The organism is Sphingobacterium sp. HMA12 (assembly GCF_002933815.1).
In the GTDB taxonomy this organism is placed as follows: domain Bacteria; phylum Bacteroidota; class Bacteroidia; order Sphingobacteriales; family Sphingobacteriaceae; genus Sphingobacterium.
Genome location: NZ_BEYR01000002.1, coordinates 631,704 through 747,046 on the forward strand (window position 1 = coordinate 631,704; position 115,343 = coordinate 747,046).

83 protein-coding genes and 1 tRNA gene (1 of these 84 only partly in view) are annotated in these 115,343 nt (G+C 40.1%); 52 read left to right on the forward strand and 32 right to left on the reverse strand.

Annotation, left to right across the window (positions count from 1 at the left end; genetic code table 11):
* Positions 1–67 precede the first annotated feature (67 nt).
* The 13 genes from HMAT_RS16115 to HMAT_RS16175 all read left to right on the forward strand — a co-directional run bounded on the left by HMAT_RS16115 (position 68) and on the right by HMAT_RS16175 (position 20,505).
* Positions 68–140, forward strand: a tRNA-Met gene (locus HMAT_RS16115).
* Between the two features lie 354 nt (positions 141–494).
* Positions 495–968 (forward strand): carboxypeptidase-like regulatory domain-containing protein, encoded by a 474-nt coding sequence (locus HMAT_RS16120; protein WP_104383856.1) that lies wholly within the window; start codon positions 495–497, stop codon positions 966–968.
* A 36-nt stretch (positions 969–1,004) separates the two neighbouring features.
* Positions 1,005–3,659 carry a SusC/RagA family TonB-linked outer membrane protein gene (locus HMAT_RS16125; RefSeq protein ID WP_158655903.1) on the forward strand — a complete coding sequence of 885 codons (2,655 nt, stop codon included), beginning with the start codon at positions 1,005–1,007 and terminating at the stop codon, positions 3,657–3,659.
* Between the two features lie 18 nt (positions 3,660–3,677).
* Complete coding sequence (locus HMAT_RS16130) at positions 3,678–5,318, forward strand: RagB/SusD family nutrient uptake outer membrane protein (RefSeq protein ID WP_104383858.1); 1,641 nt, start codon at positions 3,678–3,680, stop codon at positions 5,316–5,318.
* A gap of 450 nt (positions 5,319–5,768) precedes the next feature.
* Positions 5,769–8,840 carry a TonB-dependent receptor gene (locus tag HMAT_RS16135; protein WP_104383859.1) on the forward strand — a complete coding sequence of 1,024 codons (3,072 nt, stop codon included), beginning with the start codon at positions 5,769–5,771 and terminating at the stop codon, positions 8,838–8,840.
* 20 nt (positions 8,841–8,860) lie between these two features.
* Positions 8,861–10,603 (forward strand): RagB/SusD family nutrient uptake outer membrane protein, encoded by a 1,743-nt coding sequence (locus tag HMAT_RS16140; protein WP_104383860.1) that lies wholly within the window; start codon positions 8,861–8,863, stop codon positions 10,601–10,603.
* A 346-nt stretch (positions 10,604–10,949) separates the two neighbouring features.
* Positions 10,950–12,128 (forward strand): thiol-activated cytolysin family protein, encoded by a 1,179-nt coding sequence (locus HMAT_RS16145; protein ID WP_104383861.1) that lies wholly within the window; start codon positions 10,950–10,952, stop codon positions 12,126–12,128.
* Between the two features lie 64 nt (positions 12,129–12,192).
* Positions 12,193–13,347: a thiol-activated cytolysin family protein gene (locus HMAT_RS16150; RefSeq protein WP_104383862.1), complete on the forward strand. Its 1,155-nt coding sequence runs from the start codon at positions 12,193–12,195 to the stop codon at positions 13,345–13,347.
* Between the two features lie 20 nt (positions 13,348–13,367).
* Positions 13,368–14,915, forward strand: coding sequence for a S41 family peptidase (locus HMAT_RS16155; RefSeq protein ID WP_104383863.1), 1,548 nt, complete (start codon positions 13,368–13,370; stop codon positions 14,913–14,915).
* Position 14,916: 1 nt separating this feature from the next.
* Positions 14,917–16,560, forward strand: a complete 1,644-nt coding sequence (locus HMAT_RS16160) for a thiol-activated cytolysin family protein (protein WP_104383864.1) — start codon at positions 14,917–14,919, stop codon at positions 16,558–16,560.
* A 165-nt stretch (positions 16,561–16,725) separates the two neighbouring features.
* Positions 16,726–18,027 carry a ribosome biogenesis GTPase Der gene (gene der, locus HMAT_RS16165; protein WP_104384042.1) on the forward strand — a complete coding sequence of 434 codons (1,302 nt, stop codon included), beginning with the start codon at positions 16,726–16,728 and terminating at the stop codon, positions 18,025–18,027.
* 21 nt (positions 18,028–18,048) lie between these two features.
* Positions 18,049–19,515 carry a cysteine--tRNA ligase gene (gene cysS, locus HMAT_RS16170; protein ID WP_104383865.1) on the forward strand — a complete coding sequence of 489 codons (1,467 nt, stop codon included), beginning with the start codon at positions 18,049–18,051 and terminating at the stop codon, positions 19,513–19,515.
* A 105-nt stretch (positions 19,516–19,620) separates the two neighbouring features.
* On the forward strand, positions 19,621–20,505 hold the full coding sequence (locus tag HMAT_RS16175) for a DUF4440 domain-containing protein (protein WP_104383866.1): 885 nt from the start codon (positions 19,621–19,623) through the stop codon (positions 20,503–20,505).
* Positions 20,506–20,592: 87 nt separating this feature from the next.
* Here the strand turns inward: HMAT_RS16175 and HMAT_RS16180 are convergent, their stop codons facing one another.
* A complete protein-coding gene (locus tag HMAT_RS16180) occupies positions 20,593–21,942 on the reverse strand; it encodes a peptidylprolyl isomerase (RefSeq protein WP_104383867.1) in 1,350 nt (449 codons plus the stop codon).
* A gap of 415 nt (positions 21,943–22,357) precedes the next feature.
* Here HMAT_RS16180 and HMAT_RS16185 point away from each other — a divergent pair, with 415 nt between their 5' ends.
* Positions 22,358–23,449 carry a lactonase family protein gene (locus tag HMAT_RS16185; RefSeq protein WP_104383868.1) on the forward strand — a complete coding sequence of 364 codons (1,092 nt, stop codon included), beginning with the start codon at positions 22,358–22,360 and terminating at the stop codon, positions 23,447–23,449.
* A gap of 142 nt (positions 23,450–23,591) precedes the next feature.
* Here the strand turns inward: HMAT_RS16185 and mnhG are convergent, their stop codons facing one another.
* The 7 genes from mnhG to HMAT_RS16220 all read right to left on the reverse strand — a co-directional run bounded on the left by mnhG (position 23,592) and on the right by HMAT_RS16220 (position 29,379).
* On the reverse strand, positions 23,592–23,945 hold the full coding sequence (gene mnhG / locus HMAT_RS16190; protein WP_223581928.1) for a monovalent cation/H(+) antiporter subunit G: 354 nt from the start codon (positions 23,943–23,945) through the stop codon (positions 23,592–23,594).
* On the reverse strand, positions 23,935–24,210 hold the full coding sequence (locus HMAT_RS16195) for a monovalent cation/H+ antiporter complex subunit F (protein WP_104383869.1): 276 nt from the start codon (positions 24,208–24,210) through the stop codon (positions 23,935–23,937). The genes mnhG and HMAT_RS16195 overlap by 11 nt, the downstream gene beginning before the upstream one ends.
* Entirely contained in the window at positions 24,207–24,665 is a 459-nt protein-coding gene (locus HMAT_RS16200; protein ID WP_233789386.1) for a Na+/H+ antiporter subunit E, read from the reverse strand. The genes HMAT_RS16195 and HMAT_RS16200 overlap by 4 nt, the downstream gene beginning before the upstream one ends.
* A 19-nt stretch (positions 24,666–24,684) precedes the next feature.
* Complete coding sequence (locus tag HMAT_RS16205) at positions 24,685–26,193, reverse strand: proton-conducting transporter membrane subunit (RefSeq protein ID WP_104383871.1); 1,509 nt, start codon at positions 26,191–26,193, stop codon at positions 24,685–24,687.
* Complete coding sequence (locus HMAT_RS16210) at positions 26,190–26,546, reverse strand: Na+/H+ antiporter subunit C (protein WP_104383872.1); 357 nt, start codon at positions 26,544–26,546, stop codon at positions 26,190–26,192. Before HMAT_RS16210 ends, HMAT_RS16205 begins: the two co-directional genes overlap by 4 nt.
* A complete protein-coding gene (locus HMAT_RS16215; RefSeq protein ID WP_104383873.1) occupies positions 26,546–26,965 on the reverse strand; it encodes a Na+/H+ antiporter subunit B in 420 nt (139 codons plus the stop codon). The genes HMAT_RS16210 and HMAT_RS16215 overlap by 1 nt, the downstream gene beginning before the upstream one ends.
* 104 nt (positions 26,966–27,069) lie before the next feature.
* Entirely contained in the window at positions 27,070–29,379 is a 2,310-nt protein-coding gene (locus HMAT_RS16220) for a putative monovalent cation/H+ antiporter subunit A (protein WP_104383874.1), read from the reverse strand.
* A gap of 424 nt (positions 29,380–29,803) precedes the next feature.
* Here HMAT_RS16220 and HMAT_RS16225 point away from each other — a divergent pair, with 424 nt between their 5' ends.
* The 6 genes from HMAT_RS16225 (at position 29,804) to HMAT_RS16250 (ending at position 39,178) form a co-directional block, all read left to right on the forward strand.
* On the forward strand, positions 29,804–30,325 hold the full coding sequence (locus HMAT_RS16225; RefSeq protein ID WP_104383875.1) for an RNA polymerase sigma-70 factor: 522 nt from the start codon (positions 29,804–29,806) through the stop codon (positions 30,323–30,325).
* Positions 30,326–30,377: 52 nt separating this feature from the next.
* Positions 30,378–31,529 carry a FecR family protein gene (locus HMAT_RS16230; protein WP_104383876.1) on the forward strand — a complete coding sequence of 384 codons (1,152 nt, stop codon included), beginning with the start codon at positions 30,378–30,380 and terminating at the stop codon, positions 31,527–31,529.
* A gap of 234 nt (positions 31,530–31,763) precedes the next feature.
* Positions 31,764–35,369, forward strand: a complete 3,606-nt coding sequence (locus HMAT_RS16235) for a SusC/RagA family TonB-linked outer membrane protein (RefSeq protein WP_233789390.1) — start codon at positions 31,764–31,766, stop codon at positions 35,367–35,369.
* 24 nt (positions 35,370–35,393) lie between these two features.
* The gene (locus HMAT_RS16240; RefSeq protein ID WP_104383877.1) at positions 35,394–36,989 is read left to right on the forward strand and encodes a RagB/SusD family nutrient uptake outer membrane protein; all 1,596 of its coding nucleotides are present in this window, start codon (positions 35,394–35,396) and stop codon (positions 36,987–36,989) included.
* 2 nt (positions 36,990–36,991) lie between these two features.
* A complete protein-coding gene (locus tag HMAT_RS16245; RefSeq protein WP_104383878.1) occupies positions 36,992–37,882 on the forward strand; it encodes a putative zinc-binding metallopeptidase in 891 nt (296 codons plus the stop codon).
* Positions 37,883–37,888: 6 nt separating this feature from the next.
* Entirely contained in the window at positions 37,889–39,178 is a 1,290-nt protein-coding gene (locus tag HMAT_RS16250) for a DUF4302 domain-containing protein (protein WP_104383879.1), read from the forward strand.
* A gap of 82 nt (positions 39,179–39,260) precedes the next feature.
* Here the strand turns inward: HMAT_RS16250 and HMAT_RS27450 are convergent, their stop codons facing one another.
* A complete protein-coding gene (locus tag HMAT_RS27450) occupies positions 39,261–39,563 on the reverse strand; it encodes a hypothetical protein (RefSeq protein WP_233789393.1) in 303 nt (100 codons plus the stop codon).
* Positions 39,564–39,711: 148 nt separating this feature from the next.
* Positions 39,712–40,779 (reverse strand): hypothetical protein, encoded by a 1,068-nt coding sequence (locus HMAT_RS16255; protein ID WP_158655904.1) that lies wholly within the window; start codon positions 40,777–40,779, stop codon positions 39,712–39,714.
* Between the two features lie 527 nt (positions 40,780–41,306).
* Between HMAT_RS16255 and HMAT_RS16260 the strand changes: the two genes are divergently transcribed.
* From HMAT_RS16260 to HMAT_RS16315, 11 genes are all read left to right on the forward strand, one after another.
* Positions 41,307–41,636, forward strand: a complete 330-nt coding sequence (locus HMAT_RS16260; RefSeq protein WP_104383881.1) for a hypothetical protein — start codon at positions 41,307–41,309, stop codon at positions 41,634–41,636.
* 892 nt (positions 41,637–42,528) lie between these two features.
* Positions 42,529–43,056, forward strand: a complete 528-nt coding sequence (locus HMAT_RS16265) for an RNA polymerase sigma factor (protein ID WP_104383882.1) — start codon at positions 42,529–42,531, stop codon at positions 43,054–43,056.
* A 46-nt stretch (positions 43,057–43,102) separates the two neighbouring features.
* A complete protein-coding gene (locus HMAT_RS16270) occupies positions 43,103–44,263 on the forward strand; it encodes a FecR family protein (RefSeq protein ID WP_104383883.1) in 1,161 nt (386 codons plus the stop codon).
* A 253-nt stretch (positions 44,264–44,516) separates the two neighbouring features.
* Entirely contained in the window at positions 44,517–48,146 is a 3,630-nt protein-coding gene (locus HMAT_RS16275; RefSeq protein ID WP_158655905.1) for a SusC/RagA family TonB-linked outer membrane protein, read from the forward strand.
* A gap of 11 nt (positions 48,147–48,157) precedes the next feature.
* Positions 48,158–49,627 (forward strand): RagB/SusD family nutrient uptake outer membrane protein, encoded by a 1,470-nt coding sequence (locus HMAT_RS16280; RefSeq protein WP_104383885.1) that lies wholly within the window; start codon positions 48,158–48,160, stop codon positions 49,625–49,627.
* A gap of 3 nt (positions 49,628–49,630) precedes the next feature.
* Positions 49,631–51,001, forward strand: coding sequence for a substrate import-associated zinc metallohydrolase lipoprotein (locus HMAT_RS16285; protein ID WP_104383886.1), 1,371 nt, complete (start codon positions 49,631–49,633; stop codon positions 50,999–51,001).
* A 3-nt stretch (positions 51,002–51,004) separates the two neighbouring features.
* Positions 51,005–52,354 (forward strand): DUF4302 domain-containing protein, encoded by a 1,350-nt coding sequence (locus tag HMAT_RS16290; RefSeq protein WP_104383887.1) that lies wholly within the window; start codon positions 51,005–51,007, stop codon positions 52,352–52,354.
* Positions 52,355–53,272: 918 nt separating this feature from the next.
* Positions 53,273–53,530: a hypothetical protein gene (locus tag HMAT_RS16295; RefSeq protein ID WP_104383888.1), complete on the forward strand. Its 258-nt coding sequence runs from the start codon at positions 53,273–53,275 to the stop codon at positions 53,528–53,530.
* An 869-nt stretch (positions 53,531–54,399) separates the two neighbouring features.
* A complete protein-coding gene (locus HMAT_RS16305) occupies positions 54,400–54,831 on the forward strand; it encodes a nuclear transport factor 2 family protein (RefSeq protein ID WP_104383890.1) in 432 nt (143 codons plus the stop codon).
* A gap of 426 nt (positions 54,832–55,257) precedes the next feature.
* Complete coding sequence (locus HMAT_RS16310) at positions 55,258–58,776, forward strand: SusC/RagA family TonB-linked outer membrane protein (protein ID WP_104383891.1); 3,519 nt, start codon at positions 55,258–55,260, stop codon at positions 58,774–58,776.
* A gap of 111 nt (positions 58,777–58,887) precedes the next feature.
* The gene (locus tag HMAT_RS16315; RefSeq protein ID WP_233789395.1) at positions 58,888–60,261 is read left to right on the forward strand and encodes a RagB/SusD family nutrient uptake outer membrane protein; all 1,374 of its coding nucleotides are present in this window, start codon (positions 58,888–58,890) and stop codon (positions 60,259–60,261) included.
* 151 nt (positions 60,262–60,412) lie between these two features.
* Here HMAT_RS16315 and acs read toward each other — a convergent pair whose 3' ends face one another.
* Complete coding sequence (gene acs / locus HMAT_RS16320; protein WP_104383892.1) at positions 60,413–62,329, reverse strand: acetate--CoA ligase; 1,917 nt, start codon at positions 62,327–62,329, stop codon at positions 60,413–60,415.
* 185 nt (positions 62,330–62,514) lie between these two features.
* Here acs and HMAT_RS16325 point away from each other — a divergent pair, with 185 nt between their 5' ends.
* A complete protein-coding gene (locus HMAT_RS16325) occupies positions 62,515–63,381 on the forward strand; it encodes a hypothetical protein (protein ID WP_104383893.1) in 867 nt (288 codons plus the stop codon).
* A 55-nt stretch (positions 63,382–63,436) separates the two neighbouring features.
* Here the strand turns inward: HMAT_RS16325 and HMAT_RS16330 are convergent, their stop codons facing one another.
* From HMAT_RS16330 to rsmA, 3 genes are read right to left on the reverse strand one after another with little or no spacing between them, the layout of a single operon-like run.
* The gene (locus HMAT_RS16330) at positions 63,437–64,366 is read right to left on the reverse strand and encodes an NAD(P)-dependent oxidoreductase (RefSeq protein WP_371412052.1); all 930 of its coding nucleotides are present in this window, start codon (positions 64,364–64,366) and stop codon (positions 63,437–63,439) included.
* Between the two features lie 4 nt (positions 64,367–64,370).
* Positions 64,371–65,549: an FAD-dependent monooxygenase gene (locus HMAT_RS16335; RefSeq protein WP_104383895.1), complete on the reverse strand. Its 1,179-nt coding sequence runs from the start codon at positions 65,547–65,549 to the stop codon at positions 64,371–64,373.
* Position 65,550: 1 nt separating this feature from the next.
* On the reverse strand, positions 65,551–66,330 hold the full coding sequence (rsmA, locus tag HMAT_RS16340; protein ID WP_104383896.1) for a 16S rRNA (adenine(1518)-N(6)/adenine(1519)-N(6))-dimethyltransferase RsmA: 780 nt from the start codon (positions 66,328–66,330) through the stop codon (positions 65,551–65,553).
* A 174-nt stretch (positions 66,331–66,504) separates the two neighbouring features.
* On the opposite strand from rsmA, the gene pdxA reads away from it, so the two are divergent.
* The 4 genes from pdxA (at position 66,505) to miaA (ending at position 70,844) form a co-directional block, all read left to right on the forward strand.
* A complete protein-coding gene (pdxA, locus tag HMAT_RS16345) occupies positions 66,505–67,560 on the forward strand; it encodes a 4-hydroxythreonine-4-phosphate dehydrogenase PdxA (RefSeq protein ID WP_104383897.1) in 1,056 nt (351 codons plus the stop codon).
* A 241-nt stretch (positions 67,561–67,801) separates the two neighbouring features.
* Positions 67,802–69,235 (forward strand): CCA tRNA nucleotidyltransferase, encoded by a 1,434-nt coding sequence (locus HMAT_RS16350; RefSeq protein ID WP_104383898.1) that lies wholly within the window; start codon positions 67,802–67,804, stop codon positions 69,233–69,235.
* A gap of 46 nt (positions 69,236–69,281) precedes the next feature.
* Positions 69,282–69,872, forward strand: a complete 591-nt coding sequence (locus tag HMAT_RS16355; RefSeq protein WP_104383899.1) for a hypothetical protein — start codon at positions 69,282–69,284, stop codon at positions 69,870–69,872.
* Between the two features lie 45 nt (positions 69,873–69,917).
* Positions 69,918–70,844 (forward strand): tRNA (adenosine(37)-N6)-dimethylallyltransferase MiaA, encoded by a 927-nt coding sequence (gene miaA, locus HMAT_RS16360; protein ID WP_104383900.1) that lies wholly within the window; start codon positions 69,918–69,920, stop codon positions 70,842–70,844.
* Between the two features lie 72 nt (positions 70,845–70,916).
* Here the strand turns inward: miaA and HMAT_RS16365 are convergent, their stop codons facing one another.
* The 4 genes from HMAT_RS16365 to recJ form a co-directional block, all read right to left on the reverse strand.
* Positions 70,917–71,987, reverse strand: a complete 1,071-nt coding sequence (locus tag HMAT_RS16365; protein ID WP_104383901.1) for a branched-chain amino acid aminotransferase — start codon at positions 71,985–71,987, stop codon at positions 70,917–70,919.
* A gap of 543 nt (positions 71,988–72,530) precedes the next feature.
* On the reverse strand, positions 72,531–74,045 hold the full coding sequence (locus tag HMAT_RS16370) for a GH3 auxin-responsive promoter family protein (protein WP_104383902.1): 1,515 nt from the start codon (positions 74,043–74,045) through the stop codon (positions 72,531–72,533).
* An 18-nt stretch (positions 74,046–74,063) separates the two neighbouring features.
* A complete protein-coding gene (gene lptB / locus HMAT_RS16375) occupies positions 74,064–74,798 on the reverse strand; it encodes an LPS export ABC transporter ATP-binding protein (protein WP_104383903.1) in 735 nt (244 codons plus the stop codon).
* Between the two features lie 223 nt (positions 74,799–75,021).
* Positions 75,022–76,722 carry a single-stranded-DNA-specific exonuclease RecJ gene (gene recJ / locus HMAT_RS16380; protein ID WP_104383904.1) on the reverse strand — a complete coding sequence of 567 codons (1,701 nt, stop codon included), beginning with the start codon at positions 76,720–76,722 and terminating at the stop codon, positions 75,022–75,024.
* A gap of 114 nt (positions 76,723–76,836) precedes the next feature.
* Here recJ and HMAT_RS16385 point away from each other — a divergent pair, with 114 nt between their 5' ends.
* Complete coding sequence (locus HMAT_RS16385; RefSeq protein ID WP_104383905.1) at positions 76,837–77,616, forward strand: MBL fold metallo-hydrolase; 780 nt, start codon at positions 76,837–76,839, stop codon at positions 77,614–77,616.
* A 77-nt stretch (positions 77,617–77,693) separates the two neighbouring features.
* On the opposite strand, the gene HMAT_RS16390 is transcribed toward HMAT_RS16385, so the two are convergent.
* A complete protein-coding gene (locus HMAT_RS16390) occupies positions 77,694–79,316 on the reverse strand; it encodes a RagB/SusD family nutrient uptake outer membrane protein (RefSeq protein ID WP_104384046.1) in 1,623 nt (540 codons plus the stop codon).
* 13 nt (positions 79,317–79,329) lie between these two features.
* Positions 79,330–82,359 carry a TonB-dependent receptor gene (locus tag HMAT_RS16395; protein ID WP_104383906.1) on the reverse strand — a complete coding sequence of 1,010 codons (3,030 nt, stop codon included), beginning with the start codon at positions 82,357–82,359 and terminating at the stop codon, positions 79,330–79,332.
* A 480-nt stretch (positions 82,360–82,839) separates the two neighbouring features.
* Between HMAT_RS16395 and HMAT_RS16400 the strand changes: the two genes are divergently transcribed.
* Both HMAT_RS16400 and HMAT_RS16405 read left to right on the forward strand, forming a co-directional pair.
* Complete coding sequence (locus tag HMAT_RS16400) at positions 82,840–83,319, forward strand: cation:proton antiporter regulatory subunit (protein WP_077438826.1); 480 nt, start codon at positions 82,840–82,842, stop codon at positions 83,317–83,319.
* A 3-nt stretch (positions 83,320–83,322) separates the two neighbouring features.
* Positions 83,323–84,564, forward strand: a complete 1,242-nt coding sequence (locus tag HMAT_RS16405; RefSeq protein WP_104383907.1) for a cation:proton antiporter — start codon at positions 83,323–83,325, stop codon at positions 84,562–84,564.
* Positions 84,565–84,687: 123 nt separating this feature from the next.
* Here the strand turns inward: HMAT_RS16405 and HMAT_RS16410 are convergent, their stop codons facing one another.
* A complete protein-coding gene (locus tag HMAT_RS16410) occupies positions 84,688–85,017 on the reverse strand; it encodes an iron-sulfur cluster assembly protein (protein WP_104383908.1) in 330 nt (109 codons plus the stop codon).
* Entirely contained in the window at positions 85,014–86,183 is a 1,170-nt protein-coding gene (locus HMAT_RS16415; protein ID WP_104383909.1) for a glycosyltransferase family 4 protein, read from the reverse strand. The genes HMAT_RS16410 and HMAT_RS16415 overlap by 4 nt, the downstream gene beginning before the upstream one ends.
* 112 nt (positions 86,184–86,295) lie before the next feature.
* Here HMAT_RS16415 and HMAT_RS16420 point away from each other — a divergent pair, with 112 nt between their 5' ends.
* From HMAT_RS16420 to HMAT_RS16430, 3 genes are all read left to right on the forward strand, one after another.
* A complete protein-coding gene (locus HMAT_RS16420; RefSeq protein WP_104383910.1) occupies positions 86,296–87,264 on the forward strand; it encodes a polyprenyl synthetase family protein in 969 nt (322 codons plus the stop codon).
* An 83-nt stretch (positions 87,265–87,347) separates the two neighbouring features.
* Positions 87,348–88,124 (forward strand): amidohydrolase, encoded by a 777-nt coding sequence (locus HMAT_RS16425; RefSeq protein ID WP_104383911.1) that lies wholly within the window; start codon positions 87,348–87,350, stop codon positions 88,122–88,124.
* A gap of 285 nt (positions 88,125–88,409) precedes the next feature.
* Complete coding sequence (locus HMAT_RS16430; protein ID WP_104383912.1) at positions 88,410–88,853, forward strand: MarR family winged helix-turn-helix transcriptional regulator; 444 nt, start codon at positions 88,410–88,412, stop codon at positions 88,851–88,853.
* 135 nt (positions 88,854–88,988) lie between these two features.
* On the opposite strand, the gene HMAT_RS16435 is transcribed toward HMAT_RS16430, so the two are convergent.
* From HMAT_RS16435 to HMAT_RS16450, 4 genes are all read right to left on the reverse strand, one after another.
* The gene (locus tag HMAT_RS16435) at positions 88,989–90,545 is read right to left on the reverse strand and encodes an FMN-binding glutamate synthase family protein (RefSeq protein ID WP_104383913.1); all 1,557 of its coding nucleotides are present in this window, start codon (positions 90,543–90,545) and stop codon (positions 88,989–88,991) included.
* Between the two features lie 186 nt (positions 90,546–90,731).
* Positions 90,732–91,493 (reverse strand): Rossmann-like and DUF2520 domain-containing protein, encoded by a 762-nt coding sequence (locus tag HMAT_RS16440; RefSeq protein WP_104383914.1) that lies wholly within the window; start codon positions 91,491–91,493, stop codon positions 90,732–90,734.
* A complete protein-coding gene (locus HMAT_RS16445) occupies positions 91,493–93,952 on the reverse strand; it encodes a heme lyase CcmF/NrfE family subunit (protein ID WP_104383915.1) in 2,460 nt (819 codons plus the stop codon). The genes HMAT_RS16440 and HMAT_RS16445 overlap by 1 nt, the downstream gene beginning before the upstream one ends.
* A 20-nt stretch (positions 93,953–93,972) precedes the next feature.
* Positions 93,973–94,380 carry a cytochrome c maturation protein CcmE gene (locus HMAT_RS16450; protein WP_104383916.1) on the reverse strand — a complete coding sequence of 136 codons (408 nt, stop codon included), beginning with the start codon at positions 94,378–94,380 and terminating at the stop codon, positions 93,973–93,975.
* A 317-nt stretch (positions 94,381–94,697) separates the two neighbouring features.
* On the opposite strand from HMAT_RS16450, the gene HMAT_RS16455 reads away from it, so the two are divergent.
* Positions 94,698–95,657 (forward strand): lipid A deacylase LpxR family protein, encoded by a 960-nt coding sequence (locus tag HMAT_RS16455; RefSeq protein ID WP_104383917.1) that lies wholly within the window; start codon positions 94,698–94,700, stop codon positions 95,655–95,657.
* Here the strand turns inward: HMAT_RS16455 and HMAT_RS16460 are convergent.
* On the reverse strand, positions 95,654–96,913 hold the full coding sequence (locus tag HMAT_RS16460) for a dicarboxylate/amino acid:cation symporter (protein ID WP_104383918.1): 1,260 nt from the start codon (positions 96,911–96,913) through the stop codon (positions 95,654–95,656). The genes HMAT_RS16455 and HMAT_RS16460 overlap by 4 nt on opposite strands.
* Before the next feature lie 268 nt (positions 96,914–97,181).
* Between HMAT_RS16460 and mnmD the strand changes: the two genes are divergently transcribed.
* The 6 genes from mnmD to HMAT_RS16490 all read left to right on the forward strand — a co-directional run bounded on the left by mnmD (position 97,182) and on the right by HMAT_RS16490 (position 106,090).
* The gene (gene mnmD / locus HMAT_RS16465) at positions 97,182–97,862 is read left to right on the forward strand and encodes a tRNA (5-methylaminomethyl-2-thiouridine)(34)-methyltransferase MnmD (protein WP_371412053.1); all 681 of its coding nucleotides are present in this window, start codon (positions 97,182–97,184) and stop codon (positions 97,860–97,862) included.
* A gap of 112 nt (positions 97,863–97,974) precedes the next feature.
* Entirely contained in the window at positions 97,975–98,553 is a 579-nt protein-coding gene (locus tag HMAT_RS16470; RefSeq protein WP_104383919.1) for an RNA polymerase sigma factor, read from the forward strand.
* 193 nt (positions 98,554–98,746) lie between these two features.
* The gene (locus tag HMAT_RS16475; protein WP_104383920.1) at positions 98,747–99,940 is read left to right on the forward strand and encodes a FecR family protein; all 1,194 of its coding nucleotides are present in this window, start codon (positions 98,747–98,749) and stop codon (positions 99,938–99,940) included.
* Between the two features lie 162 nt (positions 99,941–100,102).
* Positions 100,103–103,423 carry a TonB-dependent receptor gene (locus tag HMAT_RS16480; protein WP_158655906.1) on the forward strand — a complete coding sequence of 1,107 codons (3,321 nt, stop codon included), beginning with the start codon at positions 100,103–100,105 and terminating at the stop codon, positions 103,421–103,423.
* Between the two features lie 56 nt (positions 103,424–103,479).
* Positions 103,480–104,931 carry a RagB/SusD family nutrient uptake outer membrane protein gene (locus tag HMAT_RS16485; protein ID WP_104383922.1) on the forward strand — a complete coding sequence of 484 codons (1,452 nt, stop codon included), beginning with the start codon at positions 103,480–103,482 and terminating at the stop codon, positions 104,929–104,931.
* Positions 104,932–104,941: 10 nt separating this feature from the next.
* Positions 104,942–106,090 (forward strand): metallophosphoesterase, encoded by a 1,149-nt coding sequence (locus HMAT_RS16490; protein ID WP_104383923.1) that lies wholly within the window; start codon positions 104,942–104,944, stop codon positions 106,088–106,090.
* 117 nt (positions 106,091–106,207) lie between these two features.
* Here the strand turns inward: HMAT_RS16490 and HMAT_RS16495 are convergent, their stop codons facing one another.
* The 5 genes from HMAT_RS16495 to HMAT_RS16515 form a co-directional block, all read right to left on the reverse strand.
* Complete coding sequence (locus tag HMAT_RS16495) at positions 106,208–106,948, reverse strand: hypothetical protein (RefSeq protein WP_104383924.1); 741 nt, start codon at positions 106,946–106,948, stop codon at positions 106,208–106,210.
* Positions 106,949–107,487: 539 nt separating this feature from the next.
* Entirely contained in the window at positions 107,488–108,177 is a 690-nt protein-coding gene (locus HMAT_RS16500; protein WP_104383925.1) for an SMUG2 DNA glycosylase family protein, read from the reverse strand.
* A 98-nt stretch (positions 108,178–108,275) separates the two neighbouring features.
* Entirely contained in the window at positions 108,276–108,773 is a 498-nt protein-coding gene (locus tag HMAT_RS16505; protein WP_104383926.1) for a peptidylprolyl isomerase, read from the reverse strand.
* Positions 108,774–108,810: 37 nt separating this feature from the next.
* Positions 108,811–110,811, reverse strand: coding sequence for a thioredoxin domain-containing protein (locus HMAT_RS16510; protein WP_104383927.1), 2,001 nt, complete (start codon positions 110,809–110,811; stop codon positions 108,811–108,813).
* A gap of 50 nt (positions 110,812–110,861) precedes the next feature.
* Positions 110,862–111,704: a hypothetical protein gene (locus HMAT_RS16515; RefSeq protein WP_104383928.1), complete on the reverse strand. Its 843-nt coding sequence runs from the start codon at positions 111,702–111,704 to the stop codon at positions 110,862–110,864.
* A gap of 184 nt (positions 111,705–111,888) precedes the next feature.
* Between HMAT_RS16515 and HMAT_RS16520 the strand changes: the two genes are divergently transcribed.
* The 3 genes in view from HMAT_RS16520 to HMAT_RS16530 are tightly spaced (at most 18 nt apart) and all read left to right on the forward strand, a layout consistent with a single transcriptional unit that may run on beyond the window.
* Positions 111,889–112,503, forward strand: a complete 615-nt coding sequence (locus tag HMAT_RS16520) for an RNA polymerase sigma-70 factor (protein ID WP_104383929.1) — start codon at positions 111,889–111,891, stop codon at positions 112,501–112,503.
* Positions 112,504–112,505: 2 nt separating this feature from the next.
* Positions 112,506–113,519 (forward strand): FecR domain-containing protein, encoded by a 1,014-nt coding sequence (locus HMAT_RS16525; RefSeq protein WP_104383930.1) that lies wholly within the window; start codon positions 112,506–112,508, stop codon positions 113,517–113,519.
* 18 nt (positions 113,520–113,537) lie between these two features.
* Positions 113,538–115,343, forward strand: the 5' portion of a protein-coding gene (locus HMAT_RS16530; protein ID WP_104383931.1) for a TonB-dependent receptor. It continues 765 nt past the right edge of the window; 1,806 of the gene's 2,571 nt are visible here — the first part of the coding sequence; it begins with the start codon at positions 113,538–113,540; the stop codon falls past the right edge of the window.

The window sequence follows — 115,343 nt, forward strand, 5'->3', positions numbered from 1 at the left end:
TGGTCCCCGCTACTAAAAAGAGAGCCGGTTGCAATGACCGGTTCTTTTAAAGAAATTAAAAATACATTGCGGGGTGGAGCAGTTGGTAGCTCGTCGGGCTCATAACCCGAAGGTCACTAGTTCGAGTCTGGTCCCCGCTACTAAAAGAAAAAGCCGAGGTGAAAACCTTGGCTTTTTTCGTTTTATGCCTCCCTCAGTTTAATATTATATTCAACTATTTTTTTCGGAAAAAGAAAAATAATAGTGGTTTAATTTAGCCTTATCAGCTGAAGATCCCCCCGGGTTTGCGGTATATCCATTCTTTCAAGAAGATCTCAAATAGGAACGGGACAGTTTTGTTGCAATTGGATGCCTATGCAATCGTTTGTTCAATTGACGCAATCGATTTCGTTACATTGTGGCTTTGATATCCTCATATCTTCTTCTAGCTTTAGCATTCATGTACCTAAATTGATTAGAAAACTAATCAATTTAAAAACTAACTATTAGATATTATGATCTCAAAGATTCTTGGTAATCAAAAGCTAAGTCTGTTATCCTTAACGCTCTTATTTGCAGGCGTGAATGCCTCCAATGCAGGTGAGTTAAACTATTCCCACACTTTAGTTTTGAATAATACCATTTACCAACAAAAAGTAACCGGGAAAGTGCAAGGAACTGAAGGGCCATTAGCAGGGGTTACCATTACAGTGAAAGGGAGCTCACGTTCCACATCAACTGATTCGAACGGTCAGTTTAGCATTGAAGCTAAAACTGGTGATGTATTACTTGTAAAGAGTATCGGTTATAAGCCGCAGGAAATTTCCGTTTCATCCTCTGTTGTAACCATTGATTTAATTTCAGATAGTGAAGCCCTTGAGGAGGTGGTTGTAGTGGCCTACGGTACACAAAAGAAGGCTAATCTAACCGGATCTGTCGCAACTATCACTCCCAAACAACTAGCCGATCGACCTGTGACGTCCCTGTAAAATGCACTTCAAGGTATTTCTCCGGGAATAACGGTATTGAATCGGCCGGGTGAAGTTAGAAAGAGTACTACTGGACCTTCATCAAATGCGGGATCCATTACGGTAAGGGGGCGTACAAATCTCGGTTCGCCATCACCCATGTTTATTATCGACGGAATTCCAGCAACAAGTGCTGAATTTTCAGCTTTAAGCCCTAACGACATATCAAGTATGTCTGTTTTGAAAGATGCGGCCTCGGCTTCACTGTACGGATCCAGAGCGGCAAATGGTGTGATTTTGGTGACGACAAAACGGGGTGGTGGTGAACGAGCAGTCATCGGTTTTAATGCTAATTATGGATTTCAACGCGCTTCTTTCCTGCCTGAATTTGCCGATGCTATGACCTATGCTGAGTTATATAACAAAGCAATGGTCAATGTGGGAAAGACTCCAACCTTTAAACCAGAAGTAATCGAAAAATTTAAAAATCAATCTGAACCGGACTACTATCCCAATAACGATTGGTATGATCAAGTTTTGAGACATACGGCTCCACAACGTGATTTTGGCTTAAACGTAACTGCACCCGGAAAAATAACAAATTATTATTTAGGCTTAAATTATTTCGATCAGCAGTCTCTTGTTCCCGGGCGCAAACAAGATCGTATCAATATGAAACTTAATACCAATACCGCGGTGATTAAAGATCTATTGACGTTTAATACCAATATCTCTTTTTTAAAGCAGGATTATGATCGAATCGGAAGCGAAATTAGCTGGACAGAAATGGGACGAGCTTTACCTTTTACTGTCATAAAACAGTCTGACGGTTCCTGGGGGTCGATCTCTAACGGTGCCGCCAATGCCACTATAGCGAAAAACAATCAGTTGCGTGCAATAACCGAAGGTGGCAGGGGAAACAACAGAGATAATTATCTGCAGTTGGCCGCAAATGCATCTTTGACTCCCTTAGAAGGACTTTCTATTGATGGGGCAATCTCTTTAAAGTATACCAATACAAATTCTTTTGATTTTATAAATCGTACCGATCCAGTTATTAATTTTATTACCAAGCAACCGATGGGTTCTACCGTTAATGCTATAAATGAGTTAAAAGAGTTTTGGGGCAAACGTCAGGAATTACTTTTACAGGGAACGGTCAATTACGAACGTAAGTTTGGTGATCACTTCGGAAAAATAACTGTTGGGGCATCACAGGAATCAAATGTGTATCGAGAAGCTTTTTTGGGTAGACAGAACTTTGTTAATAATGATGCATCCACAATTATCAATGGTAGTTCAGGTGAAATCAGTAAAGATGATACCGGTTTAGCTAACCGTACAACGCAGGATGAATGGGCGTTACGCTCCGTTTTTGGGCGCTTTAACTATGCGTACCAAGACAAATACCTGTTGGAAGCAAATCTGCGTATGGACTATTCTTCCCGTTTTGCACCGGAGATCAGAAGGGCAACATTTCCATCCTTCTCCGCTGGTTGGAATATCAATAAGGAGTCGTTTATGGAGAATGCCAAATGGGTTGACTTATTGAAATTACGTGGATCCTATGGTTCGCTAGGTAATCAGGATGCTGTTGCTATTGGTAATTATTTTAATCTGCTGGACCGCGGATCACCTTATAGTTTTAATGGAAATGCTGTGGACGGTCTCGAGCAGTTGTACGGGGCTAATCGCTTGGCGCTTTGGGAGAAAGTAACAATGAGCAATGTGGGGATTGATGCTACATTCTTGGGTGGAAAGTTCAATTTAGTAGCCGATTATTTTGTTAAAAAATCAGATGATATCCTGATCCAACCGGTAAGTTTATCCACTTATGGTTTTGATAAAAAACATACACCCTATTACAACCAGGGAGTTACCCAGAATAAAGGGATTGAGATTTCGTTGACGTATAATGGTAAAATTGGCGAAGAATTTACCTACTCGGTTTCGGGAAATATCTCAAAAATTAAAAATAAGATTCTTTCCTTAGGTGATGTAAACGAAATTGTGGACAGTTACTATATCAATCGTGTAGGGGGATCTGTCGGCGACTATTACGGCTATAAAACAGCGGGCGTGTTTACAAGTCAGGAGGAGATCAAAGGACATGCAAATCAAAAAGATCTAGGAACTGATACCCAGATTGGCGATATCAAATATGTTGATATTAACGGTGACAAAATAATAGATGCGAAAGACCGCACCATTCTTGGTAATGACGTACCTTGGTTCAACTATGGTTTCAATGTGCGTGCAGCCTATAAGAATTTTGACCTAGATGTCCTGACTTATGGTGTTGGCGGGGTAAAAACTTACCTGGATAATGAGGCATCTTTTCCGTTCTTCAATGGTGCTAACGTCAAAAAAAGCTGGGTAAATGGTTGGTCTGAAGAAAACAATAAAGCAGACGCTCCTTTTCCACGGATCACATTAACAGGAGATGCACCACAAAATTATAGGACCTCTGATTTCTGGTTGTTCAGCGGAAACTATTTTAGAATTCGCGCCATTACCATTGGGTATACCTTTCCGAAAGAATTGCTAACTTCTATGAAAATGTCCCAATTACGCCTTTTTGCATCCTCTACCAACCCATTCACCTTTATGGCAGACAAACGTTTGGGTGATTACGATCCAGAAACAGGGTCGGGAAGAGCGAGTTATCCAGGGGTAAAAACATTCTCCGTAGGTTTAACAGCTAAGTTTTAATTTTTTAATACAAAAGAAATGAAAAGAAATTTAATATATCCACTATTGGCAGCAACGCTTTTATTTGGTGCGTGTTCGAAGGATTTTTTAGACCGTACACCTGTAAATAAAACTCCTGAAGAGGAGTTTTGGCGAACTGAAAATGATGTGAAATTGGCTGTCAATGCAGTTTACGGTAAATTATCGGATGGTATGTATAGCGATGGGGCGTCGGAGTTGGTGCACGCTCAATACCCTTGGGAGAGCCCATCAACAGATATTTCATCCGGATCGGTTACAACGGCGCTAAACGCAGGCTGGGATTATATTCCGATCCGTACCTGTAATTATTTTTTGGATAATGTCGATAAGGCAACCATGGACGTTGCATTGAAAGAACGTTATAAAGCAGAGGTACGCTTTATCCGGGCTTATTTATACATTCCGATGGTGGAGAGATTTGGTGATATTCCTTTGGTAACGAAAGTTTTGACTAGGGAAGAGTCAAATGTGCCACGTAATGCAAAGAGTGAGGTGCTGGAATTCTTGTACAACGAGCTGCAGGATATCTCCACAAAATTACCTGCTTCGTATACTTCTGACGACGACAAAGGACGGATTACCAAGGGTGCTGCACTGGCGCTAAAGGCACGTCTTTATTTATTTGAAAATAATTGGGAAAAGGCCGCCGCTACGGCTAAAGAAGTCATGGGACTGGGCTACTCTTTATTTAAAGTGAGCAGCGAATCAGAGCTGGATAAAAAAGACGACTATAGTAAATTTGTTGATTTTAACAATGCAGCAGACCAAAACACATTCAGATTGGGGTTAAGAAGCTACGAAGGAATATTTGAGTTGGAAAATAAAGGGAATTCTGAAGTGATTCTGGATCGGCAATATATTAAGGCTGTACAAAGCCAAAGTAATAACACGCTACTGATGGAGGGGTCGGTTGGGGGATGGAGCTCCCTGACACCGACACAAAATCTGGTAAATTTATATCCGAGTTATAAAACGGGACAACCTATAGACACGATCTCCTCAGTAGTTCGGGCAGCAAATTATGCAAAAGCTGATAAAGCGGATTTTGTCAAGGAATTTAAGAATAGAGATCCACGTTTTTACGCGTCTATTTTATTTGAAACTGCACCTTGGAATGCGTTGACAAAAGAAGGTGGTTATACATTTGCTTGGCAGAGCGGAAAATCCAATATGTCGCAGACTGGTTATAATTTCCGTAAATTGGTCGATCCTGCTTCAAGTAGAGAGCAAGTTGACTCGTATACCAATATTATTTTACTGCGCTATGCGGAAATATTATTGACTTATGCAGAAGCAAAGAATGAGATATCCGGACCAGATGCTACAGTTTATGATGCCCTGGATCAGATCCGTGTCAGAGCTGGGATGGCTAAGGTGGATCATGAGATCTATGGCTCACAAGCTAAATTAAGAGAATTGATTCGTAATGAAAGAGCAATTGAATTGGTATTGGAAGGTTCGCGCTATTATGATATACGTCGTTGGAAGACCGCACCCGATGTAATGAAAAATATCTATAACATTAGTAATGGTCTAGCGCAAAAACGTGTTTGGACTGAACGATTATATCTAATGCCAGTGCCACAAAGTGAAATAGATTTATCTTACGGTGTACTGACTCAAAATAAAGGTTATTAATCTCCGACAATAACTTTAACTATAGTGTCCTTTCCAGTAAAGAAAGGACACTATAATTTTTAATGTTTTTTCTTTCGATCTTCCCTTTCGTTGTTTGGGACATCATCACATTTCATATTCTGGATCATTATCGACTATTATCATTTTGGATGTGTCTTAATTATTAGGATTTTCTTGCTTGTACTAAACATCAATTTTATTTATTGTGTTTCATGATGTTATAGTTGTCGTGAATTTATATAGTGTAGAAACCCAGTGTTGACAGTCACGTTTACTAACTAAATAATGCTGCTACAATTGAATGTTTATGCAATCGTTTGTTTGAAATAGCGCAATCGATTTCGTTGTTGTTAGATTTTGATATACTCATTTCTTCTTTTAGTTTTAGCATTCATGTACCTAAATTTTGATTAGTACGCTAATCAATTTTTAAACTAACTATTAAATATTATGATTTCAAAGATTCTCGACAATCACAAGTTGAGTCTGTTATCATTAGCTTTACTCATAACAAGTACACACAACCCAGCTAATGCTAATGGTCTTAAATTTCCAGACCCTCATGTTCTGTTGAACAGCGCTATTTTCCAGCAGAAAATAAATGGAAAAGTACAGTCTGCGGATGGTCCTTTAGCAGGAGCTACTATTAGTGTTAAAGGGACCTCACGTTCTACTTCAGCTGGAACTGACGGGCAATTTAGCATTGAGGCTAAAAATGGAGATGTTTTAGTGATCAATAGCATCGGTTACAAGACCCAGGAAGTGACGGTAACAGGTTCCATGATTAGTGTCCGCATGGAGTCCAACAGCGAAGCTCTTGAGGAGGTTGTCATTGTGGGTTACGGAACGCAACAGAAAAAGGAGAGTTTGACTGGAGCATTGCAAAATGTACAGGGAAACAAATTGCGTGATGTAACCACCCCTTCAGTGGAAAATATGTTGAATGGTAAAGCGGCAGGTGTATATGTTGCACCGGGAACCGGGAGACCGGGTACTAAAGGTGGTGTGGTCATTCGTGGGCAAGCTTCCTTAAGTGGGACAACAAGCCCCTTGTGGGTGATCAATGGTGTTATTGTAGGCTCAGCTCCCGGTGATCTAAATCCGGATGATATCGCGTCAATGACTGTGTTGAAAGATGCGGCATCAACGTCGATTTATGGTTCTCAGGGGGCAAACGGTGTTATTATTATCACAACTAAAAACCCAACTGCTCAACCTTTGGCAATCAATGTTTCCACGAAAATGGGGTTCACTGAACTAACTAATGGAAATATGCAGATGATGAACGGAGCAGAACTCTATGACTATTATGCTTCATTTTCTAATGCCAATACAATCAATTTTAAACGGTGGAATCCAGAATTACGGAATAGTGATTTCGATTGGTGGAAAGTTGCAACAAAAAAAGGGTTTATTCAGAACCATAATATATCCCTGCAAGGCGGAAGCGAAAAAATCCAATCCTATTTATCTTTAGGTTACTACAATGAGGTTGGTTCAGTTAAGGGTTACGAATATGACCGTTATAATTTCCGATTTAATACAAATTATAAACCGACTGATTGGTTGACGATAAAACCGTCTGTTGTGGGAGCTAAACGATCTGTTGATGATCGTCAATATTCTACAGCGGCAATGTACGTCAATTTGCCTTGGGATAGTCCTTATGATGCTAATGGAAATTTAGTGCCACATCGCTATAGTGGATGGGTAAATGGTTCGCAGACAAACTATCTGTATGATTTACAATGGAATAAATCGGCTAATACGAACTACGAGTTTATGGGGAACCTGGACTTTGATGTTAAGATTACGGATTGGTTGACTTTTTCATCAATCAACAATTACAGGTACAATAGTTACTCCGCTAGTGGCTATACAGATCCAAGATCTAATGGTGGTTTAAGTGTGCAGGGGCGTGTGACGGATTATAGATCAGAATATGCACGTAGATATACTAATCAAGTCTTACGTTTTAATAAGACTTGGGATAAACATGCTTTAAACGGTATTGCTGCCTATGAATTTAATGACTATTGGGGGAAAACTTTGGATGCCTATGGAAAAGGTATTGTCCCTGGTATTGAGGTGCTTGATGCTGCTGCAATTCCTGAAAGAACAAAAGGTGGGATTTCAGAATGGGCGACACAATCTTTCTTGTCTAATGCTAATTATGCTTACGACAATAAATACATGGCACAAGTGTCCTTTAGAAGAGATGGTGCTTCAAATTTTGGAACAAATGCCAAATATGCGAATTTTTTCTCTGTTTCCGGGGGATGGAATATTCATCGAGAGGATTGGTTTAAGGTTGATTGGGTAGATAATTTGAAATTACGTGCGGCTTATGGTTCTGTTGGTAATAGACCTACAGCTTTGTATCCACAATTTAATCTGTATTCGGTGTCAAGTGGTGCGTCATATAATGGTGTACCCGGTGTATTGATTAACCAAATTGGTAACAAAGACTTGACTTGGGAACAAACCTATACCTTAGGAGGAGGATTGGATGCTGCTTTTTTCAAAAATAGGCTTAGACTGAATGTGGACGTTTATAACAAGAAAACAGATAATATTCTTTACCTCGTTCCCATCAGCGGTCTGACCGGAGTCACTCGTGTTTGGAAGAATGTTGGGAAAATGACAAATAAAGGGGTGGAATTAACTATAGGTGGAGATATTATCCGTTCAAACGACTGGAATTGGAGTCTTGATGTAAATCTGGGACACAATACCAATAAGCTGACTGATCTATTCCCGTCTCGGGATGCTGAAGGGAATTTTGTCGCAAAACCTATTTTTGTCAATGATGGTATAAATATTGCCGGTGCAGCGCAGAAAATCTTAGCTGTCAATACGCCTATTGATACGTATTATATGAAAGAATGGGCGGGGGTTAACGTGGATAATGGGAAACCTATGTGGTACAAAAACGTCGTAGACGCTGAGGGGAATGAGACAAAGACAACGACTTCAGAATATGGTCAAGCAAGTCTTTATAAAGTAGGACGCTCTAATCCTAAATTGTTTGGCGGATTTAACACTGCTGTGAGTTACAAACAATTTGATCTGAATGCAGTGTTTGGATATTCTATCGGTGGTATGATGTATAATTACGCGCGTCAGGAATATGATTCGGATGGCGCCTACAATGATAGAAATCAAATGAAATTAATGGATGGATGGAACCGTTGGGAAAAACCTGGTGATGTTGCGACACATCCAGTAGCAAAATATCGCAATACAGATGGGGGAAACAAAGCCTCTTCAAGATATTTGGAAAAAAATGATTTTCTGAGAATGCGTTCTTTAACGCTTGGCTATAATTTCAAATTAGAAAAATATAAGGTCAAAAATTTAAGAGTCTATTTTGCAGGTGAGAATCTATTTACCTGGACGAATTATTCTGGTGTTGATCCTGAAACAACTATTAACGATGAAGGGGTTATTATGGGAACGGCTGGACCAGCAATTTATCCGGCAACAAAGAAATTTATGTTCGGAGCAAATTTGACATTTTAAACATTGATGTGGATATAACAATGAAAAAAATATTATTTTCAATACTAATTACGAGTACAGTGGTGTCTTGTAATATCGATAGAAATCCTTATGGCTCTATGGATGCGGATCTAGTTACCCAAGATCCGGAGGCGAATTTAGGCGCGCTCATGAATGGTACATATGGCCAGCTCAAAGCTTGGTCTGATCCAATGCATCGCCTTGGTGAATATGCCGGGGATAACATGATGATTCGCGGTACTTCAACCGATGATTTCTATTCTTTTATTTCGTTTGCTAGAAATTCGGAAAATTATCGGTTGCAGACATTTTGGGATTATGGCTATAAGGCAGTTGCTCAGGCGTCTAATATTATCAAATTAGTGAAGGAGGGGCAGAGTGCCGAAATTGATAATCAATTGGGCGAATGTTATTACATCCGGGGGATGATGTATTTCTATCTATGCCGTGCTTTTGGTAAACCTTATTACCAAAATCCAGAGACTAACCTTGGGGTCCCAATTGTTAACGGTACACCAGATGATGTAATTAATGACCTTAATTTGCCTGATCGCTCTACGGTAAAACAGACTTATGAACAGGCGATCAGCGATTTGAAAAAAGCGGAGTCGCTGATGACTATTAACAAGGGGGCGATTTTTGCTTCTAAAGAAGCTGCGCAAGCGATGTTGTCTCGGATTTATCTATATATGAGTGGCACCTACAAGACTCCTAATGCTGCGTATGCACGTCTTTCTGTTGAATATGCCGATAAAGTGATCAATTCGGGGCAATATGTTTTATTGGCCCGCGATCAATTTATGAAATATAATACATTAAGGCCAGAAGATAATAAGGAGACCATTTTTGCAATAAAACGATTATCTACAGAGTTTACAAGTGATGATTTTGAAAATTCAATTGGTAGTATGTATGCCAATATCAATGGTATTGGTTGGGGAGAAATGTATGCCAGTGCGAAATATTTGAATCTGTTGGATCAGGACGGAAGAAATGATTGGAGACCGGGGCATGTGAAAATGCTTGATGCCCGTGCTGCATTTATTGGACCAACTTATGAAAAGGACACTAAAACAGGTGATTATACCGAGGTTTTCAGATTCATCAAATATGAAGAAACAAAAGATAAGCTAGGGAATATTTTAAAAGCTAATAACTACGTCCAGGCTCCTATCACACGTAATGGTAATGTTGTCACTTGTAAAGATGGTGATCAAACCTATACCTTGACTGTAAAAAACGCGCAGGAAGAAAGTTATACTATTAAATATAAAGATGGTAAGATCTATGATGGTTATGTTGATTACTTTATCACATTAAATAGTGGCTATCCGCAGTTCTTTATCTACAAATGTGCTCGTGAAGGAGAGGACTCACAATTGCATTCTCCTGTAATTAGTCGTTTGGGCGAAATATATTTGAATCGTGCGGAGGCAAACGCGAAGTTGGGTAATTATGGAGCCGCCTTAACCGATTTAAATTTAATCCGTACGCGATCTGTGGAAAATGGAGCATACCCAAGTTTAGATGTGTCTAACGCTAGTAAACTGATTGATCGGGAGCGTCAACTAGAGCTGGCTTATCAGGCAGAAAGAAGTTATGACGTGTTTAGGAATGGGGAGGAGCTCGTTAGGCAATATCCCGGTCCTCATAGTCAATATGATAATGTGCCCGCAACGGATTTTCGGGTGACTTATTTTATTCCCCAAGCTGCAATAAATTCCTATCCTGGGGTGTTGACACAAAACCCAACGGCAAATTAATATGTATATACAACTAGTTGTTTAGTTGGATAATGTAAATCAGAATTAAAGTAAAAATTTTGTTTTAAATAGGCTGGTAATAACAATTACCGGCCTATTTTTTATTTATAAAAGGGTATGTATTTGTTGTCGTTTTTTAATTTTTTAACTCTACTAGTTTTATTCTTTTTTTATATTGTTTTTTATGTTAATTGTTGTTTTTTTTGAGCTTTTTGTTTTTGTTTATTCCTTTTGTGTTAAATAATATTTAATTTTTATGTTTTATTATCTTTAGATAGTGTTTTATTTTTATATTTTTTATATATTTGAATTGACTGATATGTATTTTGTTAATTAACTTAATTTTATGAAAAAAACAATTAAAATTTTATTTGTTGTGTCAACTGTTGTCTCTGTTTTTTCCTGTAAAAAGAATGAAATTTTCAGAACCAATGATGATGTGCCTACTGTAAAAGGTTATGTTTCCCAATTTAAGGGAATGCCCCGTTATTCGCCTGGACCTATTAAGGTGAACGTTCAAGATACTAAAAGTATTTATGACCTTTTGGAAGGAAGAAAACAAACTGCTGCGGAAGTAATTAGAGACAGTGTTTGGAGCAATGGAAAAGGGAGGACGCTTTTTCTAAGATCAAATGAAATTCCTGCCTTAACTGAAAATATCCGTAGGCAGTTGTATCTCGGAGCTATTTTAAAAGGTGAGGATGCAGGTAGGGTGGAGAATTTTGTTCCGGTCTCCTTGGCGCCTGATGAGAGAAATCCAATTACTATTTATGCGACCTTCCCGACAGACAGCACCTCTAGAGTATTGACTAAGCTAGGGCCAGGGTTTGATAAAGCTTATATACAGACAGCGCTAAAAAATGGTAGTGGAGAACAGTTGCAGTCGTTTAGTTACGATATGGCATCATTTAATAGTTATCAGGAGATGAAACTATCATTTAATGCAAATCTTAATATTGCAGGTCTTTTTAAACTGACTGTGCATGATTCTACTCATTTGTCAAATAATAAAACACGAGTGAGGGCGGAATTTACACAAGAAAATTTTTCTGTTAATATTGAGCCACCTATATATGAACCTTTTGTAAAACCGACTGTTCCCAAAAGTCGATTTGGAACTTTTGATCCTGTTATTGTTAGTTCTGTGACCTATGGTAGAAAAGGTATTATGACATTTGAATCGGATTCGAGCTATAAGGCTGTTAATACTAGTATTACAGCTGTGTTTAATCTTCCTGCTACCAAGTTAAAGGCGGCCGCTGACGGACAAAACCTCCTTACACTTGGTTTGTCACAGTCGCAAGTAAATACAATTAATAATGCACAGATAAAAGTTTATCTAATCGGTCCACAGGGCAAAGATATTATCCATATTATCCAGGGAGTAAAAGGCTTTGCTTCGTTAATTGCGAATGGAGGGGAATATTCATGGCAAAGTCCGGGTACGCCGCTGTATTACTCATTGAACTATATGAGTGACTTTAGTACGCATTGGACGAATTTTCAGGTGGACACATATAAATAATTGTATTTAATTTTCCATGTATAAGCCTTTTCTTTGACTTATACATGGACTAACCTAATTTATTATGTTAAGTAAAAAAGTACTTGTAGTATTTGCCTTTGCCTTTTTTTTGCTAAATTCCTGTCAAAAGGATAGTGAGGTGACTCTTGTTTCGAATAGTTCTCCAAAACTTCTTGCCGAGATTTACTCTTCCCTAAAAATAGAAAAAGTAGATCCTATTTTCTTGAATAGAAGCAAAAGTGAGTTAAAAGATCTGTTGGATAATAGAAAGCAAAATGCGCTGTATTTTATTGAGGATAGTATGTGGAATGGAGGTAGGACCAAAATATATAGATCCGATGAGGTTGTTGTGACGCCTAATAACGAAGATTATGTGTACCCTGGTTCGATTATAAAAAGTGCATCTGTCGTCAGTGGTAATTTTGCTCCGTTGAAAGGTTATACTCGGAAACCTATCCAAGTGTCCGCAACTTTCGTTTCAGATAAAGCTTTCGGTACGATAGATGTCCCTTCTCTATCTAAAACGCGTGTGTTTCTGAGGGATGCATTAATGAGCCCAGGGTTCTCCGGGAATCAATTGGAGGACTTTTCGTTTTCTGCTTCGTCCTTTTCCTCTTATGAGGAATCTAAAATGTCTTTTGGCTATAATGCGAACCACAAGAGTCTTTTTTCTTCAGTAAACTCATCCTTTAATCAAACGAATGGTAAGACAAGTTACAATACAGGTTTAATAATGACTTACACCGTCAAGAATTTTACTTTAAGTATGTCAGATCCTCAGATTGGGGAACTGATTGATTACCAGAAGACCCCAGCAAGTGTTTTTGAGGGAGTTTCGCCAGTGTATGTCGACGCTGTGACATATGGTAGATTCGGTTTTATAATGATTGAAACTAATTTTTATGAAGAGACCGCAAAAAAGACATTTGAAAAACTTATTAAAAAATGGTTTAAAAAAACAAATGAAACATTTTCGTCTGAAGAATTGCAGGTGTTTAGTAATTCCCGTCTAACGGTTTACTTGATGGGAAGTCCAAATGCTGCAGTTATTCAAATGATTGACAAACCACAAAGTATCGAGGGTTTTTCTTCTTTTGTCACGGAGAACTTGGGTGAATTTACAGCTTCAGATCCGGGAGTTCCTATTCAGTTTACGTTGAAATACCTTAAAGACAACACTTATTTTAAACCTTTATTTCATGTTGATTATTACAATTAAGTCTTTTGATTCGGGTACTTATGAACTTTGATGCACTTTTGGACCGGAAAATTAGATTTATGAATTTTCTGTTTCTTTTATTGTTATTTCTGATAGTGTCGTGCAAGAAAAAGGATGAAAGTATTGTGGATACTTCACAGATTTCTTCTGATAAAGTATTGGATTCTATTTATCTATATGCTAAAGATGTCTATTTATGGAACGAATACTTGCCGGAATGTCGTGTTTTTAATCCTCAGAAATATTATAGGAGAGAGAATAATGCATTGGAAAATTACTTAGATGAGATTCAGGGAATAGGTAAATATGCGGTTGATTCCATAACAGGTTTTCATTATGAGAATAAAGTCCCAAATAGTGCCCGCGCCAAATACTCTACAATCATAAATGTTAATGAAGATAGCGGAAATGGTGATACTGATTTTGGAATTTCTGTAGCCAGAACCAAGCTCGGTAGATTCTATATTGCATGGGTGGATCATAATTCTCCCGCTGGAGAGAGTGAGATTAAAAGGGGAGATCGGGTACTTTCGATTAATAATAGATTGCTTGATTCGACTATGGGGTCTCTTCGATATCTGCAAGAGATGCTGCAAAGCCAGTTTGTAACAATGGAGATTGAAACAGATGGAAAAAATCGGTTGGCACGATTGGGGGCAAAGCCTTATCGGCAAAACCCGGTGCTGAAGGCGAAAATAATTGAAAAAGGGAATGATAAAACGGGGTACTTGGCTTTAAAAAGTTTTGCTCATTTAAAAAATTCTCAAATTATTTTGGATGCTGTTTTTAGTGATTTTGCTCAAGTTGGTATTAATGAATTGATTCTGGATCTACGCTATAATTTGGGAGGGTATCAAAATACATGCGTTTATCTAGCGAATAATGTCGCTGGATCAGCTCTAGCTGGTAAACTTATGTTTAGTGAGATTTATAATAGAAAGATGCAAGAAGGAGAAGCTGAGATTTTAAAAAAACAACCTATTCTAACGGAAACTAATCAGCCCGTTATTATAGATGGAAAAATAGCAACACTTTTCGATTTAAATTATAAGGTTGAAAACAATCGGTATTATTTTAAAAAAATTGGGGCTTTAAATGGTATAAAAAAGATAACATTTATTGTAAGTAATGCGACAGCCTCGGCAAGTGAATTGCTGATCAATATATTGGCTCCTTATTTAGATGTTGAGGTTTTAGGTGTTGCTGGCAGTATAAGCGATTTCCCTGTGGTTACTTACGGTAAACCTGTGGGTTTTTTTGATATAAACATTGATCACTATAAACTCTATCTTGCGATGTACAGGATGGAAAATGCATTGGGTAATGGAAATTACTACGATGGGTTTTCTACTAAGAAAAGTTTTCTGGATAATGTTTCCTTGGATTTTGGTAATGAAAGAGATGATGTGATTGCTTATATTTTAGGTCTGCTTCCAAAGTCTTTGGCGAAAAATAAATCTCATAAACCGAGTGTTGAAATTGAGAATTCATTGATTGAAAATGAAAGGGGCGATGAAACTCTTAAAGGTTTAGTCAAGTCTTTTGACAATGTAAAATTAAAAAAATAGTATGAATAATAAACATGTAAATTATCTATTGATGATTGTACTATTTTGCTTTTTATCTTCTTGTAAAAAGGAAATTAATGTACATTCAGACCGAGCGGGGGCGGGCTTTTCCAAGCTTAGGAAATCGGCCATTTCTCCAATTAGCATAGATGCTGGTAAATTGAACGCACAAGTTATGGCTAAAGGCTCTGGTTTGGTTGCTGGTACCTATAAAGATCGTGATTTTCTGGAGCCTACCTCCTCTCAAGTTGCCTTTATTGAAGCATTCAAATCAGATATTTTTGTAGTTGCTCCAGAGATGGGACTAAATGTTTTTCCCGGAGCTATACTTGATGGGCATAGTATAAAAGGAGATTTGTTTGCGCCAACTGTAATGACTAATATTGGTAGTGCAATACGTCCAATTAATATTTCTACAAGCCTACCGGTTAGCCCTGGCAAGGTTGCTAAAACTATTATGATGCGGCCAAGCAATGATCGGGCTTTTGTCCGCGCAGCGCTGAAGGATCTAAGTACATTGTATGCTGGTAAAATAGGTGCGGCAAAATTGAAGTACGAAATGATTTCTTTTAGTAATTACAAAATGCTAAAGACCCTGTATGGTTACAATAAGAATATTGATCTATTCCTGTATAAGCAACAAAACGGGAATAATAGTGGCGAGCAAACCGTGACAAAATCTTACGGTTTTATGTTAAGGTTTTATCAGGAGAACTTTAATATAAAGGTAGATCTTCCTGTTTCAAATGATGAGTTGTTTGATCCTACTGGTTTGGATACCGCAGCAATTTTTAACGGAAGAAGTCCATACTATGTTGGCGGGGTGACCTATGGCAGGATGGGGATAATGACAATCGAATCCAATGATGATTCCGCAGCTGTTCATAATGCCTTTACAAAACAAATTGGAATTTTGCAAGGATTGTTGGGTGGTGGAACTACATTGACAAGCGAAGAAAAACGTATTATCAAGGATTCTGAGATGCGCTATGCTATTACTGGACCTAATGGTACCCAGTTAAAATCGGATCTTATCTCACTTAATAGTGTTGAGGGATTTGTGGAGGCATTAAAGAAAGGATCCACATTCTCTGAAAATGATCCCGGGGTTCCCATTAGTTTTCAATTGCGTTATCTAACAGATGATACCGCAGTAGAATCCGAATTTCAGATCCGGTATGGGCCTTATCCGCAGCCTTACGCAAGATTTGAATATGAGGACATCGAATATGAACATTATTCTTCCCAAGGGATTCCGATGGAAATTAGAAAGGGAAAAGTTTATATCAAATTATATGCTGATAATGCTGCAACAATACCTGTTGGTGGTTATAATTTTCTAAAGATTAAATATAAGTATGAGCATCGTTCAAGAACCCTAACGGCAGATTATGAAACAGCTTATGATGATAGCGAATATGTGACTGAAGATTTTAATTCTGCACAATATCGATCCAAAGGAAGTAATTATTTTTTCGGTTTTGACTCGGATATTTCCATGTCGATTAAAGGTCCTGTCCCAAAGTCAACGCCGCAAAAACCCAGAGCTAATATGACAGGGCATACAGCTTATTATATAAATACATACTTTGTTGAAGATGGCTTGGGGTATAGGAAACTGCCTACTAAGGGCGTGACATGGTAAATTCTTGGTTATTATGTGTTATAAATGGCTTTACTTCACGGTAAAGCCATTTTTGTTTTTCTGTCTCCATAATCCCTTTTGAATCCGTATCTTTGTACCCTTAACGTGTAATTTAGCATAAAAGTGCCATCTGCTGTGATAGTGGATGGATCAAATAAAATAAATATGGCAAATATTGTTGCAATTGTTGGTCGTCCAAATGTTGGTAAATCTACCCTATTCAATCGTCTTACGGAAAGTAGAAAAGCGATTGTCGATGACTTTAGCGGAGTAACGCGCGACCGTCATTATGAGACGGCAGAGTGGATCGGAAAGAAATTTACAGTAATCGATACAGGTGGTTTTGTCCATGGTTCGGATGATGTCTTTGAAGAGGCAATCCGTGATCAGGTATATATCGCTATTGAAGAAGCGTCAGTGGTTATATTCATGGTGGATGTTACGACTGGTATCACTGACCTGGATGATGAAATCGCTGATATCCTCAGAAGAAGCTCCAAACCTGTATATGTGGTAGCCAACAAAGTTGACCATGCTAAATTGCATCATGAATCTGCCGAATTTTATGCTTTCGGTTTAGGGGAAGTGTTCAATATTTCCTCTGCAACAGGTTCTGGTACCGGCGAATTATTGGATGCTGTTGTATCCCATTTTGAAGAAGAACAGGAGGAAGACGAAGCTCTACCGAAATATACGATTGTTGGTCGTCCAAATGTGGGTAAATCCTCATTGACAAATGCATTGATCGGTAAAGACCGTAATATCGTAACGCCTATGGCGGGCACTACACGGGATTCTATCCGGATTCATTACAATCAATATGGACATAATTTCCTTTTGATCGATACGGCTGGTCTTCGCCGCAAATCAAAAGTAAACGAAGATATTGAATTCTATTCAGTCATGCGTACCATCAAAGCATTGGAAGATTCTGATGTGACTATTTTGATGTTGGATGCACAGGATGGTTTGGAAGCGCAAGATGTGAATATCTTCAACTTGGCCGAAAAAAACCGTAAAGGTATCGTGATCGTTGTCAATAAATGGGATTTGATCGAGAAGGACAACAAGACCATGAAAGCGTTCGAAGATCGTATCAGAGAAAAAATAGCTCCATTCACGGATGTGCCAATTATCTTTACTTCGGTAACGGAAAAACAACGTGTCCTAAAAGTGTTGGAAGTGGCTGATAAGGTTTACGCGAACAAAACAAAAAAGATTCCAACGTCGAAGTTGAACGAAGTGATGCTCGATATTATCGAGAGTTATCCGCCACCATCCTTAAAAGGAAAATATATCAAAATTAAATATGTGACACAATTGCCGGGAAGAACACCAATGTTTGCCTTCTTCTGTAATTTGCCGCAATATATCAAAGATCCATATAAACGCTTTATCGAGAATAAATTGCGTGAACACTTTGACTTTACGGGTGTGCCTATTCAAATATATTTCAGACAAAAATAGATTTCCAAGCAGAGAACAAACATGGACCACAATCTCTTTTTATACAATACGCTTTCGCGAACAAAGGAAAAATTCGAACCGATACATCCCAACCTTGTTGGGATGTATGTCTGTGGACCTACCGTTTACAGCGATGTACATCTAGGTAACTGTCGAACTTTTATTTCTTTTGATTTGATTTTTAGGTATCTACGTCATTTGGGGTATAAAGTACGTTATGTACGTAATATTACAGATGCGGGGCATTTGGAGGGCGATCGTGATGAAGGAGATGATAAATTTGCGAAAAAGGCTAAACTAGAACAGCTGGAACCAATGGAAATCGTACAGAAATATACTATTGGCTTTCATGATGTTTTACGCCTTTTCAATACCTTGCCACCGAGCATTGAACCCACTGCAACAGGTCATATTTCTGAGCAGATCGAAATGATCGAACAGATCATTGACAACGGTTATGCCTATGAAACAAACGGCACCGTATATTTTGATGTTGAAAAATACGTACAGCAGTATGATTATACCGTATTGACCAATCGTAAGTTGGAAGATATGTTGAACAACACGCGGGAACTGAGTGGCCAGGATGAAAAGAAAGGACGCTTGGATTTTGCGCTTTGGATTAAAGCAAAACCCGAAACTATTATGCGCTGGCCGGCACCTTGGAGTGTTGGATTTCCGGGATGGCATATTGAATGTTCGGCAATGAGCAGAAAGTATTTAGGGGATCAATTTGATATACACGGCGGTGGAATGGATTTGGCAGCTACACACCATACGAACGAAATCGCACAATCCGAAGCCTGTAATCATACTGCACCTGCCAAATATTGGATGCATACCAACATGCTGACGGTCAATGGTGCAAGGATGTCCAAATCCGCGGGTAATGGATTTTTACCGGGTGAACTGTTCACCGGTAACCACCCCTTGTTAAATAGAGGTTACTCACCAATGGCTGTTCGCTTCTTTATGCTGCAGGCACATTATCGAAGTACATTAGATTTCTCCAATGAAGCGCTTGATGCTGCTGATAAGGGATATAAGCGCTTGATGAGCGCTATAGGTCTGTTAGATAAGCTCAAGGTTTCAAAAGGAGCTGACTCGTTCAATCTGGCAGAAATCCGGAATAAATGTTATGCTGCAATGGATGACGATTTCAATAGTCCGGTGCTGATTGCTGAATTATTTGAGATCGTGCGCATCATTAATTCCATTTATGATGGTAAAGCAAAAGTCTCTGAAGAAGGACTGGAAAAGCTGAAAATTTTCATGAAAGAGTTTGTCGAAGATATTCTTGGACTGCGAAATGATCAAGCTTCGGGGACGGATGATATAGACGATGTCATGAACTTGGTGATCAAATTACGTAACGAGGCAAAAGCAAATAAGGATTTTGTCACTTCGGATCGCATACGTGATGAGCTCAATGCAATTGGTATCCAACTGAAAGATAGTAAAGAGGGAACACTTTGGAATAAGATTTGATAGATAAAAAAATCGAATCAAAAAAAAGGGGGAAAATGGAAAGAAAAACCGAGTGTAATGGGTTCAATACAGTGAAAATGGGCTCTGATAAATAATCATTTGCATATGAATTTTTGGAACAGGTTATCCGTTGTTGCATTGATGAGTACAATGGGTACAACATTGTACGCACAGATACCCGAGAAAGTAGGGAGCTTACTACAGGCTGATAAAGATGCTGCTGCATTAGCGAAAGCGTCAACTCCGCATCAGGCGTTTTTATCTATTATTGATAAAGAATCCACATTTTATGTCCCCTCGGCAGTAAACGCATACAATTACCTCAATAATAGGCCCAATATTCCAGATGTATTAAACTGGCAACCTACTTTCGCTCTTGTGGCTAAAAGTCTGGAGTTTGGGGTAACATCTGGCTCCATGGATTTTCAAAAAGTTGGCGCCAGATTGCGCCACGGCGAATACCTAACAGTCTGGAAACGTAACAAAAAAGGGAAATGGTTAGTGGATATTCGTGCCGAAGTAGAAAATAACGGCCGAGATGGTGACTTTGATCTTGAATTTATCGAACCAACGGACTCCTGGTACCTCAAGCATCGTTCTAAAGTACGTTTAAACCAGCGGGAAGATATTGTTCTAGAAACAGATAAGTTGATGTCCACTGTCCTCAAAGCGGACAATCCTACGGCTTACAAAGAGTTTTTGAGTGAAGACGTACGCTTTCTGTTTCCCTGGACCAGTCCGATGGAAGGAAAGGATAAAATGATGGCCTACCTAAAGAAACAACGAATGACCATCGAAACGGTTCCTGAGGAAGTAAAACGCTCTTATAGCGGAGATTTTGCCTATACAAAGGGAACTGCAACTGTACGACAAAAAGATAAAGTCGTTAAGTATAATTATATCCGGGTGTGGCAGCTGAGCGAACTGGCAAAAGATGATGTGAAGAAGGCAAATTGGAATATCCTGATCGAGATGATGTTTGAGAAATAAATAGCGCTAGGGAGTTCTTCTAGAAAATAAAAAAAGACTTGAATGCATATTCAAGTCTTTTTTTATTTTGGGATAAGGAGAAATTCCTTATTTTTTTCTCCATTTTTCTAATTCTTCACAAGCGCCAAAATCGTCGCTGATATCAATGAAGGTATTTTTCGCTTTGTCGTCAAACCACTTGCTGAGATTACGACGTACTTTATCTTCTTTCGCCGCCTCTTTGATCTTCGTAAAATCCTGATCCAAGTTTGCTTTATGTGGTGGGATACGTGTTTTAAGATAATTAAAACGGTAACCTACATCTCCTGTTTTATCTGTGAATTGTTCTGGTTTTGAATATTCTCCCGGTTTTAGCGGGTCAATAGCTGTAAATACGGCCTTCTCCAATCCATCCATTGGAATTAACGTTGTACGGCTGGATCCTTGCGAATTTAAGACCATACCCCCATTAAATTTACTTTCTTCTGCGTCAGAATTGTTTGTAGCAGCATGGTAAAAATCTAATTTCTTATCGACAACCAATTTATAGATGCTGTCCAATTTGTTTTTGGTACGTTCCAATGCAGCTGCGCCCGGATTCATTTTCATTAGAATATGGCGGGCATGAACCTCTTCACCACGTCTTTCCAGTACCTGAATGATGTGAAAACCATATTTTGATTCAACAATAGGCGATATCTCTCCCGGCTTTAATTTAAATGCCATTGCTGAGAACTCTTTTACATAATTGTCACGGGTACCAAAGCCAAGGTCACCACCATAAGGAGCCGAACCTGGATCCTGTGAGTAGAGTCGGGCCATCGTTCCAAAATCCGAGCCATCGACAATCTGCTTGCGGATACCTTCTATCTTCTCGCGTTGTTCTTTTTTCTCGTCGTCGGTCAATTGAGGCAGCATAACAATTTCGCCGATCTCTACCTCCGTATTGAAATAAGGAAGGCTATCTTGATCCAATCCTTCAAAATAACGTTTTACTTCAAGTGGCGTTACATCCACTTTTTGAACGATATTTTGTTGCATCTTATTCGCTTTCAACTGTTCGAAAACACTTGCGCGCATTTCTTCTTTGTATTGTAACAAAGAACGGTTCAGGAATTTTTCCAGCCGTTCTTGGCCACCAGCCTGTTGCGACATGTGGCGCAAGCGGGAGTTTAAGTTGTCATCCACCTCTGTTTCTGTCACATCTATGGAGTCAATTACCGCCTGTTGGGAAAGGAGTTTCTGAATGATCAGTTGCTCAAGAACGCCACATTTAAACTTCTCATTCGGTTTATTCCCTTGAGCAAGCCATTGTGAATATTGCATATCCAAATCAGATTGTAGGATAATTCCCGAACCAACAGTAGCCACTACACGGTCAATAATTTGATTTTGTGCAAAGCTGGCTTGAATTGATACAAACAGCAACAAAAACAATATATATATGTTTTTTTTCATCTAAATAATATATTTCTAAACGCTGATGAAACAATCATGAACAGTTTTTAGACCCCTTTACTGGTCATAGCGGTCTGTGTCACAATGAAATCATCTCAATCACTAAATAATCTTTTGGTTCTATCGTTCAATATATACTATTTTGAACAACAGCACAAAATTATCAGATTATATGAATTATTCGTATTTTTATTTAACAATATTTTTATAATCCCAATATTTCAAATGGAGATTTTCGACTTGTTAAAATTGATTCGCTAAAAATACGGATTTGCCTATTATAAAGGGCGGTTTTAACCTAATTTAACAAGTTTATTTGCGATAATAAAAAGTCGAAAAGTATCTTGATTTTTTACGCCATACGGCGAACAACGGTGAAATTTGGCCATTTTATTTTTTAATAAATAGTATATACATGAAAAAAGCTTTTATTTATCTGATGACACTTCTACCGCTAGCGAGTTTTGCACAACAGATTCCAATGTTTGTTGGAACTTATACGAACAAAACAGAAAGCAAAGGTATTTATATCTATAATTTCGATACAAAGACCGGTGAGGCGGCCTTAGTCAGCACACAGGAAAGTAAGGATCCGTCCTTTCTGGCACGGAATAATAACTTTATCTATGCGGTCAACGAACTTCCAAACCAAGAGGGCACGGTTTCCGCCTATTCATTTAAGGATGGACAATTAACTTTCTTAAATTCACTCCCTACAGGCGGAGAATCACCTTGCTTTGTTGAAGTTCATCCGAAAGGTGGTCTGCTCGCTGTTGCAAACTACACCGGAGGATCGGCAGCCCTATTTGATCTCGAATCAAATGGTGTCCTAAGTAAAAAAATCCGGTTGGTCCAACATGAAGGGAAAGGCGTTGATCCTGTCCGCCAGGAGAAACCACACGTCCATTCTACTTTTTTTTCAAGCAAAGGCGATCGCTTATATGTGCAGGATTTAGGATTGGACCAAATTTCGGTATTTCCGGTTAATAAGACTGGGGATGCCTTTAGCCTTGCCGAAGAATCGGAAGATTTCTTTACTCCAGCAGGAGGAGGACCGCGTCATATTGTTTTTGATAAAAAGGAAAAATTCCTTTATGTCATATTGGAAATGACCGGACAAATTGCTTCTTATAAGAAAGAGGGCAATGATTGGATGTATCAAAGTACTTACGAAATCAACCCGGAAGGATTCAATGGTCAGAATGGTGGCGCAGATATTAAGATTTCTACAGACGGGAAATTTATATATGCGACCAACCGCGGTGATGCAAATACGATAGCGACCTTTTCGGTGGAAAAAGACGGGGGATTAAAAAAACTGTCCAATACTTCCGTAAAAGGAAAGGGGCCAAGGAATTTTAATCTTTCTCCCGATGGAAAATATCTACTGGTGGCTAATCAGTATACCAATAATATTGTTTTGTTCAGTCGTGATCCGAAGACTGGATTATTGACGGATGCGGGCAAGGAAATTAAAGTTCCGGCTCCGGTCTGTATTATTTTTTAGTTTTTTCAAGCTGAAGACAATAAACTTTTATCTATTGAAATACTTCTGACATTATTGATACATCAAAATTTTTGAGGCCTTAATGATGTCAGAAGTATTTGCACAGATGGAGCTGTTTAGCCAACTATTGAAACAGCAAAGTCTAAAAATCTTCTTTTCTACAATCCAGTTGTCCTTCTTTTTCCAGATCGTTTAAGGTTGTTCCTTTCCAGGTTTTTACACGCTGAATATAAGCAGCTCGTCCGATCATATGGGCGGCAACCGGTGCGGTCAAAATGAGAAAGAAACCAATTGCTATCGCTTTGGTCGTTACGGACACATCCGGGAATGTCATTGCGGCACAGATCAATAAAAGACCAACGCCTAAGGTAGCGGCTTTTACGGTCACTGAAAGCCGCAAATAGAAATCAGGCATCCGTAATATGCCAATTGAGGCAAACAATATGGCCAGCGCGCCTATGGTGCTTAAAATTGCTAACGTAATATCAGTCATCATTACTTTGTTTTTCTAAATAAAATGAAAAGGCTATAGTTCCTAAAAATGCGATCAGGGCCAAAATCATGGCAATATCTAAAAATACTTCCTGCGAAGTCCGTATACTATAGACTGTAATAATTCCAATTCCAATTGTGATAATGAGATCCAGGGCGATGACCCGGTCAAAGATCTGCGGACCCTTGTACAGACGGATAAACGCAAGTATAACCGATAGTGTTAATATCGGCAGGATAACATAATCGAAGTAAGTAGCTAAAGTCATCGTAAGAGTTCTAAAAGTCTTCGTTCAACATTGTTTTTTAGCGTGGAGACAAATTGCTCCTTGCTCTTCATGTACATCACGTGGATAAAAAGTGTTTTCTTATCCTCGCTTACATCCAGAATAAGTGTCCCGGGTGTGAGGGAAATAAAAGTCGAAAGCAAATTGATCTCCAGATCTGTCTTGGCATCCATTGGATACTTGACGATGGCTGGTTTAATAAAAAACTTGGGCGTAATCACATCATAGGCAACCTGAACATTCGCGACGATCATTTCCCATAGGAAAAAGAGAATAAAACTGACCGTTTTGGGGACACGATAGAAATACCGTTGATCGGCCTCGTTCTTGTTCATAATCCATAGAATGGCAAAACCGAGTAAAAAGCCAAACAGGAAGTTTGTGTAATACATCGATCCCGTCAGTGCTACCCAGATAAAGGATAGCATGAGATTCATTAAAAACTGTTTTATCATATCAATTCTGCCCTCCTAATACAGCATTTATATAAGGTGAAGTATCCAGTAATTGTGTAGCGATCTGATCCGCGACATGAATAATGGCTTCAGCATTAAATCCGATATATAACGATGCTGAGGCTAGTATAATGACGGGTAGGAGCAGCATTGTTCTCTTGTAGCCGATCATATGCGCAAATTTATCTTCGATAATTTCTGGTTCTGGTGCGTCTTTCCAAAATACCTGCGCCCACATTTTGGCGATCACATAAAGTGTAATAAAGCTACCAATAATCAGCGCCCCTGCGAATGCATATTTTTCCAATTGAAATGCGTCTTTGAAAAGATAAATCTTGGGCCAGAATCCAGATAATGGGGGGATACCAACCAAGGAAAACAGCACAATTGCAAAAAGCAAAGAAATTTTGGGGTATTGGGCATATAGACCGCCCAGCTTGTTCATGTCCATCGTACCCCGGAGCTGCCGAATAACACCCGCGATTAAGAACAAGTTGGTTTTTACCATAATATCGTGAATTAGATAAAAAATGGCACCTAACAAAGCCCATTTGCTATATAAACCTAAACCACCGATCATAAAACCGATATGGCAGACAATCAGATAGGAGAATAATCTACGGATATTTGTTTTGATCAATGCGCCAAATGCTCCAGTCAAGATAGTCAGTATGGCTAAAATGACCAACAATTCTTTGGTGAAATGGTTTGGGATAAACAATAATGAAAATACCCTGAATAGGGCGTAAATCCCAACTTTGGTCAATAGGCCGCCGAAAGTTGCGGCAACAGCCGAAGGGGGCGTATGATAGGAGGACGGGAGCCAAAAATAAAGTGGAAATACAGCCGATTTGATCCCAAAACCGATAAGGAAAAAAGTAGCCGTAATTTCGACGAGCGCCTGATTTTGTATTTTGGGTATACGCAGTGCTAGGTCAGCCATATTAAGGGAGCCTGAGATACCATACAAAATTCCGATTCCTGTCAGGAAGAATGTAGAAGCCAATATATTCATGGCCATGTATTTGACTGCACCTTCCAATTGAGATTTACGGCCGCCGAGTGTCATCAGCACAAATGAAGAAATGATGATGACCTCAAACCACACATAAAGATTAAAAATGTCTCCAGTCAAAAATGCACCATTTAAGCCCATCATCAGGAAATGAAAAATAGGGAAGTAGCCATATAAAATACGTTGTCTTCCGACACCTACACAGGAAAAAATAGAAACTGCAAGTCCTGCAATTGAGGTCAGGACGACCAGGGTGCTACTAAAAAGATCCGCAACAAAGACGATTCCAAAAGGAGCCTTCCAATTGGCGGCATTCATGGTCAGGATTTCACCATCGTAAACCTTAAAAAAAAGTTTAAATGCAAGAATAAGTGCCAAAAGGCTTCCACCTACACTCAGGAAACGCTGTGCAGTAGATTTTCGCCAGAGTATCAGCTGGACAATAGCAATAAAAAGGTGCACGATAACCGTGGCAATAATCTGGTTGTCTATCATATATCTTCTTCCTCAGGCGTGTTCAAATCATCCAAATCATCCGTGCCCAGCAATGCGTAAACACGTTTAAGTAATACGATCGCAAACGAAGTCAGTCCAAAGCTGATCACGATTGCTGTTAAAATAAGCGCTTGCGGAATCGGATCCGCGTAAATATCCGTAAATACCTTTAAGTCGGGGTCAATAATGGGCGGTTTGCCCTTGATGATATTGCCCAGCAAAAAGATCAATATATTGGTACCATTGCCCAATAGCATAATTCCTAATAACAATTTTACCATGCTACGTCGCAAGATCAGGTATATTCCGGCGGCATATAGAATACCGATCAATAAAACGAGAATCAGTTCCATTATTCCTCCTCCGTATTTAAAGCAATTGTAAACAAAATAGTCAATACAACACCAATGACCACAAAGTATACGCCGAGATCAAAAAACAGGGCGGTACCAATCATACCGATGACGGGAATCTTTTCTTCCAGCCAAAGTCCAGTCATGACCGGATAGCCAAAAAATGTGGGTAAAAACATGCTTACCGCAGCAATTCCAAGTCCAATGGGAATTAGCGACAAAGGTTTATATTGAATGAGTTTCATGGTGTTTTCCGGGCCAAAGGCAAAGCTATGCAGTACAAAAGCAATGGATGCCACCAAGCCACCTACAAATCCTCCTCCAGGGTAATAATGCCCCCTTAGCAAGAGGAATACCGAAAATAATAAGAGTATCGGTAAGAGATACCGCGTTGCGGTTTGTAATATCGTGCTATTCATTTAGTATTCAGTAGTGAGATCCGAGTATTGAGATTTTGGTTGTACAAGCCTGCGGCTTGCCAACTGACTCTCTTTTTTATTTTCTAATTTTAACTTTTTTATTTTCACTCCTTATCAGATGATTTTAACCGTAATTTCAACAAGCTGTAAACACCTAATGCCGCAATGCTGAGCACCACAATTTCAAACATGGTATCAAAGCCCCTAAAGTCCACCAGCAGTACATTGACAACATTTTTTCCTTTGGCCAGTACATAAGCATAGTCGCCATAGAAGTCACTGATATTGGTCGTTGTCGGTTCATGCAAGACACGCAAGGCGACCATGGAAAGCAGGATGCCAAATATGATGGCGACCACCGCGTCCCGAATGACGGTCCGACGGTTGGCCAGATTTAAAAAAGAAGGTAATTTAAATAATACCAATACAAAAAGAACCACTGTTAGGGTGTCAATCGTAAATTGCGTCATGGCTAGGTCCGGTGCACTATAAAAGACAAAAATCAAACATATCGCGTAACCCACGACACTGGTTGCCACAACTGCGGTTAATCTTGATGAGGTCCTAATCGTCAGTACAATGGCACCGACTAAGATACATACGGTTGTCACCTCATAAAAGCTCACAGGTGACAGGGTATCCCATTTGATGTGTAATGGACCGCCCAGGTAAAGCTGATAGCCAATTAATAATTCTGCAAATAGAATGATCTTCAATAAATAGGACCGTAAATAGCCATTGTGCATCTTTGCGGTAAAAAAGGCCGAAAATAACTCAATCTCGTGGGCACACGCGTTGAGGATATTCGCTGGTGAAATTTTTTCAAACGTAGCGATCCAGGCTAGTTTCTTGTGACTAGGCGTGTTAGAGATAAATACAAGCGTTCCGACCAGGATGGTGATGGCACTCAATAAAAGTATGAGGTTAAAACCATGCCATATTTTTAGATGAAAGACCTCCTGTTTCGCCAGGATGCTGTTTGCGGTTGGTCCAGAAATCCAGTCGCCAACAAAACCGGGAATACAGCCAAATATCCCCCCCAGTATAGCCAGGAGAAGTGGTGGTATCCACATGGATTTGTAAGGTAGGTGTACATTGGCGAATTGTTCGGGCAGTTTACCTATGAATGGCTTGATCCCAGCCATAAATCCCGCCGATACGAGAAGTATATTGGTCAGCACTGCCGCTGCTGTCAAATAAAGGAACAATTGTGAGTCACTTTGTAAAGTGGCGTCATAGATCAGATCTTTTCCGATAAATCCAAAGGTCAACGGGACACCTGCACTAGAAAGTGCCGCCAAAAAGCCCGCGATGGCCACAGGTGGCAGAACTCGACGTAATCCGCGCAGTAAAGTTAAGTCACGGGTTCCTGTTTCGTGGTCGATAATACCTGTAATCAGGAATAAAGCAGCTTTGTATAAAGCATGAACAAGAATAAACGCACTGGCAGCGATGACCGCTTCCTTGGATCCGAGACCGAGTAAGAAAACTAGAATCCCTAATGCCGATATTGTAGAATAAGCCAGAACCCCTTTAAGATCTGTTCTGAAGAGCGAGTGAAATGCTGCGTAGAGCATGGTAATACCACCGATGATCATAAGCGAATACATCCAGATCGGATTTCCACCCAAGATTGGCGAGAAGCGGGCCAGCAAATATATCCCTGCTTTCACCATGGTTGCAGAGTGAAGGTAAGCTGATACCGGTGTTGGTGCCTTCATTGCTCCCGGCAGCCAAAAATGGAAGGGAAACTGTGCCGATTTTGTAATGGCACCGAGCGCGACCAGCCCAAAAATAAGTGGAAAAAGCGGATGCTGTTGAATCAATGAAACCTTGTCGACAAGTTCGCTGATATTATACGTGCCGGCGATATTGCCCATTAATACAAAACCAGCAAGCAAAAAGAACCCGCCAAGACCTGTAATGGATAGTGCAGTCATTGCACTTTTTCTGGAATCCTCCTGATCGTTGTTGAAGCCGATCAGAAAAAACGAACTAATGGATGTTAATTCCCAGAAGATAAAGAGCAAGAGCATGTTGTCCGAAAGCACCAGACCTAACATGGCAGACATAAACAAACAGAGGTAGCCGAAAAATCGGTCGATGTATTTATGTCCTTTCAGATAGGCGTTTGCATAAAAAAAGATGCAGGCACCAATTCCGGTAATCAATAAGGTGAAAAGTAGGGACAGACCATCTAATTTGAAATCCAGATTGATACCTAGTGACGGAACCCACGCTGTGGATTGGACAAAATAAGATCCCTGGCCGATGGGTACCACAAATTTTGTGAAATACAGAAATAGGAGTACCGGTAAGAATGCGAGAATAAAACCCCATTTGGTTTTTAGGAATCGACCAAATGGAACAATAAGGCTCGATGTTATTAATCCTGATAGAACAGTAAATAGCATTTAGTCTTTGTTTTAATTTTTATTGGAGTATTTGTTTTTCAATAAGAACCTTCGAAATTTCATTGCTATTGATTGTTATGTGGCTATGAAGGTTTTTTTCGAAAGTCTACAATATAGTAAAAAAAGGCGAAAAATTGGAATTTTTGTGATGTTTTCCTTGATATAGATACTATAAAGCTTCGGTTTTGTTTTGATAGAAGGAAGATTTTTGATGGATGGAAATTGAAGTGATGATAGAAAGGATATTGAATAGTGTGTGGTAACTGTTTGATAGATAGTGTTGTATGCGGTGTTTTTGCAATATATGTAATAAACATGTTAATAATTGTTAAAGTAAGATTAAAATTCTATCTTTACGCTAGACTAGCTTACTGGACTCCATTAATAGTAACTGATCAATTTTTTATTACACCCGTTTTATAGTATGGGACCTGAAGAAAAGTTATTTAGACAACATTATAAAAGTTTGTGCCACTTTGCATGGAAATTTGTGGGAGCATCTTCTGTTGCCGAAGATTTGGTGCAGGAAGCTTTTATTACCTTTTTTAGGGAAAAACAGCGCATAGATGAATCCGAGAATTTTGTTCGCAATTATTTATACACTGCTGTACGGTTTTCCTGTTTAAAATATATCCGACACGAGAAGGTAAAAGAAAAATATTGGTCGCAAGTTGGGTTTACAGAAGAAGATGGACACTCTGTTGAATTGTCCATGATCCACACAGAGGTTATCAATGAAGTTTACCGGATTATTCAAGAAATGCCCGCTGCCTGTCAGCAGATTTTCAAATTGGGATATTTAGAGGGGTTGTCCAATTTAGAGATCACCGAAAGACTTCAAATCAGTGTGAATACCGTTAAAACCCAAAAACAACGCGGTATGAAGATGCTGCTGGACAAGCTGCATCCTGAATTTTTGCCCATTATTATTTTTTTGTTAAAATAATTTTAAATTCTTGTCACCCCATACTGATCTATAGGGTTTCTAACCTATAGATATGAAAGCTAACACCAATTATATAGCCAAATTAATCCAGAAATTTCTTCGTGGACAGGAAACTGCTGTAGAACGCGATTTAATTGAGCATTGGCGGAAATCTGACAAAAGAAATGATAATCTGATTGAAAACTTTCGGGATGCAAAAAATATCGAACAGGATCTAAACTTTTTTGCAGATCTGGATGAGGGGGAAGCTTGGCGAAAAGTGAATCCTGTTGGATCTGCTAAGAAGTTAAATTATTGGCCTTTGCTACGTATTGCAGCCATTTTTGTTTTGCTGTTTGGGGCGGTGCTAGTTTACCTGCGTGATCGGAAGGTCAGCGATCCGAGCAAAGTAGTGACCAATACAACCGTAAAAAAGGATATTCTGCCCGCCCAGCCCGGAGCTTTACTGCTGCTGGCAGATGGGTCAGTAGTGCCATTGGAAAGTTCGGTAAGAAACTTAGACCCAAAAGTTATTATCGCCGAGACTAAAAGCGGGACTGCTGCTGTAGCAGCACCACCGGCAGAATCGGCAATTGAATACAATACATTAGTCGTTCCTAAAGGGCATTTCTATAAATTAAATCTGGAAGATGGTACCCAAGTTTGGGTCAACGCAAATTCGCAACTTAAATTTCCTGAAAAATTCGATAAGAATGAGCGCCGGGTAATTTTGGATGGTGAAGCCTATTTTGAGGTTTCACATGATGCTGAGCGACCATTTTATGTCGAGTCCAAGGGGAATGAAGTAAAAGTATTGGGAACACATTTTAATATCAATGCCTACGGTCATAATGTTCGTACCACATTATCTTCGGGTAGAGTTCAAGTAAGTCATTCTGGACATGTGATTGTCCTGGAGCCGGGAGAATACGCGAATCTCGTAGGAGAACAGCTTCGGAAAGGAAAAGCCGATTTGGAGCACGACCTATCTTGGCATAATAATCAGTTTTATTTTAAGAAAGAAACCATTGTTGAGATAACCTCTACATTGTCTAAATGGTATGATATCCAAGTGAGATTTAAGAAAGATGTGGCATTAGATAAAGTGTATACAGGTAATTTTAAGCGTGATGTTAAGCTGTCAGAGGTATTGGAAATGCTGACCTATGTCTGTGACCTGAAATTTGAGCTTCAAGGACAAGAATTAATAGTAGAAAACAAATAGGAGGAGTACTTATGTAAGAGAAATAATACCTAACCTAAGAGCCTTTACATAAAAATAGAACAGGAATGTTGCAGCATCCCTGTCCAGAAATGATTAAAAAAGGCCTAAAAATTTAAAAAGCGAATTAAGTAAACCCAATTAACCACAAAGAGTAAATGTATGAATAACTTACCATTTGGCAAAACGTGGCGACTGATACCTCATGACCCGCGGTTTAGCAAACCTTTACGTATTATGAAAATTAGTACCTGCCTTCTTTTCGCCTTTGTGACCGGAGTTCAAGCCAATGGCATTGCGCAGAAAGTTACGTTGAAAATGAAAAATGCACGGATTGAAGAAGCGCTGAATGCGATTTCCAAACAATCCAATCTGCAGTTATTTTATGGGGAAAATATTGATTCCAAAGCGAGGATCAATGTCAATCTGAAAGATGCTTCAGTTGCAGATGCATTAAACGCCGTTTTAAAAAATAATAACATTGAGTATAAAATCATAGCCAATACGATTTCTGTCAATGGGAAAACGGAAGGTAGTAGGTCAAGTAATGTTGTGCAGCAAGGAGTTTCTGGTACAGTAAAAGATAAAGATGGAAATGCGCTGGCCGGGGCAACAGTGACTGTCAAAGGAACCGCTATTACTACGCAGACAACAAGTGACGGAAGTTTTAGAATAAATGCTGGAGCGGATGCCATTCTGGTGGTTCGCTATGTCGGCTATGGAGCTGTTGAGGTGGGCGTTAAAGGAAGGAATGTTGTTCCAATTGTGTTGGCATCAGACGAGAGGCAGATTGAAGAAGTTGTTGTAACCGGTATGGGGCAACGTCTTGATAAACGTTTATTTACCGGTGCTACCTCACAGATTTCAGGGGAAGCAGCACAAATCGGTGGACAAATAGATCCTAGTCGTGGCCTCGAAGGCCGTGTTGCGGGGGTTTCAGTGCAAAATGTTACCGGGACATTCGGTACGGCGCCTAAAATTCGTGTTCGTGGGGCAACGTCTATTTTTGGTAGTTCAAAGCCTTTGTGGGTTGTTGACGGTGTCATTATTGAGGACGTCGCAGATGTAAATTCAGACGAGCTTTCATCTGGGGATGCATTGACATTGATCAGTTCTGCTGTTGCCGGCCTGAACGCACAAGATATTGAATCCTTTCAAATTTTAAAGGATGGTTCGGCAACGTCCATTTATGGTGCTCGTGCCATGGCTGGTGTAATTGTTATTACGACCAAAAAAGGTAAAGCGGGCCGTAGTTCCCTTAATTATACCGGTGAATACACCACACGCGCTACGCCTCGGTATTCTGAATTCAATATTATGAATTCGCAAGAGCAAATGTCTGTATATGACGATATGTACAATAAAGGCTATATTGGATTTGCTGATTTGCCGGTCGCCAGTAATAGTGGGGTGTACGGAGATTTATATAAGCGTATTCAACGAAGCGAGATTCCAAATGATCTATTTACCGATAGACATCATGTCAATAATTTCTTAAGGGAAGCTGAGTATCGCAATACAGATTGGTTTGGTCAGCTGTTTCAGCCAAGCCTACAGCATAACCATTCAGTCAGTATGTCATCTGGAACAGAAAAATCACAATATTATTCTTCCATTAGTGGCCTTGTAGATCCAGGATGGACGAAGCGTAGTAAAGTAAATCGCTACACGGGAAATTTGAATGCGAACTATAATATTTCCGATCGGTTGAAGCTGAATATTATTACTAATGGATCTTATCGTAAGCAACAAGCTCCGGGTACGCTAGGTCAATCAAAAGACGTAGTCTTCGGTCAAGTAAAGCGTGACTTTGATATTAACCCCTATGCTTATGCCATGAATTCGTCGCGGACCTTGGATCCCAATACATTTTATACCCGTAATTATGCTGCCTTTAATATTCTACATGAGTTAGAGAATAATTACATGGACATCGAAGTTGCTGATTTGCGCTTTCAGGGCGATCTGAAATGGAAAGTAATCCCTGAATTAGAATTAGGTGCTTTTGGGTCAGTCCGTTATCAATCGACCGCTCAGCACCATTACATCAAAGATCGATCAAATCAGGCGATGGCCTACCGTGCAGGGATTTCGGAACCGGAGAACACGACCATCCGGGATAAGAATCCATTTTTATATACGGACCCGGATGACCCCTATGCTAGACCTGTTTCCGTATTACCAGAGGGTGGGATTTATAATCGGACCGATTACACCATGTTTGAACAGCTTTTCCGTTTTACTGCACAATACAATAAAACCTTTAATCAGGATCATATTCTTAATGTATTTGCAGGTTCAGAACTCACCTCGTCCCAGCGGAATAATAGCTGGTTTAGAGGGTGGGGAATCCAATACGATCTAGGGGAAAGCCCTTTTACAGATTATAAAGTATTTAAACGTGGTCAGGAAGAAAATTCACCTTATTTCGCCGTCAACCGGAATAAGAATAATGATCCAACAAATACCCGTTATAAACAAGCAGCTTTTTTTACAAATGCGACCTATTCTTATGCAGGAAAATATACTTTGAATGGTACGTTTAGGTATGAGGGCGCAAATAAATTGGGAGAAGCGACTTCTGCAAGATGGATGCCTAGCTGGAATCTTTCTGGTGCATGGAATGCCCACGAAGAAGATTTTTTTGAAAAACTAAGACCAACTTTTTCCCATTTTACGTTAAAAGGTTCTTATAGCTTAACGGGTGACCGTGGGCCATCAAACGTCACAAATTCCTATGCGATCTATCGTTCATACACCCCTTGGCGACCTACAGCAGATGATGCTGAGTCTGGCTTAGAGATAGCTGATTTAGCTAATAATGGGTTAACTTATGAGAAGAAACATGAGCTGAATATCGGAACATCTATGGGATTTTTAGATAATCGGATTAATCTCGAATTTGACTGGTTTAAGCGGAATAATTTTGACTTGATTGGTGTTATCAATACGCAAGGAGTAGGTGGACAGATTTTTAAGTACGGAAACGTAGCGGATATGAAATCACACGGGGCTGAGCTGGCCTTGACAGGCCATATCCTAAGAGATCAAGCTTTTAAATGGACTTCGAATTTTACTTATTCTTTTGTAAAAACTAAGGTCACTAAGTTAAATACACGAAGTCAAGTGATGGATCTAATCACGGGAACAGGCTTTGCGCTCGAAGGTGGTCCAGTACGAGGACTTTATTCGATTCCATTTGTAGGTTTGAACGATGAGGGCTTGCCGGTCTTCTTAAATACCAATAATCAAGAAACCGTTACCAGTATAAACTTTCAAGAACGGGATAAAATTTCCTTCCTCAAGTATGAAGGATCGTCAGATCCTATTCATACGGGTGGTTTCGGGAATATGTTTAACTATAAGAACTTTGGTTTAAATGTATTTATCACCTATTCCTTTGGTAATGTTGTACGCCTTAATCCAGTATTCTCTAATGAGTATTCAGATTTGACGGCGTCGACGAAGGAGTTTGCGGACCGCTGGATGGTCGGAGGAGATGAAGCCCTCACCAATATACCTACTATTGCGACAACGGGACAAAATAGAGCCTATGGCAATGATTTGAAATATGCCTATAGCGCCTATAATTACTCATCGGTACGTACGGCAAAAGGTGACTTTATCCGTATGAAAGATGTTTCGCTGAACTACGAATTTCCGAAGGATCTTATCAGTGCATGGAAGATAAACTCTTTGGGTTTGCGTTTTAATGCAACCAATTTATTCTTGATCTATGCAGATAAAAAGCTGAATGGACAAGATCCGGAGTTTGTCAATGCAGGGGGTGTCGCAGCGCCAATTGCGAGACAATACACCTTGACTTTACGCTTAGGTCTTTAACCGAAATTTAATATTGTAATTGAAATGAAAAGGAATAAAAAAATATATATAGCAATTGCATTGATTTGTGGAATGAGTCTATCGTCCTGTAATAAGTTTTTGGATGAGATGCCAGATAATCGTGCAAAACTTGATAATGAAGCTAAAATAGATAAATTGCTGGTTTCGGCTTATCCAGAAGTGGCCTACCTCGTCAGCGCAGAACTATCATCGGATAATATCGATGACTATGGGCCTACAAACCCAAATAGCGAGCGTTACATCCAGGAACTATTTCGTTGGAAGGACGTTACTGACAACCAAGACGAGGGTCCTAAAGAAGTTTGGGAAGCTTGTTACAAGGCAATAGCAAGTGCAAATGCCGCATTGAAGTCTATTGAAGAGATGGGAAATCCAGCAAGCTTGAATCCTCAACGTGGGGAGGCCTTGGCTACAAGAGCTTATAATCATTTTATACTTGTTAATTTGTTTGCGCAACATTATTCAAAAGCGAATGCGGCAACAGATATGGGCGTCACTTATATTACTTCGGTAGAAGTAGATCTCGATCCAAAGTACGAGCGTAATACCGTCCAAGAAGTATATAATCATATCGTATCGGATCTGGATGAAGCGATCCCGTTGATTGATGACTCCACGTTTGGCGCCACGCCCAAATACCATATGAACTCCAGGGCTGCCAATGCCTTGAGAGCGCGAGTTGCCTTGTATATGCAGGATTGGGAGAAAGCAATCAGCTTTGCAAATGCAGCAATAGGGGTTAATCCGGCCAGTTTGCAACGAAATTATGCCAGGATTGCAGCGGATGCTGTTGGTACTAGGGGATTTCCAAATGGTGCAATATCTTACAATAGAAGCGATGAAAAAGCAAATTTGATGGTAGCTACCGCAGCTACGCTACACGGCGCAATATTTGGTCCTTATGATTATGCATCTAGGTATTCACACGGTGCATTGCTGGGTCAAACTGAAACGGCATTGGCCAAAGGTCCCTATGGACAACTGGGGTCTACTGGTTATGTATTACGTGCTTTTGTGTATGGTGGAACGAATTTAGATAAGGTTTTATTCCCCCGTGTGTCCTATATGTTCGAGTATACGGATCCTGTGGCCGGAATTGGTACTCCTCGCGGAGTTTATGCCCCATTTACAACAGAAGAGACGATGCTAGTACGAGCTGAGGCACTTATTCATTTGAAACGTTATGATGAAGCGATTGTGGATATGAAGCGTTGGGTAGATAATGCGTTGGCCAAACCACCAGCGACGTTTACCGTAGCTACTGTTAATGCTTGGGCAAATGGGATAGATTATTCTTCCGCAAAAGTGCCGACAGCAAAGAAAAAAATAGACCCCAAGATGATACCATTTGAAACTGGTACACAGGAAAATATGCTTCATGCGCTGTTGTTCTTACGTCGGGTAGAAACTCTGCACATGGGACTACGTTGGTTTGATGTTAAACGCTACGGTATTGAAGTAGAAAGACGTGTGTTGAATTCCGCTGGCAATATAGCTACTGTGGAGACGGAAACAAAATTAATCGCAAGAGACAAAAGGGCTGCGCTACAGATCCCTTCTGAAGTTATTGCAGCTGGTTATACCCCTAATCCAAGATAATTATGAAAATATTAAATAAGATTACTGTGTTGTTGTGTTCTTCGGTGCTTTTATTTTCTTGCTCTGAGGAGAAACTGAATCCCGAAAGTATATTTAATGATCAAAAAGTTGAAAGAAACAAATTAGACAGTTATATAGATCAAAAATACACCAAAGACTATAATATTGCGATACTGTATAAATTTGTTGAAAAGGAGTCGGATTTGAATTATAATCTAAGTCCGGCAAGTTATGAGAGTTCGGTCAGAATGACGAAATTGTTATACCATCTCGGTATTGAGCCCTATGATAAAATCACGGGAAGTAAGGAATTTATCCAGAAATATTTTCCAAAGGTGCTAAACTATATAGGATCAGCAGCTTACAGAAATAATGGGACATTTGTACTTGGTACGGCTGAAGGTGGTGTTAAGATTACCCTTTACCTGTTGAATGAATTGAATGCGCAAACAGGTAAGGATGTGGCCTTTCTCAATGAGTATTATTTTCACACCATGCATCATGAATTTGGGCATATTTTACATCAAACCAAAGGTTACCCCGCTTCTTTTGAACAGATTACTGGAGCGCGTTACGTGTCAGATTCATGGAACGATCTCTATGAATCTGATGCGGACGCAGCCGCAATGGGGTTTGTTTCACCATATGCGTCCTCGGAGCCTAACGAGGATTTTGTTGAGACTTATGCTTATTACATCACATTATCTCCACAACAATGGAACCAGCGTATAAGTAGTGGCGGGGCAGAAGGGAAAGCCTTGATTGAGGCTAAACTTGATATTGTACGGACTTACTTCCAAAAAACCTGGAATATTAATTTGGATGAGCTGCGTGATGAAATTTTAGCCAGACAAGCGGATCTACCCAATTTTGATCAGACATCTTTAAAATAAGGAATTATGAAATTAAAATATTTAGTGATATTAATCTTACTTCCGTTTTTACTGGTTACTTCATGTAAGCGGGACGATGATAGAATATTTGATACCAATGCCACGGTTAGGATGACCGAAGCTGTGCAACAAGCATATTCTGTTTTGCAAGCAAATAAGGCAGGCTGGATCATGAAGTTTTATCCCAGCAACAATCAGGAATTCGGTGGTTATACCATATTTAGCAAATTTATATCGAATGCAGAAGTTACCCTAGCTTCAGATCCTTTTACTGGATCTGAAACCAGTTCTTATTCCATTTCTCCGGAATCGGGTCCTGTCTTAACCTTTAACGGGTATAATAAGCACATACATTGGTTTTCAGAACCTGGTATGGACAATGGCGGCATCGGTGCCGATGATAGTGGTATGCGCGGAGATTTTGAATTTATTGTGCTTAAAGCAACAGCAGATTCAGTCGTCTTAAAGGGAAAGAAAAGCGGTAGTCATTTGGTCATGTTACCTCTGAAAGAAGGGGAATTTGAAAGGTTATCTACAACCTACCAAGAGGCTGCGGATAAGTTTAAACAATTTATGGTTTATAAACTTGAAACATCAGGTAATAAAACTGTAAGACTGGGATATGATGCGAAATTTCGAGTGTTTCATAATCCAACCGATGAATTGGCTGTAGGTATGGCATTTCGCGTGGTTCCAAAAGGCTTGGAATTCTATCAGAAATACACTTTAGCCGGTACATCTTTTGATTTTTTGAACTATGTTGAACCAACGAGCGGTTATCCAAATGGTTATTATACGGATGAAGGAAAGACCTTTAAAATAATACCTTCCACGCCGCTTAACTTTTGGTTTAAAAATAATCTATGGTCTATGTCTTTTAACAATACAGGAGCGTTTGGTAAACTCTATTGGACAGTAGGTAAAGGAATGTTGGCCAAAAACAATATTATTGTCAACAACGCATATATTGGTGGGACATCGGGCGTTTATGGGTTGATTTTTAACCTGCAAAATGGTGCTGTATTTGGAGGTGTTAGTCATTTTATCGAACCTGTTGAAGACACCGAGGACGAGGTTTATATTGAGTTGGAAGGATATGTTTTGGGTAATTTTCCACTTGCCTATTGGAGCGGTGGAATAAATTATCTTAGCGCACCGTTTGATCAAACGACGTTTAAAATTACCTCTGCAGATGGTTCGTTAACTCCGACTGTTATTACCTTGACGGATGTAACGAGTCCTACTAATTCTTTTAAGCTGTTCTTGAAAGATATTGATGATCCATTGAATAATTAATGTTTATGTCTTCATAAAATTATATGGAGGTAGAAAAAGGGGGTGTCTCACAATAATTTTGAGACGCCCCTTTTTGCATAGATTATTCATAATTAATTTGCGGGGACGCAAAGACTTCCTCCTTTGTTGTAAACCGATAAGCAGCCGGAGCAAACACGTAGCTGATCAAGTTATAAACTTGACGTTGTGATGTAAATCCTTCGATCGTGGAAAATTCCGATGGACGGGGCAAGTGAAAACAGAATTGCTTCAAGTAAACAGGTTCATAATCGACAGAGGCCGATCGGCACAAGACACAGACTACATATTCCACCAAGAAGGCACGATTAGTGGCGAATGGTTCGCTGCAGTGAACAAAGTTAGCCTTATATACTATGGAAGACATATGGCATCGATCCATCGTTTCGTAGACTCAGCTAATGCCATCAGTTGCTTGACTTAAGCAATTTCATCAAAGAACGAAAGCTTCCCATAAATGGTGACCGAAATTATTCCAATCACCATTTTTTTGTCATTTACTGAACATCCTTATGTTAATTACAAACAGGGAATAAGTTGTCAATTATATGCTGGATCGGCTTATCTCCACCTGGAAGGATCGTTGGCTTGCTTCCAATTTCTGTAACTAATCCATTTACAACTTTGTAATATGCCCCCGATGATTTTGGAAAGTATATTCCGTCAGGTAAAAGACATGTAAGTCCGGAATTATAATAATATTTATTTGATGGACCTAAATATACATGTGTTGGATAATTTAAATTTCCATTGTGAGCAAGCTCTTCGGAAGAAACATAATAATAGAGTCCGTTATAGTCCGAAGGGAAATTATAAATTTGTGGCGAGGTCCCAGGATTACCTCCTATAGGAGAATCTGTGAGTAAATCTGTTGTTATATCTACATCTGGCTTTATTACTCCCAAAGTACTTCCGGTTATAGCTGCTTGCAAACCTTTAGTAATTCGTCTGTATTGGCTGCTTTCATGTAGATTTCCAGCAATAAAATCATCGTAGACAGCCCATCCCCACCCAAATGCATATGAGGCTAAGTCAATATGTACAATAGAACTTTCTGGCTCTAAAGGGTCTAACACCGGAAAAGCTGTAACGGTCATTTTCTTATTAAGCTTTAAAGAGTTGCCTTGGGAATTTGCTGTTACTTTGGTAGATGGATTCTGTAAAGTTGTGCCTAAATGCCAATATTCGTTGGAACTTTCTGCAATTGATAACATGCCTAGGAAACCTTCACCTTCATTTACATTCCAGACTATATTTTTATATTTTGTTCTTAATGCCTGGAGTTTATTGGCAAAATAAGGTCCTGCTTGGGCGCTGGTCATGTTTAATTGTGAACCTGTGGTAAATATATTTTGAATTTCCTGAATCATTGCGGCTTCCCTTGGCGTCAACAGATTGTTTTGAGCTAGCAGATTCTCTGTAGCATCAATCTTAGAATTAATATACAAGGTATTTCGTGAATTAATTACATCTGCGACTGTTGGTAATATTTCTGATGGCATTCCTCTGTATTGTTCTCCATACACTGAACCTACAAAATCATAGGTGGAGATAATAATATTCTTAATGTCTTGCGTAGTCAAATTTTGGTTAGGTAATGGTAAATTCCCAAGATCATTTTTGGAGGAAACAGGAATTCTGTAACTAATGGATTTGAGTTCAGACTATACGAAATTCCAGTATTATGTATAGTACCCAGATCTTTTGTATTGGCTTTTAAATTGTTATTATATTCCAGTAAATCCAAACTTTGTTTTTGATTGGGATCTTTTTTACAAGAAATAATTGCAACACATAGTATTGCTAAAATAAATGTTTTTTCATTTTTTTTAAAAAATTAAGTTAATTTATTGTTTGATATAGTTTATTTTTATCTATAGATTTATAATTGCGTTGATTATTAGTATGCAAAATACCATCTATTTATATAGGTGATTATTTATAATAAATATACTGATTTTTTTTTAAAATTAAAAAACATTTATTTTCGACTATTAGGTGGTCAAATTGCAGCTGTATCTAGTTGAGAGTCGTCTTTGATGGTCGCACTTTATTGAATTTCTAAGGTAAGACTGATAAATTGACAGGTTACAAACCCATTAGAAGGACGATGAGTAATAAAAGAGGAGCTTCCTGTGAGACGAATATCTATGCTGCTCCCATACATTACTGTCTAATTCAGGTGCGCAGCATATTAAGTGAGGAAACAATTGACGTAAAAACATTTTTGTCTAAGAAAGGCTATTGCCCTTCCTCCTATAAAGCACTAAGGTTTTATGATATTGATAGTGTAGTGTTTATTACTTCGGAACCATTTTCTGTAGAAAACGAAGCTGGATTTCTATATCCAGATCCGAACAAAATGGCAACCAGGGAAGGACGACAGATGGGACAAGAGCAAGCTATATGGTCGAAGGTTATTCCATCGCCTTTACATTAGAACTCTTACCGCTATCATAAATATTAACTTATCATTATGCTTTTGTGGACGGTCTACTTGAACTTACTGTAAAAGATATAGATAGTGAGTCGAGAGGAAAGCTCACGACCCATAAAGAAGTATGGACATTGCAGAGGAGCAAAATAATAGATAATTTAGCTTATCCCCTATTTTCTGAAATTTAATTACCATGAAACGAATTGAGAAGCAGTTGCCGGAGGAGAAATATGAAGTATGTTTTCGTGGAAGGCCAAATGCTAATAGCCAAATGTAGATTTTTGTAAAACTTTATTTAAAAAATATCGCTGAGCCATTCTTTCGGCAGATGCCTTTTTCTTTCTAATTCGTATTAAATTCCATACCTTTTCTTTCAATTTCAAAGAAAGAGAGTTTGAAGAAGTAAAAGATGAAGAATGGGTGATTGATATCGTATACGGGCAGGATCAAATTCCGGCCAAGACGATAAGCATTGCATGCGACGAATTTATGGGTACCCCTATGCTTGGGGAATCGGGCGATAGGTATACTGAATCATATTTGTCTTACAGAATAACGAGACTGTTAAATAAAACATGTCTCGTTTAACATGTTGTGACAATAAAATCCCGCATGACTGATTTAGTTCGTTAATAATTTAGCTGCTAACTTTTCTGCAAATATTTGGTTCCTAATAATCTCAAAGCGGTTTTCGCTTTTTTTTGTATTTGATGTTCCTGATCTATTAATGGAGAAAGGAAGATAAAATTCCGTTTATTAATATTTTTTTGCAAAAAATAAAAAATATTAGCCATTTTTATGTCACAATTATTAAACATCTTTAGAGATAGGGTGTTGGATGTCCTAAGATATCCACTGTGAATTTTTACAAGTGGAAGCGGAACGAATCTAAACTATGCAAAAAGAAGAAATATTATTCAAGACACATTATAACGGACTCTGTCATTTTGCATGGAAGATATTGGGGGATCTTATCGTCGCCGAAGATCTTGTACAAGATTCTTTTGTTGCTTATTTTAAAAATACAGATCAAGTAAGCAATAACGATATAGCGATAAAAAACTACCTTTATAGTTCGGTACGTTTTGCTTGCTATAATCATATTCGACATGAGAAAGTGCGGCAAAAATATTGGAATATTGTTGGATTTACCGAAGAGGATAATCTGGCGCTTGAGTTAAATATGATTCATAGTGAAGTGATCCAGGAGATCTACAAAATCATTGAACAAATGCCCACTTCCTGTCAGCAGGTCTTCCGATTAGGATACTTAGAAGGTTTGTCTAACCTTGAGATTACTAAAGAACTTCAAATTAGCATTAACACCGTGAAAACGCAAAAACAGAGGGGAATGAAAATGCTGTTAAAACGCCTAAATCCTGAATTTATCCCACTTGTAATCTTTTTGTTAAAAAATATTTAAATTTTTGTCACCCCTTTTTTTGTTTTGCGTTTCCTTAATATAATATATGAAAGAAAACACAGGACATATTGCCCCCATTATTCAAAAGTTTCTCAGCGGACAATTGTCTGCGGAAGAGCAATGTCAACTCGATCAATGGCTTAATGCGAATGCGCAAAATAGGCAATTATTGGAATCGTTCCGTCAGGCAAAAGATATTGAGGAAGACCTAATTATAGTCCAGCAGTTAGATGCGAACAAGGCGTGGGATAAGTTATACAATAAAAAAAATAACAATACAATAGATAGCTCCAGAAAATGGTTTCTAGGGGTAGCCGCATCGATTATCTTTTTAATAGGTACTTTCTTTTTATGGAAAATCAAGTTTTCAGAAGAACAAACCAAGACATTCCACGTCGCAATTAAGAAAAAGCAAGATGTTGCGCCAGCGACAAGTGGAGCAGTTTTAGTATTGGCCGATGGTACTAATATTCCACTAAACGGGGATTCAACAAAGACGTTGAGTAAAAATAATAACTTGATCGGTAATAGTAGTGAGCTAATTGTAAAAGATACGCATAAGACTATTCCCACACAATACAACTTGCTAATCGTTCCAAAGGCCAGCTTTTATAAAATGACCTTAGTTGATGGAACGAAAGTCTGGGTCAATGCGTTGTCTCAATTAAAATTCCCTTCCCGGTTCTCAGCCACTGAACGACGTGTTTTTTTGGAGGGAGAAGCTTATTTCGAGGTCGCACATGACCCGAATCACCCTTTTATTGTAGAGTCTAAAGGGAATGAAATCAAAGTATTAGGTACGCATTTTAACGTGAATTCCTATTCAGATCTGGTGCGTACAACATTAGCTGAGGGCCGGGTTCAAGTATGGCAGGATAATCAGCACGTAGAACTGTCACCCGGAGAATATGCGTCATCCGCTAAGGGATATCTGATAAAAGGTAAAGCGGATTTACAACAAGATCTATCTTGGCATAACAATGAATTCTATTTCAAAAAAGAAACAATCGTGAATATTGCTCATCAATTATCACGATGGTACGATTTGGATGTGAAATTTAGAGGGAATGTACAAATGGATAAAGAATATACAGGAAGTATTGAACGAGATGTGAAATTATCGCAAGTCCTGGAAATGCTGTCTTATGTTAGTGATTTGAGGTTTGAAGTAGATGGGAAAAAATTGACTATCGAGACAAAAAGCTGAAAAATTACACCGAGTTTTTACCAAAATTAAATGCTTATGATAAATTGATAACTAAACCAGTTGACCTAAGAAAAGAGAACAGGAATGTTGGCGCATCCCTGTCCAGAAAAGATGTGATAAACAGGTCTCAAATTAGAAGTAACAATTAAAACCCTAATTAACCACAAAATGTAAATGTATGAATAACTTACCATTTAGCAAAAAGTGGCTCTTGATCCCTCAAGATCCGCGATTTTGCAAACCCCTTCGTATTATGAAAATTAGTACATGTCTTTTATTTGCATTTGTGACAGGCGTACACGCAAAAGGTACAGCCCAGAAAGTCACCTTGAATATGAAAAATGCTCGAATTGAAGAAGCGTTGTCTGCTATTTCCAAGCAATCCCATTTGCGTGTGCTGTATAGCGAAAACTTGAATTCTAAAGCACGGATCTCTGTCAATGTCAAAAATGCTTCTGTCGAAGAGGCGTTGAATGCGGTATTAAAAAGTAATAATATTGAATACAAAATTATTGCCAATACCATTTCAGTAAATAGTAATGTAAAGAACTTTAGTACGACAGTTCCTATCGCACTGCAACAGCAGACTATTTCGGGCACAGTGAAAGATAAAGATGGAAAAGGACTAAGTGGAGCTACGGTGACCGTAAAAGGAACATCAGTTTCGACACAAACAGATGACTTAGGTAACTTTAAGATTAATGCATCTCCCTCGGCAGTTTTAGTAGTACGGTATGTTGGATTTGGCACTAGGGAAATTTCTATGAATGGTAAGTCAACCATAAATATAGTGCTTACAGTCGATGATCTAAAGTTGGATGAGGTTAATGTTATTGCCACAGGTTACCAAAATTTGGACCGTAAGCTGTTCACTGGTGCAGCTTCAAAAATAGACGCGAAGGAAGCCGAGCGCGCTGGAGTGCCAGATATCTCTAGAATGCTCGAAGGACAGGCTGCAGGTGTATCGGTTCAAAATGTCTCAGGTACCTTTGGTGCAGCTCCGAAAATTCGTGTTCGTGGAGCGACCTCATTGACGGGGGATAATAAGCCATTATGGGTAATTGATGGGGTAATTTTGGATGAAGCCGTCAATATCTCAAATGAGGCTTTATCGACAGGAGATGCGAATACCTTGTTGGGATCTTCCGTCGCAGGTTTAAATCCCGACGACATTGAATCAATTACTGTACTTAAGGATGCTGCCGCAACAGCTCTTTACGGAGCAGCTGCGATGAATGGTGTTGTTGTTGTCAATACAAAAAAGGGTAGAAATACGGAAGGTGTGACACATTTCAACTATTCAGGAAATTTCACTACATATATCAAACCTAATTACAATCAGTTTGATATCATGAATTCTGCCGAACAGATGCAATTGATTATTGATACTGAAAATAAGGGCTATTTAAATCACTCTCAAGTCTCACGAAATCCTACTGGGGGAGTGTTTACTAAGATGTATAATTTGATTAATACACTTGATCCAAAAACAGGTAAACCACTTTTAGAAAATACGAGAGATGCTCGTTATAATTTCTTACAACGTTATGCTAATATAAATACTGATTGGTTTGATTTGTTGTTTAAGAATAGTTTGGTTCACGATCATTCTTTGAGTATGAGTACCGGAACGAGCAAAGCGCAGACCTATGCTTCTACAAGTTTTATGAACGATCCAGGGTATACATTGGGGAATCAGGCAAAACGTTTTACGGCCAACATTCGAAACAATTATAAAATTAATGACAAATTAAGTACGGAATTAATTTTCCAAGGAAATATTCGGGATCAACGTACACCTGGGACTTTAAACCGAAATGCGGATGTAGTATATGGAAGTTACTCCCGCGATTTTGACATTAATCCTTATTCCTATGCATTAAATACTAGTCGTATTATTTCAGCGTATGAGGAAAATGGTGATCTAGAATATTTTACTAGGGATTATGCTCCTTTTAATATATTAAATGAGCTAAATAATAATTATATCAAACTCAAATTAATGGATCTGAAAGTTCAAGGGGCAATTACCTATAAAATTTTGCCATCATTGACTTATTCTGTTAACGGTATGTACCGGTATTATAATTCTGAAAGACAGCATTATATAACAGAAAATTCAAATTTAGCACAGGCTTATAGAGCAACATCGGATTTGGTCATAAATAAATCAAATAGATTTTTATATGCTGATCCTGATTTTCCAAATGAAGAGAGTTATGTTGTATTGCCTAATGGAGGATTCTTTAATGTGGCCAATAACAATATGATTAGCTACTACATGCGGCATAATTTGGAGTATAATCAAAAATGGAATAAGCATAGTTTGAATTTATTCGGTACCTATGAGTTACAATATGCCGATAAGCAAAGCCACGATTTTGTAGGACCAGGAATTGAATATGATAATGGTAATTTAGTACGGCCCACCTATCGTTATTATAAAAAAGCAAATGAAGTCGGAGATTATCCATTTAGTATGAAATACAATTATGATCGAAAATTAGGATATGCTTTTCGGGGAGCTTATAATTACGATAATAGATATTCTTTCAACTTTACTACACGGTATGATGGGTCTAATAAAATGGGACATTCTAATGTTGCCCGTTGGTTGCCCACATGGAACTTATCCGGGGCTTGGGATATAAGTCAAGAAAAATTCTTTAATCAAGATAATAAGATTCTTTCTTCTGCTAGATTACGAGGGACTTATGGTTTGGTAGCCAATATGGGAAATGCCTCAAATTCATCTGCATTATTTTATAATGCTATTACCTATAGACCCTATGAAAATGAGAAAGAAGGGAAAATTAACTTGGATGGATTAGAAAATTCAGAGTTAACCTGGGAAAAGATGTATGAATTGAATGTTGGCCTTGATCTCGGGTTTCTTAAAGATCGTCTTGATCTGAATTTTGACTATTATAAACGTAAGAATTTCGATCTAATAGGAACTGTACGTACATCGGGAATTGGAGGTCAATATGAAAAATTAGCAAATTATGCTGATATGAAAGGAAGCGGATTAGATCTACAAGTGGGGGGATATCCTTTTAGAAATCCAAATGGAATAACTTGGAGAACGCAATTTACATTAGGATTTAATCAAACGGAAATTACTAAGTTGGATGTCACACGTAATATTTGGAATTTAATCTCAGCGGAAGGGGGAGCTAGATTAGGATATCCTCATCGTGGATTGTATTCTATAGATTTTGATATTTTGGACGCAAGAGGTGGATACCCTACTTTTATTGGTACGGATGGTACTAAAGGTGCAACCTATTTTTGGGTTCAGGATAATGATACAGAATTTTTGAAATACGAAGGACCAGTTGATCCTAAAGTAACGGGAGGATATTACAATAGATTACAATACAAAAATTTTAATTTATCCTTTTTACTAAAATTTGCATTTGGTAACGTTGTTCGCCTGCAACCATCATATTCCTATATGTATTCTGATATGTATAATGTGTCTAAGGATTTGATTAATAGATTTATATATAGGGGTGATGAATATTTGACTGTAATACCTTCAACATTAGATGGTCTTACAGCAGAGTATGATGTCAGAAATTCTTTAGGCGAACGTAATGCTGCAAACTATACGTACAATGCCTATAATTATTCATCGGCTCGCGTTGCAAAAGGTGATTATATTCGGTTATCTCAGATTTCATTCGGATACAATATACCTAGAGAAATTGTTTCTAAAATTAAATTCAGAACAGCTCAACTGAATTTGGTAGGTAATAACCTATGGCTTTTGCATGCAGACAAAAAACTAAATGGAGTTGATCCAGAGTTTTATAGTAATGGCGGTGTCGCATTACCTGTTCCAAAACAAATTACATTATCTGTGAAATTAGGGTTTTAAAAAACTAGATTATGAAACTATCAAACTTTAAATATTTAATTTTTTCTTCTGCGATTCTTTTTAGTGGATGTAGTAAATATCTGGATCATGAACCGGATATGAGAGCTGAAATAGATAATATTGACAAGGTAAAACGCTTGTTGACCTCAGCTTACCCGTTTAATAATTATCTTACAATAGCAGAAACTTACTCTGATAATGTTGAAGATAAATTTGTTGGAACATTGTATCAGCCCATTCCAAGTTTATACTTCTGGGAAGATGTAAAAGATAACGGCAGTGATACACCCACAGGTTATTGGAATGCGAGTTACGAAGCAATTGCGGCAGCAAATCATGCTTTAGCTGCGATAGAAAAAAATAAAATGGGTGAAGATGCTGATCCCTATAAGGGGGAGGCATTGATGGCGAGAGCTTATAATCACTTTATGTTAGCCTGTTTTTTTGCAAAAGTATACGACAGAACTACTGGTGCCGCGAATGATTCACCCGGTATCCCATATGTAACGGAGCCTGAAACGGTAGTTATCAAGAATTATGATCGTGGTACGGTTAAATCAGTATTTGAAAATATAAGAAAAGATCTTGAAGAAGGCCTGGCTTTATTAGATGCCGGAGGTGGCAATTGGTCTGTGCCTAAATTTCATTTTACCCCCGCTGCGGCTCATGCATTTGCGTCAAGGTTTTATCTATTTACAGGAGAGTATCAAAAAGTCATTGATAATGCGAATAAAATATTTGCTTCGGGTAATTTTGTGGGAAAGTTGATTCCTTACAATTCTACGTTTAGAAAGATGGATTTCGAGTCTGTCAAAATTGCTTTTAATAAACCAGAACAGCCTTATATTTTATTAATGAATGAAACATATACCAGTTATCCGCATTGGGATAGTCGCTATGCGATGGGGATTGAAGTTTTTCAGCGTATATATAATGGCGAAACAGCTGCGGGTGCCCAATTTTATAATTTTGGGGTCTCTTATGGTTCACCTCATTATACCACATATATCTGGAATGGCTATTGGTATACAACAGACCAAGCTACGGGATCTGGGTACCCGATGTTAATGGTTCCGGTTTTAGTTACAGATGAAGTCCTAATGAATAGAGCGGAAGCTTATTTGGAATTAGGAAATATGAATGCAGCTATAGCTGATCTTAATCTAATGGCCAGTAATCGCATAGATGCCTATAACCCCAATACGAATGGGGTAACGGCAGCAAAATCCAAAGCATTTTTTAAGGTTGATACGGATAAGGAAGCTATTGAAAAAACGATCTTGCAATTCAAGCAAGTGGGGTTAATGTCCATGGGGTTACGTTGGTTTGATATTATTCGAAAAGGAATTACCGTCAAACATAATGTCATAGGTAATGATGAACGGGAATCTTTTATTGAATTAAAACCAGACGATCTTCGTCGTGTTTTTCAAATTCCTCAAGAAGCAAAACTGTCTGGTGTCGAACAAAATCCGAGATAAATCATGAAAAAATTATATAGTTTATGCCTGGGAATAGCGCTTTTTAGTATGCTAAATTCCTGTAATAAAGAAGAAAAACTGGACGTTAAGATTGAAAACTATGATACATTCACATCAGGTCCTTTAGATGATTGGATTTATAAAAATCTAACACAACCCTACAATATTGAAGTGATCTATAGATATCAGCGCAATATGCATGATATTAATAAGAATATCGCACCCACACAAGAGGATAAGGTTATTCCACAAATGGAAGTAGTCATGAAGGCTTTTTTGGATGTCTATGCGGCTGTTGGAGGCGAAATGTTTATAAAAACTTTCACGCCGAAACAATTTGTGTTATTTGGATCTGGTGACTATGATCCCGACGGATCAGTTAAAGGTGGTACTGCAGATGGGGGAAGAAGAATAACACTCTATGGTCTCAATGGTTTTGATAATACAAACGCAAATGCAGTGCAAGGAAACCTTCAAGTTGTACACCACGAATTTACGCATATTCTTAACCAAAACAGATTGATTCCACCAGATTATGAACAGGTCTGTAAAGGGGATTATTTAGCTGATTGGACATCTAGTAAAAATACGACAGCTGTGGCGCGCGGATTAGGCTTTATTACACCATATTCGCGCAAAGCGGTAGGCGAAGATTTTGCGGAAGTTTTGTCTCATCTGATTGTTGCGGGACAGTTATTCTATGATAATGCGGCATATACTGCCGGAAAAGATGCGTACGCTAAATTCAAACTGAAAGAAAGTATTGTCCGAGACTATATGACACAGTATTACAATATAGATGTCACACAACTCCAACTAGAATTTCAGCGGATTATGGAGAGTATATATAAATCAACCAATTATACTGCTGGCTTAGCAATATCAAATAACTATTTAGGCTCATTGGATTGGGATATAAGGAACGCTTGGGGAATCGAAAATACAATTTCGGAAAAGCAAAAGGTGCTTTTTACAAATATTTTGGATGAACTGGGGGGATGGACAACGAAAACGATGACCTTCCAATTTGTCTCAGCAACGAAAGCAATATTGAACATTACATTTGGTGATAAAGATAGAACTTGGACCGCATCTTATGATTTTGATATCGTTAAGAATCCAGACAATTCCTTTAAAATAAGTAAATCAGCAACGCAAGGAACAGAGGGAAATTATGGTAACGGCGCTTTAGATTGGGTACTTAAAGATACTCAACCATTAATTGATTATTTAGGTAGCACAACATTCACAATGAATTGGAAAAATGCTGAAATCAATAAGAATCCGAATGATTATCTGCAATATTTAATTATGAAGGATAATAAGGATCCAAATGCGACAATTTTTGGAAAAGTTAATTTGAGAAAATATTAAGTTATGAAAAGAATATTTTATTTAATTCTTCTGGTTTTGCTAGCTTTTAGTTGTACAAAACCAAAAGGAGTGGACGTCCTTATCGGAGACCCGACAGAACGTGTGGCCGACACTTTAGCTTATCTTAAAAAGACGCTAGTAGATGCTCCGGATGGGTGGAAGGCTTATTTATCGACCGCTTATTCTGGTGGTTATGGCTTTTATATGAAATTTGATCAAGATGATCGTATGAAAATGATTGCTGATTTGACAGATGAATCTTCGTCCGCTGTGAAGGAATCTACTTATCGAATTCGACAAATTATGAATGCAACTTTATCTTTTGATACCTATAACTACATAACGATGTTGGAAGATCCAAATCCAGATGTGTATGGCGGGCAAGCTGGAAAGGGTATGGGAAGTGATGTTGAATTTGATTATATTAAGACAGTTGGTGACAGTTTATTTTTTGAAGGCAGGAAATTCAAAAAAGCACTTGTGCTTGTAAAGGCAACCAATACTGAATCCAAAGAATACTTGAATAAAGGATATTCAAATGCTATTAAATCGACAAATGAATTTTTTACAAATAATCAGAATTCATATATTGAAGTAGATGGTTTAAAATACCAAGTTTCAATTAATTCAGGAACGAAAGAAGTTGGAGCCATGACGATATTGCCAGGCAATAAGGTTGTTAGTACTACAACTAATTTTTATTATACGTTAGATGGTTTTGGTTGTGCGATGGATTCATTAGCTAGTTTTGGGAAGGCGAATGTGGTATCAAAACTTAAAGTTGGCAAGATCAATATTGTTAGGATCGGGGAAGAAGATGGTAAGTATTTTGCGATTGACGAGAATAACAAAAAATATGAAATTAAAAATTCGATACAACCCTTAGTACCGCTTCATTTGTTGATTGGATCTAAATATGTAGGAGTGTATTTGGATTATAAAGTTCTTCTACCAGGAACATCTACGGACGGGACTACGATTATTAATCGCTATTTCAATGGCTTAGCCAATGGCACCCCGTACTATTTTAATTGTGGATATTTTTCATTGCAATGGGATAAGAACAATAACCGGATTAATTTAGTCGGTGCCACAAGTCAAAGTAATTGTAATTCGGTTTGGAATACAACCATTGGATATAATTATACTCTGGACGAAGAAACGGGTATTTTTAAATTAACAAAACGATCTGAAGCTGCGGGGGGGTATGCTGCTGCAATTTTAGATCAATTAGACGATTTTTTAATAAATAGTAGCTTTAAATTAGAGTTCGTTGTTGACGGTTCAAATGTTTATGCAAAAATGGTAGGCATTGAAAGGCCAAATGTTCAAATGACTTTTGATTTATTTTAATAAGAAAAGGTAATGGTTGAGTCATGCTCAATCACTACCTTTTTTAGGCTGAATAGATGAAATCAAATTCAAAGTTCTCTAGTGACGGGATCGTTTTGCTGTTTGGTTCTCCAATCTGAGTACCTGTTTAATTATGTTTTTTACCCCCAGAATTTCTAAGATTAATGTTTTATCAATTTTTTATTATAGTATTTAAAGTTATGGTTATTCTGTGTCCATTAGCTTTAATTGTGTTCAGCTTAATGGATCTTTACAAGAGGAACTTTGAAAATTCAAGTGATCGAACTATGTATATAGCTTTGATCTTAGTTTTGCCTTTAATTGGATCCTCTATTAATTTGAGTAATAGACATAGGTTTCCATTAAAATAGATTTCTGCGCTCTATTTTTATAAAACTGAGACCTTTTGTGATCTTCAATGCCGCAAAATTTAAAGATGGGTTGTATTTGGGACTTACTGTCGAGCAGATAGAGGAGCTGAAATAGGATTTCTTACTAACAAAATATTATAGAGCCATTCTTTCGGGGATGGCTTTTTTGTGATGATATCGGATGGCGTCATTTATCAAAAATATCTATCTTGTTTCAGCTTCAAATTTATTCCGAAAATTCTTTGCCAAAATGATAATCCAGCAATTTAGATGGATGTTCATCAAGTCCTTTTGCTAATTCAACAATTGTCGAATCACTAATATATATATTGTTTTATAGTTTCATTTCCCTTTATAGAGAATATATGACCGGAATCGAAAGCCAGGTAATCCCCTGTAACTAAAGTACAGTGAGAGAAGACGCTAGACGTCAGACAAGGCTGCTTGCAGGATAACCCAGTTATAACCATTCGCGATGGCGAAGATATTCGTCTGTTGGACTTGGACATCGTTTTAATATGGAATAGTAATGGAATGAACAGGATCTATGAACGTAATACATCGAATCCACCCATTACATGATAGCCATCCCTTAAAATACCTCGTCGAACGACTAGATACTAGGCAATATTACCAGATAACACGCTGGGAACTCTTACGCCGGAGCATTGTGAAAGGGTACGAGGTAAACGGCGATAAAAATTTTAGATTGGAATTAGATTTTCCACTTGAGCAGCAGCTGGTGATCAACAAAGATAAAATCGATGATTTTGCGATATGGTTATTGAGAGATCAAGAGAAGTAATTTTAAGTTTTCCACATCATGTTAATAACGATGTGGAAAACTATTTTTACCTCTATCTGGACGACGCTGAGGTGAAAATGCTTCAAATTGCACCATGGCGGCGTCATTTTGCGGAGCAAAATGCTCATATTCTCCTGTGTCTAAATTGTTTCGACCTAGGTTTGTGGCATTTTGTCACAGGGAATTTTCGCCTACCCGCCTGTCTAATTCACTTTCTCCTCTGTATGTTTCATTTCGACAGCTATCTAAACGAAAAACCCTTCCGTTTGTATGACACAGACGGTTGACTTTTTCATTCTGATGGGTAACTCATTCATTCTGTCCTGTAGAAATGTTAAATAGTTCTGTGTCGAGATGAATTAAGCATAGGACTAAATCATTCAGATACTCGGGGAAATGCCAAAGCCGGAGTGCGAAATCGAGCTCTTGAAGGGCAATCTTACACTTTACGTCGCTATTCGTTATGGAAGTTATGGCATCGAGATGATTCCCTGCGCAGTGATGGCTATCTTGATAGTCAAGATATTAAGATCGCTTAACAAGTGATTCGCTTCCAAATAAATATTATACAATTTTTCTACCACCTTAATCTTTCACCGCTCCATCCCCCTCATTCACCGACTTTTTCCTAATGTTAGTCTAAATGTAATAAAATCGTAGTCTGCGTTGTCTTACTTTTGAATCAGAAACCATCAAGGGCTATACCAACTTACAAATAGAATATTGGATCTCTCGCTCATGATAGCTTCATTGCCAATAAGAGAAAATTATAAAAATGAAAGTTGAAGGAAATGTTGCAACATAATCAACAGCTCTGCGACTACTAGAAAAGAGATAATAAAAACTAACACTATAAAGTAGAAAAAATTATGAACACTTTAATAAAAACATTCGCAGCAGTAGCTTTGATCACCGTATCAACATGTACAATGGCAGCAGATAATCCCGGCAAAGGGTTGAACCTATCTACAGCAGACCTGGCTATCGATAGCTATGTGTCGGTGATGACCGAAGGTATGTCCGGTGGTGTGGAGCAATTATTTGCTTCTGACTTTAGCCAAAAAATCCAAGGGGATAATGGACGTACCAATAAACGCTCGGAGGTGATTTCCTTTTTGAAAAAGCAAAAGGGTGAAAAGTTAAACTGTAGTACCAAAACGGAGATCCTTGAAGAATCCGAAAATTATATGGTGGCACGCATTACAATGAAATTCGAAACATTTACAAAAACTGACCTGGTAACCTTAGTGAATGAATCCGGAAGCTGGAAGATCGCTAGCTCGGTTAACTCATACAAATAGAAACTGTTTAATTAAATTCATATGTTTATTTTAAGCCACGTCGTGATGATGTGGCTTTTTTGTTTTCGGAGGCCTCTCCTTATAATAACTCAGGTGTTTAAGAAAAGATTGCCCTAATGGATTTGCACTGTCCTACGAAAAAAAATGATACAATACATGTTTTATTAAATTATTGATAATTAAATGTTTGTGTGTTTTGTTGTGGCGAATATTGCATGTGTTATTACTATCTTTTCAAAATAAATATCAATAACTGATAACAAATTAGATTTAAGGACGTTTTATTATCTATAAGTATATGTAACAAAGTTGATATAAATAGACTTGTGGGAAAGGTGTGAAGTTTCAACCTTTTGTTGTATGTATTTTCATTTTTGCTTGAAACGTCATTATTTCAATTAGATTCTTATTATAAATATTTAACGTATGATGCACCCCCTAAACCACACTCTTCTCTTTGCCTGCGGTTTTATTCTTTTCTGCCACTCAGGGCAGGCTCACACGATCGAAATCAATTACCGTACTCATAGAGCTACTTTTGCTAAGCCACCTTCTTTTCAAAGGCTTGACACCATCGGGATTAGTGGTAAAGTCACAGATTCATTGGGGACAGCACTTACAGGAGTGGTCGTCACTGAAAAAAAAACGGGTAATAGCGGTCTGTCAGATCAAAGCGGAGCGTTCAGACTTTCAGCGGATCCCAATGGTGTATTAATTTTTATAAAAACTGGATTTGCCATTAAAGAAGTCTATGTAAACAATCAAAAAACTATAGCAGTTTCCTTGTCAGCCGGCGCGGCGAAGGCTGTAACCGATTCGACAGTGCAAAATAGAGATTCTACAGCTACTGTTGCCGCTGGTCGGGATAGTATGACAAATGTCGCTGCTGGCCGGGATAGCACGACAAAAATAGATGCCAATCAGGATAGTACCACAAGAGCTACAGGTAACCCGAATAGCGCTGCAGGTGTGTCCGCAGGAAAAACATCAGTGACCGGGACTGTAACGGGACCTAAGGGCCCCTTGCCGGGAGTTACTGTAGCGGTAGTCGGTACGAATGTGTCTGCAAGTACGGATGAAGCCGGCAAATTTCAGATTGCTGCTGGCCCGAAGAATCAACTCAGATTCTCTTCACTTGGTTTTGAAGCGATAACCCAACTCGTTGGTGATCGAAAGGATATACAGGTCGTACTTAGTGGCGAAACGAAGGTACTCGATTCTGTGCAGGTTGTCGCGGTTGGTTATGGTACGATGAATCGCGCGACACTACCGAGTGCGGTATCGAGTATTGGTGCCAATGAAATCAAAGACGAAGTATTGCCAAGTATTACCCAGGCAATACAAGGTAAGGCGGGCGGAGTTCAGGTTACGCAGAAGTCCGGTTCACCGGGAGGCGGGATAAGTATCAGGGTGAGGGGCACGACATCCATCAACGCAAGTTCGGACCCACTATACGTTGTCGATGGCATTCCGGTCAATAGTACGACCAACTTCACCGGAGGATCTACATTTGATTTTGGAGGTGGAACCCAAGGGATCAATGTGCTATCCTCAATCAATCCCTCGGATGTCCAATCGATCGAAATATTGAAAGATGCGGCATCCTCATCAATCTATGGTTCAAGAGCTGCAAACGGTGTCGTCCTAATAAGTACAAAAAAAGGTGTGGCTGGACAAAGTGAGTTCAACTTTAATATGTACGAAGGATTCTCGCAGGTGCCCAAGGAGCGGTATTACGATTTTATGAATACCGAGCAGTATCAGGATTATATGAAAGATTACTACAAAATCTTACAGCAACAGGATCCTAAAGCAGTCATTCCAGAGCAGATATTCGCCAATCCTAATGTCAATACGAACTGGCAGGATGCCATATTTAGGAATGCAGCAACCAGAAGTTACGAACTTTCATCAAGGGGTGGCAGTGAGAAGACACAATATTATACTTCCGTTGGCTACATGAAGCAGGGCGGTGTACTGTTGGGATCCGACTTCAATCGCTTAAGCGGTCGTATAAATCTGGATCATCAGCACAATGAGAAATTGAGATTTTCTACGGCTATCAATCTAACCAGGGCTGTCAACCACCGTGTGCAGGAGGAAAATTCCAAAGAAGGTGCCACCAAAAGTGGTATATTTTCTCCGCCTAACTTAGCGGTGTATGACGCGGCTGGAAACTTTGTCTATGACCAGGTGAGAAATACACGTGAAAATCCTGTTGCGATGTTAACGCTTCCCACCAATGAAGCGCAGACTTTTCGCGTATTGGCAAATGCCAGCGCAGAATACAATATCGTTCCAGAACTCTTACTAAAGACAAGCTTTGGAACAGATATCAGCTTCATCGATGAGACTTTCTTTATGCCTCCAGTGGGGCTTCGTTCATATGCTAGTCAGGGTGGTATCGGCGCTCGCCGGAATACCCGCGACCAGCTTTGGATCAATGAGACAACATTGACCTATGATAAGAAATTCGGTGACCATAGCATCAATGCTTTAGCTGGGTTTTCGGTTCAAGAATCCAGGCTAGAGTTTGTCCATGGACAGCGTTCAAATTTCCCTAATAATGACATCCCTTATATCACTGCCGGAGGTGTTATCACTGGTGCAAATTCTTATCCCGAAGAATGGGCTATCGCCTCTGGATTTGCCCGTGCAACATATATTTATAAAGATAAATATATCCTGAATGCAAATGTACGGTCGGATGGCTCTTCACGCTTTGGAGCCGACAATCGTTGGGCAGTATTTCCATCATTCGCAGGAGCTTGGAGACTTACAGAGGAAGATTTCCTAAAGGATTCTAAGGTGATTGATGATTTAAAACTTCGTGCGAGCTGGGGGATTACAGGTAATCAAAATATCGGGAACTATGCTAGCCGTTCGTTATACTCGAGTGGCAACAACTACATGGGACTCGCAGGATTTGTACCAAATGTGTTGGGTGATCGTAATTTAAAATGGGAAACTACCAATCAATGGAATGTTGGTGTTGATGCCGGGTTTCTGGGAAATAGAATTTCAATGTTGGCAGATTACTATTATAAGAAAACAACGGACTTGCTAATCGGGCTCCCTATTTTAACCAGCTCAGGTTATCTCACTCGATTTACTAACTCCGGTGATATTGAAAATAAGGGTTTCGAATTTGAATTAACCACCAAAAACTTAGTCGGTGAATTTAAGTGGACCACTTCCCTAAACATGACCTTTAATCGCAATAAAGTAGTTGCATTACCTGAAGGGTTGACAGAAATGCGTGGCGGGGTAGGCGATCTGAACCGTGCAATAGTAGGACAGCCCCTTGGCGTATTCTATGGCTGGCAAGCAAACGGTGTCAATCCACAGACAGGGATGATTGATTATTTAGGTGCGGACGGATCTGCCGTAACACCGACAGATTACAAAGATCAAAGGATGATCGGCGATCCTAACCCATCGTTCTTTGGTGGTATTACCAATAATTTTGCTTATAAGAATTTTGATCTAAGTATCCAGGGGCAATTCACATATGGGAATGACATCTTCAATTATAACCTGGCATCGGGACTGGAAGGATTCAACCCAAGTTCCAATCAGTTTGTAGATTTTGTCGACAGATGGAGAGCACCGGGCGATATTACTGACGTTCCGAGGCCAGCACCGGGAGACCTTAACAATGGTGCCATATCATCAAGATTTGTCGAAGATGGTTCATTCTTTAGAATTAGAAATATCACATTTGGCTATACCTTGCCGTCTAGCATCGCAGAGAAAATCAAAATGAAAAAGCTCCGCTGGTACGCTACGGTTCAGAATGCTTTTGTGTTCACAAATTATCGAGGTTATGATCCGGAAGTCAGTTCAAGCCACGGTGGTGCCAATACAGGGCTGATTTATGGATATGACTACGGTAGTTATCCGCAACCGAGGATATTCACTACTGGTGTTAACGTAACTTTCTAAACGGCGTGAATAATGAAGATGAAGCTTACCTTTTGCAGAGGAATAAACAGGCCGAATAGGACGAGCTCATTTAAACAATTTAAAACTTATACGCGTAAATAACTTGTACGGATGAAAAGAAATAAAATAATATTAATTTTTTTGGTGACCATGATCGCTTCTTTTGCAATATCATGTTCTAAATTCTTAGATCGCGATCCACTTGGGCAGATAACCCAAGACAAATTTTTCAATTCCGAAACCAATGCCAATGCCGCTGTTTTGGGAATGTATCGGACGATGATGAATTCATTTTCTTTTGGTCAGTCCATCATCGTTGTTCCAGAGTTTTCGGCAGCTCACGTTCGGCATTCTGCCAGTTTTCCAGAATACCAAAACTTTTCAGAACATAAAATACAAGCAATCAATCCCTGGATTGCCAATATGTGGCAAGCTGTATATACCACGATCAATGCTGCCAACCAAGTGATTGAGGAAGTCCCAAAAATGACCGAGAATATGATCACTGAAGACAAGAAAAAGATGTTTGTTGGTGAAGCTAAATTTATTAGAGCTTTAAACTATTTTTTTCTGGTACGAGCCTTTAACAAAGCCCCACTAAAACTGTCGTATACCAAGGAAGGGGATAATATTGATATTGTTGAATCCGACAAAGCAGCACTCTACACACAGATTGTTAAGGATCTGACGGATGCTATCGCTGCGCTTCCCGAAGAAAATCCAAATACAGGTGATGCGGCCAAGGGACGAGCTTCGCATTGGGCGGCGAAAGCGCTGTTGGCAAAGGTCTATCTGTACCAAGCTTCCATTACGAATGATTATAAAAAAGCAGCGGATATGGCCAATGAAGTGCTGACCGCAGGTGGTTTTGGGCTGGTGACGGATTACAGTACAATTTGGACGACACAAAATACGAACGAAGCTATTTTCGAAATTCAATTTGATGATCAAGCAACCAATCCACTCGCAGCTGTCGCCAATGACAACCCTAGCGTGTTATTTTTTGCTAAAGACTCCGCAATCCTAGACCTATATACCGAGCAGGACAAACGAAAGGATTTTACTGTTAAAAAAGGAAGCAATAATAATTATTTCATGGGCAAGTTTCCGAATTTCTCGCCGGCCAGTCAAAATGTAACTGTCATCCGACTTGCAGAGATTTACTTGATCCATGCTGAGGCTAAAGCGCGCGTAGATAACAAGGTCAGCAACGCGGCTTACAACTCGCTAAAAGCTGTACAGGTGCGCGCAGGCATTACTGTTCCAATGGATATGTACAATAATTTGGAAACCTTCATCACTGCCGTGCAGGAAGAAAAGGAAAGAGAGCTCATGTTTGAAGGCGAGACTTGGTTTGATTTTAGTCGGACTAAATTAGCACTTAAAAAATATGAAAATCTGAAAGACGAGAAATTCCTGCTGTATCCTATTCCTTCTGCTCAGATAAGTTTAGGAACTGGTCTTACACAAAATCCAGGATATTGATATAAGCAATTGTTGGACTGTAGCCCGAATGGGATTTCAACACTGATGGGTTTTTGTCGGAATTTAACTTATCGAGATAGCAAAATCTAAATAGTAACAAAAGAAAGCCTCTCATTTGGGAGGCTTTCTTTTGTTATAAAGGTTGCAAAAACTATTTTTTTAAGCCTTCAGCACCTTGGATAATGCCTTCTACCACGGTTGGATCCTGTAATGTAGAAGTGTCGCCTAAATTGCTGATATCTCCTTCGGCAATCTTGCGTAGAATACGGCGCATAATCTTTCCGGAACGTGTCTTTGGAAGGTCATTGACAAACTGGATAATATCTGGTTTGGCAATAGGACCAATAATACGTGAGACAGTCTCCATGATATCTTTTTTGGTCGCTTCTGCATCCGTATGGTGATTGGCGATGACATAGGCATAGATACCTTGGCCTTTGACCGGATGCGGATAACCGACAATAGCGGATTCCACAACGTCAGCATGCATATTGATGGCATTCTCTACCTCCGCAGTACCGATACGGTGACCGGATACATTCAATACATCGTCCACACGGCCCGTGATTTTGTAATATCCTTCTGGACTACGGTAACAACCATCGCCTGTAAAGTACATGTCTTTATAAGTGGAGAAGTACGTTTGTCTACAACGATCATGATCTCCCCAAGTCGTCCGTAACATACCCGGCCAAGGGAATTTGATACATAGATTTCCCGTGACATCATTGCCTTCGATTTCTTTTCCATTCTCGTCCATCAACGCGGGTTGTATACCTGGCATTGGAAACATCGCATAACTTGCTTTTTCTGGTGTCACACCAGCCAATGAGGTTATCAGGTGACCTCCATTCTCCGTTTGCCAATAGGTATCCACGACTGGACAGTTCTTCTTTCCAACTTTCTCGTTAAACCAGTTCCAGGCTTCTTCGTTGATAGGTTCACCTACCGATCCAAGTACGCGCAGGGATGAAAGATCATTTTTATCGACAAATTCATCGCCAAAAGCCATTAAAGAACGCAATGCTGTAGGAGAAGTATAAATGATATTGACTTTAAATTTATCAACGATATCCCAGTAACGGCTGGCGTCCGGGAATGTTGGTATGCCTTCAAACATCAATGAAGTAGCACCTTGTGACAACGGTCCATAGACAATATAGCTATGGCCGGTGATCCATCCGATATCAGCTGTACAGAAAAATACATCATTGGGCTGATATTGGAAAGTATTCATAAAGGTGTATCCTGTATACACCATATAGCCACCACAGGTATGTACGACACCTTTTGGTTTGCCTGTGGATCCTGAAGTATAAAGAATAAATAAAGTATCCTCGGCATCCATTTCTTCAGCAGGGCAGGCCGGATTTCCTTGGGTCTCTACTTTCTTGATCTCGTCTTCCCACCATACATCACGGCCCTTGATCATAGATACTGGCGTACGTGTACGTGTTAATACAATGACTTTCTCTACAGTATCACATTGCATTAACGCATCATCAACAATATTTTTAAGGCCAATGGTTTTATTACCACGGTAACTGCCATCCGAAGTCACGATCAATTTGCATTCCGCATCCACGATACGATCCGCAATCGAACGCGCGGAGAAACCGCCAAAAACAACTGAATGGATAGCACCTATACGCGCACAGGCCAATACGGCAATTACCAATTCAGGTACCATCGGTAAATAAATACAGACCCGGTCGCCTTTTTTAATGTTGTTATTCTTTAATACGTTGGCAAATTGCTCGACCTTCTGTAACAATTGTTTATAGGAAAGGATGCGGTGTGCTTCATTCGGGTCATTTGGTTCCCAAATAATCGCAGGCTTATCGCCATTCGCATAAATATGACGGTCTAGGCAGTTTTCTGTAATGTTTAATTTTGCACCTTCAAACCATTTGATATTAGGTTCCTCAAAATTCCAGTTCAGCACTTTGTTCCATTTTCTCTTCCAGAAAAAATGATCCGCTATGCTCGCCCAAAACTCCTCTGGTTGTTCTACACTTCGCTTATATTCACTTTGATATTCTTCAAATGATTTTATTTGTAGGCTCATTGTTATAGGATTATTATGAATTATTTTAATTTATAAAGTTATCGTTGCGAAATTGTTTTTAATATTTCAATTTCGGTGTACAATTTAGCGGTTTTTGCCCATTTAATCAACAATTTCATGTTTAATATAATGTTAAACTACTTTTATCTATCAAGATTGTTATATTGCAGCAAGATTAAACAAGCATGTTGTTTCTAAGAAAGATATTCTATATCAGCATTTATACGAATATTTTAATTGCATTGGCCGCCATGGCGCAATGTGCACTGACCTATATTATATTTGAACGACCGATCAATTGGTCTATTGTCTTGGTCGAGGGCGCAGCAACATTATTACTCTATAATTTTAGCCTATGGTGGTCTAAGCCCAAGAACCCAAAAGAATCAAAATTTGCCCGCACACGCTGGATATTTAACAACGAGTGGGTGATGTGGTTAAATAATGTCATCGCATTGGCTATTCTTGGTTACTGTTTGTTCCATATTCATCGTTATTCATTTCTGTTTTTGGGCTTTATTGGAATCTTGAGCTTATTGTACGGAATGCCCTTGTTTACGTTCCATGATCGAAAGGTTGGGTTTCGGCAAATCCCCGGGGCTAAAATCTTTCATATCGCGCTAGTTTGGGTTTGCAGTAGCGTGATACTTCCCTATGTTGAACTGCTCAATATCGGTGACGCTATAGACCGTTGGGTGCTTGTTGCACTCTGTGTGTTGAAATTTATATTCTTGATTATTTGTACACTACCTTTTGATATCCGTGACATTCAACAGGATTCTTACTATCATCTGCGCACGTTACCCAATATATTGGGGGAGCAAAAGGCGAAAAATCTTACTTATACGCTGTTGCTATTACATAGTATACTGATCCTTGTTGCACCCTATTTGTTATGGATCAAGTTAGGACTGATCTTAACCAATATACTGATATATACACTCCTAAAACTCGCAGTCTTTAAAACGAAAGATCACTACCATTATGCCTATTTGTTGGATGGTAGCCTTGTACTTCAATTTTTGATCGTAGCGTTGTTTAGCATTTGGTAGGTAGTCGAAAGGGGAGGTAATTGGAGGGTCTTGCGACTACAGGCTATCATTTTTTTTAATGCGTTTCCTGAAGCTTTAAAAATGCAATAATCTTTTCTGCGGCAACTGCTGACAACTTATAATAGCTTTCAAATGTCCAGCCCGCTACGTGTGGGGATAGTATCACATGATCTCGACGAATGAGTTCTTGATACCAAGTCTGTTCAGCAAGTTTGGGGAATTTTTCAACAGGAAGTACATCAAAGGCTGCACCGAGGATGCTGCCCTTATCAAGACCGTTTAATACCGCCGGGACTTGTACAATGCCGCCTCTTGCGCCTAATAGAAAGAATATAGGTTTGTTAAACTTCGATAAATAGGCATCATCAATCATTCCCTTTGTTTCGGCTGTCAAGGGGATATGGAAACTAATAATATCGGCTTGTTCGTAAATATTTTCCATACTGGCCTCCACTGCATAGTGGTCGGTATAATTTGTCCGGTATTTATCGTAAGCCAGTACGTTTACCTCAAAGCCAGAAAGCTTTTTAGCCATCGCCATGCCATTGTGCCCATAACCGACCAAACCAACGGTACGACCTTTAAGTTCGTATCCACGGTTGGCCTCGCGCAACCATTGGCCGGTTCTCACTTGTTGATCGCTGCGGTTGAGGTTGTTCATCAAGCTTAACAACATGCCGATCATGTGTTCGCCCACCGCATCCCGGTTACCTTCGTTGGCTGGAATTAATGTAATCTGTTGCTGGGCGGCAATTTCATCATCGATATTATCCATTCCGGCTCCTGCTCGGGCGATGAAACGCAAGTTAGGAGCTGAATCAAAGAAAGCTTTGTCGACCTGGAACTTAGAGCGGATAACCATGCCTGAATAGTTCGCAATGATTTTTTCCGTTTCTTCGCGGTCAATTTCAGGTTGGTAGTCATAGGCAATCCCTGCCTGTTCAAATTTCTCCAACATAATTTCGTGGATGTCATCGACAATCAAAATTTTAGCTTTCATGATTACGGTTGATTTGCATAAAGTCTACTGACAGTAGTTTGTTTAACTGTTGTTGCTTGAGTCTATTCGTCATGATTTTCATGATGAAATTGCGCATACTGATCAAAAACGGGTTCTCCCATTGAGCGATTTTCCCAATCTGCCAAGAGGTATTGCTGATATAATTAACACGGTCCAACCGCCGCGCTTCAAATCGGGTGAAACCCTGTTGGATGGAGGCCGCTGTTTTCAGTTCATCCAGTAGCACGGCAACATCTTCTATGGCTTGGCAGGCACCTTGTCCTAAATTCGGCGTAGTGGCATGACCGGCATCTCCGAGTAAAAGGATATTATCAAAAGCAAGCTGTTGTAAGGGGGCAATATCTATAATGTCATTCCAGATCAAATCAGTATCTTGTGTTTCCGATAAAATAGTTGGAATTGGAGCATGATAATCTTTAAAGTTATTCACTAATTCAGCTATACCCCAGTTTTTCAAGATCGGGTTTTGCTGAGGGCTATTGATACAAGCGTACCAATAAATGCGGTCGCCTACAAGCGGTGTCATGCCAAATCTGCCCTTTACTCCCCATGTTTCGGTGCTTTTTTTTAGCTGGATGCTACTGTTATCTATTGTTGCGCGCCAGCAGGTGTAGCCTGAATAACGGGGGGCGGATGTTGGGATCAGCTGCTGACGTAAAAGTGAATGTACGCCATCGGCAACTAATAATGCGTTGCCTATTGCTTGGGTGCCATCGGTAAAGTGAATATGGATCTGTTCACCTTGACGTTCAAAGGAGGTAGCACGCTTGCCAAGATGAACTTGCCTGCCCGGAATCTTTGATAAAAGAAATTGGTGTAGGTCTGCCCGATGTATCGCAAAATTGTCCTGTTGGTATTTTTGACTGATTGATTTTGTGTTCGGTTCGACCAAAATATTTCCTTTTTGGTCCAGAACATTGTAGGATTCAAGATAATGTCCAATTTGGCTGATTTCTTCTTTGAGTCCCAGGTGATCTAGCGCCTGCATGGCATTGGCAGCAAGGCCAAATCCCGCTCCTATACCTTTAAGTTCAGAAACACTTTCATAGATATGGGCTTCAATACCCAGTTGCTGGAGGCCTATTGCTGCACATAATCCAGCGATCCCGCCACCAACAATGATAAAAGTGTTATCTGTCGGCTTCATATTAAAGGCAGTTTGCAATCTCGTTTGTCAAGCTGACGAAGTCATCTACGGTCAATCGTTCCGCCCGTAGCTCATACAGCGGATTGTCCGACATCTTATCTTTTGGCACAACGCCTGAGAGCGAGTTGCGCAAGGTTTTGCGACGTTGATTGAATCCCGCTTTTACCACTCGCCAAAACAGCTTCTCATCACAGGCCAATTGCTCGCGGTCATTTCGGGTCATGCGAATGACTCCTGACAATACTTTTGGTGGTGGGTTAAATGCACCGGCCTTTACGGTAAAAAGATATTCTACTTTATAGTATGCCTGTAAGAACACGCTCAGGATGCCATATTCTTTACTGCCCGCTTTCGCTGTACAGCGCTCAGCGACCTCTTTTTGAAACATACCTGTCATCTGAACAACACGTTGACGCTCGTCCAGAATTTTGAAGAGGATCTGTGAGGAAATATTATAGGGGAAGTTGCCGATGACAGCCATTTTTTCACCGAAATATTGTGAAAAGTCAAGGTTTAGAAAATCGCCATGGATCAATCTTTTTCCCAATTGCGGGTATTTGTCATCCAAATAAGCAATCGATTCATCATCAACATCGATCAGATAGGTCTCATATTCTTCTTTCTGTAATAGAAAATCCGAAAGGACCCCCATTCCCGGACCGACTTCGAGTACTTGGCTGAAACCCAATTTAGGATCCAATGCCTCTACAATACGTTGTGCGGCATTCTTATCGTTTAAGAAATGCTGCCCTAAATGTTTTTTTGCTCTAACTGTACTCATGATGCAAAATTAGAAATTTAAAAGCTTTATAAAGTAAAAAGTAAAAAGTAAAAATTCAAAAGGGCAGAAAGTTTTTAGGCCAGAAGCTTGTTCGTCCAAAATCGTAATACGCATATCTAAACTACTCAATACTAAAAAAAAATCCCTATTTTTGAGTCAAAGCATTTAAAAAGGATGAGTGATAAACTAAAAATCGGAATTACCGTAGGAGATATTAACGGCATTGGACTTGAAGTGATTATTAAGTCATTGGTAGATCAACGTATGTGCGATTTTTTTACGCCGATTGTTTATGGAAATACAAAAGTGGCCTCTTTTCACCGGAAAGCGATAGGAGTAAACGATTTTAGTTTTAACGTAATTAATGATGCTGATCAGGCCCATTCTAAACGGGCGAATATGATCAATTGCTGGCAGGAAGATGTTAAAATCTCTTTGGGTGAGGAAAATGAAATTGGAGGTAAATATGCTTTTTTGTCTCTGGAGCGAGCGATTGACGATTTAAAAGCCGGTAAAATTGATGCATTGGTGACTGCGCCGATCAACAAACATAATATTCAACAGGAAGGATTTCAATTTCCGGGGCATACCGAATATTTGCAGGCAAAAGTTGAAGCTGACGATGTACTGATGTTTATGGTCTGTGATGAACTGCGCATTGGTGTGGTGACGGGACATATCCCTTTACACGATGTGGCTACTAGTATCACAGAAGAAGCAATTTTGAAAAAGCTGGTTCTGATGAATGAATCTTTGAAAAAGGATTTCTGGGTAGAGAAGCCCAAAATAGCCGTTTTGGGACTTAACCCACATGCTGGCGATCACGGGATTATCGGGACTGAAGACGACCAGATTATTCGGCCAACGGTTGAAAAAGCAAATGAACAGGGAATTTTCTGTTTTGGTCCTTATCCAGCAGATGGTTTCTTCGCAAAGGGCGCTTATGAGAAGTTTGATGCGGTGCTGGCCATGTACCACGATCAGGGACTTATTCCTTTCAAACATATCGCCAAAGGTGGTGGTGTAAATTATACTGCTGGATTACCTATTGTGCGTACTTCGCCGGATCACGGTACAGGCTACGATATTGCCGGGAAAAATCTGGCTTCACCGAGTTCATTTGTAGAGGCGATTTTTACGGCGGTCCATATTGTGAAACGCCGTCGGGAACAAGCTGAATTATTGAAAAACCCATTGGCATTCCGCAAATTGTCCAAAGACCGGGATTAGGCCTATAATAATTGCTGATTTTTTTGATATAGGGTTACATAAGTCAAGTTATGCCGATGACGAGAACCATAGCCTTCATCAAGGCACTATATAATGATTTTAGCTTGACAAGGTAAAACACGAGTCGTATCTGTGTACAGCTTGTACGATCAAAATCTCAATTCTGATAGCTCAATACTTAATACTAAAAAAAAGTATTACTTTTGCAAACTGTTTGGTTTTTTAACCCACTGTTCTAACTATGTGCGATAATTTACAACATCCAATATTTTCTATCATCAAAGAGCTCGCCGAGCAGACAAATACAGCATGTTATGTCATCGGAGGTTATGTGCGTGACTATATTATGAAGCGTCCATTCAAAAATGATGTGGATATTGTTGTGGTGGGAAGTGGTATTGAATTTGCAACTTTACTCGGTGAGAAACTTCATGCTAAAGTGGCGGTCTATAAGAATTTTGGTACCGCAATGTTGGTGTTTGAGGGATTGAACGTGGAATTTGTGGGAGCAAGGCGGGAGTCATACCGTGCAAACTCCAGAAAACCGATCGTAGAAGACGGGACCTTGAGCGATGATCAGAATCGTCGTGATTTTACCATCAATGCCATGGCATTTTCGCTAAATAAGGACGATTATGGAACCCTATTGGATCCATTTGATGGTGCAAAGGATCTCGAACACCGTGTTATCCGGACGCCCCTCGATCCAATTGAAACTTTCTCGGATGATCCCCTACGTATGATGCGTGCGATCCGTTTCGCAACTCAACTAAATTTTAAGATTGATATTGAGGCTATTAAAGCGATAACGGAAACGAAGGAACGTATCAAGATCATTTCGAAGGAACGGATTATCGACGAAATCAATAAGATTATTCTCTCAGCTAAGCCTTCAGTGGGGTTTAAATATCTTTTTGATACAGGCCTGTTAGAATTAATTTTCCCGGCCATGTACAACCTGCATGGTGTTGACATTATTGACGGAAAAGGACATAAGGATAATTTCTACCATACATTGGAAGTTTTGGATAATGTGTGTGAACTGTCAGATGACCTCTGGTTACGATGGGCTGCTATTATGCACGATATTGCCAAACCGGCGACAAAACGTTTCGATAAGAAATTGGGCTGGACGTTTCATGGACATGAAGACCGCGGTGCACGGATGGTGCCGAAGCTTTTTGCCGAACTGAAATTGCCATTGAATGAAAAGATGAAATTTGTACAGAAACTTGTACAATTGCATCTTCGTCCGATTGTACTGGCGCAGGATATTGTCACCGACTCGGCCGTTCGACGTTTATTATTTGAGGCCGATGATGACATTGATGCCCTGATGATGTTGTGTCATGCAGACGTGACAACGAAAAACGAGTTTAAAAAGAAAAAGTACCGCCAGAATTTTGAACTTGTCAAGCAAAAGCTAAAGGACGTTGAAGAACGTGACAAGATTAGAAATTGGCAGCCGCCTATCAGTGGTGAAGACATTATGACACTTTTTGGATTGACACCCGGACGTGTTGTTGGACAGTTGAAAAATCTGATCCGCGAAGCTATTTTGGAAGGTGATATTCCCAATTCCCGGATCGAAGCCTATCAATATTTAGTTCGTAAAGCTGAAGACATGGGCTTGGAGGTCAAGCAAGAAATCCCGTTGGAAATTTCCAATTCTTAAAATATAGTATTAATTTTAAACTGCTAAAAAGAAGAATACATAAAAGATGGCAATTTATAGATTTAGAGTTACTTTTGAAGATTATGAAGATGTATATCGCGAAATTGATATGCCTTCCAAAAGTACATTTTTAGACATGCATGAGGAAATCCATAAAACGACAGGTTACGCGCCGGATGCTTCTTCCTCTTTCTATGTGAGCAATGATCAGTGGAAAAAAGGAACGGAAATTGCTTTTAAACCCGCGCAGCGTAAGAAAGATGCGGAAGTTTTGTTGATGGAGAATATTCGCCTGAGCAAGTTTATTGATGATCCACACCAAAAATTTTATTACATCTATAACTTTGACCGTCCTTATGATTTTCAGGTGGAACTGATCAAAATTTTGAAGGAAGAAGCAGGTAAAGATTATCCCGCTCTGTTCAAGTCAATCGGTCAGGTACCTAAAACAATGACTGCTGCTAATTTCCCGGTGTCTGATGCTGTTGAGGAAGATGATTATGTTGAAGAAGATGATACACAATACGGTGTGGATGACGAGGATGAATTGGATGGATTTGATAGCGACGGCGAAGATGAAGAGGGAGAAGCTGAAGAGGAGCGTGAAGAATCAAGCGGCTACGAAGACGAATATTAATTGAAAATGCCTTCAATGCGGATTTAAGCATCTGAAGCACATATTATGGCAAAAAAGAAAACACTGATAGCCATTGTAGGTCCGACTGCTGTTGGAAAAACTGCAATGGCTATTTCATTGGCCCAATATTTTAAAACCGAAATCATTTCTGCCGATTCCCGACAGTTTTATCGGGAGATGACCATCGGTACGGCTAAGCCGGATGCAAAAGAACTGGACAGTGCTCCACACCACTTTATAAATTCGCATTCCATTAGCCAGGATTATTCTGCAGGCGATTTTGAGCGGGAAGCTTTGCTCAAGCTGAATGAACTTTTCATGCAGCATGATGTCGTTATTATGGTGGGCGGATCTGGATTATTTGTACGTGCACTCTGTGAAGGTCTGGATGATCTCCCCAAAGCCGGGGAAGAGGTGCGTGAAAGGCTTAACAGCGAAATGGCGCAATTGGGTATCGAGCGGATGAAGGAACGCTTAAAAGCAATTGATCCCGCCTACTATGAGGTGGCGGACATAGATAATCCACAGCGTGTCGTTCGTGCCCTCGAAGTGTTTGAAGCAACAGGCAAACCCATGTCCTTTTATCATAAGAAAGATGTCGATAAAAGACCGTTTGATATTCTGACGATAGGATTAAATATGGAGCGTTCCCAATTGTATGCACGGATCAATCTTCGGGTAGATCGTATGATGGAAACTGGCTTGCTGGAGGAGGTAAAATCGTTGGTTCCTTTTAGAAGCAAACCAGCGTTGCTGACAGTAGGTTACGCCGAATTGTTTGACTATCTCGACGGAAATATCTCCGTGGAAGATGCTGTGGACAAAATTAAACAAAATTCGAGGCGTTATGCCAAGCGGCAGATCACCTGGTTTAAAAAATATGGTGATACTGTCTGGTTTCAGCCTACTGAGACGGCGGATATCATTGATTTTATACAGACTAAACTTCTTGACGGTAAAAAGGGAAATTAATCAACCCTATCGCATGAAAAAGGGCAGTTGGTGATCATCACCAGCTGCCCTTTTTTATTAGGGATTACCCGTTTATTTCACCAAGTAGTTCCATCCAAATGAATCGGCTAATTTACCATAGCGCAATTCATTCAGGTAATTTAATACTTTATTGGAAAACTCGCGGCCTTCCACCGGAGGCAAGTTATAGTCTTGTCCTTCAAAACCGATACGGCTGATGTGTGTTATCGTTGCAGCTGTTCCAGCGGCAAATGCCTCAGTTACTGTTCCTGATTTGATGCCATCGATAAGCTCCTGAACGGATACTTTTCGCTGTTCGGTTTTATATCCCCATTTCTCTGCTAATTCCATAATGGTACGGCGGGTTACACCATGTAAGATGGTATCACCATGCGGCGTGATAATAGTATCGCCAATGCGGAAAATCAGGTTTGCAGTGCCGGCCTCTTCAATATATTTGTGTTCAGCCGCGTCAGTCCACATAATTTGATCGTAGCCTTCATCATTAGCCAATTGGGTTGGGTAAAGCGACAATGCATAATTACCGGCATTTTTCGAAAATCCAACACCGCCTTCGGCTGCACGCGTATAGTAAGTTTCAACTTTTAAGCTAATTGGTTTACTATAGTAAGCACCTACTGGTCCCGTGATAATGATAAATTTGTAGGATTTAGATGGATGTACACCCAAAGCGGCTTCGGTACCGAACATAAATGGGCGGATATATAAAGAAGAACCTTCTTTAGCAGGAACCCAATTCCGGTCAATATCCAATAGCTTGCTCAGTCCATCCATGAAAATTTCTTCGGGAACCTCAGGCATCTGAAGGCGAGACGCTGATTTGTTAAATCTTTCCCAGTTTCTATCCGGACGAAAGATGCTCACCGTACCATCTGCAAATTTATAAGCTTTAATACCTTCAAATATCGCTTGACCATAATGTAAAGCAGACATCGAAGGACTGATACTGATATCTCCATAAGGGACGATGCTGACATCTTTCCATTCACCATCATCATAGTCAGCGACCAGCATGTGGTCGGATAATATCTTTCCGAATTTTAGATTGTCGAAATCTACTTGCGAGAGTCTTGAATTTTGAGTTGGCTCTACGCGAATTGAATAGTTCTCTGTCGCGTTCATCTTATTTTTTAATTACTTAGGCTAAGTTAGGAAAAATTGAAATATAAACCGCACTTTGTCTGGATAATTTCCCGCTCGGCAAGATGCCTTTTATTTCGGACAGTCATTCTCCAAATGACTACACTTTTTATATGAAAATGAAAGATTTGACTAGTAAATTTTCAGGATTTGTCTATTATTAATTAAATGTATTAATTTTGTATTAATTAATACAGCTTCCGTATTTATGGCATAAAGTTTGGCAATAAAGAATGCGGCCATGGATGGGCATTTGGTTCGCTTTACGCTATAAAATCACTTATCATAAAATAAACTTAGTATGGAATTGACTCACAGTCTTAACAAAAGCAATGAAGTAACATCGGGTGAAACTCGCGAATTGTTACAGCGTGATGTTGAAATTCAAAAGAAAGGTATTTCTGTGAATTTTATCCTTGGTTTTTTTGTGTTTTTGTATAAAACCGCAATTAAACCCTAAAATGAAGAGATTAGCCAAAAATGTACTTGAAATTTTGGCTAATCTCCACAAGGATAAACCGCTTGTTAGTCTTGTAAAATCTTCAAAAGCGGGTCAAGATATTCTCTATTATTGCTTAACCTTGGGACCTTATTCTGTCCACCTAACTTACCTCTGGATTTCATCCATTTATAGAAAGTATCCGATGGTGCATTATGGACAATTGGTGGTCTTAACGCCATGTTCTTAAATCGTTTTGCATCGTAATCGGAATTGATTTCCCTCAATTTCGCATCCAATATATCACAAAAACGCTCAAAATCATTGGGCTGCTGTTCAAATTCGATGACCCATTCGTGCGCTCCGGCTTCTGCATCCTTAAAATATACAGGTCCGGCGGTGTAATCTTTGATACGTGCATTTGTTAGCTTGCTTGCTTCCGCCAATGCTTGTTCGGCATTGTCAACGATCACTTCTTCTCCAAATGTATTGATGTATTGTTTTGTGCGCCCTGATATCTGAAAACGGTAAGGTGATAGGGATGTAAACTTGATGGTATCGCCTATCTTATAACGCCATAGTCCAGCGTTGGTGGATATGATCAAAGCATAGTTCTTACCGATTTCCACTTGATCCAGGCGTAGCGTTGTTGGGTTTTCCTCATGCATTCTTTCCACTGGAAGGAATTCATAATAGATCCCATAGTCCAGCATCAGCAGAAGGTCTTCGGAATCCGATTCGTCCTGTAAACCAAAATATCCCTCCGAGGCATTGTAGTTTTCTAGATAATACATCTTGTCTGAAGGAATCAGCTTGTGGAATTGCTCGCGGTAAGGTTTGAAACTCACGCCACCGTGACCATAAAATTCCAGATTTGGCCATACCTCCAATAAATTGTCCTTGCCCGTGATTTCCAAAATACGTTTGGCCATCACAATATTCCAGGTTGGCACACCTGCTAGACTCGTTACATTTTCCTTAATGGTTATTTGGGCTATCTGTTCAATTTTCTCTTCAAAATTGGGATTTAAGGTCACCTCCATATTCGGAGTCCGCTTAAATTCTGCCCAAAAAGGTAGATTACGGATCAGGATCGAAGATAGATCCCCATAATAAGAGTCGGGGCTGAAGTTGTTGATCTGGGAAGAGCCACCGATGACAACTGATTTTCCTGTGAAAACACGGTTTTCGGGTCTATTGTGGCAGTAGATGGTCAACATGTCCTTGCCACCCTGAAAATGACATTCTTCCAAAGCCTCTTCACTGACGGGGATAAATTTGCTACGGTCAGAGGTTGTTCCCGAAGATTTTGCAAACCATTTGATGTCCGAAGGCCACAGAATATTCTGCTCACCTTTGATCATACGGTCTACATAGCCTTTGATATCGTCATAGTCCTGTATAGGTACACGTTCTTTGAATATTTCGGGTGTGAGTATACTTGTGTAATCGTATTTCTTTCCCCATTCTGTTGCCTCTGCGGTAGCAATTAAACTCTGGAACCATTCTTCTTGTACATCGTGCGGATATTTCATGAAAAGCTCGATCTGGTGAATTCTTTTTTTCATGAACCAAGTAAAAATGGAGTTTAATAAGGCCATAGGGGTATTCTTTTTGCTTTAAAATTTTTTCCTTCTCAATTCAAAATGACGACCAAGATAGAATTTTCGTGCGAGCTCATTATCGGCAATCTCTTCAGGTGTGCCGGTCAGCATGATTTTTCCTTCGGTCAAAAGATAAGCTCTATCCGTAATGGATAAGGTTTCCTGTACGTTGTGGTCCGTAATTAGGATGCCAATGTTGCGCGTTTTGAGTTTGGCAACGATCGTTTGTATTTCCTCTACGGCAATAGGGTCGACCCCTGCAAATGGTTCATCCAGAAGGATAAATGATGGATTTGCCGCTAATGCCCTAGCGATTTCCGTACGGCGGCGTTCCCCTCCTGACAAAAGATCACCTCTGTTTTTACGAACGCGATGGAGGCTAAATTCGGATAACAACTCCTCCAGCTTGGCCATACGTTCTTCTTTATTGGGGTAGTGGATCTCCAATACAGCAAGAATATTATTCTCCACGGATAACTTGCGGAAAACAGAAGCTTCCTGAGCCAAATAACCTATTCCGCGTTGTGCACGTTGGTACATTGCATCTTGTGTGATTTCTTGATCATCCAAGAATACTTTTCCTTCATTGGGTTTGATCAGACCCACAATCATATAGAAAGAGGTTGTTTTACCGGCACCATTTGGTCCTAATAATCCAACGATTTCCCCTTGCTCCACATGAAAGGATACATTGTTTACAACTGTGCGTTGTTTATATTTTTTTATGAGATGTTCTGCCTTTAAAATCATCTTCTTGATTTATCTTGTCGCTATAAATTGCTGCTCTATGTGCTCCCTCAAAAAACAGATCAAACTGAATTTGATGCGGAATCGCTGTTGGAGCATTTTGATGCAAATCTATGGTAAATATATTTAATATCTTCTTAGTATTAAGTATTTAGATCGTAGTATTTAGACTGCTGTAATGCTTTATGTTTAAGAATCTAAGTACACATATTCAGATAACAACATACTAATATCGAATTCCCTTGATGTTAAGCTGTAGGTTTCTCTTGTTGCGCCACACGTTTTCCTCGATACTATAACAGATATCGAAACTCTGGCCTGAATTGATAAGATTGATGTGTTCGGCCAATCCGAAACCGATACAGTCAAAAGGGGCAGAGTCTTCCTGAACCACAGTCATCTTTAAATGATTTGTTCCGACGGGGAAAGCCGAACCTACCGAACTTACCTTCTTACTCAGGAAAATCGGTGCTTCATTCTGTGGACCAAATGGTTCAAACTGCTGGAGTATGCGGAAAAACTTTGCGTCGATATCCTTTAAATGAAGTTTGGCGTCGATCAGGATTTCCTGTGTCAGCATCTCCGGACTGATCCTTCGGGCCACCACCTCTTCAAAGCGATCCTGAAACAGACTTACATTGTCAAGTGACATGGTTAGTCCAGCGGCGTATTTATGTCCTCCGAACTGTTCGAGCAGGTCCGCACATTCGTTTAGGGCCTCATATAAATCAAACCCGATCACCGAACGGCAAGATCCTGCGATATGACCATTTGTTTCTGTCAATATAATGGTCGGGCGGTAATATTTTTCAGTCAACCGGGAAGCAACAATGCCAATGACACCTTTATGCCAGTCTGCTTTGTATAATACGGTAGATTTTCGACTTTTAAGTACGATATTTTCTTCAATCAGAGCCAGCGCCTCCTCGGTTATCTTCAGGTCAAAATCCTTACGGACATTATTTTGGTCATCGATACTCGAACTAAAATCTTTGGCCTCCTGTAAGGATTTTGAAATTAATAATTTAACAGCATCCTTGGCATGGTCGATCCTTCCAGCGGCATTGATCCGCGGGCCGATCTGAAAGACAATATCATTGACCGTGAAGGTCTTTGTTCTATTATTGGAAAGGTCAATCAGGGCTTTTAGTCCAACACAAGGGTTGGTGTTGAGTTTGATCAATCCAAAGTGGCTTAAGATTCTATTCTCACCAGTAATTGGGACGATATCTGATGCTATACTCACTGCAACCAGATCCAAAAATTGATAACAGGCATTGATATCCATGCCATTGGTCAGGATGAAAGCCTGAATGATCTTGAATCCGATGCCACAACCCGAAAGTTCTTTATACGGATAATCACAATCGACACGCTTTGGATCTAACACTGCGAATGCCTTCGGAAGTTCTTCTCCCGGCAGATGGTGGTCGCCGATGATAAAGTCTATCCCTTTGCTGTTGGCATACTCAATCTTATCAATGGCCTTTATGCCACAATCCAATGCGATAATTAAAGTAAATCCGTTTGCAGCAGCATAATCAATGCCTTGCGTAGAGATACCATAACCCTCCGCATAACGGTCGGGAATATAAAACTCAAGCTGACTATGGAATTCTCTGAAAAAGCTGTAGACTACAGCTACGGCAGTTGTGCCATCGACATCGTAGTCACCATAGATTAGAATTTTTTCTTTGTTGCCAATGGCCTGAATGATTCGGGATATGGCTTTCTCCATATCTTTCATCAAGAATGGATCGTGCAAGTCAGACAATTGTGGTCTAAAAAACTGTTTTGCTTCATCAAAACTTCCAATTCCCCTGCTGACGAGCAACTCTGTTAATACAGCGTTGATATTTAATTCCTCGCGCAGTTTGTTGGTTATTTTGACATCAGTTTTAGATTTTAGTACCCACCTTTTTTGCATATCTTTGCACAATATTTTAAGTGTAAATATACGTTTTAAGGCTGGACTTACCTAATTCCTAAACCTGGTATTGACCATCTGTTGCTTAACGTTCATATTCCCAATGTTTTAAATATGGTACAGGCATATTCTTTATATGAAGGTTCTTTTTCCGTTGATAAAAGTCGAAAATTCGTTCCCTTTGATCCGCTTGTAGATGATCCAAAAGATCGTCCTGGATCCATGTTTATCCATGTACATCCTTTTTTGATCAAAACAGAATCAGATATTGTGATCTGTGATACCGGCCTGGGGCATACGGATGGCCGTGGTGTTCTGAAGCTGTACAATAACATCCGCAAATTAGGTTACGAACCCGGTGATGTAAAATATGTATTGATGTCACATCTGCATAAGGATCATGCGGGCGGTATGGTAAAGATGGAAGGTGGATCGCCCCGTATTGCATTTCCGGAGGCTGAATATATTGTACAAAGGGGCGAATGGGAGGATGCCTATTCTGGTATCTCCAGTTCGTATCGTACAGAGATTTTTGATGTTGTCCAACGGAGCGGAAACCTTGTGTTGGTCGAGGGGGAAGGAAAAATAAATACTGAAATCAGCTATGTGCATAATGGCGGACATACACCAAATCACCAAGCATTTCACATCCGAACAGGAGGAGAACATTATTTTTTCGGCGGCGATGTATTACCTGAGCCTGAGGAAATTTTTCATAATTACGTGGCTAAATATGATTTTGATGGTCGACGCTCCAAAGAATTGCGCCAAGCTTATTGGGCGGAAGGCGCTCCAGAAGGTTGGACCTTTTTATTCTATCACTCCAAAAACATAACCATTGGCTGTGGCCAACTGCGGCCCGATGGAAGTTATAAGCTGGTTGAAGCACAATAACGCGAGCGAAAATGGATGATATATCAACCAAAAAGCCTCATAGATTTTAGGTTCTATGAGGCTTTTTTATCTAAGCTTTAATATCCGGCATTCTGCGGGAAAGCAGCGCCAGTATTGCTGTCAATGACTTCCTGTGGAATAGGCCAAAGAATAAATTCTTTCTTGACCACATCTTTAGATTGCGGATTAAGTGTTTGTACACGGCGTAGGAAGATGTCGGCCCCGAAACGAGATAACGTCATTCTGCGCATTTCTTCGCCCATAAGCTCTCTTGCGCGCTCATCCAATATAAAATCTTCGTTGATTGCCGAGGCATTTATGGGAGACGCTTTGGCACGGGCACGCACGGCATTGATGGCATCTTTCGCAAAGTCAGGTTTATTCGCTCGCATATAAGCTTCAGCCAGTAAAAGATAGGTTTCTGCCAATCGTATTTTAACCCGATCCTTCATATTGCCTTCAAATGCCGGGTTTGCAGCCGTTTTTCCATAGAAGAACTTGGTAATTGTTGGAAACACATTTCCCGAAGCGATGATGGCATCGGTCAGCACAATTTTCTTGCCATATAGCTCTGGAACAGAAGGGTCATTATAATACCAGTCCCGCTTGATATTGTAAGGTGAATTTCTGACATCTTGTTTTTCATAACTATCCAGCCACCATTGGTAAGGACGTACGTGGCCAAGGCCCCTTCCGCCAAGTGAGTCAGCAAGGACAAAACCTTTTTGTTGTGAATAAAAGGGTACCCATGCGCGTTTGCTCCAATCCGTATAATTGTCTCCACCACCTTGGGTATTATATTCCAGCTGGATTGCCCAAATGGTTTCTTGATTACCAGATGAACGATTTTGATTGTTTTCGATAAACATATCGTGGAAATAGTCACCAGCTTTATCTTTCTCAGCCCCAAAGCGTTGATCATTCAGCTTAAAGTAGCCACTTTGAATGACTTTATTTGCTGCTTCCACGGCCAGATCAGGCTGTCCTGCTTCGATATAGGCTTCTGCTAGGTAATGTAACGCGGCCCATTTTGTCAATTGCCCCTCCTGTACAGTTCCTGGGTTGTTAGGAAGGTTGTCTCCAGCGTACTTAAGGTCATCGATCATATGTGCCAAGACTTCAGCTTTGGGTGTACGGGTAAAATCGCGGCGCGGTGTTGCAGATACCTTGTCTACCCAAGGCACATCTCCATATAGGTTGATCAGATAACGGTAGCTATAAGCACGGAAGAAACGAGCTGTAGCTTCTACACGTTTTGGATCATTCTCTTTGTCTGTCCATTGGATCGTGTTTTTAGTTAATGCTTCCAGGATAATATTGGTATTTCCGATAAAACCATAGGCATACTTCCAATAATTGCGCACATAAGACGAAGCCGGGTTAAGGCTATAATTGCTAAAAGGCGCTAAAGTCGCATCGGTTCCCGTGGTTTTGATCGCTACAATGTCTGTACCGACCTGTAGGGCCTCCTGCGGAGTAGCTCCCTGAGAGAATATACTGCCGTTCCAGGTCCAGAATTCCATCCGAGCATAAGCGTAAAGACCATTCAATCCAGTTTCGAAGCCTTTGGTGTTAATATAAGTATTGTCTGGCGACTGAAAACTGCTGGTATCTTCGTTTAAAAAGTTTTTGCTGCAGCCGATAAAGATTAAGCTTATACCGGCAACGACTGCATATAAAGTTGTATTTCTTTTCTTCATGATGTAGAGATGTTTAAAATTGGACATTTAATCCCAATGAGAATGTTCTGGCGACAGGATAAGGGTAGGCGATATTGGTCGTAGTTGGATTTCCCGTTGTTGAACTGACACCCAATGCTTCCACATTGTATCCTTTTATTTTGGAGAATGTATAGATATTACGGGCGTTAATAAATGCTCTAACAGAGGAAAGATTTAATCGCTTTAAAAAATCACCTTCAAAAGTATAGCCCAGGCTCAAATCGCGAATTCGCCAATATGCTGAATTGATGTAGTAGGTATGGTTGTTAACAGGTGTGTAACCCGGAGACGGTATATCTGTGTTTGGGTTTTCTGGCGTCCAGTAAGACATATCTGCGAGATAATTAGCACCATTATTAGGTAGAAAACGTTCTATATTTTTAAAGTCATCCACTTTTGTGCCGCCAAAAGCACCGTTCATAAAAATAGAAAGAGAGAAGTTTTTGTAGGTAAAATCATTGCCGATGCCAAGGGTATAAGGTGAAATCTTGTTGCCCATGACTGTGCGGTCATTCGCATCTATTTTTCCATCGTTATTTAAATCCGCTAATTTTGCATCACCTGGTTTTGCTTTTGGCTGATAAGAGTTTGCAATATCGTCACCTTCCTGCCATACCCCGATTACTTTGTAATCATAAAAAATGCGTATTGGTTTGCCAATAAGCCAGGCATTGGTCAAATCATCCTTTCCATCTGCTCGCAATTTCGTTATCTTATTGTTGTTGTATGCAAAATTAACCGTTGTATTCCATTGGAAATTGTCATTTTTGATGTTAACGGCGTTCAAAGTGACTTCAAATCCCTTGTTGGAAGTTTCACCAATATTATTCAAAATGGTATTATAGCCATTCATCACCGGAACTTGCTCGCTCAGTAAGAGATCTGTTGTCTTGGATGTATAATAATCAATCGTTCCAGAAAGACGATTTTTAAGAATGCCGAAATCTAAACCAAGGTTTAAGGATGAGGTAGTTTCCCAAGTCAAATTGCTGCCGCGTCCATTGAAATTCATCACTAACCCTTTGACAGGATCTAATCCATATATGTAGTCTACATTTGTCAAGCGATCATAGGTCTGGTAGGGAGACACGGCCTGGTTCCCGTTTTTACCATACGAAGCACGTAGTTTTAGCAAATCAAAGTAGTCTTGTACATTACCTTCTTTGGAAATGACCCACGCTCCGGCGACGGAAGGGAAAAAGGCATACCTGTTATCAATGGAAAAAGCGCTATAACCATCCGAACGACCTGTTAAAGTTAGTAAGTAGCGATCTTTGAATGCATAGTTGATCCGTCCCATATAGGAAATCATGGCCGTGTTTTCAAGCTTAGATTCCATTTTTAAGTTTTTGGAAGCAGAAGCCATGTTGTTGTAACCTGCGTCGGAAACAAAATCATCTCCAGTCATTTTGGATGTCTTGAGGTTAGTCTTTTGAGAGGAATAAAGTCCCACCACGTTAATTTTATGGTCGCCAAAAGTGCGGTCATAAGTCAGGAGATTTTCCCATGTCCAATCCCAGAAATGATCATTTTTTATTTCTCCCCGTCCATTCACACCACGGCCTGTTAAAGTATTTGAACCATAGTAGGAGTTTTCATTGATATTTCTGTAGTTCGTACCAAATGTAGACTTAAAGCTTAGTCCTTCAATCGGAAGCTTGACATCTATCCAGGAGTTTGCATAAAGAGTCCGTCTAGTTTCATCCCATTGACCATTTTCGTCTGCGAATGGGTGGCCCCATAATGTTTGTGCATACATTGGATAGGTGACAGCTGTACCGTTTTCATCCCTGTTTTTGCTATAAGGAGCTAGTTTTACCACGCTTTCTAGGTTGGGTTGTATACCATCCCGGTTGCCCTGTGAAGCCTGCATGGTCAAGCCCAATTTGAGCCATGAATTTAGGCTTTGATTGAGATTTAGATTGACATTGTAGCGTTCGTATGGTGTGTTTTTGACCACACCATCCTGATTGAGGTAACTTACTGATGCATAATAATCAGATTTGTCAGTACCGCCAGAAAAACTGAGCTGATGTTCGTGCATTGGAGCGGCATTATTAAAGGCTTCATTCTGCCAATTGACTTCTTCACCTTTCTTATACTGTTCCAAGACATTCGCAAAAAGGTAGTTTTCGGGATTAAGCTGATCTCCTGTATTGCCTTTAGAGGCTTGATAGTCGCGCATAAACTGAATGTATTGAGGGCCATTCATCAATTTCAGGCGACGTTCTACACTCTGGAGCCCAAAATAACCATTGTAATTGATGCGCGCTTTTCCGGCAGCGCCTTTTTTGGAAGTAATCAAAATGACCCCATTTGCGGCACGTGATCCATAGATCGCTGTAGATGACGCATCTTTCAGTACGGAAATGCTGGCAATGGTATTGGATGAGATATCTCCAAGTGAACCACTAAAAGGAATTCCATCTAAGATAATCAAGGGTGAATTGGAAGCAGAGATAGAATTTTCGCCACGAATATTGATCGCTGCGGTTTCTCCTGGCTTGGCATTTCCAGAATTGATCGATAAGCCGGAGACTTTGCCCTGTAGCTTATCGACGATGTTCGGAGAATTGATCCGATCTAAAGACTTAGCTTCCACAGTAGCAACGCTACCGGTAAGGTCGCTTTTCTTCTGTTTACCGTAACCAACAACGACAACTTCTTCCAGCATGTCTTCGGATTTTTTCAGGATTACTTGAGCTACTTGGGAAGCTGGTAGTTCTTGTGCAATAAATCCAATGGAATTAAAGACCAATGTGGCATTTTGTGATGTGACTGTTAGTGTAAATCCTCCATCTTGTCCAGTAGTGGTGGCTGCAGTTTTACCTTTCTCTGATACTGTGACACCGCTAATAGGTTTTCCCGTTTCGTCTACCACTTTTCCCGAAATGGATTGTTGAGGGACAACTTGGACAATGGCTGTCCTAGCATTATTAGGAAGCGCTGCTACATAAAAAGGCGCTGCTACTGAAAGAATTGTTAAGGGTGTCAGTAGAATGAGATGACTCTTTTTGACCATAGTGTGTAATTTAGATTCGCTAGTTTTAATGGCGACAAGTATAAAGAAATTAAGCGGTGCCGTTTCTTTGCATCTTTGAACAAACGATTGCACGAACTACGAAAACGTTATAGAAATTCATCTTTGTAATAAAAATGTGAATATTTGATTTTAATAACCTTAACTAATATTTGAACCCGAAAATTGACTGCGATAAAGAAATTATAGTGTTTTTGAGTTCCTGTAAGGAATAGCTTATTTAGGGTTGGGCCGGAACGGTCTTTCAATCATGTATAGGATGACCTTATGCATTTGAGATAAAATGGAATGCATAAAAACTCGTTTTTCTGATCTTTTTTTAGTATTTTGGGGTGATCTGCTTATTTATATCCCTTTTCATCGCGCGAAGAGGATTCGTTTAAGATTGAATTTTTGGTTAAATTTGTTTTTAGTAAAATAGCGTTTCGCTATTATTATTGGTATTTATTTAAATAGAAGATTATGTCTATTGTAAGAGAATCCGATCTGATTGGAATTGGAAAGAAATTTCAAATTGAAACCGATGCGGGAGACAATATGGTTGTTGTGATCCACGATGATGGTCGACGGGAACTGTATCGTTATGATGATGAGGAGCATGAATCACGTTGTGTGATGACACTTAATGATGATGAGTCTCGTCAGATCGCGGGTATTATAGGCGGTCTTTCCTATAAACCCAAGGCATTGGAAACAATTGAAGTGGCTTTGGATGACTTGCGTATCGAATGGTACAAGCTCGAAGGCAAATGGGAAGGGGCTGGGAAAACGATCGGTGAATTGGAGGTACGGCAACGTACAGGAGCGTCCATCATTGCCGGGATCAGAGATGATGAAACGGTCATCAACCCAGGACCATCTTATCTGATTACTCCGGGAACGACTTTGGTCATTGCTGGAAAGAAAAACAACATCAAACTTTTAAAGGAAATTTTACTGTAATCTATGCTATCACATACCCTAATATTGGAAATTGGAATCGCAGTCGGACTTGTTGCTATTGTTGGATTGATTGCCAACAGGCTTAAGTTTTCCGTTATTCCTTTTTTCATTATTATAGGGATGGTTTTGGGGCAGCATGCACCTCAGATAGGATTGGTAGACCTGACATTTACAGAAAGCAAACCCTTTATCGACTTTATGGGCCGGCTAGGGGTATTGTTCCTCTTGTTCTATTTGGGACTCGAATTTTCAGTTAATCGACTGATTAAATCCGGTAAAGCTATTGTAACTGGAGGAACAATCTATGTGCTGCTCAACTTTACCTCGGGATTATTGATCGGGTGGTTGATGGATATGCCTTTTAAGGAGATGATGGTGCTTTGTGGTATCATGACCAGCTCTTCGACAGCAATAGTTGCTAAGGTACTCACTGACCTTAAACGAACGGCAAATCCAGAGACAGAGGTGATTATGGGAATGATCATGTTTGATGATCTGTTTATTGCCATGCACATTTCCTTTCTTTCAGGATTGATATTAACAGGTAGCAGCTCCTTTTGGGCGGTAGCAGGGACTTCCTTGCTGGCATTGGGCTTTATCCTAGCTTTTTTGGTTTTGGGACGCAAGTTGGTACCAGCCATAGACCGTTTATTAAAGGAAAAGACTTCCGAATTATTTATATTGGTCATCTTTGCCCTGCTTTTTATCGTTGCCGGATTTTCGGAGACCATCCATGTTGCTGAGGCAATAGGCGCATTGATGGCAGGATTGGTGTTGGCAGATTCGCAGTACATTAAGAAAATTGAAGCGATGGTACTCCCTTATAAGGATTTTTTTGGAGCAATGTTTTTCTTTAGCTTCGGACTCTCTATTGATATCATGTCCTTGGGTGGAGCGGTATTCTGGGCCTCAATAGCTGCTTTGGTGACGATAATGGGAAATCTGGCCTCAGGTTATTTCGCTGCGAAATTTTCCGGGATGAAACCGAAAACATCCTTTGACATTGGTTTTACCCTCTCTGCACGTGGAGAGTTTTCGATTATCATGGCAAATATCGGTAAAGCGGGGGCTTTGCTCCCTGTTATCCAATCATTCGTTGTGGTTTACGTTTTGATCCTTTCCATTGTGTCACCGCTCTTGACCAAAGAATCCCGCAATCTGTGGAAATTACTCTTTGGAAGTGATGCCAATACAGCCAAACCCCTGAAGAAATTGAGCGACCTGGAAAATAATAGTACTGGATAATTCTAATGCTATTTTTTTCGCACTGATCGCTAGCAAGCACGATATACTTAAAAAAATAGCATCATCATAAAAATGCCTCCTATATAGTCTTTTGGAGGCATTACATATTTTCTAAAACAATGTCTACAGGAATCCAAGTTCAAGCTTCGCTTCTTCAGACATCATATCCTTGGTCCATGGCGGATCAAAAGTCAATTCCACTAAGGCTTCTTTGATTCCCTCTATTCCGGCAACTTTTTCCTGCACTTCATTCATGATTTCACCTGCCACCGGACAGCCGGGAGCAGTTAGTGTCATGACGATTTTTGCAACGCCATCTTCCTTCGTAATAATTTCATAGACAAGTCCCAGATCCACAATATTTGCTGGCTTTAATTCCGGATCATAAATCGTTTCCAGTGTAGCTTGGATTTGAGGTGCCAAACCCAGCTTATCCATTACAATAATGCTCATTTGTTCAATTTTTTATCTTCAATAGCGTCTTTATAGATCGCTAATAATTCGCTCTCGTTTATTTCAGGAGTAAAATTACTAAAATAATAGGCAAGGCAGGTCTTTCTTATCTCATCTTTTTCATCTGTTTGCTTGGCATTCCATTGCGTCAGGCAAGCAACAATTTCATCTTTATTGTGAGGATCAAATGTCTGTCCGGTTTTGTCCTGGATAATCATTTCCGGTAGAGGACCTAAGTTTGAACAGAGCACCGCTGTACCGACAGAGTAGGCCTCAAGGATCGTAATCGGCATTCCCTCAAAGCAGATGGAGGGAACAATTAGCGCCTGCGCGGCAGCAACAAGTGGTAAAATCTCCGTTCGGGGTTTAAAACCGAGATAGCTGATATTGGCATAGTCCCTTATTCCTTTTACAACCTCCTCTTCGAGTGGGCCGCCACCGATGATCCTCAGTTCCAGATTCGTCCCTTTCACCGACTCAATCAGATTTAATATTCCTTTTTCGTCTGATAGTCTGCCTACATAGATAAAATAGGGCTTTGGAATTTCGGTACTCAAAGCCGACGGAAAAACAAAATTGGGTTTTACGGCAAACTTTTCGGGAGCTATTCTTAATGTTGAATCGGCAAATATGGACTTGGCAAAGCTGCTTAGATTAATATACCGATTGACTTTTTGCCAGGTCCCTATTTTGCGGTGAAACCAGTTGTTAAACGCAAGGAGGAATGTCTTAATGATCGAATCATTAAATGCTTTTTCTTTAACGGCTGTCCAGGGAAATTCTTCTTTTAAAGATTCCAGAAACAGGTGATTGTGGTGGTAGAGCGTCGCCGATGGACAAAGAAGCCTAAAATTGTGCAGTGTCATTACCTGAGGAACATCCTGTTTAGCGATCGTACGTATCAGGAGCGGGCCAGAGGCATAATGCGTATTATGGAGATGCACAACATCAGGTTTGAATTCCCGCATCGCTTTTTTTAATCTGTTTGCAGCGAAAATATTCCAGACGGAACCTAGTGTCTGAAGGGCGCCCCGCCAACCTTTTTTATTTTGAAAGGTAAGCGTATGTACCTGGTGATCTTGGGACAGAAGTGATGATTCCTGTTGAAACACAGTATCTTCCCCTCCGGGACTTTGATAAAATGTATGGATAATCAGTATGCGCATAACAAAAGACTTATACAAATGTACAATTTTGACCTGACTTGCTTTGGAAGGGACAAAATTGGCATTTCTATTATGTTATTACTATATTCGCATGATTCGATCGTAAAGATATATGCAACACTTACAACAGCTCGTGATAGAGGCGATAGAGACAAGTCAATTTCCTGAAACTCCAACAAATTTATATGATCCAATACGGTATATATTGACTTTGGGCGGCAAGAGGGTTAGGCCAGTGCTAACATTGATGGCGGCCGAGTTATTTGGCATGCAAGAAATGGACGAAATTATTCCGGCCGCAAAGGCTGTGGAATTTTTTCATAACTTTTCCTTGATACATGATGATCTGATGGATAAGGCACCTTTGCGAAGGGGGAAAACCACGGTTCATGAAAAGTGGGATGCCAATATTGCCATTCTGTCCGGAGATGGACTGTTGGTTAAGGCTTACGAAGAGATCTCCAAATGTAATCCGGTTTATCTGCCGGCAACCTTGCGGATTTTGAGCAAAGTCGCCATGGAAGTCTGCGAAGGCCAGCAGCTTGATATGGATTATGAGGTTCGCGCTTCACTGCTTATGGACGAATATCTGGAGATGATCCGTTTGAAAACATCTGTACTCCTGGGAGGGGCATTGCAATTGGGCGCCATCCTTTCAGGGGCGAACGAACAGCAGCAACAATTGATTTATGATTTTGGGGAGAATGTTGGTTTGGCTTTCCAATTGCAGGATGACATATTGGACGCCTATGGTGATCCGGATACTTTTGGCAAAATCGTTGGCGGTGATATTATGATCAATAAAAAGACCTTTTTATTGGTTAAGCTGATGGCGGTGATTGCTCAAGAAGATGTTCCGTTCATGCAGCATTTATTAGATTCGACGGTTGAGACTGTTCCGACAAAAGTTGAAGATATGCTCAGCTTATATGATAAGTATCAGGTCCGAAAATCGGCAGATGAATTAAAGGATATCTATACACAGCGTGCATTTGAAAAAATGAGCGCATTGGATGTACCAAACGAACGTAAGGAAGCGTTATTACTGTTAGCAAATAGCCTTTTGGTTAGACAGCAATAGATAGAAAATTCCGTTAAAATTCGTATTTTGCCAATAAATGGCTATTTTGTACTAAATAATTAAATAAATTTTAGATAACGTTCATGGATCCTTTAAAAATTACCGTATTTCAAGCATATTTATTCTGGGAAAATATTGAAAAAAATCTGAATAATCTGGCATTGAGGCTATCCGCGTTACGCGAAAAAACAGATTTGATTATTTTACCGGAGATGTTTAATACGGGATTCACGAACAACGTCGAAAAATGTGCTGAACCAGCCAATGGTCCTACCACGAGATGGCTGTTTGAAATGGCAAGTTCATTGAATTGTGTTGTCGCCGGCTCATTGATCATTGAAGAGGGGGGAAAATACTATAACCGCTTTGTTTGGATGTTTCCTGATGGCAAATATGTGAAATACGATAAACGTCATCTTTTTGGCATGTCCAAAGAAAGTGAATATTTTGAGCCTGGCAACGAACGTATTTTAGTCGATATCAAAGGCTGGAAAATATGTCCTATGATCTGTTATGACCTTCGGTTCCCGGTTTGGTCCAAGAATCAAAATGCTGCATACGATATCCTAGTTTATACAGCTAGCTGGCCTGACAAACGTTCGGCACATTGGAGAGCACTTATTCCTGCACGCGCTATTGAAAACCAAGCTTATGTTGTCGGAGTGAACCGCGTGGGACATGACGGAAATGATATTTATTACTCGGGTGGATCAATGTGTATATCACCGCTAGGTGATGTTGTCTACTATAAGCCCGAAGATGAAGACTTATATACCTTTACATTAAATCCGAATGACCTGCTAGAGGCCCGTGAAAAATTTCCGTTTTTAAAAGATTCTGATTCGTTTACAATCGGATAATTCATTCTTACCGCGGGAGAATTTCTCCTAAAATTAGGTATAAAGACAAGCAATTTATTTTGTTTGTATCCTTTTTTATTCCTAAATTCAGTCTACTATAAATCGTTTATGATGATTTATTAACATCTATTTATTACATGTTGATAAAATTTGTTTGACACAACTGTAGAAAAACGTAATTTAGGCTAAGTATTAGCCAAAATAAGTTTAGTTTTTTTCATCTTGATTTGAGCATAATATTTATTAGCAACTTAAGTTGCGTAAACAACCATAACCATTATTTATATGTTAGACCAAGATTTAGTATCGCAAGAGTATTTTTATAATTTCCTGACAGGAAAGTATTCAATTGCTGTTATGCGGAGATTACAGCGTAATCTCAAAGAGGCAGGATTAAGTATTACTTCGGAGCAATGGAGTATTATGTACAACCTGTGGGTAGAGGAGGGGCTGACCCAACAGGAGCTGGCGATTCGGACATTTCGCGACAAACCAAGTGTCACACGCCTGATCAATAATCTAGAGCGACTTAATCTGGTTATCCGTGTCAACGATAAGAACGATAGGCGATCGAATTTGATCTATTTGACCAAAATTGGACGAAAGATGAAGGACGAAGGCATGAAGCAAGCCAATAATACGATCGAACAGGCCCTTGGTGGATTGACCGACGATCAAATTGCGTTGTCGCATACAGCCTTACATCGCGTGTTATTCAATTTGAAATAATATCGGCGAGATCTTTGAGAATCACACGTATTATGAAATTATCTGTGCCGAAAGGCCTATAGGGGAAAAGAAAACAAGAAGCCCTCAGTCGTTGCTCGCGCTGAGGGCTTCTTGTCTATAGTCGCTGTATCGAAATTAATCTTCGAAAAGCTTGCTTTCAAAGTCTGTGTGGCTATTGACTAATTTTCCTTCGGTACCAAAATAGATTTCCTGAAAACTTAACGTCCGTATTGCATCCACCTTGCGATAGAATTTATCGGCGGATACTTCGGATAAGGTTTTGAATCCACAAGCTTCCATGATCTCAACTGTGGCGCGTAGTGTATTACGGTGGAATTGAGCAACACGTACGTACTTGTCGTTCACATCCAGCCCTTTATACAGATGCGGTTGTTGCGTTGCGACACCGACCGGACATACGTCTTCGTTACATTTCAGGGCTTGAATACAACCTAAGGCAAACATCATTCCACGTGCACTATAACATGCGTCGGCACCCAAAGCAATCACTTTTAGAATATCAAAACCAGTTACAATACGGCTTGATACAATTACCTTAATGTGTTTTTTCAGACCAAATGCAATCAGGGTTTTGGTTACAAAGGCCAATGCATCATACAACGGCATACCCAAGTTGTCTGTAAACTCCAGTGGTGCAGCACCTGTACCGCCTTCAGATCCATCGACCGAAATAAAGTCTGGGAAGATCTGTGTATTTTGCATAGCATGACAGATGTCCATAAATTCATGTTTGTCACCGATACATATTTTAAATCCGATCGGTTTTCCACCCGAAAGGTCGCGCATTTGCTGGATGAAATGCATCATTTCCGTTGGTGAGGAAAAGGCACTGTGTGCAGGCGGGGACATCACATCTGTTCCAGGGATGACGTGACGTATTGCCGCAACTTCAGGTGTATTCTTTGCCGCCGGTAAGATACCACCATGGCCGGGTTTTGCCCCCTGTGAAAGCTTAAGTTCGATCATTTTCACATTTTCACGGTTTGACTTCTCCCTAAAAAGTTCAGGGTCAAATTTACCTTCCGAATTACGACAGCCAAAATAACCTGTACCTACCTGCCAGATCAAATCGCCTCCATTGTTGTGGTAATCACTGATACCACCTTCACCAGTATTATGGGCAAAATTCTGTAGTGCAGCACCCTTGTTTAAGGCAGTAATAGCGGTTTTGCTCAATGCACCGTAACTCATTGCTGAGATATTGAATACACTTAAGCTATATGGTTTTTTACAAGCTTCATTCCCAACTTTAGTCCGTAAATCATGATTCTCAATATGACAGGGGAATACGGAATGCGCGGCCCATTCATTCCCAACAGCCTGTGGATCTGTTTGCATACCAAATGCAACTGTCTCGCGCTGATTTTTTGCCCGTTGATAGACAATGGAGCGCTGTCTCCTATTGAACGGACGACCATCCATATCGGATTCCCAGAAGTATTGTCTCAATTCGGGGCGAATGGATTCGAAGATATAACGAAAGTAACCAACCAAGGGATAATTGCGTAAAATTGCATGTTTGGTTTGGAAACTATGGTATAAGGCGATCAACAATAATGGGAATGGAATGATCAGTAACCAAAACCAGCTCGATGTAAATATAAAGCCAAATGATACAATGATTAAATTAATCACAATCATTATTGAAATAATGAGTTTTCTAACTTCCATAGAAAATACGATTGTTTAGTTTTAATTCGCTATTTTAATGTTTCGTCCAATTGAATATATTACTGCTCAATTAGCATTCCAAAATGCGCTTTTGGACAGAGCAAATGTACTAAAGTTCCCCAAGTAAATAGTTATATTTACTATGCCAGAATAAGTTTTGACAAGTTTATAACTGTTTCTAACAAACTATTTTCTTTTAGTAATCTGATGCGACAAAAGTTGATAGATTTGCTGTAAATCTGGTTTATTGCTAATAAATTTCAAATGTTTTTGCTGTGTTACTTCATCTTCCCGGATTGCGGGACCTGTCTGAACTGTTATCGGAATGTGATTTTGAACTTTTTCTGCCGTTTCCAAAATGATCGGTCTGACCAGATCAAAGGAAAGATTATACTCTTCTAGCAGCTCATAAGCGAACTGATATAGAATATTTGCAAAGTTGTTGACCATGACTGAAGATAGATGGATCGCCAATCGTTGCTGTGAATTACACAGGATGCTTCGGGAAGAAAACGTGCGTGCCAGCTGAAGTAAGCCGTCCGCATTGCTGGCATCGTTTCCTTCGACACAAAAGGGAATGAGCGAAAAGTCAACGATTTTGTTTTTGGAGAGCGATTGCGGTGGGTAGATGACACCATAATTCCTGAAGCGGTTCAAGATAGCCATATCGGTTGCTCCAGAACAGTGCACAACAATTCCATTGATGTCCTGTGGCATTGTTTCTACAAGTGTAGGAATAGCCTGATCAGATACGGCGATAAGATAAAGATCAGCATTGGCCAGCAGTTGGGTTAGATCGTCTGTACCTGGGCATTGAAGTGCAAAGGCCAATGCATCCGCATTGGCCTTTGTTTTACTATAGATTTGAACGATCTGATGTCCTAGCAGTTGAAATGCTTGTCCGAAATGTGTTGCGGCATTTCCGCTCCCTAAGATAACAATGTTCATTATTTTGCTAATTTTCGTTTTTCCTCTTTATTTCTTCTGACAATAGACATGATGAAACCAATGGTCATGACAATCGTTCCACACCAAAAGAAGTTGATGTAGGGGAATTTGATTGCCTTAAAGACTACCCATTTTTTCTCAGGCAATGGTTTTTGGTAGACCATGATTTCCAGTTTATCCTTATCTGGTTTGATTCCCGTGAACCTAAATTTAAGACCTTGATCAGTGACATCTTTATTGAAGTCATAAACTCCACCATCCTTGATCAAATAAATAGGTTGCACATCATATTGTTTGTTATCAGCCGCAAAAACCTTTATTTTCAAACCCACCATCACATCATTGGGGCCTTTCGGGATCTTTTCTAATTGCGCTTCTTTATTCAGCCCTTCAATAACATAATACCCGTTGCGATAACGTAAGGTATCACCGATGCTGACTTGATATGTCGCAGGTTCTTCATAATCTTCAAAACCTGTTTTTTCTTCGTCCGCTACTTTGGCGTGCTGCGCCTGACTTTCAGCTGCAGCAGCAGTAATCAGCGTATATACATCATGTGTCATATAATGTTTGGTTGCCGGAGTACCGATCAGACCGCCCATTTTAGCATTATTTTGCGCGAAAGGCTGCAGCACAAATTCTTCTTTCACTTTACCTGTTTCCTCGTCAACACGTTCGTACTTGATTTTGTAATACGTATTTGGTGCTACAATACTGTCACCGATATACGTGATTTTATATTCACCCATCTGTACGGGCTGTCCTTCAGTTAGGAATAGGTTTTCACCCGGCTTTTCCACTTTGTCAAAGCCCGATACGGCAATGTACCCTGTATTGTTGACCGAGATGACTTCATTTGTTGCAGCAGCGACCATTGCGCCGATCAACAATAATCCGAAACCGATATGGGCAACCGAAGAACCGGCCAATTTCCACTTACCTTTGACTGCATCACCCAGCACCCGGATATTCGCCAGGATACAAAAGATGCTGGCAAAAGTGATCAGGATATAGATCAGGTTGGTATATGTTTTGGTAAAATAGGAAATAATCGCCGTCAGGATAATGGCTACAGCCAGCGATGCTACAGTAGATGCTAAGAACTTGCGGCTATCGGTGCGTTTGTATTTTAAGAACTGTGTAAATCCGGTCATAATCATGACGATAACCGCAAAACCGGACTGCCATTTATTATAATGTTGGATTGGCTCCAACGGTGGCGCAACCTTGGTGCCAAAAATCTTGTTAAATACCGGAATAGACGTAGAGGCAATGATCTGTGCACAGGCAACAGTCAGTACCAAAGCACCAATAAATAACCAGAATTCTCTCGAATAAATATCTTCGTCTTTTTCAGTAATCGGCATTTCTTTCTTTTTAACAACAAGAAAGACGATCATAATTGCTAAAAATGCAACATTAAATAGAATCAACTGTCCACTCATCCCTAAGTCGGTGAACGAGTGAACGGAGGTTTCGCCAAGGATACCGCTGCGTGTTAGGTAAGATGCATAGATCACCAGCACAAAACTGATCATGGCCAGGAATGTCGCGGTGAAATAGGAATGCCCTGAATTTTTATAGGCAACCATGACGTGTACGGCAGCGATCAAGGTGAACCAAGGGATAATCGACGCATTTTCCACCGGATCCCAAGCCCAGAAGCCACCAAAGTTAAGCGCTTCGTAAGCCCAGAATGAACCCATAATAATACCGGCTCCAAGAATCATAACGGCAAATAGGGCCCAAGGTAAAGCAGCATTGATCCATTCTTTATAGCGTCTGGTCCATAAAGCACCAGTGGCATAAGCAAAAGGAACAATCATCGAAGCAAAACCAAGGAATAAGGTGGGTGGATGAATGACCATCCAATAATTTTGTAGGAGCGGATTTAATCCGTTACCGTCTTTAATTAGTGACAGATAGTTTGCTTCCTTCAGGATAGGGAAATTCATTGCATCACGTAGGAGGATGAATGGCGAACTTCCAATGCGTAATCCCAATAATTCAACCCCTATGATCATCGAGGCTAAAAAAGCTTGACAAAGCATCACAAAAGTCATGACGGAAGTTTCCCAGCTTTTGGCTTTGAATAGCAATATCGCTCCCAGTACTGTTTGCCAGAATGTCCACAGCCAGAAACTTCCTTCTTGCCCTTCCCAAAAACTGGAAATGATATAATAGGTAGGTAAGTCTCTCGAAGAGTGTGCAAACGCGTAATTATATTCAAAAAAGTGGTTGTAAATAATGTAAAATAAAGTTGCGCCGACTGCTACCACTGAGACTGCATTCACCCAGAATGCGATGCGGGCGATCTTTTTCCATGAAGTCTCTTCAGGGTTTTTAGTCGCGAAAAAATAAGCGATACAAGATAAAAGTGCGGCACCAAAAGAAAGAACAATAAAGAACTGTCCGATCTGCCCAGGTAGCAGGTGCTCACCAACGTAATTAACGTCCATTGAAAAGTTGATTTTACAAATTAATTATTGAAAGCTGTGGCATTGATTTCTGTCACGACCGATTTATCGTTATATTTCGAAGGACATTTCATCAATATTTTACTCGCTCTAAACACATTTCCGTCCATTTTGCCAGTCAATACAATCTGCTCTGAACGCTCTATGTCCTGCGGTTTTGCACCTCTAAAGACAACTTCACACTCTGTACCGTCATTGTCGTACATGAAAAAGCTGAATTTGTTGGCATCTGTCTTTGGGTCATAGTGGAGCGCCTTATCTTTGTTGAGCTGACCAACCACATATAGTTCTGTTTTCTTTTCTTTTGCCTCGGAAAATGTCGAGTAGGTACTTGAATCCGTATAGATAACAAGTATCATGGCAATGGCCACTGCAATAATAGCGATTAGAATGATGGAACTTTTTTTCATCCGTTTAAATTTGTTTATTCATTTGCGACGATCTCCAGAGATCTTATGTTTCCCTAAAAAGGAACTAGGTGTCAATAGCAATGAGCGCCTTGCATACGATCGTTTTGACAATAACTGACACTTAATCGAATGCAAAATTACAAATAGATTTGCGAAGAAAGGAATAATGCAACTTTTCGACATTATTTATATTTGTTCTAAATAGATTGTTGTGCCTTAAAAAATGAGGTATATTTGGATGCTTTTGAATAATTTAAAAGGAGATTTAATATTTTGTCGCAGTTTATATCGCATGAATTTTACAATTGCCTGTTAATATGAGTGTTGCTTTGCGGTCTTTACTGCTCTTATATGGGATTATACTTCCGTTTTTTTTGGTTTTTGGGCAGGAGAGGTTGCGCAATCAGGAACTTTCCATTCAGAATGACAATGATGTCTATTTATTGGTTGGGCAGGACAGATATTATACCAATGGTATTAATGTCAATTATCGGATTGCGCTACCGCCAAGGGCCACAGCTGAAATTTCTAATACAGTACTGGATTTTGAACTTGGACAACGGATCTATAATGGCATTAGCATGATGGATTATCGTCGGCAGAATAAGAAATATGACCGGCCTTTTGCAGGATATCTTTATTTGAGTGCAGCGGCGGCCCATTTTTTGAAGGCGGAGCAAGTTGTTGAACTGAAAGTGGAATTTGGGCAAATCGGCTCCCGATCGTATGGTGAGGATGCGCAGAAGTTTATCCACCACCTTTTTGGAATGTATGAGGCCACAGGCTGGGAAACGGAGTTGCGCAATGCCTTTGGCGTGGATCTGCAGGCGAAATATCTGAAAGGAATTTACCGGAATGAATCGCAGTCCTTTGATCTTGGTATGATGGGAAGAGGAGTTCTGGGCATGAACAATACCAGTATCGAAGCTGGAGTTCCGATACGTGCGGGTAAACTTAAATCGTACCACACTTCGACCTTTACCCATGGACATTTGACGCAGGCCCGAACTAACAACGAGAAGGAATGGTATTTTGTCTATCAGCCTAGTTTGGCTAGGGTCTTTTATAACTCCACCATACAGGGCGGATTGGGTCAAGATGATCCTATCGGTGCATTATATCAGATTGAACCTTGGATGTTAAGTCACCGCATAGGCTTCAGCTGGTCCAACCACAAGGTTAATTACGGCATTAATTATATTTTCAATTCCAAGGAACTTAAGTCTGTCTTTCACCGGCATCAATACGGACAGCTATTCTTTTCTTATCGCTTTTAGCTGCTAATTACTGTGTTTTCGGGGATCGGATCGGAGAGTTTCTGTCCGATGAGTTTGGTGGTCAACATCGCCGCCACGGTGTCGCCGGTCGCGTTGAGCATCGTCGCCAAGGGGTCTACTAAAGTCGCAATGATCATAATCGAGGGAATGACTTCTGTCGGCATTTGATAAACCGATATGATGAGCATTTCGCCGATATATCCACCGTTTGGAATACCTCCGGCAACGATACTGACCAGCAAGGTGATTCCAACAGCCATAACCAAGTTGGTTGGCTCAAAAAAATCTTGTCCACTCAACAGCAGTGCAATGTAAATTTTAAAGATACAGGCGATGGCTGAACCATGTTTATGCAGTGTCGTGCCTAGCGGGATGACGACACTGGCGACGGTATCGGGTATGCCAATTTGTTTTGCTGCCAGTAAGTTGGCCGGCATGGTGGCGAGGCTGCTGCAACTGCTAAGCGCAGTCAGAGAAGGTAAAATATTGTTTTTCCAGTATCGTTTGACTCCTTTGATACCAAATGCAAGAAAGGCAAAAAGACTAAATATCGTGAAGAAGTAGAGTAAACCAAAAATATAATAGAGACCGATGGGTTTAGCATAGAAGCCAAAGAGCTGTGGGCCAAGCGTACCGACTTGATAGGCAAAGTAAGCACCAAGACCAATAGGAGCCAGATTCATGACCATGACCAATAAATTGCCCATGACGGCATTTCCTGAGTTGATAAATTTTCGGAACATATCAGCGGAATCACCTGATCTGCGTGTAGCGATACCCACTAAAAATGAGAATATCACAAAAGCAAGCATATTCTGACGGGATAGTAGGCTGGAAAATTCACTAACAGTCAGGAACCGGACCATTTTCTCACCCCAGGAATCCTGTGTAGCTGTATCGATGACATCTCTGGCCTGCTCAATCGGGAGGTCCGAACTGACGGGGAATAGGTAGAGGAAAATAACACTGCTGATACCAGCAACCACAATCCCGATTACAAATACCAGTGACATCATGCCAATGATACGGCCCAATACACTGTCTCCCTCGATGTTGGCGACCGACGAGGCTATCGCAAAAAAGACCAGGGGTATAACACTGACAAAGAGCAGGTTTAGGAAGATATCCCCAATTGGCTTCAGGTTATTCACAAAATGTGGAAAAAAGATGCCGATTAAACTTCCGATACTGATGCCAAGGAGCAACAATAGGATGCTACCATAGTTCTGTATAAAAGTTTTTGCCGAGTATGCCATTAGGTTCAGTAATTGTTTCGTGTTTACGACGCTAAAATAATCTTTTTATCTATTATTTTCATTTAACACTTCGATAAAGATTAATCGGGATTTATTCGAACCAGCTTTTTATCTTTGAGCGAATCTTCTGATAGAAGACCGCCGCCGTTGCTGGGAGAAAGGTGGAGTGTGGGTGCTTGTTGTGTCGGATGGTTCCGAAGCTTCATGAAAGACCTTGTTGATGTCAGGTTGGGTTGAGGGGCGTAAAGGATATTAGATTTTTTTAATAATGAGTATGACGAAAATGGATTTTGTAACGACCGCAGATGGCTCGAAGACATTGTACAATGCGGAGATCGGTGAATGCTACCATTCAAAGCATGGCGCTGTCCAGGAAAGTAGGCACGTATTTATCAAAACGGGTCTGGATCACTATCAGCAGCGGACAGGAGCTTCGGATGTCGCCATTCTGGAAGTAGGATTTGGTACTGGACTTAATTTTCTGCAGACAGCCCATTTCATTCGGGACAAACCATTTCAGGTAGACTATGTCGGAATCGAAGGTTTTCCGTTACCGCTAGCAACCGTTGCCGCAACAGGATACAATGAGACCGTTGATGCGGCAGTTTGGTCAGCTTATCTGCATCACTATGAAGCGGCATTGCAGCAGCAGGTTCAAATGCACGAGCGTTTACAGTTCTGTATTGCTCATACCTTATTGATGGATTTTCAAACCGAAAAACGATTTGACGTCGTGTATTTTGATGCTTTTGCCGCCATACATCAGCCCGAGATGTGGAGCGATGCGGCATTGGCACATGTCGCCCAGTTCGTTAAACCCGGTGGAGTTTTTGTTACTTATGCCATTACGGGCAATCTCAAACGTAGTATGAAATCTTTGGGCTTTTCCATCGAGAAAGCTCCCGGGGCGCCGGGAAAAAGAGAAATGTTGCGCGCTACAAAGCTTTAGATAGCGTGCTGTTCCATTTTAAATTATTGTTAACTGTTTGATAATCTAAAAAGTGTTTTCTAATTTAGCCTTGATATTAAGGCTAACCTAATAGTTCACTTTCCACTACCTCATGACAGATTCACAGTTGATAGACAGTTTGAAGGAAGATAACCAGACCGGGTTTGTGGCTATTTATCATAAGTACTACAAACAGCTACTTTTCTATATTCTTCGTTATCTGAAAGAGGTTGATATCGCCGAAGAAATTGTGGCGGATGTTTTTGTTAAGGTATGGTCCCGTCGAACTGATTTTCAGTCGATGGAAAGCCTGCGGGCTTTTATCTATATTACGGCAAAACATGCCAGTCTCAACGCCATTCGAGACAAACGCACAAAAGGCATTCAGGAGCCTTTATCTGACTATGAGGATCTGTTAATGGATGACCGCGATGCTTTTTCGAAGATGATTCATGCAGAACTGGTACACGCGATCTTTAATGAAGTTGAAAAATTGCCAGAAAAGCAAAAAGAAGTCTTTAATCTAACCTATCTGGAGGATAAGACCGTCGAAGAAATTGCGGATCAGTTGCAGATAAGTCCAGCAGCTGTATACACCAATCGTTCCCGTGCGGTAAGTACCATTAGGGGGCTTCTGGGAGCAAAAGATGCCCTGGCACTAATCGCGTTCCTGTCCTTCGTCAGTAAGTAATAAATATCCAGTAAAAAACAGTCGATCAACGTAAAAGGAAACTATCGCATATGCGATAGAAGGGGCAATGTTTTGTGTTTATTTTTAAACTATCTAACTGATATGTAGTCTTTTGTTTATTTTTTTATTTTTTTCTGTAAGATAATCGTATGCTTCGTGTTTCTATAGGCAACAAGGAAATGAAAAGAACATCATGTATACGATAGACCATATTATTCAATTACTCCAAGCTTACCTGAAAGGGGAAATCCTGCCCGATGAGCATGCTGAATTAAGCATGCTGTTTGAAAAGTATCCGGAATTACAAGACTTGGTCAAGAAATTGGAAGATCCAGCAAATTTGCGCAAGGAATTACAGGCTTATGAAGAATTTGCTGAAGCAGACCGGGTGCAAGAGCAAAGGATACTGTCGAATATTATGGATAAAATTGAGGATCAGGCAGATCAACAACCTAGACGTCGAAGGAGACGATATGGTTGGTATACTGCCGCGGCTTGCCTTATTGGTATTGTTGGCTTGGGAATATGGCAACTAAATAAACAAGATGCTATAAGTACACAAGATCCTTCCGCTCCTGTTGATGCTATTAAATTGGCAGAAAACCTGCTTCCAGGTAGGAATAGAGCCACCCTTCAGCTGGCGGATGGTACCGATATCGGGCTTGATCAAGGAAAGGCCGGGATCGTAATGGGCGATGAAATTACCTATACCGATGGGTCAGTAGCCTTGACGGCGGCAAAAGATGAAAAACGTATGATGATCTTGTCAACTCCTCGTGGTGGACAATACCAGATTGCCCTTGCAGATGGAACTAAGGTGTGGCTCAATGCGGATACGCGCTTACGCTATCCGAATAAATTTACAGATGAACAGCGCGTTGTCGAATTGGATGGGGAAGCTTATTTTGAAGTAGCCAAAGCGGCTGGAAAGCCATTCATCGTAGTCACAGCGAAGGAGAAAGTTGAAGTTTTGGGCACCCATTTCAATGTCTATTCTTTTCCAAAGGAAAAGGAGTCAAAGGTCTCTCTGCTGGAAGGTAAAGTAAAAGTATCCGTTCCGGCAGGAAAGACAAGGCTACTTCAGCCGGGGGAACAAGCGTCGGTACAAGGGGAAGAGCTTTCCGTACAGCAGGTACCCGTGGATGAAAGTATTGCCTGGAAAAATGATGAATTTATGTTCAATAACGAGCCTTTGGGTACGGCACTGGCTCAGGTAGCACGGTGGTATGACATCGAGATTGATATTGACCCGAACCTGGCCAAGATGAAGTTATGGGGATCGGTTTCACGTCTCGATAATTTTGACAAAGTGTTAAAGATCATCAAGATGACCGATGATAAAATTAAAATTCAAATCGAAGGGAGGAGGGTAAGATTGATGAAATAAGAACCAAAAATGACCTATTTCCTATTTCGTTCTGTCAAAAAGCTGAGGAAGGTGGTACTTCCCCAGCACATTTTGGTCCGAAATTTTATAAAACGCGCTTAACTGTTTATTAAACTAACAAACCAATCAAATGTAATGAAAAAGTATAAATACCTCATTATTATGAAAATGATTATTATACTTCTTTTATTTACACTAGGGCAGCTCCATGCGGGAAGTTTCGCCCAGACGGTAAATATCAAAAAGAAGAATAGTTCGATCGTCAATGTATTTCGTGAAATCAAAAAGCAGACTGGATACACCGTTCTGTGTAAATCTGAAATCGTAAATAACACACCTGCTGTTACGGTTGATTTCATTAACGTTCCTTTAGATCGTGCTTTGACGGATCTCCTTGCTCCACATGGTTTAACCTATCTCAAGGAGGGAAAGTCCATTGTTGTTAAAGCTGGAAAGGCTGATGGGACAATCGACCGTTCACACAACAGCGTGAAAGATAATACTTTTGAGCTGCAAAAGAGTATTCATGGTCAGGTTACCGATCAGCAAGGTAAGGCCCTTTCGGGGGTAAGTGTTACCGTGAAAGGAACGAAAGCAACTGTAGGAACAGATCAAAACGGAAATTATGCGATCACGGCCGGCCGTGGGGCAACACTGGTTTTCAGTTTTTTAGGTTACGATCGCAAGGAGGTTGAAGTCAGTGGGGAAACGCTCAACGTAAGTCTGCAGTTTAGCCAGTCCAATCTGGAGGAGGTCGTGATTACGGGCTATGGTACTTTTAAGAAAACAGATTACACGGGATCGGCTTCCACGATTCGGGCTGAACGTATGGCAGATGTCCCAGCGGTTAATTTTTCGACGATGCTGCAGGGGAACGCACCAGGTGTTCAGGTCAACTCTTTATCGGGGCAACCGGGGGGAGCGACGGATATCCGTATCCGTGGTATGGGCTCCATTAATGCATCAAACAAGCCTCTGTTCGTTATCGATGGTGTACCTGTGATGTCCGAAAATATTGCCTCAAGCAGTAATAATAATGCTGGACTGGATGTGATGTCGACTATAAATAGTTCCGATATCGAGCAAATTACGGTGATCAAGGATGCTGCGGCAGCTTCTCTTTACGGTTCACGTGCAGCGGGCGGTGTGATCTTAATTACTACCAAATCCGGTAAAGCAGGTAAACCGGTATTTTCAGTGAAGGGAGATTATGGGCTATCTAGCCAGGCAACAGATTATCGTGAAGTGATGGATGGGCCACAACGACGCGAGATGCTTTTGGAGGGCCTTCGCAATAGAGCCCGTTATTTAGATAAGCTAACGGATGATATAAAGATCGAAGAATATGCGCAGGCGAATATTGATAAATATGCACCTATTCCGAAAAGCGGCTGGGCAGATTGGAAAAAAGAGCTTTTTCGTCGCAACTCACCCTTCCGAAATGCGGATATTTCTGCTTCGGGTGGAGATAGCAAGCTTTCCTATTATACATCCATGGGGTATACCAACCAGACAGGGTTATCCTATCAGTCAGGTTTTGAGCGTCTTACGGGAAGACTCAATGTGAAATACAAGATGAGCGAAAAGATGGAATTAGGCGCTAATATCCTGTATTCCAACATTACACAGGACGTCAATTCCGAAGGCGGTGGTTATACGTCACCGATCTATTCTTCGCGCCATAAGATTACAGCATCGGAACCGGTATACAATGAAGATGGGTCTTTCTTCCTGGATTTCTTTTCTAACGGCCCGCGGAATCCCAAGGCCTCTTCGCTGTACAATTTCCGACGGGAGAAAGGAGACCGTTCATTCAATACGGTTTTTGCGAACTATAAATTCATTGATGGGCTAGTTTTTAATACAACTTTTAGCCTGGATCACACGACAACGCGTTATAACTCCTGGTCCGATCCCCGTACCTCGGATGGCGAAAAAACGAATGGTTCATTGACCACGAGTTTTTCGGATTATAAACAAATGGTATGGCGCAATAGCCTAACCTACACCAAAACATTAGCAGATAAACACCATTTGGATATATTGGGTGGCTATGAGGTGAATACTTATCGTAAAGAAGGCATGAGCGGTGCGAAGGACAATTTTCCAACGGTGGATAAAACCGTGTTGTCCAACGGTTCGGTGCTGACTGATGTCTCGGGATCCAATAATGAATGGCGTTTGCTGTCATACCTGTCGCGTGCGAATTATAATTTTGATGACAAGTACTTTTTAGGAGGTAGTATTCGTATGGATGGTAGCTCACGTATCCACCGCAGTAATCGCTGGGGGACATTCTGGTCATTGTCCGGAGCATGGAAGTTCACCAAAGAAGACTTTATGGCTTCTTTAAATGATGTGATCAGCGACGGTAAAATCCGTGTTTCTTATGGTACCAATGGAACTTTGCCATCCGAATTTTATACCTATATGGATTTAACGGGTTTTGGTTTCCCGTACAGGAATAATCCGGGTATGCGGGAGATTCAGATCGGAAATCCAGGTTTGAAATGGGAAAAACAGAATAATCTCAATATTGGATTGGATTTGCGTTTGTTCGAACGACTGGGACTTACCTTTGAGTGGTACCAACGTCAGTCATCGGATTTGTTGAACGATGTTCCTACCTCTTACACCACAGGATTTTCATCCTATCTGAGCAATATTGGAACAATTCGCAATTCGGGTATTGAGCTTGACCTGAACGCAGATATCCTAAGAAATGGTGCATTTAAATGGACTTCGAGTTTAAACTTTGGGATGAACCGTAATAAAACAATTGCCCTATCTGACGGCAGTTCGGAATTGCGGGATGGGACACAGATTCACCGTATTGGACAGCCATGGTATAGCTATTATTTAATCGAATTTGCGGGGATCAATAAAGAGACCGGCGTACCACAATATTATGTCAATGATCCTTCGACACCGGGTTCGAGAGAGACTACCGAAGATTATACTGCTGCAACACGGATTTTGTATAAGAATGCAGATCCAAAGCTTGTAGGTGGTTTTACCAATACATTCCGTTATAAATTCCTGGACCTCAACTTCACCTGGACTTATTCCCTAGGCGGCAATTCATATGACAATGCGGCACAGAAAACAGAACTGGGGGGGAAAACAGGATATGACAATATTCCAAAATATTATGAGCGGAGATGGCAAAAGCCGGGCGACGAAACCGATATTGAGATGTTTATGGTCGGAAATAAATATGACATGAGCAGTGTGGCCAATACACGCCGCGTGCATTCTACCGATCATATCCGTTTGAAAAACCTGACTTTTGGGGTTTCTATTCCACAGCATATCTCCCGCAGGCTAAAAGTTAGTAATATCCGGGCTTTTTGTTCCGGTATGAACTTACTGACCTTTGCGGCCTATAAAAACTACGATCCTGAGGTACCTGTAAATGGGGTGGTATATTTTGAATCCCCGAAAATAAAGACGGTAACCTTCGGTTTGGATGTTAAATTTTAAGAGCGAGCACTGATTCGTTAGCAACCCATCAACATGATGGGAAAAAATTATTTGTGATGAAAAATATTATATCAATAGCGTTATTATCCTGTACATTGCTGACAGGCTGCGGCAATAAATGGCTGGAGACAGCACAACCAAGTACCTCAACAGAGAGTTCGGAGGCAATTAAATCGGCGAATGAAGCGAGCTACGCATTAAATGGTATCTATGATATTATGCGTGGCTATGAATATTATGGCGCACGGATGACATATTATGGGGACGTCACTGGGGAGGATATGCTCGCCAACGGTGACACCAAGCGTGCGGCAGGTTATTATCTTTTTGACTTTAACAAGGATAATACGCCATCCTCGCTTTGGTATCAACCTTACCGTGTGATCCGTAATGCCAACGGTGTGCTGGCCTATGTAAATGGTTTGTCTGCCGATCAAATGACCGATGTGCTCAAAGATATCAAAGGACAGGCCTTGACCATGCGTGCAATGGCTCACTTTGATCTGGTTAAAGTATTTGGCGCTCCCTATGCGGTAAATCAAGGTGCTTCTTTGGGGGTGCCTATTGAGACAGAGAAACATGTGTCTACGAGCAAGCCCGCACGCAATACAGTTAAAGAGGTTTATGCACAGATTATTAACGATCTGGAAGGTGCTGACAGTTTGTTGAGTACAGCAAGAAATGATGGTAAGCTCAACAGGTTTGCCGCAGAGCAAGTATTGGCACGTGCTTATCTCTATATCGGAGAAAACACAAAAGCCTTTAGAATGGCTGCAGCTCTGATCAAAGATGCCGAAACTGCCGCAAGCTCAAAGAAAGGACAGTACCAATTGTGGAAAAATGAGGAGTATGCGACGGTCTGGTCCAAGGACTTTACGAGCGAAATATTGTTTCAGCTGTCCAATACCAAAGTAGAGGCCAGTGACTCAAAAGAGGGGATTGGTAACTTGTTATGGCGCTTGGGCTATAATGACATCATTCTTTCAGATGATTATTTGAATTTACTTCAAGATGATCCGAATGATGTACGTCAAAAAGTGATAACCAAATACACCAGTAAGCAGGTCGATTATTACTATTTGAATAAGTATCCGGGGAACACGGCAGAGAATGAAAATCCAGAATTTGCTGATATTCCGGTTCTTCGCTTATCGGAAGCATACCTTATTGCAGCTGAGGCAGCGGTAAAATTGGGTGATAACAGCAATGCACTTCATTATTTAAATGCCATTGTCAAACGCGCTAATCCGGCGAAGTCGGTGAGCGGAACCGTGAGCCTGAGCCGAGTTATGGAAGAGCGTCGTCGTGAGCTGGTTGGTGAAGGGCATCGTTTATTTGATGCCATGCGCAATGACCTACGGATAGAACGTAAGGGTAAGGCGCACGTTTCACCGCTATTGAGACCGGAGACAAAATCCTTCGACCGCACCTACTTCAAAACACTGATGGCGATTCCGAGAAGGGAAATCGATGTGAATCCAAATATTATTCAAAATACCGGTTATTAAAATAGGTCACATGAAAAACCATCGGAAATATAACCGTGAACATTTGTGTACTGATCCAAACTGGATCAGTACATGTTGCTTTCTACTTTTTATATTGTTTAGTTTCCAGCAGCTGCATGCACAGACCCAACCACCGTTGGGGCAGCATGATGGGCCTTATTTATTCAATGAAGCCGGAAAGACCAAATCCATACGAGTAGTTGATGGAAAAATACAGGTTGACAACCTGCTACAGGAGCCTTTTTCGGTATGTACCGAAGATGGTCAATATCGTTTTGAGATCTCACGCCACCCTATAATAGTGCCCAAATGGTCTTATCGCCGTAGCGAAAAGATTATGGTACTTTCCGATCCACATGGCGATTTTACCTCTTTTTATGCCATTCTAAAGGCGCAAAAGGTGATCGGCGCAAATTATGAATGGATTTTTGGGAAGAACCAGTTGGTAATTATAGGCGATGTATTCGATCGGGGAAAAGATGTATTGCCTATTTTTTGGCTGATTTACAAGCTGGAAGGTGAAGCCGCCAAAGCCGGTGGGCAAGTGCATTTTTTGTTTGGAAACCATGAGGAGATGCTCATGCGTGGAAATTATAAATACACCCAAGACAAATACAAGGCACTGGCGGAGGCTATCGGTAAGAGTTACCGTGATTTTTGGTCATCTGAAACCGAATTGGGCAGATGGTTGCAGTGTAAGAATACGATGGAGAAGATTGGTGATTACCTTTTTGTACATGCGGGGCTGAGTGCTGCCATGCAGGATCCGAAATGGACTATTCCAGCGGTCAATGATTCGGTACGCCGATATCTGTTCCATACGAAAGAGGAGCGCCAGCAGTCAGAGGCGGCATCGTTGCTATTTGGTAGTGAGGGACCATTATGGTACCGAGGTATGGTTCGTGAAGAAGAGAAATACCATCCGTTGAGCGAAGCGGATTTGAACAAACTGATGAAAATCTATGGCGCCAAACATATTTTTGTAGGGCATACTATTTTTCCTGAAGTAAGCAGCTTTTATCAAGGTAAAGTATACGGGGTCAACGTCAGTAATGAATCTAACCGCCTGAAAGGAGGTAGCCGGGGGCTGCTAATCGAAGGAGATAAGATGCTGTTAATCTATGATGATGCAACCAAGAATAAAGTGATCGCCCGGTAAGTGGCGCTGATTTAACGACACAACAAAAGGCCGGAATTAAATTCCGGCCTTTTGTTGTATTATCGATGCCAGCAAGGAAACATCATTTAAATTGATTCTATACGAATGATCGATCATTTAACGATCAATAATAAACGCACCGACAATTGCGGCGGGATGCAAATCTTTATTATTTAGCAAGGAATAATCTTCGCGAAATCTTTCATAGTATTCGATATTCATTCCAATAAGTACGGTCTCAGCATCTTGATCGTTCACATCAAACCGTAATTCTTCCAATTCAACAGTTCTAGAATCTGCCTGTAAGCATAAAGAAATCTGGTGTTTGTGCCTACGGACATAGATCTGTTTTTCGAAATTGAATACCACAATCATCAGATTTATTTTCATGAGATTACAGTATTTTGGACGATGAATATCATTTTGCATGTCAAATTTTGGGAATTGTATGGCAATTTGTTTTGTATCCAATAATTTTATTTCTGGGTCGAAATGCATGTAGTCGTGCATATGGCATTTGTCGTTGAATTGGAAGTTTACCAGCCGATCGATCTTTCCGCCTCGAATTGTCTTTTCGCCCACGGGTGCTCTGTTTGGCCGGGTTACTCTTTTTAATTGGTTGATCAGGCGATTGTGCATATTGCTATCGTGCAATTTGAGGTGAACTTCTCCCATTATATGTCTTATGCGGGATCCTGCAGTACTCGCGTGACCAAAATCTATAGCAGCTGCTTTTGTGGCCTTCGTTTGTTTTGTTTTACGTCCGGGGCCCGTTTGTACAATAGTTTTTTCATTTGATTTTCGAAAGACGAGGTTCCCAACCAAGCCTTTCAGATTACCGTTTTCCAGTATAGCCATAGGTTGAATTTAGGGAATTAAAATACTGAAAAACAAATAATTGTTCATTTTTAAGAGATTTGAAATTGGCTTTTACTAGCAATTGTTAAATTTATAATAGCTAGTAAAACCCCATTACGAAAATTACATTGGATGTTTTTATCCGTGATGCAGGCAAGGGTCTTTTTCGAATTTGGTATGGTGGTAAAATTGCTGCTTCGATGGCGGTTCGATGCAGCTTCGTATCTGCTTCGGTACAGCTTCGTACCCTAGTCGAGATGAGTCTGTGGTGAGAGCGACATGTGTCCGTGGTGAGTCCGAGTTAAAGTCGGAAACATGAGGGTAAGACTTCTTTCTCAAGCCGCTATTACTTGGGCGCAGTGTCGAAGAAGAGGCGAATAAGTGTCGAATGAAAGCCGAAAAGGAGCCGAAGTGGCCTCGAATACCGCATATAACACGGACTCCGGATCGAAGTAATACTAATCCGTTCTATCGTCCGGGATATTACTTATTAACAATATTAGTACTGATTTATAGCTTATTAACATAGTTACTAACATTTATAAGCCACTCAATAAGCGAATATAATTGTCGATATATAGTTGTTTGTCCTTGGATTTATATTGCTGGATATAGCGTGGGTGATCCAGAATAATCATCTCTCCAAATAGTTTCTCTTCTTTGTTGATTTTTGCGAGGAAGGTAGCATTTTTCTTTCCTAGAACAAAGATTTGCTCCGTTTGGAGCCCCATAACGATATGTTGTTTTAGGGATTCAACCATAAATGGCTTCACCATTTCAAAAAGCTGCTTATCGTCATAATAGTTTGCATTAATCCAGTTGTTGGGTTTTTTATGCTGGACGATGGCCAGTGGAAAAGGGGAATTGATGTAAAACTGTTGATAGAAGATATCAGGCCCGCCATAGGCTTCAATCATATCGTACATAAAGACCGAGGAAATTTCATGGGTATGAGCGGATTGCATTTTTATACCACAGGCACTGTATAATCGTTTGGTATCGGTAAAAGGAACGCCGGTGACACCTGCCCCATGTCTACTTGGATTGATCCCGATGATAAATTTACGTTTAAGGTTGTCATTATAATACTTATTGTAAAATTGTTGCATGACAACCAGTGTCTCAGGGTTATCGAGGTAGGGATTGATAACATTAAAATCGGAAGGAAGATCCCCGTGATAGTCGAGCTGTTTATTGAATGTAATGACTTTTTCGGCAAATGTGACCATAATGGGTGTTTTGGAAACAAGTTACATATTTTGAGTTAAGTAAAACAAAAAAAGGACGTCAATTGACGCCCTTTTCCTGTTTATATTTTGATCCCTGATTAGTGACCTTGCGTACCATCTACACCATGAGAATGTCCATGGGACAATTCTTCTTCAGTAGCGGGGCGTACAGTTAAGATTTCGATATCGAAATTCAACGTTTTACCAGCCATTGGGTGGTTTAAATCTGCAATAACAATTTCTGGAGTTACCTCAGCAACTACAGCACGGAATTGGTTTCCTTGGTTGTCCTGCAAAGGCAATACTTCACCTACTGGAGGTAAACCTGTCTCTTTGAACATGTCTACAGGTAATTGAGCGAATGCTCTTTCGTCTTTTTCGCCGTAAGCATCTTCTGGTACCAATTCGAAAGAAATTTTGTCACCCACGTTTAAGTCAGCGATGTTTTCTTCAAATTTAGGCAACATCATACCTACACCATATAAGAAGTCTAAAGGTTGTTCTGCAGTTGTTTCTTCAACGAAAACTTTTTCACCGTTTTCTACTGTGTGAAGTCTGTACGTCAATGCTACGACGTCGTTTGCTTTTATAGCCATCTGATTTTGATTTTTGGAGCCCTAAGGCCACCGTTTATTAAATATAATTTATTAACGCTGTTATGGAATCTTGTGGAAGACTACAGGTCTTATTTTTGCAAAGATATGCTTTTGTTTCCTTTCCGATTCTATTCTCAAGGAGAGGAAGACTTTCTTCCGTGCCGCCGAGTACAATTTTGTTTGGGATATAATGTTGATCTAGTTCCTCAAGAAAAGCTAATGCTCCCTCGCCTGTCAATGCAATTTCATTGATCCCATATATTTCTTCTAGCAATAATATTGCCCAATTTGAATAAGCGGAGCCGTAAGTTTTGATTTGGGGAAATACATTCGCCAGCAATTGATCAGCTATGGCGGTATAATTCTCATCATTAAAAAGTAAACCCAAACGTTTCAACTGACGGACCATCGTCGAGGAGGAGGCGGGAACTACGTTATCCATGATTTCACTTTTTCGGGCGATCAGCTCTTCAGCTTCTGATGAAGTATAGTAAAATGTTTTCTGCTCCGCATCATAAAATAATCCGATAGCTTTGTCGGCCAATTGCTGTGCAATGGTCAACCATTTCTGATTGAATGTGGCTTCATATAAAGCGATAAAGGCTTCTATGGTGAAAGCATAATCATCCAGAAAACCCGATATCGCACGGTTTTCATCTCGTGGCTGATGCAATATATAGTTATTATCCTGAATCAGTTCCGTGCAAATAAACTGTGCATTGTTTAGTGCGAGATCCAAAAAGTGACGATTTCCAAGACTACGGTAGGCATCAATTAGCCCTTTCAATAAGAGCGCATTCCAGGTGGTCAATTGCTTATGATCCAAGCCCGGCCGTAAGCGTTGTTCGCGATAATCAAATAGTTTCCGCTTGGAAGTTTTTAAAAAATCTGCCCATTCGTCAGCTGACATATTGACCTTTGTGGCAACTTGGTCTGCATTAATGGCGCAAATGGGAACATTCGTATGTTCTTCCTCCCAGTTGCCTTCTTCGGTAATATTAAAATATTGACTAAATAACTCGGCGTCTTTGCCCAGTATTTCATCGAATTCGGCTTTTGAAAAGGAGTAGTATTTTCCTTCAATACCTTCGCTATCAGCATCAAGTGCGCTGTAGAAACCATGATTGGGGGCAAGCATCTCCCTTTCGGCCCAGGCAATCGTCTCTTCGATTATTCTTTTATAAAATGGATCTTTATTCTGTTGATAAGCTTCGGCATAAAGGGAAAGTAATTGGCCATTGTCATAGAGCATTTTTTCAAAATGTGGGATATGCCAGTAGTGGTCTACTGAATAACGGGCAAAACCACCACCAATCTGGTCATAGATTCCTCCGGAACCGATTTTTTTCAAGGTAAAATGGACATGGTTCAGGATTTCTTGATCATTCGTAAGAACAGCATACTTTAAAAAGAACAGCCAGTTGTTGGGCAGCGGAAACTTAGGCGCTCTTTTATAGCCACCTTCTTTTTGGTCGAATGTTTCGCTCCATGGTAAAATGATAGCTTCGAGATCCTTATGTGTGTATTGTTCGGGAATGGGATGGATGGGGAGTTTCTCCGCCCGTTGGATCCCATTCTCCAATTTGTTGGCATAATCTAAAGCGACCTCCGGCTTTTCTTCCCACATCTGCGCAATCTGTAGCAGGATGTTTTGCCAGTCATGGGGTTTGAAATAAGTGCCGCCATAAATTGGACGACCATCGGGCAGGCAGATGCAATTCAAAGGCCATCCACCGGCATTGGTCATTAATTGGACAGCGAGCATATACACTTGGTCGATGTCAGGGCGTTCTTCGCGGTCGATTTTGATGGACACGAAAAACTTGTTCATGGTCTGTGCAATAGCCGAGTTTTCAAAACTTTCCCGTTCCATCACATGGCACCAATGGCAGGCTGAATAGCCTATGCTGACAATAATAAGTTTATTTTCTTCCTTCGCCTTTTTTAAGGCGTCTGCTCCCCAGGGCATCCAATCCACGGGATTGTGCGCATGCTGCTTAAGGTAAGGAGAGTTTTCAAACTGCAATTGATTCGCCATAGGACGAAGGTAGGAAAAAAGCCTCCAGAATGGAGGCTTTAATGTATTTTTTAATATTTAGGTTCTGCAATGATGAAATAAGTTTCAATGGCATCTTTCGGAGAACCTACTAAGGCGATTGAAGAAGCTCCGTTTTCCCAAATCGCTACTGGAGTATAATTCAACTTGTTTTTGAAAAGCATAGTATACTTGTCATCAAGTTCCGCTTGTTTATTTTGTGCAGAAACAAATTTAGGTGTACCAAACGTAGTTTGTGCTACTTCCATTAAATACTCTTTTTCTTTTTCCGGAGTTTGTATTGGAAATTCATCACCATAATAGAGATTCACATAACTATATGGATATAGCCCTTTCACATAAGTTTGATCTATGCGATAGCCTTTTTTGTAGGAATAAGACTGTCCGACAATGTTACTTGCCGGTGGATTTTCCCAATTGACATTAAAAAAATCTTTTCCTGCAATAGCTCTGAAGGTCAAACTAGATCTTTTAATAACTTTACTATCTTTATAAAGGAGAAGGTTGAATTCATAATTACCAGGTTTGTTGAATGTAATCCCTCTATATGCTAGATTTCTCTCAGTGCGTGTATTGTAATGAAGAACATCGTCAATATGCCATACTACGGAATCCACAAAAACGTTATCCCAATCGATAAATGATCGGTAATCCTTATGGTTTTCTTCGTCATATACCCCAACTAGTGTTTCGTCAAAAATATTAACCGTATTGACTTCAGTATGAACATTGATATTTTTAATTAACTTATCACTATAGGATATTGTTTCTTTTTCTTCTGGTGTAATTACCTCTGGCGTTTCAGGATCATTGTCTTTAGCGCATGAAAATAAAATGCAAGCAATACAACTCGCAAGGAAATATTTTTTTAACATCAATTATATTTTTCGTAAAAATAAAAAATATAATTGAAACTTACTTGTTGTGTGGCGTTTTGTTTTTTTTTTACGTTAAGCTATTGCTTGGGCTTCATTCGTTGTAAATTAGATAGATTGGATGAAATCTCCAGGGAATTTGATTACTTTTACACACGATTATTATTAGCGTTACCGAAGTCCTATGTCAAACGACGTTGACCTGCTCAAAAAAATAGTTCAAAAAGATAAAAATGCTTTTGAAACTATTTATAAAGCCTATTTCCGTAAATTGTATACATTGTCTTTTCGGTACGTGAGAGATGAAGCAATCGCCGAGGAACTGGCCAATGATGTGTTTATGATGTTATGGGAAAATGCGGACAGGCTAGCTATTAATCAATCATTAGGAGCCTACCTGTCACGTAGTGTGATCAACCTTTCACTTAATCAGCTCAAAAAGAACCAGCGCTTACTGGATCGAAATAATGATTATATTAAAGATTTGGACCTGACAGACGATGAAGATCAGGCCGATCTCGCCGCGCTATACGAATCTAAACTGCTGATGATTGAAAGTATACTGCAGAGTTTACCTCCACAGTGCCGAAAAATCGTTCTGATGAGTAGGTACGATAAGATGAAACAGCAAGAAATTGCGGACCAATTGGGGATCTCCATTAAAACCGTTAAAAATCATTTGACCATTGCCTATGATAAAATTCGGGTCGCACTAGCCAAACAGAGAACATATTTATTGCTCCTGATCTGCTTTTTATTTTTTTCATTAGGACTTTTTGTTCAGTTTATTATCTTATAGGTATGGAAGAAAACAATACTTCAAGATTTATTCCTTATGACTTGATCCAGAAAGATTTGGATGGGGTTATTTCCGCTGAGGAAAGGCTGTTGCTTGAACGTTGGCTTTCTGAGGATGAGGAAAATCCGAAGCTATATGATGAAGTCAGCATGCTATCTGATGACCTTATTGTATTGGAACAGTATAAAAATGTGGATATCAATAGCCAGTGGGACAGATTTAGTCAACGGTTGGATCGGGTACCGGCAACTGATGAAGCAGCGCGGCCTACACCTATTAAAACGATCTGGAAACCTTGGATGAAACTTGTTGCTGCGGCAGTGTTATTGATGATTGGATTTGCCTGCTACCTGAACTTTGACCGGTGGATGGGATATGAAATCCAATTATATGGAACAGTGGGACAGGAGCGTATATTGCTGCCCGACAGTTCTGTAATGGTATTGCATGCAGGGGCAGAGGCATCGTTTAATAAACGCACATTTAATCGGCAGCGTGTTGTTGCATTAAAAAAAGGGAAGGCACTTTTTGACGTAAAGCATGTGCGAACTTCTTCTTTCGTGGTCGAACTGGCAGACAATTATGTTCGTGATATCGGTACATCCTTCGAAGTTAATTTACTCGCGGGGGATGTAGAGGTGCTGGTGAGAGAAGGTACTGTGGCTTTGAGTGGTGGAAAAGGAGATGCGGCAAAAGAACTTATCCTGCAAAAGAACGAGAAGGGCTTCTTTAAAAAAGAGACTGCTGTACTATCAAAAGTTACGCTCGATGATTTAGGCAAAGACTATAAAGTAGCACAAAAACTCAGTTACTCCAATGAACGCCTGGACAGTATCTGTTCGGATCTTGAAAAGCGTTTTCAATCTAATATTGTTGTGGTTGGTGACAATTTGAAAGCACGGAAGCTCAGCATGTATTTCGATGGTCAATCACTAAATGAAATTGTGCAGATTCTTTCCAAGACTTTAAATGTGAAATGGAAAGCGAGTAAAAAAGGATACAGTATCTACGAATAGAAGCTTGGGATTGTTGCTATGAAGGGTATAGTTCTGTATCGTTTTCTCTTTTTTTTCGGACTGCTTATTTTCACGTGTTTAAAATCTTCTGGCCAAAGTAGTCTTTCGGATATGCAGGTTTCCATTGATACTAAAAATAAGGAGATTATTCAGATTTTGACGGAAATTCATAAAAATTATGGACTGTCCATGTCTTATGACGAGCAGATCTTTAACAGGAATATTATTTATGGGAGGAGCTTCGACAAATCCAGCATGGAAGATGTCCTTGACTATTTGCTGAAGGACTCGAAAATTGGTTTTACAGTGATCAATCGGGTATTGATTTTTTATCCTGAGGATAAAACGTTCACCATCAAAGGAAGAGTTGTGGACAGTTTGAGCGGAGAGAGTCTGATTGGTGCAACTTTAATGATACCCGAAAAGAACAAAAGCAGTTTAAGTAATAAGTATGGATTTTATTCGCTTACTCTTCCTCAGGGTGATTATAGCTGTTTTGTCAGTTATTTGGGATATAAAACCCGATCTATTCGGTTAAGTTCTCAATTGGAGGATGGTTACTTACTCGTTAAACTTGCCCCTGCGGATTTGAACTTAAAAGAGGTTATAGTGGATATAGATTCATCCACGCAGGTTCAATATACAGGTCATTTTACGGATAAAGTCAATTGGCCCCGCGCCCGTAGAAATGCCTTTTATAAGGGGGAGGCAGATATTATGAAGGTTTTGCAAATGCAAAACGGTATCAATGGACTGACTGAAGGCGGGAGCAATTTATTTGTAAGAGGTAGCGGTAAAGATCAGAACTTGATACTGCTTGATGAGGCGGTGGTCTATAATCCATCGCATTTATTCGGTTTGACATCTGTTTTCAATTCGGATATCTTAAAAAATACCCAGGTATATAAGGATGCACTTCCTGCAAATTTAGGTGGACGGCTTTCTGCTATTATGGATATGAGCACAAGAGACGGCGATGCGAATAACTTCCATGTTTTTGGTGGCGCAAGTTTGCTTATCGCGCGAATAGGCGCTGAGGGACCTTTCGTTAAAAAAGGAAAAGGTGCCTTTATTGCGACAGCACGAACCAGTCTGTCTAATGCACTGAATACGGATTACCGCCTGTTTAATGTAAAGGGGAACTATAGTGACTATAACATCAAATTGAATTATACATTTGACAATAAAAATCGCATCTATTTATCTGGTTATTATGGCCAGGACAAAGTTACTGCATCGAATAAAAACACAAATCGTTGGGGCAATTGGACCTCGACCTTACGTTGGAACCATGTACATAGTTCGCGTTTGTTTATGAACCTCTCTGCGATATTCAGTGATTATCATAATAAGTTGGATATCAGTAAACCTGAATCACCAGATAATCAAATTTGGCTGACTCGAATACGTGATTTCAGCCTGAAATCGGATTTTACTTATTTTATGGGTTTGGACCGTACCTTGGATTTTGGTCTGCAGGGCACATTGCACCGTTTTAAGCCCGGAGAGATATCTCCTATAAATAATAACAACGAGGACAATATTTTTCGGGCACAGGCCTTTGACTACGCTGGTTATATCTCGTTCAATTGGAAAGTGGATTCGGCATTACGGATTATTGCTGGTACGCGGATAAATGCTTTCTTCAATACTTCATTTGGTCGTTATTATCTCCTTGGTACTGGACAGTCCAAACCATTGGCAAATGACGCGGAGAAGAGGAAAGCGTATTATGGGTTAGAACCACGGCTTTCTTTGCAATATAAGTTAGGTGCAGATTATGCCGTTCACCTAGGATATAATAGAAACTATCAGTACCTACAA

Coding starts and splice junctions, on each gene's coding strand:
- HMAT_RS16120 (WP_104383856.1), top strand. CDS start 495: ATGATCTCAAAGATTCTTGGTAATCAAAAGCTAAGTCTGTTATCCTTA.
- HMAT_RS16130 (WP_104383858.1), top strand. CDS start 3,678: ATGAAAAGAAATTTAATATATCCACTATTGGCAGCAACGCTTTTATTT.
- HMAT_RS16135 (WP_104383859.1), top strand. CDS start 5,769: ATGATTTCAAAGATTCTCGACAATCACAAGTTGAGTCTGTTATCATTA.
- HMAT_RS16140 (WP_104383860.1), top strand. CDS start 8,861: ATGAAAAAAATATTATTTTCAATACTAATTACGAGTACAGTGGTGTCT.
- HMAT_RS16145 (WP_104383861.1), top strand. CDS start 10,950: ATGAAAAAAACAATTAAAATTTTATTTGTTGTGTCAACTGTTGTCTCT.
- HMAT_RS16150 (WP_104383862.1), top strand. CDS start 12,193: ATGTTAAGTAAAAAAGTACTTGTAGTATTTGCCTTTGCCTTTTTTTTG.
- HMAT_RS16155 (WP_104383863.1), top strand. CDS start 13,368: ATGAACTTTGATGCACTTTTGGACCGGAAAATTAGATTTATGAATTTT.
- HMAT_RS16160 (WP_104383864.1), top strand. CDS start 14,917: ATGAATAATAAACATGTAAATTATCTATTGATGATTGTACTATTTTGC.
- der (WP_104384042.1), top strand. CDS start 16,726: ATGGCAAATATTGTTGCAATTGTTGGTCGTCCAAATGTTGGTAAATCT.
- cysS (WP_104383865.1), top strand. CDS start 18,049: ATGGACCACAATCTCTTTTTATACAATACGCTTTCGCGAACAAAGGAA.
- HMAT_RS16175 (WP_104383866.1), top strand. CDS start 19,621: ATGAATTTTTGGAACAGGTTATCCGTTGTTGCATTGATGAGTACAATG.
- HMAT_RS16180 (WP_104383867.1), bottom strand. CDS start 21,942: ATGAAAAAAAACATATATATATTGTTTTTGTTGCTGTTTGTATCAATT.
- HMAT_RS16185 (WP_104383868.1), top strand. CDS start 22,358: ATGAAAAAAGCTTTTATTTATCTGATGACACTTCTACCGCTAGCGAGT.
- mnhG (WP_223581928.1), bottom strand. CDS start 23,945: ATGATGACTGATATTACGTTAGCAATTTTAAGCACCATAGGCGCGCTG.
- HMAT_RS16195 (WP_104383869.1), bottom strand. CDS start 24,210: ATGACTTTAGCTACTTACTTCGATTATGTTATCCTGCCGATATTAACA.
- HMAT_RS16200 (WP_233789386.1), bottom strand. CDS start 24,665: ATGAATCTCATGCTATCCTTTATCTGGGTAGCACTGACGGGATCGATG.
- HMAT_RS16205 (WP_104383871.1), bottom strand. CDS start 26,193: ATGATAGACAACCAGATTATTGCCACGGTTATCGTGCACCTTTTTATT.
- HMAT_RS16210 (WP_104383872.1), bottom strand. CDS start 26,546: ATGGAACTGATTCTCGTTTTATTGATCGGTATTCTATATGCCGCCGGA.
- HMAT_RS16215 (WP_104383873.1), bottom strand. CDS start 26,965: ATGAATAGCACGATATTACAAACCGCAACGCGGTATCTCTTACCGATA.
- HMAT_RS16220 (WP_104383874.1), bottom strand. CDS start 29,379: ATGCTATTTACTGTTCTATCAGGATTAATAACATCGAGCCTTATTGTT.
- HMAT_RS16225 (WP_104383875.1), top strand. CDS start 29,804: ATGGGACCTGAAGAAAAGTTATTTAGACAACATTATAAAAGTTTGTGC.
- HMAT_RS16230 (WP_104383876.1), top strand. CDS start 30,378: ATGAAAGCTAACACCAATTATATAGCCAAATTAATCCAGAAATTTCTT.
- HMAT_RS16235 (WP_233789390.1), top strand. CDS start 31,764: ATGAAAATTAGTACCTGCCTTCTTTTCGCCTTTGTGACCGGAGTTCAA.
- HMAT_RS16240 (WP_104383877.1), top strand. CDS start 35,394: ATGAAAAGGAATAAAAAAATATATATAGCAATTGCATTGATTTGTGGA.
- HMAT_RS16245 (WP_104383878.1), top strand. CDS start 36,992: ATGAAAATATTAAATAAGATTACTGTGTTGTTGTGTTCTTCGGTGCTT.
- HMAT_RS16250 (WP_104383879.1), top strand. CDS start 37,889: ATGAAATTAAAATATTTAGTGATATTAATCTTACTTCCGTTTTTACTG.
- HMAT_RS27450 (WP_233789393.1), bottom strand. CDS start 39,563: ATGTCTTCCATAGTATATAAGGCTAACTTTGTTCACTGCAGCGAACCA.
- HMAT_RS16260 (WP_104383881.1), top strand. CDS start 41,307: ATGAGTAATAAAAGAGGAGCTTCCTGTGAGACGAATATCTATGCTGCT.
- HMAT_RS16265 (WP_104383882.1), top strand. CDS start 42,529: ATGCAAAAAGAAGAAATATTATTCAAGACACATTATAACGGACTCTGT.
- HMAT_RS16270 (WP_104383883.1), top strand. CDS start 43,103: ATGAAAGAAAACACAGGACATATTGCCCCCATTATTCAAAAGTTTCTC.
- HMAT_RS16275 (WP_158655905.1), top strand. CDS start 44,517: ATGAAAATTAGTACATGTCTTTTATTTGCATTTGTGACAGGCGTACAC.
- HMAT_RS16280 (WP_104383885.1), top strand. CDS start 48,158: ATGAAACTATCAAACTTTAAATATTTAATTTTTTCTTCTGCGATTCTT.
- HMAT_RS16285 (WP_104383886.1), top strand. CDS start 49,631: ATGAAAAAATTATATAGTTTATGCCTGGGAATAGCGCTTTTTAGTATG.
- HMAT_RS16290 (WP_104383887.1), top strand. CDS start 51,005: ATGAAAAGAATATTTTATTTAATTCTTCTGGTTTTGCTAGCTTTTAGT.
- HMAT_RS16295 (WP_104383888.1), top strand. CDS start 53,273: ATGAACGTAATACATCGAATCCACCCATTACATGATAGCCATCCCTTA.
- HMAT_RS16305 (WP_104383890.1), top strand. CDS start 54,400: ATGAACACTTTAATAAAAACATTCGCAGCAGTAGCTTTGATCACCGTA.
- HMAT_RS16310 (WP_104383891.1), top strand. CDS start 55,258: ATGATGCACCCCCTAAACCACACTCTTCTCTTTGCCTGCGGTTTTATT.
- HMAT_RS16315 (WP_233789395.1), top strand. CDS start 58,888: ATGAAAAGAAATAAAATAATATTAATTTTTTTGGTGACCATGATCGCT.
- acs (WP_104383892.1), bottom strand. CDS start 62,329: ATGAGCCTACAAATAAAATCATTTGAAGAATATCAAAGTGAATATAAG.
- HMAT_RS16325 (WP_104383893.1), top strand. CDS start 62,515: ATGTTGTTTCTAAGAAAGATATTCTATATCAGCATTTATACGAATATT.
- HMAT_RS16335 (WP_104383895.1), bottom strand. CDS start 65,549: ATGAAGCCGACAGATAACACTTTTATCATTGTTGGTGGCGGGATCGCT.
- rsmA (WP_104383896.1), bottom strand. CDS start 66,330: ATGAGTACAGTTAGAGCAAAAAAACATTTAGGGCAGCATTTCTTAAAC.
- pdxA (WP_104383897.1), top strand. CDS start 66,505: ATGAGTGATAAACTAAAAATCGGAATTACCGTAGGAGATATTAACGGC.
- HMAT_RS16350 (WP_104383898.1), top strand. CDS start 67,802: ATGTGCGATAATTTACAACATCCAATATTTTCTATCATCAAAGAGCTC.
- HMAT_RS16355 (WP_104383899.1), top strand. CDS start 69,282: ATGGCAATTTATAGATTTAGAGTTACTTTTGAAGATTATGAAGATGTA.
- miaA (WP_104383900.1), top strand. CDS start 69,918: ATGGCAAAAAAGAAAACACTGATAGCCATTGTAGGTCCGACTGCTGTT.
- HMAT_RS16365 (WP_104383901.1), bottom strand. CDS start 71,987: ATGAACGCGACAGAGAACTATTCAATTCGCGTAGAGCCAACTCAAAAT.
- HMAT_RS16370 (WP_104383902.1), bottom strand. CDS start 74,045: ATGGCCTTATTAAACTCCATTTTTACTTGGTTCATGAAAAAAAGAATT.
- lptB (WP_104383903.1), bottom strand. CDS start 74,798: ATGATTTTAAAGGCAGAACATCTCATAAAAAAATATAAACAACGCACA.
- recJ (WP_104383904.1), bottom strand. CDS start 76,722: ATGCAAAAAAGGTGGGTACTAAAATCTAAAACTGATGTCAAAATAACC.
- HMAT_RS16385 (WP_104383905.1), top strand. CDS start 76,837: ATGGTACAGGCATATTCTTTATATGAAGGTTCTTTTTCCGTTGATAAA.
- HMAT_RS16390 (WP_104384046.1), bottom strand. CDS start 79,316: ATGAAGAAAAGAAATACAACTTTATATGCAGTCGTTGCCGGTATAAGC.
- HMAT_RS16395 (WP_104383906.1), bottom strand. CDS start 82,359: ATGGTCAAAAAGAGTCATCTCATTCTACTGACACCCTTAACAATTCTT.
- HMAT_RS16400 (WP_077438826.1), top strand. CDS start 82,840: ATGTCTATTGTAAGAGAATCCGATCTGATTGGAATTGGAAAGAAATTT.
- HMAT_RS16405 (WP_104383907.1), top strand. CDS start 83,323: ATGCTATCACATACCCTAATATTGGAAATTGGAATCGCAGTCGGACTT.
- HMAT_RS16410 (WP_104383908.1), bottom strand. CDS start 85,017: ATGAGCATTATTGTAATGGATAAGCTGGGTTTGGCACCTCAAATCCAA.
- HMAT_RS16415 (WP_104383909.1), bottom strand. CDS start 86,183: ATGCGCATACTGATTATCCATACATTTTATCAAAGTCCCGGAGGGGAA.
- HMAT_RS16420 (WP_104383910.1), top strand. CDS start 86,296: ATGCAACACTTACAACAGCTCGTGATAGAGGCGATAGAGACAAGTCAA.
- HMAT_RS16425 (WP_104383911.1), top strand. CDS start 87,348: ATGGATCCTTTAAAAATTACCGTATTTCAAGCATATTTATTCTGGGAA.
- HMAT_RS16430 (WP_104383912.1), top strand. CDS start 88,410: ATGTTAGACCAAGATTTAGTATCGCAAGAGTATTTTTATAATTTCCTG.
- HMAT_RS16435 (WP_104383913.1), bottom strand. CDS start 90,545: ATGGAAGTTAGAAAACTCATTATTTCAATAATGATTGTGATTAATTTA.
- HMAT_RS16440 (WP_104383914.1), bottom strand. CDS start 91,493: ATGAACATTGTTATCTTAGGGAGCGGAAATGCCGCAACACATTTCGGA.
- HMAT_RS16445 (WP_104383915.1), bottom strand. CDS start 93,952: ATGGACGTTAATTACGTTGGTGAGCACCTGCTACCTGGGCAGATCGGA.
- HMAT_RS16450 (WP_104383916.1), bottom strand. CDS start 94,380: ATGAAAAAAAGTTCCATCATTCTAATCGCTATTATTGCAGTGGCCATT.
- HMAT_RS16455 (WP_104383917.1), top strand. CDS start 94,698: ATGAGTGTTGCTTTGCGGTCTTTACTGCTCTTATATGGGATTATACTT.
- HMAT_RS16460 (WP_104383918.1), bottom strand. CDS start 96,913: ATGGCATACTCGGCAAAAACTTTTATACAGAACTATGGTAGCATCCTA.
- mnmD (WP_371412053.1), top strand. CDS start 97,182: ATGAGTATGACGAAAATGGATTTTGTAACGACCGCAGATGGCTCGAAG.
- HMAT_RS16470 (WP_104383919.1), top strand. CDS start 97,975: ATGACAGATTCACAGTTGATAGACAGTTTGAAGGAAGATAACCAGACC.
- HMAT_RS16475 (WP_104383920.1), top strand. CDS start 98,747: ATGTATACGATAGACCATATTATTCAATTACTCCAAGCTTACCTGAAA.
- HMAT_RS16480 (WP_158655906.1), top strand. CDS start 100,103: ATGAAAATGATTATTATACTTCTTTTATTTACACTAGGGCAGCTCCAT.
- HMAT_RS16485 (WP_104383922.1), top strand. CDS start 103,480: ATGAAAAATATTATATCAATAGCGTTATTATCCTGTACATTGCTGACA.
- HMAT_RS16490 (WP_104383923.1), top strand. CDS start 104,942: ATGAAAAACCATCGGAAATATAACCGTGAACATTTGTGTACTGATCCA.
- HMAT_RS16495 (WP_104383924.1), bottom strand. CDS start 106,948: ATGGCTATACTGGAAAACGGTAATCTGAAAGGCTTGGTTGGGAACCTC.
- HMAT_RS16500 (WP_104383925.1), bottom strand. CDS start 108,177: ATGGTCACATTTGCCGAAAAAGTCATTACATTCAATAAACAGCTCGAC.
- HMAT_RS16505 (WP_104383926.1), bottom strand. CDS start 108,773: ATGGCTATAAAAGCAAACGACGTCGTAGCATTGACGTACAGACTTCAC.
- HMAT_RS16510 (WP_104383927.1), bottom strand. CDS start 110,811: ATGGCGAATCAATTGCAGTTTGAAAACTCTCCTTACCTTAAGCAGCAT.
- HMAT_RS16515 (WP_104383928.1), bottom strand. CDS start 111,704: ATGTTAAAAAAATATTTCCTTGCGAGTTGTATTGCTTGCATTTTATTT.
- HMAT_RS16520 (WP_104383929.1), top strand. CDS start 111,889: ATGTCAAACGACGTTGACCTGCTCAAAAAAATAGTTCAAAAAGATAAA.
- HMAT_RS16525 (WP_104383930.1), top strand. CDS start 112,506: ATGGAAGAAAACAATACTTCAAGATTTATTCCTTATGACTTGATCCAG.